We start from the raw sequence: 115,343 nt of genomic DNA, 5'->3' as shown, positions 1-115,343 counted from the left end.
GCGCATTGGCTTTTAAGATTTGTACCAAAGAAACTAAAATATGAACGAAATTCAAATAGAAACAGCTCAAAATATTAGCATTCATCAAAATGCTGCACATTTGGGTGATAGGATGCTAGCCTATATTATAGATAGCATTGTTATTTTTGTTTATACGTTGCTAATGATTCTTTTACTGGTATATATGAACTTAGCTTTTGAAGACATGTGGCATTTATATTTAATTGTAACATTGCCATCTTTCTTCTACTATTTAATGCTAGAGTATTTCATGAATGGCTCTACGGTAGGTAAAAAAATAATGTCTATTAGAGTAGTTAAATTAGATGGTTCTAAGCCAAATTTCTCTAGTTATTTTATACGTTGGATTATGCGTATTGTAGATGTTGCCTTGTCTACAGGAGGTGTTGCAGTACTTACAATTTTATTAAGAGGTAACGGGCAGCGTTTGGGAGATATAGCAGCTGGTACTACAGTAATTACTGAAAAGAAAAAAGTAAAATTGCAAGACACAATGCTTGCTAACTTGCCAGAAATGTACAAGCCAAGTTACCCACAAGTTACTGTTTTTAAAGATCCAGAAATGCAAACCATAAAAGAGTTGTACTCTTCTGCAAAACGTAACGGAGATCATAATGTAATTGTAACTTTATCTAATAAAATAAAAGAAGTAACCAATATAACTACAACTCAAAAACCTTTAGATTTTGTAGACACTGTTATAAAAGATTACATTTACTACACACAAGAATTATAGCATATGTTTTATTTGGTTATAGATATTTTAGGAACCATAGCATTTGCTATATCTGGTGTTTTAGTTGCAATGGATAAAAAGCTAGACCCTTTTGGGGTTTTTATAGTTGCCTTTGTAACGGCTGTTGGAGGTGGTACTTTACGTGATTTATTATTAGGAAATACACCAGTAACTTGGCTACTACAGCCAATTTATATTTACACCATTTTAATTACAGTAGTTTTATCTATATTGTTTAGAAAACAATTAAAATACTTAAGAACGTCTTTGTTTTTGTTTGATACTATTGGTATTGGATTGTATACTTTAGCTGGTGTAGAAAAAGGGTTAGATGCAAACTTGTTACCGGTAATGTGTGTTGTTGTTGGTACAATAACCGCATGTTTTGGAGGTGTTATAAGAGATATTTTATGTAATGAAATACCTGTTATATTTAGAAAAGAGGTATACGCAACAGCTTGTATAATAGGGGCTAGTAGTTACTTTTTACTTATTAAGTTACCAATTAAACCAAATTACATACACGTTATTTGCATTTTAATTGTTATAACTGTGCGTTTGCTTGCAGTTAAATTTAAAATAGCCTTACCTACAATTTATCCTCCTGTAGAGCATAAAAATAATTAATTTACCACCTCTGCTTTAACAATAAAAATGTTTTTTTTTGGCCAATCACCTTCACCTACGGGTTGCCTGTTAATTAAATCTACAACATCCATACCTTTAATAACTTTACCAAAAGGAGTATAATCTTTATCTAGATGATATGATCCCGGTTTGGTTACCACAATAAAAAATTCGTAAGGAGAAGCTAGTTTATGCGGATTATCATTCTCACTACTAGGCATAGATATTACACCTCTATGATGTTTGTGCCCTTTTTTTGTATCTGGTGGTAATAGGTACCTGCCAATTTCACCTCTTTTTTTTGCTGTTTTAATATTGTCGGCATTACCGCCTTGAATAATGAAATTTTTAACCACTCTATGAAAATAGGTATCATTAAAATATCCTTTTTTTGTTAGATAAATAAAGTTAGCCTTGTGGTATGGCACATTATCAAATAATTGAAGAGTAAAACTGCCAAGGTTAGTTGTAATTTTTACCTTATCTTCTTTTAATGTTTTGTTGTACTCGTAAAAAAAAGGTATTGCATTTTCTTCAGTAAGTACAAATTTTTCTTCTTTTTTAGTAACTTTAGAACTGTCAATAGCAACAGTGTCTTTTTTAACTTCAGTTTGTTTAACTTTTTGTTGTGTTTTTGATGCGTTGTTGCAACCAACAGTAAAAATTAATAATAGTATAGCGTAAGATAGTATCTTTGTATTCATGAATTTTGATGATTTTACCAAAAGAATTTCAAAAATAAAGAATCTTCCTTTATTGGGTGAAGAATCACATAATAAAATGGCTCCATCTATTAGAATTGATGAGTTAAAAAGAATGAAAAAGCAACGTGAACAAGCACGTAAAGCAGCTGTTATGGCATTGTTTTATCCGGCAAAAGATAAAAGTACAAATTTATTATTAATGTTGCGTAAAACTTATAAAGGTGTACACTCTAACCAAGTTGGTTTTCCTGGTGGTAAAGTAGAAAAAGAAGATGAAAACCTACTGTATACGGCTTTAAGAGAAACCTATGAAGAGGTTGGTGTGCCTATAAGTAAGGTTAAAGTAATGGGTGAGTTGTCTTCTATATACATACCGCCAAGTAATTTTGAAGTACAACCCTACATAGGCTTGTATCCTAATCCTACTCCTTTTGTAATTCAGGAGTCTGAAGTTGAGCATTTAGTTGAAGTTTCTTTACAAGACTTTATGGATGATAGTAAAATTAGCACTCAAAATTTAACCACTTCGTATGCAGTAAATATAGATGTACCTGCCTTTAAATTAAATGGTTATGTTGTTTGGGGAGCAACGGCAATGATAATGAGTGAGCTTAAAGAGCTATTAAAACAATTGTTATAGTTATATAAATTTGTAGATTTGGCAACACAATAATAATTATGGGTTTATTTAAAAAGAATCCTTTTGGGCATATACTATTTTTAAAAAAATGGTTAATACGAGTTGCGGCTGTTATAACGCACCGCAGATACAAAGGGTTTAATAAATTAGAAATAGAAGGATCACAAATACTTAGAGACCTACCAGATAAAGGAGTTCTCTTTGTATCTAACCACCAAACTTATTTTGCAGATGTGGTGGCTATGTTTCACGTTTTTAATGCTAGTTTAAGCGGTAGAGAAGATAATATTAAAAATATTGGTTACATCTGGAAACCAAAACTTAATATGTATTATGTTGCTGCTGCAGAAACTATGAAAAAAAGTCTTTTAACTAAGATTTTGGCTTATGCAGGTTCTATTAGTATACAACGCACTTGGCGTGCAGATGGACAAGATGTTAAGAGACAAGTAAAAATGAGTGACATATCTAACATTGGAACTGCATTAGAAGATGGTTGGGTTATTACCTTTCCTCAAGGTACAACAACACCTTGGAAACCTTTACGCAAGGGTACAGCGCATATTATAAAAAAATATAAGCCAATAGTTGTTCCCGTTGTAATAGATGGTTTTAGAAGGTCTTTTGATAAAAAAGGCTTAAGAGTTAAGAAAAAAGGTATTTTACAATCTATGGTAATTAAGGAGCCATTGGATATAGATTATGAAAACGATTCTTTTGAGTCTATTATAGATAGGTTAGGGCACGCTATAGAGCAAGACCCATCTTATTTAAAAGTTATTTCTAAGGCAGATTTAAAAGCGCTAGAAGAAGAAAATGAACTTAGAAAGTGGAAACTAGATTAGTTTTTTTTAATTATAATAAAACAAAAACCATCTGTAAAATTCAGATGGTTTTTTGGTTATAAGGTTTGTGTTTGGTTTAAATTTCCATTTTTTTTAGCTCAAAATAATTTTTGTTTAATTTTTTAAGTAACAAGCCATAAAGCAAAAAGTATATTAAAGCAAAAAGAGCTGTAGTTGCTAATGCTACAATTACAAAGGTAATTACCATTATAGATTTAAATTTATCTGGAGTTATATTAGGAGGTAATTCCTGTTGGTAAACCGTTACAAGCATATTAGGATCAAAATAAACAGTAAGTGCTTGCGCCAGCATTATAAATAATAACATTCCTAAACTAAAAATAACATAGTACTTAACAGTTTTTCTTGTACGTATAATATTTTTCATAAGCGTTTTAGAGTCATCTAAAACAGATATTTCTTTATACCTTTTGTAAAACTGAAAAATAAAATAAAAAATTACTAGGTATTGTAAAAAACTAATCACCATAAAAAATGTGCCATAGCTATTACCGTAGTACATTTTAAGCAGGTGTTCTCGTGTACCAGGAAATAGAAAAAGTAGGTTTGGCAATACAAATTCTAAAATACTAATTATAAATATCCACTTTACAATAGAGGAAGATTTCTTCCATATCATTTTGTAAATATCATTGTATGACAATTTAGGAAGTTCATCTCCTTTTTTTTGCCAATCTTTTTTTAAGATATCCAATTCATCCATATAATTAAGGATTTAAAATGGTTTTTAATTTTTTCTTTATTCTGTTCATCTTTACTCTAGCATTAACTTCGGATATACCCAATGTTTCAGATATTTCTGTATAATCCTTATCTTCTAGGTAAAGAAAAACCAATGCTTTGTCTATGTCACCAAGCTGCTTTACAGCTTTATACATAAGTTTTAGTTGTAATTCTTCTGTCTCATCATATTCATCTGCCTTAATTTTAAAAATTACAGACTCATAGCTTTGTGTACTAACTTTTCTTTTAGATTTTCTGTATAATGTAATGGCAGTATTTAAAGAAACTCTATACATCCAGGTACTAAATTTAGAGTCGCCTCTAAACTTAGGATAAGCTTTCCATAGCTGTATCGTTATTTCTTGAAACAAATCATTATGAGCATCCTTGTCATTAGTGTACAGCGTACAAACCTTATGAACAATATTTTGGTTGTTCTCTAGTTCTGTAACAAAAGCATGTTCTAATTCTTTGCTCACTTTTTAAGTTGGTAGTTGTTACTTGTTAGTAGTTGTAAACTTGTACTTGTTACAAATTTTTATAATTATTTTCTAGGATGGTAGTTTTCAATAACTTGGCTTAAGTGTTTTCTGTCTATATGTACGTATACTTCAGTTGTTGTAATACTTTCATGACCTAACATTTGTTGTATAGCTCTTAAATCTGCTCCGTTTTCTAAAAGATGTGTTGCAAAAGAGTGGCGTAAGGTGTGTGGACTAATTGTTTTTTTTAAGCCAATGGTTTCTGCTAATTGTTTAATAATAGTAAAAATCATAGCACGGGTTAATTGCCTACCTCTTCTGTTTAAAAATAAAATATCTTCAAACCCTTTTTTTATGTTTAGATGATTTCTTATTTCATCCTTATATATGTTAATGTACTTTTTATTAATGTTGCTAATAGGAACAAAACGTTGTTTGTCTCCCTTTCCTGTAACTCTTATAAAGTCTTCTTTAAAAAATAAATCAGATAATTTTAAGTTGGTAAGTTCAGATACGCGCAAACCGCAGCCGTATAATGTTTCTAGCATTGCTCTGTTGCGTTCACCTTCTGGTTTACTTAGGTCAATTGCATCTATTAAACTATTAATTTCCTCAACAGACAAGGTGTCTGGTAACTTTCTTCCAATTTTTGGAGCTTCTATTAAATCCATAGGATTGTCTGCTCTGTAATCTTCAAAAATTAAATAATTAAAAAAACTTTTTAGGCCAGATATAATTCTTGCTTGCGACCTAGGGTTTATTTCTGCTGAGATTTCATAAATAAATTGCTGTGTAGTTTCCTTGGAGATAGAAATAGGAGATTCGGAGATGTTTTTTTTGTTTAAAAATGTAATTAATTTTTCCACGTCTAAAACATAGTTTGTAATAGAATTGTCCATTAATCCACGTTCTATTTTTAGAAAGTGTTGATAATCAGTTAATCCCTGCCTCCATTTCATATAGGTTAAAATTAAGTTAATAATTTGGATAAAAAAAGAGTTTTTAAACCCCTATTTTTGGTGTTTTTAGTTCATAACAAATACTTACATTTACACAACAAACATTGTAAGTAAACAAAATTAACAATCTATGTTTACTGCATAATTATAAACTAAAAATTAAAATTATTTTTATGAAAAAGTTATTTATTGTAGCTATCACAGCTCTAGGATTTACTTTTGCTGCACAAGCACAAGATGCAGCTACTTCTACTAACGGTGGTCAAACTGCTCAAGGTAAATGGTTAATTGAAGCTAACACTGGTTTTGGTGCTGTTAGTGCTGCTAATACAGGATTTGGTTTGTCATCTGTAGATGGTGAAACTACTTGGTCTTTAGGTGCAGAAGGAGGTTATTTTGTTGCTGATGATTTAGCTGTAAAGGTTGGTTTAGGTTACCAAGACTTAGGTGAAGATTTTTCTGTATTTACTTATAAAGTTGGTGCTAAATATTACATTGCTAGTATGATTCCTGTACAAATAGATTATTCTGGCGCTAGTATTAAAGATTTTGATGAGAACCCAAGTTATTTAGGTTTACAAGGTGGTTATGCTATTTTCTTAGGGGAAAATGTTAGTATTGAGCCAGGTTTACGTTACAACATTACTATGAATGATGATTATACTGATGAGGATGTTTTTCAATTCCAAATTGGTTTCGCTTTACATTTCTAAGCAAAAATTTACTAATAGTATTAAAAGCTGCCTAATATTTTAGGCAGCTTTTTTTATGAACTAATTTTGTTAAATAATTTATAAATTAATATAAATACTACTTTTTGTGTAAGTCAATTAAATTATTTAATTAAGTTTATGCTATAATTATAAACTAAAAATTAAAATTATTATTTATGAAAAAGTTATTTATTGTAGCTATTGCAGCTCTAGGATTTGCTTTTAGTGCACAAGCTCAAGAAGGTTTTGGAGCAGGAGTTAATTTAGGTATTCCTATGGGGGATATTGATGGTTTCTCTAGTTTTAATATTGGAGTAGATGCTCAGTATTTAGGTGCTGTTTCAGAAACTTTTTATGCTGGTGGTACGTTAGGTTATTCTCATTACTTTATGAAAAATGATGTTGATGCAGTTACTTTTTTACCGATTGCAGCTGTTGCTAAATTTATGGTTACAGAAGATTTTTCTGTAGGTACAGATTTAGGTTACGCAGTTGGTTTAAGTGATAATAATGATGGTGGTTTTTATTACCGTCCTAAATTAGGGTATAGAATTGCAGATGCAATAGAGCTTAACTTATCTTACGCTGGTATTAGTTTAGAAGATGATATAAATGCATCTACTTTTAATATAGGATTTATGTTTCAGTTGTAAAAATAACTGAAATGGAATATTTAAAAGGAAGCCAATTGGCTTCCTTTTTTTATGCGTAATATTTAGTATTTTTACCCTATGAAAATACTTATAATTAACGGACCAAACCTAAACCTTTTAGGTAAAAGAGAGCCAACAATATATGGCAATACAACGTTTGTAGATTACTTTGCTAAGCTGCAAGGTAACTTTATAAATATTGAGCTTAGCTATTACCAGTCTAATATAGAAGGTGAGCTTATAAACAAAATACAAGAAGTTGGTTTTTCTTATGATGGTATTGTTTTAAATGCAGCTGCATATACGCATACATCCATTGGTATTGGAGATGCTATAAAAGCTATAAAAACACCTGTTGTAGAAGTGCATATTTCTAATACATTTGGGCGTGAAGAATTTCGTCATCAATCTTATATATCTCCTGTTGCTAAAGGTGTAATACTTGGTTTTGGCTTGCAAAGTTATGACTTGGCCATACAGAGTTTTTTAGCATCAAAATAATACCCGTAATGCATAAAACATATTTTAACTGGAGTAGTGGTAAGGACTCTGCTTTGGCATTGTATAAGATGCAACAGTTTAAAACGTATAAAGTAGATAGACTTGTAACTTCTGTAAACTCTACATTTAATAGAGTGTCTATGCACGGTTTACGTTTACCCCTTTTAGAGGCGCAAGCAAAGGCAATTGGCTTGCCTTTACAGACTATTAAGTTAAATGCAGATGTGTCTATGTCTAGCTATAATGAGGTTATGAAAACCACAATACAAGGTTTAATTACAGAAGGTTATACACACGCAGTTTTTGGAGATATTTTTTTAGAAGATTTAAAAAAATATAGAGAAGATAAATTGCAAGAGGTTGGTGTTAAGGGTGTTTTTCCGCTTTGGAAACATGACACAAAAGAGTTGCTTAAAGAGTTATTGCAATTGGGGTTTAAAGCAATTACAGTTTGTGTAAATGCTAAATTACTAGATGAATCTTTTGTTGGTAGAGAGGTTAATGAAAGTTTTTTTAATGATTTGCCAGAGAATGTAGATCCTTGCGGAGAAAACGGAGAGTTTCATACATTTGTGTATGATGGTCCTATTTTTAAGCAACCAGTAAGTTTTACAATAGGAGAGAAGGTGCAAAAAGGATATGCACCAACTACGAGCAAAGATGACAATTGCTTTAAAAAAGATGAGGATACTACTTGGGATACTTCCTTTTGGTATTGCGATCTTCTTCCTAATAAATAAAAAAAGCCCTACGCTTTTAAGGCTTTAGGGCTAAAATATTTTTCTTCAATGTAAAAAGTTCCAAAGGGTAGCAGGGAGGCTATAAATAAAATGGCATACCTTTTTATTCCCCAATTTTTTTCTCTGCAAACAAAAAATGCCAATATAGCATAAGCTATAAATAGTACACCGTGTGCATTACCAATATAAATATTAGGATCTTTAATGCCAGCCATATATTTTAAAGGCATACCAACACCAAATAATAACAGGTAAGATATTCCTTCTAGTATAGCAACAAGTCTAAATGCTTTAATCATATTTTAATATTTAAAAAAGCCTAAAACCTAAGTGTAAAATACGCTTAGACTTTAGGCTTTGTATGTGTAAGTTTAATTACTATTACAAGTGTATAACCTCGTCATAAGCATCTGCTACGGCTTCCATAACAGCTTCACTCATTGTTGGGTGTGGGTGTATAGCTTTTAGTATTTCATGACCAGTAGTTTCTAGTTTACGTGCAACAACTGCTTCAGCAATCATATCTGTAACGCCAGCACCAATCATATGGCAACCTAACCACTCGCCATATTTAGCATCAAAAATAACTTTTACAAAACCATCTGGTGTACCAGAAGCTTTAGCTTTTCCGCTAGCAGAGAATGGGAATTTACCTATTTTTAAATCAAACCCCTTTTCTTTTGCTTGTTTTTCTGTTAAACCAACAGAAGCAACCTCAGGAATACAGTATGTACAACCAGGAATGTTTCCATAATCTATAGGTTCTACGTGCATACCTGCTATTTTTTCTACACAAAGAATACCTTCTGCAGAAGCAACGTGAGCTAAAGCTGGTCCTGGAGTAACGTCTCCAATTGCGTAATAGCCAGGTATATTTGTTTGGTAATAATCATTTACCATAATTTTATCTCTGTCTGTAGCAATACCAACGTTTTCTAGACCTATGTTTTCTATGTTAGTTTTAATACCTACTGCAGACAATACCACATCTGCTTGTATAATTTCTTCTCCTTTGCTAGTTTTTACGTAAACACTAACTCCGTTGCCTGCAGTATCTACTTTAGTAACCTCTGAAGAAGTTTTTACTTTTATACCTGCTTTTTTAAAGCTACGCTCTAATTGTTTAGATATATCTTGGTCTTCTACAGGTACTACATTAGGTAAATACTCTACCACAGTAACTTCTGTACCTATAGAGTTGTAAAAGTATGCAAACTCCATACCTATTGCACCACTACCAACGACTACCATTTTTTTAGGTTGTTCAGGTAAAGACATTGCCTCTCTATATCCTATAATTTTTTTACCATCTTGCGGTAAACTTGGTAACTCTCTACTACGTGCACCAGTTGCAACAACAATGTGGTCTGCACTGTACTCAGTTTCTTTACCATCAGCATCTTTAACAGATACTTTTTTACCAGCTTTTAAGGTACCGTAACCATTAATGACTTCAATTTTATTCTTTTTCATTAAAAATTGAACTCCTTTGCTCATACCTTCTGCAACCCCACGGCTACGCTTAATAATTGCACCAAAGTCTTTATCAACATTTTCAGCATTTAAACCATAGTCTCCCGCGTGCTTTAAATACTCAAAAACCTGAGCAGATTTAATTAATGCTTTGGTAGGGATACAACCCCAATTTAGACATACACCGCCTAAACTTTCTTTTTCTACTATAGCTGTTTTTAAACCTAATTGTGAAGCTCTAATAGCAGTTACATAACCACCAGGTCCACTACCTAAAACAATAACATCAAAATTGCTCATATATATACTTTTTTTTGTCTCTAATTTTAATCACACAAATGTACAAAACCAATTAGCAATTAGCAATTACCTAAATCTATAAATATGAATAATAACATATTACTAACTTTTTAGTACTTATCTTTATATTTTACACATAAAACAAACATTATTTAAAGATGAAAACATTAAAATTTGGTTTTTTACTATCACTTTTACTGTTCGTAATAGGTACTCATGGCCAGAGTACAGATGTACATATTACAGTAGAAAAACTTACTCCTCAAATGTATATGTTAACTGGACAAGGTGGTAATATAGGTGTTTATATAGGAGAAGATTATGTGTTTATGATTGATGACCAATTTAGTAGATTGAGTCTTAAAATAAAACAAGCAATTAAAAGTATAACCACTAAGCCAATTGCGTATTTGCTAAATACACATATGCACGGAGACCACACTGGCGGTAATTCAAATTTTAATGATAAAACAACTACTATTGTTGCACACCAAAAGGTTAGAGAGCGTTTAATAGAAGAAAATAAAGAAGTTGTTTCTACTAATAAATTAGATTCTGTTACCGCATATAAGAAATTGCCAGAAATTACATTTTCAGATGCAATGTTATTTTATGACGCAGATGAAACTATTATGGCAACGCACGTACACAATGCACATACAGATGGTGATGCACAAATTTATTTTAGCAAAAATAACGTGCTACATATGGGAGATACGTACTTTTCTAGTAAATATCCATATATAGATTTAAACCGTGGAGGTAGTGTAGTTGGTTATATAAATGCATTAAAAAAAGCTTCAATTTTAGCAAACGAGGATACTAAAATTATCCCTGGACACGGAAAATTATCTAATAAAAAGGAATTAGAAAACTACATTTTAATGTTAGAAGCTATTTATGTTAGTGTAAAAAAAGAGATTAACGCGGGTAAAAGTTTAGAGCAAGTAATGGCCAATAATGCTATTACAGCAAAGTTTGATGCCACTTATGCTTGGAGCTTTATATCTGCAGAAAAAATTAGAGAAACATTTTACAAAAGCTTAAGCAAGTAGTATTATTTATTTGCCAAACATTTTTTTGTTGAATTCGTTAGATTTTCCTGCAGGTATAGATAAAGATTGCCACTCTTTACCCTTTAACATTCTACCAATGTATGCAATTTGTGCAATATGCCCTGCGTAATGTGCTAATTGCCTGCTTACTGCTGCCATAACCGAATGCTCTACAGCTCTAATTTTAATTTTAGTATTAAAATTGTCTTCGTTTATACTATCTATTGCAGCAAATAAGCAATCCCAGCCTTTGTTCCAGTGTAGTAGCATTTCTTCCTTATTTTGGTATAGAGCAACAAACTCGGATTCTCTATTGCGCCATTCTTTTTCTCCGTCTTCTGTAAAAAAGTTTGTCCACCTGCTAAGCATATTACCTACCATATGTTTAACAATTATAGCTATACTATTGTCTGCCTCGCCATAAGTCCAATGCAAATGTTCATTGGTAAGTTGGTTAAATGTTTTTTCAGCCATTGTTTTGTTTCGGTTAAACTCAAACAACATACTTTCTTTATAGTCATCAACAAAACTCATTTTTATTTTTTTTTAAGACGGATTAAAATTTAAACTAGCAGAATTTATGCAGTAACGTTGCCCAGTAGTTTCTTGTGGGCCATCATCAAAAACGTGACCTAAATGTCCGCCACAATTAGCACAAACGGTTTCTATTCTTGTCATACCATGGCTAGTGTCTTTTATGTATTCAATAGCGCCTTTTACTGCTTCATCAAAAGAAGGCCAGCCGCAACCACTTTCAAATTTATGGTCTGCTTCAAAAAGTTTAGCATTACACCCCTTACAATTGTAGCTTCCATCTTTAAAATGAAGATTAAATTCACCAGTATGAGGATATTCTGTTCCTTTGTTTCTTAAAACATTATAAGATTGTGCAGAAAGCTGTTCTTTCCACTCTTTATCGGTTTTTTCTACTGTATATTTTTTACTCATTATTTTGTAGGTGTAAATTTTAAAGCAGCACCGTTAATACAGTGTCTTTCTCCTGTTGTTTTTGGTCCATCATTAAAAACGTGACCTAAATGTCCGCCACAAACAGCGCAATGTTCTTCTGTACGTTTATATCCAATTTTATAATCAACATCAAAAGCTACATTACCTTTTATAGGTCTGTCAAAACTTGGCCAACCCGTACCAGATTTAAATTTATGTTCGCTTTTAAATAAAGGTGTATTGCATGCAGCACAACTATAAATTCCTTTTTCTTTAATATTTAATAGTTCGCTAGAAAAAGCACGTTCTGTACCCGCTTTACGCAATACATTATATTGTAACGGAGTTAATTCTTTTTTCCATTCTGCATCTGTTTTTTCAACTTTAGCTAAGGTTTGTTTTTTTGTTGCTTCCTTTGTTTTTTGCGAGTTTCCTTTGCAACTTAAAAATAGGGCTACTACACTTAAAATTAGTAATTTTTTATACATCATCTTTATATTTTAAGGTTATTCAAATTTAGTCGATTTTAAACGCAATTCCTATCAAATGTAAGACATAAAAAAAGCCTCTGCTTTTAAAAGCAGAGGCTAGTTGTATTGTACAGTATTCTTACTATAAAGAAACGTGTATGATATTTTCTTCTTTAGTATCTAAAATGCCCATAACGTCATTAATATTACCAGTATCTAATTTACCATTTACAGCTTCTGCAGGTAAAATAGCAACTCTAAATGTTTGGTTTGCCGTGTCTGCAGTGCTCAGGGTACCTAAATCAAAGTCCGATTCTAAAAAGAACCTAGCGTCTACAAAAGTATGATCGTAATTATAGATTAAAGTACCTTGATCTAACAATCTAGTTTGTGGCATTAAACGCCAAACGTCTATAGGTTGTCCGTCCGTACCATCTACTTGTTCCCATAAAATATACACTAAAACAACGTCAGATTCAAAAACTTCAACAGTGTTAGGGAATTCAAAGTTTAATTCATAATTATTATCATCAGAGAAAGTTCCGGTAACTTCATATATACTTCCTGTAATGTTTACACCATCTAATCCATCTACACCGTCAATTCCATCAGACCCGCTACAAGCCGTTAAAACTATTGCAAATATTGCTGCTACTACTAAGGTAATTTTTTTCATAATATATAATTTGTTTCGTTTTTCTTTTTTTGAATTATTCAAAAAGCGTTCCAAATTTAAAATTAGAGAATTTATTTTGTAATTAAACTAAACAATTAAGATATTATCTATGATATTATTAAGACATAGAATATTTTTGTATTTTTAAAAACACACTAAACACATTACTATTATGAAAAAAATATTTTTAGTATTAACTATTTTCTTAGCAGTTTCTGCATGTAAAACAAATCCGTTTACAGGAAAAAAAACATTGAATATGTATCCTAACAGTTCAATATTTCCTACTGCTTTTGCACAATACGATCAATTTTTAAATGAAAATAAAACTATAAAGGGTACTTCTGAAGCTAAAATGATTGCTTCTGTAGGCCAGCGTATAGCCTCTGCTGCAGAACGTTGGTTAACGGCAAACGGCTATCCGGGTTATTTAAAAGATTATAAGTGGGAGTATAATTTGGTAGATGATGCAACTGTAAATGCATGGTGTATGCCAGGTGGTAAAATTGTTTTTTACACAGGTATTTTACCAATTTGTCAAGATGAAACTGGTATAGCTGTTGTTATGGGGCACGAGGTGGCTCATGCGTTAGCAGATCACGGTGCACAGCGTATGACAGCAGGACAGTTTCAGCAAATAGGAGCTGTTGCAGGTAATGTTTTAATAAAAGATGATGCGGCAAGAAATACATTTAACCAAGCATATGGAGTAGGGTCTCAAGTAGGTGTAATGCTACCATTTAGTAGAGGTCATGAAACAGAGGCAGACCGTATTGGTTTACAAATTATGGCAATTGCTGGATACAACCCAGATGAAGCTGCGGAGCTTTGGAAAAGAATGAAAGCTAATAGTGGAGGACAATCTCAGCCAGAATTTATGAGTACACACCCATCTAATGATACAAGAATAAATAATTTAACCCAATGGGCACCGGCAGCAAAGGAAGAAGCTAAAAAATTTGGAGTAACTTCTTTTAAGTAACATTGGCGTAAAAGTAAAATTCATTAATAATTGTATATTAGAGCTGTTCAAAACAAAATTTGAACAGCTCTAATTTTTTTATATGACTAGTATTGCATTAGTAAAAGGAAGTAAAAAACTATTAAATGCCTGGGCTTTTTATGATTGGGCAAATTCGGTTTATAGTTTGGTAATAGCATCTGCTATATTTCCTATTTTTTATGGCGCTTTGTTTAGATCTGCAAACATAGAAAAGGTAACTGTTTTTGGAGGTGAAATTGCCAGGGCTCCTTTAATTAGTTACACCACATCATTAGCGTTTGTTTTTATAGCTATTATTACTCCTTTAATTTCTGGTGTTGCAGATTATTTAGGTAATAAAAGAATGTTTATGAAATTCTTTTGTTATTTAGGAGGTGTGTCTTGTATTGGTTTGTATTGGTTTTCATTAGAGAATATATATTTTGGATTACTTTGCTTTTTTATGGGACTTGTTGGTTTTTGGGTAAGTTTTGCAATAAATAATTCTTATTTGCCAGATGTTGCGCATCCAGAGCAAATGGATGCTATTAGTGCTAAAGGCTTTTCTATGGGCTATGCAGGTAGTGTGTTATTATTACTTTTTAATTTACTTATGGTTATGAGGCCAGAAATTTTTGGTATTGAAACAGATACTAATGGTTTGGCTGAGCTTAAAGCAATGAAATACTCCTTTGTTACAGTTGGTATTTGGTGGATAATTTTTAGTCAGTATACATTTTACTACTTGCCTAAAGGAAATAAGCAAGAGGGCGACCGTACAAATGTAATTTTAAATGGTTTTAAGGAATTAAAAGGAGTTTGGGGGCAACTTGGTAGTCAAGTTAAATTAAAACGATATTTGATTGCTTTTTTTGTGTATAGTATGGCTGTGCAAACAGTAATGTTAATTGCTACTTACTTTGGAGAAGAAGAAATAGCTTGGGGAACAGACAAAGAGCGCACAACAGGTTTAATAGTTAGTATTTTAGTAATACAAATAGTTGCTATACTGGGAGCATTAGTAACAGCGGCAGCATCTAAAAAGTTTGGAAATGTAAAAACACTTGCAGTAGTAAATATATTGTGGGTAATAATATGTGTTTATGCATTTTTTATGGTAACACCTATAGATTTTTATATAGGAGCCGGCTGTGTAGGTTTGGTAATGGGTGGTATACAAGCATTGTCTAGATCTACTTATTCTAAGTTTTTACCGGATACTAAAGATACTACTTCATTTTTTAGTTTTTATGACGTTGCAGAAAAAATAGGTATTGTTATAGGTACATTTATGTATGGTTTTATTGCGCAAGTTACAGGTAGTATGCGTAATGCTATTGTATTTTTAGCTATATTTTTTATAGCCGGTGTGGTGTTATTATTACGTGTAAATAAAAGTAAAAGCTTTAAGAGGTAAAAAAAAAGAGAGGTTGTAGCTAATAACCTCTCTTTTTTTATAATTCTTTATCCTTTAGAAACACCACCAGAACCAGAAGTTTTACTTTCTATTTTTTTAGGATTTCCTCTGTATTTAATATCTCCTGATCCAGATACCCTGGCATCTATAGTTTCTTTTGCTGTTACTTTAATATCTGCTGATCCAGATACAAGGGCTTTAACATAATCTGCTTCTAAATCATAAGCAGAAATATCTCCAGAACCTGATACTCTAACAGTAAAGTCTGTAGCAGAACCACTAAGGTTTATATCTCCTGAGCCAGACATTGTAGCTTTAAGTTCTTTAGCTTTAACTTTTAGATTGATATCACCAGAACCAGAAATGCTGGTTTCAAAAGTATTACTAACAATAGTTGTTTTGCCAACTATATCACCAGAGCCAGATAGAGTAGCTTCATTAATATGTTCTACAGGTACTGTAACTAGTAACTTACTATTTCTAGACGGAGATAAATTCATCCCTTTTTCAGCTTTAATTACAAGCTTTCCATTTTTTACTTCGGTTTTAATATGGTTTAATATGTTTTCATCGCCTTTTAGTGTAATTTTTCCTTCTGTACCTTCAATTAATTCTACATCAAAAAAGCCAGAAACAGAAATGGCTTCATAATCGCCTACGTTTCTAGAATCTGTAATAATATTTCCGTTTCCTTTTACACGTTTTCCCCATTGAGCATTTGCTGTAAATGCTAAAGTTAAGGCTAAGCTAAGTGTTAATATTTTTTTCATAGTGTATGTTCTTGTTAATTTTTATGTATAGATATGCTTCCGTATTCTGTATTTATGTTTACAAAGTTATTGCTGTTTTCTGATCCGCAAGAGCCTTTATAATTTTTTTGTGAGTTTTTAACTTCTTTTAAGCTTATGTTGCAATTGTCTACACCGTTAATTCCTCCGTAAGCAGATTTTAAATTAAAATTAAAATTGTAACTAGCATGGTAACCTACTTTAACCCCTGTATAATCTGCATTAATGGTAACGTTGCCAGCACTTCCAGTGAGCTCATCAATTTTTATAGAACCATAATCGGCATCTAAAGTTATGTTTCCATTTATTTTTCCGAGTTTTACGCTAATATAGTCGCCAATACCTTTTATATTTTGAGCTTCATTTACAGATAGACTACCATAGTCGCTATTGTAAACTAAATTATCCATTTTGGATATAGCGGCGCTAGTGTAATCTGTATTTAAATCTAGATTACCAGCTTTTGTAATAGAAAATCCAGAGTAATCTGCATCAATTTTAGCACTATTAACGTAACCTATTTCGGATTTAGAGGTATAATCAAAATTTAAATTGTTGTTCCGTCCTCTAAGCTCGCCAATATCTAGTCTGCCATAATCACAATTTATAGTAGCGTGTCCATCAATCCTATCTAAAGTAATAGAGCCGTAATCGTTAGTTAAGTCAATATTATTTTTAACAGGTAATTTAATAGTATAGTTAATTTGCATATTAACGTTATTGCTATTTCCCCAGCCCCAACTGCTACTTTTTGCTATGTTGGTTTTTGCAGAAACTATACTGCTAGACCCTTCAAAATTTACGGTAATATTGTCTAATTTACGCTGTACTTTTTCCTCATTATTTCCACTGGTTTTAATGTGTACTTCTATTTCTATACGGTTTTCATCCCATGAAGTAATATTAAGGTTGCCGTATTTGTTGTTAACTTTAAGTAATGCATTTGCATTAACAGTAAAGTTTTTTATGATGGTTTTTTCTTTTGTGTATTTGCCTTTGTCATTATTGGCAGTACTTAAAAAAGGAGTGGTAAGTAAGAGTAAAGTTATAATCTTATAGTGTAAAATTTTCATCATTATAGTTCTTTAAATTTTTAATAGTATCAATTTGTTCCATAACATCTTTAATAAGATCTATTCTGGTTTGGTAATTGGTTATTATGGCGCTTAGTATAAGTTTTGTGTTGCCGCCGTTTATAAGGTTTTGTTCTAGTTTTTTATAGTCATTTTCTAATTTATTAAGTTGTAAAAGTGTGTCATCTATAATTTTTTTAGTACTAGGAGACGTTTCTTTTTTTAGTTCGTTAACCTGATTATTAATTAAACTAGCAAAGTAAAACTTGGTTTCAGTTATTTCTGGGGCTATTTCTGCAATTTGCTTGTTAGTGGTTTGCTTTTGATAAAAATATGAGAAACCTATTGCACACAAAAAAGCTATAGATGCTGCAATAGCAAATGGTTTCCAAGAGCGTTTATTATTTCTTTTCTTACTAGTGTTAAGTTTCTCTATAAAATTAGTAGTGTGTGTGCTACTTGGTTCTTGAGTGTCAAAACTACCTTTTAACTCTTGAAATAAATTATCTATGTCTATATTGTTTTTCATATACAAGCGCTAGTTAATTGTTTACGCAAACTTTCTTTAGCTCTAGAAATTGTAGTTCTACAATTTGCATAGCTAATATTCATTATTTCACTTATTTCTTCATAGTCATACCCTTCAATTAAATGTAAGGTCAAAGAAATTCTATAACTGTCTTTCAATTGTTTCATGGCGTCCATCACTTTTTGAGCCTTCAATTGTGTTTCACCATTATCTATTGTACTACTATCATTATCTTTGACCCTGTGCATTATATCGTCTAAAGCAACTTCTGTGTTTTTTTGTTGCTTTCTGTATTGGTAAATACTATTGTTAATTACTATTCGTTTTAACCAAGCCCCAAAAGCTACTTCACCTTTATAGGTGTGTAATTTTGTAAAGGCACTTAAAAACGATTCTTGCATTATATCCTCTGCTTCGGCGCTGTGTTTTACAATACGGTATGCAGTATTGTGCATTGCTTTATAATACCTATTATAAATCTCTAGTTGTGCACTTTGCTTACCTTCTTTGCATTGTAGCAATAAAGCATTGATATGTTCTTTTTGTTGGCTCAAAAAAATGTATGGTTTGTTTTATAGATGATAGATTAGGCTATTTGTTACAATTTTTTTTAAATCTATTTGGTATTGGCATAAGAATTGACTTTATATAGGCGATAAAAGTAACGCGCAAGCCACGTAATAAGGGCTTTTGCAATGTATTTATAAAAATAACTAAATTTAAATAATAGATTTCTGTTTTTATTTTATGACAGAATGACTGAAATATAATTATGCGAGATTCAGAATTTGACAATTTGGCGCTACAAGGTATTAATGAAGAAGCAGAGCTTATACCATTATTAACACCTGAAGACGAGGAAGAAATGAGCAAAGAACAATTGCCAGAGATGTTACCAATTTTACCGCTCCGTAATACGGTGCTTTTTCCGGGTGTAGTTGTGCCAATTACAGCAGGCAGAGATGCTTCCATACACTTAATTAAAGATGCTAATGAAGGATCTAAGGTTATAGGTGTTGTGGCACAAAAGGATGAAGAAACCGAAAACCCTGGTATAGATGATATTCATACTTTAGGTACCGTTGCTAGAATTTTACGTGTACTAAAAATGCCAGATGGTAATACTACTGTTATAATACAAGGTAAAAAAAGGTTTGAGGTTGCAGAAGTGCTAACAGAAAAGCCTTATATGACAGCAACTGTACGTGAGGCTAGTGAAGTTAGGGCAGAGGAAGATACGCCAGAGTTTAAAGCCATTATAGAGTCTATAAAAGATATGGCTTTAAAGGTAATATCGGAGAGTCCTAACATACCTAGTGAGGCATCTTTTGCCATAAAAAATATAGAAAGTAATTCATTTTTAATAAACTTTGTTTCATCTAACTTAAGGCTGCCGGTTAAAGATAAACAAGAGTTGTTAGAGATAGAGAATTTAAAGGAAAGAGCATTAGCTACTTTAAAGTTTATGAATGTTGAAATGCAAAAGCTGCAGTTAAAAAACGACATTCAGTCTAAGGTACGTACAGATATGGATCGCCAACAGCGAGAGTATTTTTTACACCAACAAATGAGAACCATACAAGAAGAATTGGGTGGTGGCGCTACAGCAGAAGATGAGTTGGCAGAACTTAGGGAGAAAGCTAAAAACAAAAAGTTTACCAAAAAAGAAAGAGAGTATTTTAATAAAGAGTTAAGTAAAATGCAACGTATGAATCCGCAAGTAGCGGAATATGCAATACAGCGTAATTACCTAGACTTTTTTGTTAGTTTGCCTTGGGGCGAGTATTCTACTGATAAGTTTGATTTAAAAGCGGCTCAAAAAATATTAGATAGAGATCATTACGGTTTAGAAGATGTAAAAAAGAGAATTATAGAGTATTTAGCGGTTTTAAAATTGCGTAATGATATGAAATCTCCAATTTTATGTCTGTACGGACCTCCTGGTACGGGTAAAACATCTTTAGGTAAATCTATAGCAGAAGCTTTAGGTAGAAGTTATGTTAGAATGTCTTTAGGTGGTTTAAGAGATGAGTCTGAAATTAGAGGACACCGTAAAACTTATATTGGTGCAATGCCAGGTAGAGTTTTAAAAAATATTAAAAAAGCAGAGCACTCTAATCCTGTTTTTGTTTTAGATGAAATAGATAAGTTATCTAACAGCCATCAAGGAGATCCTTCTTCTGCTATGTTAGAGGTTCTAGATCCTGAGCAAAATAATGAGTTTTATGATAATTTCTTAGAAGTTGGTTACGATTTGTCTAAGGTGATGTTTATAGCAACGGCAAACAATCTTGGTGCAATACAGCCTGCTTTAAGAGATCGTATGGAAATTATTAACGTATCTGGTTATACTATTGAAGAAAAGGTAGAGATAGCTAAAAGGCACTTGTTACCTAAGCAGTTAAAAGAACACGGTTTAAAGCCTAAAGATTTAAAAATAGGCAAAGCACAATTAGAGAAAATTGTTGAAGGTTACACTAGGGAATCTGGTGTACGTACTTTAGATAAACAAATAGCTAAAATGGTGCGTTATGCAGCAAAATCTATAGCTACAGAAGAAGAGTATGAGGTTAAAGTAACTAATGAAATTGTAGAAAAAGTTCTTGGACCTGCTAGGCTAGAAAGAGATAAATACGAGAATAATGATGTTGCAGGTGTTGTAACTGGTTTAGCTTGGACAAGTGTTGGTGGAGATATTTTATTTATAGAGTCTATTTTATCTAAAGGTAAAGGCGCTATGAATATTACGGGTAACCTAGGTAAAGTAATGAAAGAATCTGCAACCATAGCTTTAGAGTACATAAAATCTAACGCAGATTATTTTGGTATTAAAGATGATATTTTTGATAAATACAATGTGCATATTCACGTGCCAGAAGGTGCAACACCAAAAGACGGCCCAAGTGCCGGTGTAACAATGTTAACCTCTTTAGTATCATTATTTACACAACGTAAGGTTAAAAAGAGCTTAGCAATGACAGGCGAAATTACATTGCGTGGTAAGGTATTGCCTGTAGGTGGTATTAAAGAAAAAATATTAGCGGCTAAAAGAGCAAGAATTAAAGAAATAATTTTGTGTGAGGATAACCGTAGGGATATTTTAGAGATTAAAGAAGAATATTTAAAAGGACTTACTTTTCATTATGTAACAGATATGAGTCAAGTTATAGATATAGCTGTAACAGATCAAAAAGTTAAGAATCCAAAAAAAATCTAGATTACCAAAGGCTATTTAATTAAATTTAAATAGCCTTATTTAAGTATATCAATATGAAAAAAATAACAATAGCTATAGACGGATATTCTTCTACAGGAAAAAGCACTATTGCTAAACAATTAGCAAAAGCTCTTGGCTATGTGTATGTAGATACAGGCGCAATGTATAGAGCAGTTACCTTATACGCTATAAGAAAAGGTTTTGTGTCTGAAACTAGTGAAGATTTTGATTCTCTTATTGCTGCATTGCCAAACATTAATTTAAAGTTTGTACATAATGAGAAGTTAGGTTTTTCAGAAATGTATTTAAATGATGAAAATATAGAAAAAGAAATAAGAACATTAGCGGTATCTAGTCAGGTAAGTAAAGTAGCAGCTGTAAAAGAAGTACGTACTAAGCTTGTAGAAATGCAAAAGGCAATGGGCAAAGAAAAAGGCATTGTTATGGATGGCAGAGATATTGGTTCTGTTGTTTTTCCTGATGCAGAATTTAAGGTTTTTATGACGGCTTCTCCAGAAACTAGGGCGCATAGGCGCTATAAAGAGTTGTTAGATAGGGGAGACGATGTTACTTTTGATGAAGTTTTAAAAAATGTACGTAGTAGAGATCATATAGATTCTACCAGAAAAGAATCTCCTCTTATATTATCTAAAGATGCCATTGAGTTTGATAATAGTGATATGGGACTTATAGAACAATTTGAGCGCATGCATAATTATGCATTACGAATTATAGAAAAACAATAAAATAAAAAAACGGCAATCTAAAGTAAGATTGCCGTTTTCTTTTTAAACCACTGTATTTTATAAATTTGGTATTACCAAAACTTGGTCAGGGTGTATAACGTCAGGATTTTTTAAAAGATCTGTGTTAGCTTCAAAAATCTGTTTGTATTTCATAGGATCACCATAGTAGTGCTTTGCAATTTTACTTAAAGACTCACCACCTTTAACAGTATGTCTGTGGTAAACAGATTCATCAGCAACAGTAATGTTTGCTTTTACGTCTGCAGGGCTATCGCCACCAACTTCTTTAATTTTATCCCAAATTAAGTTTTTTTCATACTGTGTAGCAGCCTGTCCTTTTATTTTTAAAACGCCACCTTCTTCAGTTACATCTCCGTCTTTAATGGCTAATTTTTCTCCAAGATCTAAAACAGACTGGTATTTCGCTTTTACGCTCATAATGTTTATTATTTATAGTTAATTAATAATGCTCAATATAGTAAATTTTAGAACAATTTTAAAGTAAAAAACTTTAAAAAATAATCCGTTTTTGTAATTACCTGAAAATTAGTTAAAAAGAGTGTTTGTATTACTAGAGAATAAGTTGTATTTTTGCAGCCCTTTTTAACGGTAGTATAAGAGGAAAAGGGATAAAAAGAAACTTATATAACATCTTTTGTAGTGGTAGTATAACTCTTATAACACTGCAAAATACAAATTTTAATCAGCAAATGGCTGAAGAGAAAAACAACGCCCAAGTAGAGGAATCTACACAGGCAACAGAAGTAAAAGCTGCAACACCTAAGCAAGATCCAAAAGAATTTTTGGCAAGTTTTGACTGGGACAAGTACGAAGAAGGAATTGAACGCGTAGACGATTCTAAATTAGAAGAGTTTGAAGCAATGGTTGCTGAGAACTTCGTAGATACTGCAGATGAAGAAGTAGTTACAGGTAAAGTTGTTCATTTAACTGAGCGTGAAGCTATTATTGATATTAATGCTAAATCTGAAGGTGTTATATCATTAAACGAATTCCGTTACAATCCAGATCTTAAAGTTGGTGACAACGTTGAGGTTTTAATTGATATTCGTGAAGACAAAAGCGGGCAATTAGTATTATCTCACAGAAAAGCTAGAACAATTAAGGCTTGGGACAGAGTTAATAATGCTTGTGAAAAAGAAGAAATCGTTAATGGTTTTGTAAAATGCAGAACTAAAGGTGGTATGATCGTAGATGTATTTGGAATTGAAGCATTCTTGCCAGGTTCTCAAATAGACGTGAAGCCAATTAGAGATTACGATCAGTATGTTGGTAAAAACATGGAATTTAAGGTTGTTAAAATTAACCAAGAATTTAAGAACGTAGTTGTATCTCACAAAGCTTTAATTGAAGCTGATATTGAAGAGCAGAAGAAAGAAATTATTGGTCAATTAGAAAAAGGACAAGTATTAGAAGGTGTTGTTAAAAACATTACTTCTTACGGTGTGTTTATTGACCTTGGTGGTGTAGATGGTTTAATCCACATTACAGATCTTTCTTGGTCTAGAATTAACCACCCTAATGAGGTAGTTGAGTTAGATCAGAAAATGAACGTTGTAATTTTAGATTTTGATGATAACAAATCTAGAATCCAATTAGGTCTTAAACAATTAGAGAAGCACCCATGGGAAGCGCTTAGCGAAGACATGAAAGTTGGTGACAAAGTTAAAGGTAAAGTAGTTGTTATTGCAGATTACGGTGCGTTTATTGAAGTTGCAGAAGGTGTTGAAGGTTTAGTACACGTTTCTGAAATGTCTTGGTCTACTCACTTGCGTTCAGCTCAAGATTTTGTAAAAGTTGGTGATGAGATTGAAGCTCAAATCTTAACTTTAGATCGTGATGACCGTAAAATGTCTCTTGGTATTAAGCAATTAACTCCAGACCCTTGGACTGATATTACTTCTAAATACCCAGTACACTCTAGACACAAAGGTATAGTACGTAACTTTACTAACTTTGGTGTGTTTGTAGAAATGGAAGAAGGTATAGATGGTTTAATCTATATTTCTGACCTTTCTTGGACTAAGAAAATTAAGCACCCATCTGAGTTTGTAACAGTTGGTGAAACTTTAGAAGTAGAGGTGTTAGAATTAGATGTAGATGCACGTAAACTTAGTTTAGGTCACAAACAAACTACAGAAAACCCTTGGGATAAATATGAGACTGAATTTGCTTTAGACTCTGTTCACAAAGGAACTGTTGATGAGATTGTAGATAAAGGTGCAATTGTTAACTTTAACGAAGATATTGCTGCATTTGTTCCTACTCGTCACTTAGAAAAAGAAGACGGTAAGAAAATTGCTAAAGGTGAAGAAGCAGAATTTAAAATCATTGAATTCAATAAAGAATTTAAGAGAGTTGTTGCTAGTCACACTGCAATCTTTAGAGAAGAAGAGCAACGTAATGTAAAAGCAGCTGTTAAAAGACAATCTGCTGCAGCTGATGAAGCTAAACCAACTTTAGGTGATGCTAACGAGGCTTTACAAGCGTTAAAAGATAAAATGGATGCTGCAAACAAAAAGTAAGCAAACATTTTAATAAATTTAAAAAGGTCTAAACGTAAGTTTAGACCTTTTTTTATGCATAAATTATTGGTAATGTATAATGTAAACACCATCTACCTAAAAAAATAAAAGAATAGCTAAAATAAGAGTTTACTTTATTTAACTAGTTTACATATAAATTGCTATTTTTGTAAAACAAAAGCCTTGGTATCCTAACCTATGAGTAAAAAAGTACTACTTTCCTCAAAAGAAATCCAAATCATATTGCATAGATTGGCTTGTCAGTTATTAGAAAATCATACAGATTTTAAAGACACCGTTTTAATAGGTTTGCAACCACGTGGTACCTATTTAGCAAAAAGACTAACAACTATTTTAACACAAGAGTATGGCGTTAAAGATATAAACTTAGGCTCGCTAGATATTACATTTTATAGGGACGATTTTAGAAGAGGAGATAAAACCCTTGAGGCTAGTAAAACCCACATTAATTTTTTAGTAGAAGATAAAAAAGTGGTTTTTATTGATGATGTACTTTATACAGGACGTAGCATTAGATCTGCTTTAACAGCAATACAATCTTTTGGTAGACCTGCAGAAATAGAATTACTAACCTTAATAGACCGTAGATTTAGCAGACACTTGCCAATACAACCTAATTATAGAGGTAGACAAGTAGATGCCATAAACGAAGAAAAGGTACAAGTACTTTGGCAAGAGAATGACGGGCAAGACATTGTCTATTTAATAAATGAATAAAACAACGAAAATGAGCGAATTGAGTGTTAATCACTTATTAGGAATAAAATATCTTAACAAAAACGATATTAATCTCATTTTTGAAACCGCAGACCATTTTAAAGAAGTAATTAATAGGTCTATTAAAAAAGTACCTTCTTTAAGAGATATTACTATTGCAAATATATTTTTTGAAAACAGTACTAGAACCAAACTTTCTTTTGAGCTAGCTGAAAAAAGATTGTCTGCTGATGTTATTAATTTTTCAGCATCACAATCCTCAGTAAAAAAAGGAGAAACGTTAATAGATACCGTAAATAACATTTTATCTATGAAAGTAGATATGGTTGTTATGAGGCATCCAAATCCTGGTGCAGGTGTGTTTTTGTCTAAGCACGTTAAAGCAGCCATAGTTAATGCCGGAGACGGAGCCCATGAGCATCCAACACAGGCGCTATTAGATTCTTACTCTATACGAGAAAAGTTAGGAGATGTAGGTGGTAAAAACGTTGTAATTGTTGGTGATATTTTACATTCTAGAGTGGCTTTATCTAATATATTGGCTCTTAAGTTACAAGGTGCAAATGTAAAAGTTTGCGGACCAAAAACATTAATTCCTAAACACATAGAGTCCTTAGGTGTAACGGTAGAAACAGATTTACGTAAAGCACTAAATTGGTGTGATGTTGCTAATATGTTGCGTGTGCAAAATGAACGTATGGATATTAGTTATTTTCCAACTACCAGAGAGTATACGCAACAATTTGGCGTAAATAAAGCTTTGTTAGAAAGCTTAAATAAAGAAATAGTAATAATGCACCCGGGACCTATAAACCGTGGAGTAGAAATTACTAGTGATGTTGCAGACTCTAATCAATCTATAATCTTAGATCAGGTAGAAAATGGCGTAGCTGTACGTATGGCTGTTATTTATTTACTTGCTTCTAAAATAAAATAATATACTATGGTTTTTGATAAAGATGGTACAACTACAATTGTAGACCAAGAAAATATCTCTTTGGCTAAATTTTTAGAGAATTTAAATAATGCTTACGAGAAAATAAAAAACGATAATATTATTGTTAACCTTTTTTCGTTTTCTGTATTAACAAGTTCAGATGTGCTAGAGTTTTTAGATTTATCTAATATGCACAGGGCAAGCAATAAGTCTTTTGTACTAGTTACTAATAAGGTTTCTTATGATGATGTACCAGAAGAAATTTGCGTAGTTCCTACCATACAAGAAGCAAGAGATATTATAGAAATGGAAGAAATAGAACGCGATTTAGGTATTTAATTTAAAACTAAAGTCTTTTAGCAAGCAATTTTTACTAAGTTATTAACTTAACCAACACAACTATTTTGCAATTAACAGTATTAGGTTGCCACGCAGCTACACCACGCACACTGGCAAATCCCACTTCACAAACATTAGATATTAAAGGGCATTTATTTTTAATAGATTGCGGAGAAGGTACTCAAGTGCAACTTAGAAAAAGTAAGCTTAAGTTTTCTAGAATAAAACATATATTTATTTCTCATTTACATGGCGATCATTTTTTTGGATTACCGGGGCTAGTATCTACTTTTAGATTATTAGGTAGAGAAAAAGAATTACATGTGTATGGTCCTAAAGGTATAAAAGAAGCAATAACAATGTTGCTTAAACTAGGAGATTCCTGGACCAATTATCCATTGTATTTTCACGAGTTAACCAGCAAAGAATCTACCGTAGTTTTTGAAGACGATAAAGTAAAGGTTTCTACAATACCATTAAATCACAGAATTTACACAAATGGTTTTTTGTTTCAAGAAAAAGAAGCAGAACGTAAATTAAATATTGATGCTGTTACAGCGTACAATATAGACAAGTGTTATTATCAAAAAATTAAAAACGGAAAAGACATTACTTTAGACAATGGCAATGTGGTTTCTAATACTATGTTAACTTTAGATCCACCTAAGCCTAAAAGTTATGCTTTTTGTAGTGATACTGTTTTTGAGCCAAGTATAATACCTATTATTAAAGATGTAGATGTGTTATATCATGAGGCTACTTTTTTAGATTCTGAAGCAGAACTAGCAACAAAAACAAAACATTCAACAGCTAAACAAGCAGCAATAATAGCAAAAGAGTCTAATGCAGGAGCCTTAGTGCTGGGGCATTATTCTACACGTTACAAATCTACCAGCTTATTTAAGCAAGAAGCAGAAGATGTTTTTACACCTGTACTTTTAGGAGAAGATGGTAAAGCTTTCGATTTTTAAGGGGATAGGCTTTTATCAATTTTTTAAGTTTTATCTTTGCCGACTTTTTAAAGGTTAAAATAGGTGTAATTTTGGGGTCCGTAAATTTTTGTAAGGGTAACATTGTTAGTGTCTTAACTTTTAAGGTGATAATATTATAAATATGGAGAAGTTAAAAGGAGTACTATATGTTCTTGTAGGAGCAGCTAGTTATGGTGTGTTGGCAACATTTGTAAAAAAGGCAAATTTAGAAGGTTTTAGTACAAGCGGCTTAAATACCCTACAGTATTTAATAGGTTTTATAGGGGTGGCTTTATTGGCATTACTTAACAAAAAAAACAGTACGGTTATTAATTCCAAAGAAAATAAAAATAGTAAACTTAAACTTGTGCTTTTTGGTACTGCAGCTGGATTAACAAGTTATTTTTATTATTTAAGTTTAAATTATATTCCAGTTTCGGTAGCTATTATTTTTTTAATGCAAGCCATTTGGATGGGTGTTGTTTTAGAGATGATTTTAAGTAAAAAAGTAGATAAGCTTAAATTATTTGGTAGTTTATTGGTAATTGTAGGTACTTTATTTGCAGTAAACGTTTTTAATGAAAGTAAAGCTATAGATCCAACAGGTTTTATTTTAGGAGTAATGGCTAGTATGTGTTATACAGCTACGTTATATGCATCTAACACCGTAGCTGTTAATTTACATAATATGGTTAGGAGTAAGTATTTAGTATTAGGCGGTTTGTTAATAGTGTTGCTTATTTGGAATACAGATTTACTAACAGAGTTTAATTATGCTAGCTTAAGTTTCTGGAAATACGGATTGTTTTTGGGCTTTTTTGGAGCCGTTTTACCTCCAATAGCCTTTAATAAAGGTTTCCCAATTACGGGTATTGGTTTAGGGAGTATATTAACATCTTTAGAAATACCTGTATCTATATTAACAGCAAGTATAATTTTAGGTGAAGAAATAAAAGGAGTGCAATGGTTGGGTGTTTTTATAATAATTATATCTGTAGCAGTTATAAATTATAAGAGTATTTTAAACGATATTAAAAACACTACAAACCAGTCTGCTTCTGCCTAAATAATTGCTAAATTTGTAGTGATAAAATTATAAATGTTATACGCCTTAAGTGCTATAGCTATTGTAATTTAAATTTAGAAATTACACTATGAAAAAGGATTTAGGTAACTATAGAAAATCATACCAAAAAAGTGAACTTTTAGAGAGCGAATTGACTAATAACCCAATAGAATTATTTCAAAAATGGTTTTATGAGGTAGAGGCTACAGATGGTGTAGAGGAACCTAATGCAATGACAATCTCTACAATTGGTTTAGATGGCTTTCCTAAAAGTAGGGTAGTGTTGCTTAAAAAATATACGCACGAAGGTTTTATCTTTTACACCAATTATAATAGTGAAAAAGGTAAGGCTATAGCAAATAATCCAAATATGTGTATTTCTTTTTTTTGGCCAAATTTAGAAAGACAGGTTATTATTAAAGGAAAAGCAGAAAAAATAGCAGAGAATTTATCTGATGGTTATTTTGAATCTAGGCCAGATGGTAGTAAGCTTGGAGCTATAGTGTCTAACCAAAGTACGGTTATACCTTCTAGAGAATATTTAGAAGATAAATTAAAGTCTTTGGAAGAAGAATATGAAAATAAAGAAATAGAAAGGCCAAAACATTGGGGCGGATATATTGTAAAACCTGTATCTGTAGAGTTTTGGCAAGGAAGACCAAATAGGTTGCATGATAGAATTAGATATGAGTTGCAAGAAGATTACAATTGGAAGATAGAAAGATTAGCACCATAGTAGGTCTAGAACTAATTTGTATATTTGCACCCCAATAAAAAATGCTGTAATTAATTAATAATGAAGAAGAAAGTAGCTTTTTACACACTAGGTTGTAAACTAAACTTTTCAGAAACTTCTACCATAGCACGTAGCTTTGTAGATGAAGGTTTTGATAGGGTAGATTTTGCAGAAGCTGCGGATATGTATGTAATTAATACGTGTTCTGTAACAGAAAATGCAGATAAAAGATTTAAATCTATTGTAAAACAAGCTCAAAAGAAGAATCCAGATGCATTTGTGGCAGCAGTTGGTTGCTACGCACAATTAAAACCAGAAGAGTTAGCGGCTGTAGATGGTGTAGATTTAGTTTTAGGAGCTACCGAAAAATTTAAAATTACAGATTACATAAACGATTTGTCTAAAAATGATTTTGGAGAAGTACACTCTTGTGAAATTGAAGATGCAGATTTTTATGTAGGTAGCTACGCCATAGGAGATAGGACACGTGCATTTTTAAAAGTGCAAGATGGTTGTGATTATAAGTGTACCTATTGTACAATACCTTTAGCAAGAGGAATTTCTAGAAGTGATACATTAGAAAATGTATTAAAAAATGCAGCAGAAATATCAGCAAAAAATATTAAAGAAATTGTACTTACCGGTGTAAATATTGGCGATTATGGTAAAGGTGAGTTTGGTAATAAAAAACACCAACATACTTTTTTGGATCTAGTTAAAGCTTTAGATACCGTAAACGGTATACATAGACTTAGAATATCTTCAATAGAACCAAATTTATTAAAGAATGAGACTATAGATTTTGTGTCTAAAAGCAATTCTTTTGTTCCGCATTTTCATATTCCGCTGCAGAGTGGTAGTGATGCTATTTTAAAATTAATGCGTCGTAGGTATTTAACAAATTTGTACATAGACCGTGTAGCTAAAATTAGAGAAGTTATGCCGCACGCTTGTATTGGTGTAGATGTTATAGTTGGTTTTCCGGGCGAGACAGAAGAACACTTTTTAGAAACATATCATTTTTTAAATGAATTAGATATATCATATTTACACGTTTTTACTTATTCAGAAAGAGATAATACAGTGGCGGCAGAAATGGAAAACGCTGTGCCTAAAAACGTTAGGGCTAAGCGTAGTAAAATGTTAAGGGGTTTATCTGTTAAAAAACGTAGAGCCTTTTATGAAAGTCAGCTTGGCAGCACCAGAACCGTTTTGTTTGAAAGTGAAAACAAAGAAGGTTATATTAATGGTTTTACAGAAAATTATGTAAAAGTAAAAGCGCCTTGGAATCCAGAACTTATAAATACGTTACATACAGTACAGCTTACAGAAATTGACGAAGACGGTTTAGTACGTTTTAATTTTGTAAAAACAGAAGCTACAGTTTAGTAAAACACGTTAAGCTATTAGCTACTATAAGATAAGAAGTAAAAAGGTGCTTTAAAGTAGAACAACTTTTAAAGCACCTTTTTTATTTTTTTAGATACGTATACCAATAGGTAACATTTCTTTGTAGAGTCTTTTATTTTTTCTTAAAAAACTAGCAACATCTGGGCTAGTAGGTACTACTCGCATATTTTTTTCTTGAATATCACTTAAAACAGCCTTAATAAAGTCTTCTTTAAATTCCGTTTCAATTATTTCTTCAGGAATAATTAGTTTTGTTAAAAACACCTTACGTTCTTGTGATGAGTATTCTAATTTGGCCAAATGCCCATTAACTCTAGTTTCATACTGGCGTAAAAAACTATTGTCCTTAATTTCTACTGCATTCATATAGTATATGGTTTTAAATTGAAGTTAAAATATGCGCTATTGTGTTCCAAAATAACGATATTTAGTATCGTCAAATCATATCTTTTTTTAAAAAATAAAATGATGACAACCTAACAAAGTTACGTTAAATTTACGTAAAAACCTAGTTTTCAATTTACTAAAGATTTAGTTGCTCTAATATATGCTTAATGTTTACTTAATGCCAGGTATGGCGGCTAATCCGTCTATATTTAAAAATATAAAACTACCAGAAGATAAATTTAATCTGCATTTACTCTCTTGGTTTGTTCCTAGTAAGGGGATGAGTTTAGAGGAGTATGCCTTACAAATGTGTACTAAAATTACAAAACCTAACGTTGTATTAATAGGTGTATCTTTTGGAGGTGTTTTAGTTCAGGAAATGGCTAAACATATTAATATTAAGAAAGTTATAATAATATCTAGCGTAAAATCTAAATATGAGTTACCTAGGCGCATGCGTTTGGCAAAATATACTAAAGCATACAAGTTACTGCCAACAGGTTTAGTAACTAATATAGAGGTTTTGGCCAAGTACGCTTTTGGAGAAACAGTAACCAAACGTTTAGAGTTGTATGAAGAGTATTTATCTGTTAATGATAAGTATTATATAGATTGGTCCTTAGAGCAAATAATTAATTGGAACCAAGATAAATGTGATCCTAATTTAGTACATATTCACGGAGATAAAGACCCCGTTTTTCCAATTAAACATATAAAAAACTGTATTACAGTACCAAACGGAACTCATATTATGATAATAAATAGATTTAAATGGTTTAATGAGCATTTGCCACAAATAATTTTAGAATAGATTAAGGTATTTAATATCTTTGATAACAATTGAATTATAAAGAAATAGATAGAAGATGAAATTAGTAAAAAAAATATTGATGTTTTTTGGAGTAGTGTTTGTAGCCGGCGCTTTAATGTTTGCGGTACAAAGTAGTGCTGTTGTACCACAAGAAGAAGAAAATGCACAGGAAGTGTCTCCAGAAAACGCTTATAAAATTACGTCTATAGATATACCAGAAGATTTAAATTTTGCAGGAGAAGCGGTTCCGCTAACAGATCCGGAAGTAATGGAGCGCATAGATCGTGAGTTTTTAGTAAATACTTATTGGCAGTCCAATGCTTTGTTATTAATGAAAAGAGCACATAAATACTTCCCTATTATTGAGCCAATTTTAGCAAAAAACGGAGTTCCAGATGATTTTAAATATTTAGCAGTAGCAGAAAGCGGTTTACAAAATGTAGTTTCACCAGCAGGTGCAACAGGTTTTTGGCAAATTATGAGAGCTACAGGTAGAGAATATGGTTTAGAGGTAAATGATAATGTAGATGAGCGTTACCATATACAAAAATCTACAGAAGTTGCTTGTAGGTACTTAAAAAAGTATAAGGAAAAATTTGGAAATTGGACATTAGCTGCGGCTTCATACAATGCTGGTGCTGGTGCAATAAATAAATATTTAACACAACAAAAAGTAAACTCTTATTACGATTTATTATTGGGGCAGGAGACAGGAAGATATTTGTTTAGAATTATGGCAATAAAAGAAATATTATCTGCTCCAGAAAAATATGGTTTTGAAATTTCTGAAGAAGATATGTACAAGGCAGTGCCTAGTTTTACGGTAGATTTGGATGTACCTGTAGCTAATTTTGCAGATTTTGCTAATGAGTATGAGATTAACTACAAAATTTTAAAAAGACACAATCCTTGGTTACGAGAGCCGCATTTAAATAACAACTCTAGAAAAAAATACACTATAGAAATCCCTAATAAAGGATATTATAAAGTAGATTAAACTTTATTAGTAAAATTTAAAAAGCCCTTTAAACTTATTTTAAAGGGCTTTTTAAATATATATTTTTAAGTAAATTAGATTTTCTTCATTTGTTGCTTCATCATTTTTATCTGATCGGCAAGCATACCCTGTTTGTCTAATTTTTTAGCTTCGTTTAAAAGCATTGTAGCTTCTCTTTTACGTCTTTTCTGCATTGCAATACCAGCTAAGCTTAATTTAGCCATAGCAACATCATAATCCATTGTTAAGCCTAATTTTAAAGCTTTTTTAAAGTATTTTTCAGACTGAGTTAAGTTTGTCTGAGAAAAGATAATACCGTGCAAGTAATTGTAGTAACCTTGTTGCTTAACGGTTAATGCACCCTCTGGATTTTTAATTTTAGTTAACCATTTCTGAGTTCCAGCAAGGTCTTGCTTTCGCATTCTTAAAAAAGCAAGTAAAATAATTTCGTTTCTGTAATAAAGAAAAACAAAAACTAGTGATAATAAAATAAGGGCAATGCCATTACCTATATTACCTTCTACAAATTGATAAACTGCGTATGCTATTATTAAGGCTGCTACACCTATTTTAATATTTTTATTGAACATGTTTTTATTATTCTATTGTTTTGTAAATAATTGTTGATGTAATTTTTGTTGGTATTTTTTGATCTCCTAGCATTGGCACTGTAGAGTTTCCTGTAGAGCTACCAGTAACTTCCATACTTGTAATAAAGCCAGTTTTAGCATTAGCTACTGCTTTAGTAGTTTGGGTACCTGTTAAATCCATATTGGCATTAGCATCTTTAACTGTCATTACTACATCTGCAGTACAGCTTAGCGTGGTAGTGTTAGCATCTTGTGCCTCTAAGGTCCATTTGTTTTTTGTGTTTAGTTTTCCAGTATATTCATTTTCCCAAGTATCACCAACAGCAACTTTATTTGCTGCGTTAGGGTAAATGTATGTCATTTGCTTAAAGCTATTAGCTAAACCTTCTGTACCATATTCTTTAGCTAGAGATGTTTTAATAGTAGCTAAAGTAGTTTCATCTGTAATGCCAGATGCATCCATCATTTTATTAATTAAGTTTTCTCCGCCATCTACATTTGTAATATTACCATTAGCAGCTAAAGTAATTTTTACAGGAATGTTTAAAATAGAATTAAACATTTTAGATTGCATATCTCCTTCTTTTACTTCTTTAGCTTTAATGTCCATTAATACACCTTGTAGGTTAGATGTCATTTTCATATTTAGGTCTGTAAAAGACATTTCTATGCTGTAAGCACCATCTTTTTTTTCTATAACTTTCATTTTATACTCACCCGTAATATCGTTAGTAAGCTCATGAGACATACCTTGCATTTCTTGAGTAATGACTTGTTTTGCATTTTGTTGCACAATAAAAATATCGCCAACAGAAAGTTTGTACTCTAATTTAGTTTGTGCATTAACGCTTGTTAAGCACAGTAAAACCGAGGCAAGGAAGAATAATTTTTTCATTTAAAAATAGTGTTATAAATTAGCAAGCGCAAAAGTACTAAAAACAAACTAAAATATTTTATTAATTAGGTTTGCTATTGAAAAAACTCTTTGTATATTTGCGCCCAGCTTTTCAGGGGCTAAATTAAAGTTAAGATTTTTACATTATATTATTATAAAGATATTCTAAGATGAGCAAAAGAACGTTTCAACCATCAAAAAGAAAAAGAAAGAACAAACACGGTTTTAGAGAGCGTATGGCTTCTGTAAACGGAAGAAAAGTTCTAGCTAGAAGAAGAGCTAAAGGAAGAAAAAAACTTACTGTATCTTCTGAATTGAGACATAAAAAATAATGATTATATTTATCATAAAATAATTAAGGTGTTACTTTTTTAAAGTAACACCTTTTTTTTGACTATACCGTAGCAAAAAAACAATTTTAAATTACACCCAACACAGTAAAAATTAGTTATAATGCCAAAAAGAGAAGACATTAAATCTATTTTAATAATAGGTTCTGGACCAATAGTTATAGGGCAAGCGTGTGAGTTTGATTACTCTGGATCACAAGCACTACGCTCTTTACGTGAAGATGGAATTGAAACAATCTTAATTAATAGCAACCCTGCTACAATTATGACAGATCCTTCAATGGCGGATCATATTTACTTAAAGCCATTAACTACCAAATCTATTATAGAAATTTTAAAAAAGCATCCTAATATAGATGCAGTATTGCCAACAATGGGTGGGCAAACAGCATTAAACCTTTGTATAGAAGCTGATGAAAAAGGAATTTGGGAAGATTTTAATGTAGAAATTATTGGTGTAGATATAGACGCTATTAATATTACTGAAGACCGTGAAAAGTTTAGAGAGCTAATGCTTAAAATTGGTGTTGGTATGGCGCCACAAGCAACAGCAACATCTTTTTTAAAGGGTAAAGAAATTGCACAAGAATTTGGTTTTCCGCTTGTAATTAGAGCATCTTACACTTTGGGTGGGGCAGGAGCTTCTATTGTTTATAAGCCAGAAGATTTTGATGAATTACTTAGTAGAGGTTTAGAAATTTCTCCTATACATGAAGTAATGATTGATAAAGCTTTACTAGGTTGGAAAGAGTATGAATTGGAGCTTTTAAGAGATAAAAATGATAATGTTGTAATTATTTGTACTATTGAAAATATGGATCCAATGGGGATACATACAGGAGATAGTATAACAGTTGCACCTGCTATGACACTTTCTGATTCTACTTTTCAGAGAATGAGAGATATGGCAATTAAAATGATGCGTAGTATTGGAGATTTTGCCGGTGGATGTAACGTACAGTTTGCTGTTAGTCCAGATGAAAAAGAGGATATTATAGCCATAGAAATTAACCCAAGGGTATCTAGATCTTCTGCATTAGCTTCTAAAGCAACAGGTTACCCAATAGCAAAAATTGCATCTAAATTAGCAATTGGTTACCATTTAGATGAACTAGATAACCAAATTACAAAATCTACTTCTGCTTTATTTGAGCCAACTTTAGACTACGTAATTGTAAAAATACCACGTTGGAATTTTGATAAATTTGAGGGTTCTGATAGAACTTTAGGCTTACAAATGAAATCTGTAGGAGAAGTAATGGGTATAGGCCGTTCTTTTCAAGAAGCACTGCACAAAGCAACACAATCTTTAGAAATTAAACGAAATGGTTTAGGTGCAGATGGTAAAGGGTATACTAATTACGACCAAATTATACAAAAATTAACTGTACCTAGTTGGGATAGAGTTTTTGTTATTTATGATGCCATACAGTTGGGTATTCCGTTAAGTAGAATACATGAGATAACTAAAATAGATATGTGGTTCTTACGTCAGTATGAAGAATTACACAACCTTGAAAAAGAAATTTCTAAATATACAGTAGAAAGTTTACCACGTGAGTTGTTACTAGAGGCAAAGCAAAAAGGATTTGCAGACAGACAAATAGCTCATATGCTAGACTGCTACGAGAGTGAAGTGCATAAAAAACGTTCTGCACAAGGCATAAATAGAGTATTTAAATTGGTAGATACTTGTGCAGCAGAATTTAAAGCAATGACACCGTATTACTATTCTACTTTTGAAGCAGAAATAGAAACAGCAGACGGTAAACGTTATGTGCAAAATGATAGTGTTGTAACCGATAAAAAGAAAATTGTTGTACTAGGTTCTGGACCAAATAGAATAGGACAAGGTATTGAGTTTGATTATTGTTGTGTACACGGAGTTTTAGCAGCTGCAGAATGTGGTTATGAAACTATTATGATTAACTGTAACCCAGAAACGGTATCTACCGATTTTGATACAGCAGATAAATTATATTTTGAACCTGTTTTCTGGGAACATATTTATGATATTATTCAGCATGAAAAACCAGAAGGTGTAATTGTACAGCTTGGTGGGCAAACAGCTTTAAAACTTGCCGAAAAACTATCTAAATACGGCATAAAAATTATAGGAACTAGTTTTGAGTCTCTAGATTTAGCAGAGGACAGAGGTAACTTTTCTAAAATGTTGTTAGAAAATAATATACCTTTTCCTAAATACGGTATCGCAGAAACTGCAGATGAGGCATTAACACTTGCAGATGAGTTAGATTTTCCTTTGTTAGTTAGACCTTCTTATGTATTGGGAGGGCAAGGGATGAAAATTGTAATTAACAAGCAAGAACTAGAAGAGCACGTTGTAGACTTATTACGTAAAATACCTAATAACAAATTATTATTAGATCATTATTTAGATGGTGCAATAGAGGCAGAAGCAGATGCAATTTGTGACGGAGAAGATGTTTACATAATTGGTATTATGGAGCATATAGAGCCTTGTGGTGTTCACTCTGGTGATTCTAACGCAACATTGCCTCCTTTTAACTTAGGAGAATTTGTAATGCAGCAAATTAAAGATCATACTAAAAAAATAGCTCTGGCATTAAATACTGTAGGTTTAATAAATATACAGTTTGCCATTAAAGATGATATGGTTTACATTATAGAAGCAAACCCAAGAGCTTCTAGAACGGTACCTTTTATAGCAAAAGCATACAAGGAGCCATATGTAAATTATGCAACTAAGGTAATGTTAGGAGAGAAAAAAGTTAAAGACTTTAATTTTAATCCTCAGTTAGAAGGTTTTGCAATTAAACAACCCGTATTTTCTTTTAATAAATTTCCTAATGTAAACAAAAATTTAGGCCCAGAAATGAAGAGTACGGGAGAAAGTATTTTGTTTATTGATAGTTTAAAAGATGATGACTTTTATAATTTATACGCCAGACGCAAAATGTACTTGAGTAAATAATATATATAAGTAGTAAAAATCCCTATTAGTTTTATTTCTAATAGGGATTTTTTTATGGAGTAAAAAGTAACCCCAACAGGGAGAGAAAAATACTCTTCCCTAAATGGGGTTAGTGTAACACCTTTGTAACTGTTTGTTTTTTAATTGTGTAAAGGAAGTATGTTAAATATTGATTTATCTCCTTTTGTTATTACTTTTGCTAAAGTTTCAAAAGAATCTTTTTCTGGATCTTCTGAGTTCCAATCGTTACGACCTTTGTCAAAATCTTGGTAATAAGTATCCCAATCTTTATATTTTTCTTTAGCCAATGTAAGTGTATTTGCTAAAATACTTAAACATTCTTCTTTAGTTAAATAACCAGCTGCATATCCCATACTTACATTATTTGCAATTCTTGCATAGTCCCATGATTTGTATGCGTAATCTCTGGTTTCTAAATCTTTTAAGGCTTCTAATAAAGACTCTTTATTAGTAATGTCCCAAGAGTTTTTTAAGACTCTTTTAGCTCCAGAGCTGTCAGATGTTTCAAAAGGGAATTCAAATATTTCTTTGTAGCCACTTACAAGCTCTTCATTAGTGGTGTACCCTGCATTAGACATCATAGATTCTACGCTATTGGCACCACCATATCCGTGAATAAAATAAATACCACCAAGCATAAAGCTACTTAGCGTATCATCTTTTAACTCTGCTTTAGTTCCGCAAGAAATTACAGATAATATTATAGCAGAACATAGTGCAAACAATTTAAACTGTTTTGTTTTTTTCATGATAAATAGAGTTTTTTTATTTCTTATATTGTAATTAAAATGATTACTATTTTTATGCTAAAATATGTCCAAAACGTTATATGCATTTATTAGAATATATATCTGCTTTAAAATAACCTATATTCGTTTATAATTTGCTTTTTTGCGCACATCTACTGTGTATTAACTTTAGTAATTATTAATTTATTTTTTATTGGTTAAGCAAACGTTCTACAAAATCGTTTTTACGACGTGCAGAAACGGGTATTTTTTCACCAGATTTTAGAAATATATAACCATTTTTATCATACTTATCTACAAAACTTAAGTTTACAACATAGGATTGGTGAGTTCGCATAAAGTTTTTTTCGGGAAATTGATTTTCAAATTCCTTTATAGGTTTAGATGCTATATAAGATTTTCCATCGTTTAGATAAAAAGTAGTGTAACCTTTGTCTGATTTGCAATGTGTTAAAAACTTAAACTCTATAACTTGTAAACCTTCCTGTAAGCGTAAAACTAATTTTTCTTTTTTACGGTCTAGCATTTCAGATTTTACAATTTGTAATTGTTCTTGTGCTACTTCAGTATTAGCATCTATAGCTTTGTTTATAGCTGTTTCTAACTCATCTATATCAACTGGTTTTAAAATATAATCTACAGCGCCATTTTTTAAGGCTTGTAGCGCATACTGGTCATATGCAGTAATAAAAATTACATTGTATTTTAAGTTGGTAGTTTGTTCTAAAAAATCAAAGGCGTTGCCATCTAATAAATTAATATCTAAAAAAATTAAATCGGGCTTGCAAGCATTGGCAACAACCACAGCTTCTTTTACAGATTCGCATTCACCCAGTATAGATATTTCTTTGTTTAAGGACGTTATCATTGCTAATAGTCCTTTTCTAATATATAGTTCGTCTTCTACAATTAAAGCTTTAAGCATCTTCTTGTTCTATTTTATATGGTAAAGTAAGTGTAACAATAGTTCCTTGTTCATTAAACTCTGATCGGTCTTGTATAGATAACCCAGTTTGTACGTTTAATTCTTTAGACATTATTTTTAAGCGTTCTGCAGTTATTTGTGTAGAAACAGATTTTTTACTTTTACTTTTACCTGTATTGGTTTTGTTTATTCCTAAGCCATTATCTTTTATAATGCAGATAAGTTTGTTGTCTATAAAGTTTATATTTAATTTAATTTCAGCCTTTTCATAATTATTATTAAAGCCGTGTTCAATAGCATTTTCTACAAAAGGCTGCATTAGCATTGGTGGAACAGATATGCAAGATGTGTTTATGTTTTCATTAATATTTAATGTGTATTTAAAACTATTTTGTCTACTCATATTTTGTAAATCTATATAGTTTTGTAGTGCTTGTAATTCTTCCTTTAATGGTACAAGTTTTTCTCTAGAGTTTTCTAAAATTATACGCAATAGTTTAGAAAATTTAGATAAATAGATAATAGCTTTTTTATCTTCCTTGTTTAAAATCATCCCTTGTATAACAGACAAGCTATTAAAAATAAAATGAGGTGTCATTTGTGAACGCAGTAAACGTTGCTCTGTTTGTATTTGTACGTGAGCATTTATAATGTTACGGTATTTAAAAATAAAAAGTACAGCAAGTAATACAACAATTAGCACCACAAGTAAAAAAGCACCCCAAATTTTCTGTTTTTCTGCAAGCGCCAGTCTATTATCTATAATTTTAACTTGTTTTTTTAATGTAGTTTCTCTGTTATTTGCAAACTCTAATTGTTTAGATGATGTTTCTAAGGCTTTTATTTTCTCACTTATTTTTTGTTTAAAAATAGCCTCGTTTACAGCTTCAATAGTGTCTAAATAGTCTGCCGCTTTGTCTAAGTTCTGTTGTTTTTTATAGAGTAGAAAGTAGTTACTAAAAATATTTTTTTTATTGTAAAGTGTTGCGTCTTCATTGCGGGCAAGTGCGCTAATGGCAGAATCTAAATATACTTTTGCTTTCTTGTATTCTCCTTGTCTTAAATAGGCATACCCAATGTTAGAGTAATGTACATTATTGTTTCTTTTAGAAAATTGAACTGATTTTTTTAAGTATGTAATTGCTTCGTCCCATTTTTCTAATCCCATTAAAGTTAATGCGTAATTATTGGTAAACAGAGGTAGCTTTCTGTATTTAGGTAGTGTAATTTTGTTGTATACATTATGAGCTTTTTTAAACTCATAATTGTGGTAATACATCATACCCCATTTAAAACAAAGTTTTTGAAATTCAATAGAATCTTTTTTCCTAAAAACAGGAGCTACTTTTTCACAATATTCAATGCCTTTAAGAATGTCATTTAAATCTATAAGATTTTCTGCCATAAGGTTAAACGCTCTAACTAATTGTGTAGTGTCTTTTAATCGTATAGCTTCTTCTGTCATTTTATTAGAAAAAACTAAACCATTGGAGTATTGCCTAGTTCTACCGTACGATTTGGTTATATAATACAACTCATCTAAACTTAACTTTTTTTGTTCGTTTTTTTTAGTTAGCGTATCTATAACAGCTTCAAAATTTCTAGCCTCAAAAAGTTCTTTGGGAGATTGTTGCGCTTGTAATCCAGTATATAGCAAGGAGCACAACAAAAATGTGATAATAAACTTTAATTTATTCATGAATTGGTAGGCTATTATTTTTCTTTATAGGATAAAAATAGAATTAATTTTTAGATACTTTTTAATTAATTACAGTGTTTTTGGTTAGATGATTAACTAATTGTAAACTTCTTGGTCTATAGTACTTTTATTATAAGCTTTAAAAGCAAAAAATATAAATATTAGCGTAATAACACTACCAACAATAAGACTATTTGTAGCTCCTAAAGACTCAGAAATAGATATGAGTATTCTTTTTAAACCTCTTCTAGAGCCAGATACAGTTACATTTTCGCCAGCTTCTATTTTTAATGCACTATCATATAAAGCAAAAGTTAATAATGCAGCTACCAAACTGTATAAAGCAGGTTTAATCCAGGTTTTTGTTTTTTTCTGAATTTTGTTTTTAGAAAAGCTTGTTTTAGATACAAGTGTATTTAATACACTTTGGTATTGTTCTTCTGAGCTAAAATCTAAGTACGTTTTTTCATTTTTACCCTTTTCCGTAAAAAATACCTGAAAACCTAAATCTTCCTTAAACGGAACAATTTTTTGAATAGCAGTATAGTTAAAAGTATGCTGTGTATTAAGTAATCCTTTTTTATCAGAATCTAACTCGGTATTAAAAGCCTCAAGCGTTTTATAATCCTCATCAGACAGTCTAACTTTAGCGTCTGTTAAAAGGATGTTTTTAATGTATGTAGCCTTTGTATTAATTATAAACTGTTGCATTAACCTAAATTTTCAATTTAAGTTAAAGGTATTGTTTACTACCTACTTACAATAGTACCAGTATATATTTGGAGGGTTTTAATGTATATATGTAATTACTTTAAAGCAATTTTTACGTTTTCCTTTTCTAAAGAATCTAAAAAATCTTCTACTTTAAAGTTAGACGACTCAAACGTGTTACTTCTTTTAAAAGCTTGTTCTTTACGTCTTATACTACGTGCAAACCTACGTATGCCTTGTTTGTCTTCTACTAATAAGCCAGGTACAACAAGACTTTTTCCGTGTGTATCTTTAGCAACCATTGTAAAGTATGATGAGTTACAATGTTTTTTTACACCAGTAGTAATATTTTCGGACTCTACTCTAACACCAACTACCATAGATGTTCTACCTGTGTAATTTATAGATGCTTTTAAGGTTACTAGTTCACCAACTTCTATAGGGTTTAAAAAGTCTACCCTGTTTACAGATGCAGTTACACAGTAGCTTCTAGAGTGTTTAGATGCGCAAGCAAATGCAATTTGGTCCATAAGGTTTAAAATGTAACCACCGTGTACTTTACCACCAAAGTTAGAATGTGCCGGTAGCATTAATTCTGTAATAGAAACTTTAGATTCGTTTACTGTTTTAAATTCGCTCATACTTTTAATTTCTAACGTGTGGAGATTGTTCTTTTGTAACCTCAGTAATAAAATATTTAGTATCTCCTAACCAAGCAAAAGTAGCGTAACGCTCTACATAAGTAACTTTTACATAGTTCCCTTGATAATCTTTAAGTTTTTCTATAATATCTTTATCCTTGTCTAATACGGAGAAAGTAAATATTTGAGCTCCAGAAATACCTTGACTAATTTCTCCTTCCCACGTTTTTACTACAACGCCTTTATGGCTAAACTTAATAAGTTCTCCAGATCTGTAACCCTCACTAATTGGAACATAGTAAATAAACGCGTAAATAGCGGCAAACACGGCTACAATTATTAATAAGGTAATTGCTAAAGCTTTTTTCATTAGGTATAATTATAATGGTTATTTATTATTAATTGTCTTTGTGGTTATCTATAGCACGTTTTAAAATTGGCTCTGGAATAGATTTTTTTGCTTTTGCCCCCATTTTTTTCAGTTTTTCTATAGATGTAATAATGTTTCCGCGCCCTTCTACCAGCTTGTTCATAGCGCCTTTGTATTCATTTTTAGCTTCGTCCATTTTTTTGCCAACCTTGGTTAAGTCGCCAACAAAACCTTCAAACTTGTCATACAAAGCACCAGCTTGTCTAGCAATTTCTATGGCATTACGTTGTTGTTTTTCATTGTTCCACATAGTATCTATAGTACGTAAAGTAGCTAAAAGTGTAGCAGGTGTAACAATTACAATGTTTTGCTCAAAAGCCTTATTGTAAAGGTTGTTGTCGTTATTAATGGCAACGGCAAAAGCAGGCTCTATTGGTACAAAAAGCAATACAAAATCTGGACTTTCCATTTCGTACAAATCTTCATACTTTTTGGCAGATAATTGGTCTACGTGCTTACGTAAAGATAGGATGTGTTCTTTTAAGAACTTCTCTTTTTCTGTTTCGTCATCAGCATTTACAAAACGCTCATAGGCAGTTAATGATACTTTAGAATCTACCACCATTTTTTTGTTATCTGGTAAATTTATAATAACATCTGGTAGTACTCTAGAGCCATCCTCTCTGGTAAAACTTTGTTGTACGGAGTATTCTCTGTCTTTTTCTAATCCAGATTTTTCTAATACACGTTCTAGTACCAATTCTCCCCAATTACCTTGCATTTTACTATCACCCTTTAAGGCTTTAGTCAAGTTTTCTGCTTCTTGGGTAATTTTAAGGTTCTGACTTTGTAAGTTTAATAATTGTTCTTTTAAGGCAGAATGTATACTAATGTTTTCTTTTTGACTTTCGTCTACTTTTTTCTCAAACAACAGAATTTTTTCTTGCAACGGATGCAAAATATTTTTAATGTTTATTTGATTTTGTTCTGTAAACTTAGTGCTTTTTTCATCTAAAATTTTATTTGCTAAGTTTTCAAATTCTTTAGTAAATTTTTCCTGAAGCTGTTCTACCTCTTGCTTTTGCTCTGTGTTTTTAAGCTGAAGATTTTCTATGTCAGCTTGGTACCTAGTAATTTGGTTTCCTAAATGTTCTTTTTCTTCTCGTAAAACATTTTTTTCGTCTTCTAAAGACAAAATTTTATTTTCTAAAGTACTCAGGTTTTGGTTTAAAATAGATTCTCTTTCTAATATAGCACTTTGGCTAGATTTAGTTTTTAGGTTCTGAATGTAATTTCCTAAAAAGTAACCAGCAACTAGGCATATTACAGCAACTAAAAAGTAAATTAAAAAATCGGTCATAATGTATATAATGTCTATAAAAAAGTAAAGATAAACGTTTTGTTTGTTGTTTTCTTTGTTCGTATTTAGAAGTAATTAACATCTAATAGTAAAAACGTTATTTAAGGTTTTATAAATTATTATTTTATATCTATACAACCTTAAAACTAGCGGTATTTTCATCAAAAACAATAGTGTCTTTAGGAAACAGCGCATTAAATTTTTTAGCAGCTATTAAATCTGTTGGCGTACCAAAATGACTAGTATTTTTATCCAGAATTAAAATTTTATCGCACAATTGCAGAGCAACTTCAATTTCGTGAGTTGTAAATAATATTGTCTTTTTGGTTTTGTGCGCTATGTTTTTTAATAGTTTTAAAATAGTTGCTTTGTGGTACAAATCTAGGTGAGATGTTGGTTCATCTAACAAAATAATAGAAGTGTCTTGCGCCAAAGCCCTTGCAATCATTACTTTTTGCAGTTGCCCATCACTAAGTTCGTAACATTTTTTATGCTGCAATTCTTCAATTTGCACCAAAGAAATGGCTTCTGTAATTTTATCTTTATCTGTAGTTGTAAGCGTACCAATCCAATTGGTATATGGCTGTCTTCCTAAAGCAATAATTTCTATTACAGTTAAGTTTTTAGAAGGTATTTTTTCTGTTAACACCACACTTATTTTAGAGGCAAGTTCTGTTGGTTTATAGTTTTCTAAAATAATATTATCAACAGCAATAGTTCCGTTTAATTTAGCTTGTACGTTAGCTAGCGTGCGTAATAAAGTAGATTTGCCAATACCGTTTGTACCAACTATAGCAGATAACTCTCCTTCTTTTAACGCAAAATTAATATCCTTGCAAATAATATTTTGCTGTTTTTTAGAGCTGTAACCAACACTTAAATTTGTTACTTGTAGGGCTATATGTTGTTTTTCTTTTTTGATGCGTTTTGTTTTTATTTTTTTAAAATACCATTTTCTTTTTACGTACCAATAACCATATTACCACAGGTGCACCAATTATAGATGTTATGGCATTTATAGGCAAAACATAAGCGCTAGATGGTAATTGAGCAATAGTATCGCACAAGAGCATTAAAATAGCACCATATAAAAGTACGGCGGGTATTAATATTTTATGATTTGTTGTGTTAAAAATTTGCTTGGTTAAATGAGGTACAGCCAAACCTATAAAGGCAATAGGACCTGCAAAAGCAGTAACGCCACCCGCTAACAAACCTGTAGCTAAAATAATTAAAAAGCGTTGTTTTTTTATGTGCACTCCTAAACTAAGTGCATAGTTTTGGCCCAATAAAAAAGCATTTAAAGATTTTATGGTAAAGATGCTTATAAAAATTCCTGTACAAACTATAGCTCCTAGCAAACCTAATTGTGACCAGGATAAGTTGCCAAGACTACCAAAAGACCAATAAATATACTGCTGTAATTGCTCTGCATCTGTAAAGTATGACAACACACTAACAATAGCAGCAGTAATGCTCCCAAACATTAAACCAATAATTAAAAGTGCCATAGTGTCTTTTACTTTAGCGGCAACAACCATTACGGCTAATAAAACAAGAAAGCTGCCTGTGCTAGACGCTATGGCTAAAGTTACATTATTTACAACGCCAAATGTAAAAATACCAGAGAGTAAGGAAGCTCCCATAATTAAAATAGCAGCACCTAAACTAGCACCAGAGCTTATACCCAAAACAAAAGGCCCAGCAAGCGGATTTCTAAACAATGTTTGCATTAACAAACCACTTAAAGCTAAACTACCGCCGGTTAATATTGCTGTTATTGCTTTTGGTATTCTGTAGTTTTTTATAATATAACCCCAAGATTCTTTTTGTAATTCGCCTCCAAAAATAGCACTCATAGTATCTGTAAAAGGTATGGTAACAGACCCAAAACTAATGCTAATGCAAAAACATATTACAAGTAAAACAAGTAATAGTATAAATGCTAATGTGTATTTTTTTTGATGCAACACCTTATTGTAGTGGTTTAAAAAATGTAGTCTTATATTCAGGTAAAACGTCTGGATGAAAAATAGAAATTAGGTCTTTTAAAACCAAGTCTGGCCTGTTAGGAGCAAGCTCAAAAAATAGTACGCCACCTGTTTCTCCTTTAACCAAAGTAATGGTGTATATTTTTTTATTTTTATAGGCATCAAACTGGGTATAATGCTCACTAGATTCTGCTACTTGTTTGTAACTAGAGTTACTAGATGGTGATATCCAAAAATCGGCTTTGCCAGCTTTATCATAAACACTTTCTATACTTAAACCAACACCGCCAGTTTCCTGCAAATCACTCCATAAATAATTAGCGTTTGCATCCTTTAAAAACTGAGCCATCCAACTTTTTCCTCCAGCTACGTGCCATAAATCTTTATACAAGCCACCAGTTAAAACACTTGGTCTGTTAGTTGCTTTTTTAGCTAGTGCTTTAGCATCATTATAGTTGGTTTCAATAGTTTTAAAAATTGAATCTGCTTTAGCCTCTGCATTGAAAAACGGAGCAAAAAACTTAATCCATTCTGCTTTGCCTAATGGAGTTTCTTCTGTCCAATCGCCATTAAAAACAACGGGTATATTAGAGCGTTGTAAAGTACTGTATGTTTTATTATTGTTATCTATACCAAAACCAACAACTACATCTGGGTTTAATGCAATAACCATTTCCGTGTTTAAAGATTGGTTAACACCTAATTCTTCAATTTTACCTTGTGTTATTAGTGTTCTAGCAGCAGTAGAAGAGATGTAATCTGTATTAGGAAATCCAACTAATTTATCTAAGACACCTAATGACTCTAAAGCAGGTATGTGCGTAGTAGATGTTACTACTAATTTTTGTACCGGAACAGTTACAATAGCATCATAATCATCTTTATTTAAGGTAATTGTGGCTGCTTTATCTTTAGGAATTAAGGCATATGTGAAAGCAGATTTTGCTTTTGGCCAAGGGGAGGTAATTTTTAAAATAGTAACACCATTTGCCTGCTTTTCTATAGTAAAACCTTTTGCGTAACTAAGGTCTACTTTACTAGGTTGTACAGTAGTTGTAGGTAATGGTTGTTGTGTTTTTTCTTTGCAAGAAGCAAGTATTAAAAAACAACTTAAAAATATGGATTTTAAAATTTTCATTGGCTATAAATTAAAGTCCAAAAGTAGTGTAATTTAAATTTGAATGAAAAAATTGAGTAAAAAGGATTACTTTTGCGCCGAATTTTGGTTCTACTATATAGCGTAGTAAGATTAAAAGGGAATTTGGTGAAAATCCAAAACTGTTCCCGCAACTGTAAGCTTAGTTTACCAAGGGTAAATGCTTTTTGTAACTACAGATCCACTGTCTTGTATTTTATTAAGATGGGAAGGAGAGCAAAAAGACGCAAGTCAGGAGACCTGCCATATTCAAAACAACTAATGTTAAACTTTCGGGATAAAAGTTTACGTATGAGTACAGACATACGCAGAAATTAATATAATTTCTACTCCCGTTTTTATTAATGAAACACAAAATGAACAAAAAAATTATTGGTTTATGTGCGGCTGTATTGGCTAGTGCAACTGTTGTAGCACAACAAGAACAAGAAGAAGCAAAGGTTCAAAAATTAGAGGAAGTTGTAGTAAGTGATTCTCGTTTTGAATTGAAAAGAGAAAACTCTGGTAAAACAGTCATAAAAATTACTGCAGAAGAGTTAAAAAGAAATCAAGGTAAAACGGTAGCCGAAATTATAAATACAAAAAGTGGATTTTCTATTGCAGGTAGTACAAGTAGACAAGGTACTGTTTTAGGTGTATTTTCACGTGGTGGTAGAGGAAGACAAGTATTGGTTATTGTAGATGGTGTTAGGGTGTCAGACCCATCTTCTGTAGGGCAAGAGTACGATTTAAGATTGCTTACCGCTGCAAATATAGAGTCTATAGAAATTATTAAAGGAGCGGCAAGTACACTTTACGGTACAAATGCGGCAACTGCAGTAATTAATATTACTACTAAAAAAGCTGCTAAAGATGCTATTTCTGGTAATTTTCAGGCAAGTGTTGGTACAAACCAAACAGCAGCAGATCAAAATTTTGATGTTAATGATTTTGCCAATAGTGCGCGTATAAGTGGTACTTTAGATAAGTTTACATATAAAGTTGGTTTTTCTAATAGATATTCTGATGGGTTATCTGCTATAGTTACTCCAGAGAATGAAAAAGATGATTTCTCTAACTACAGCACAGATGTAAATTTAGGATATGCTTTTTCTGATAGATTTTCTGTGAATGTTTATGGTAACCAAACAAAAAATAGTGGTGAGTATGATGAGTCTTTTGGAATGTTAGATGCTCCTTATTCTTTTGTTAGTGATCAAAAAAGAGCAGGCTTATCATCAACTTATAAATATATTAAAGGTTCTGTTGTTGTTAATGGTGCTTATAGTGAGTACAGCTCAGAAAACAAATCTGCTTTTCCTAGTGCTTATGAAGGCAAAAACATAGTAGTAGACGTATACAACAAGTACAATTTTAATGATGCTTTTTATACTGTTTTAGGATTAAATTATATTAATGATGAAACTGAATATGCAGAAGTACAAGATTTTTCTATTGTAGATCCATACGTTAATGTTGTATATGTATCAGATTTTGGATTAAACTTAAATGTTGGTGCTCGTTTAAATAACCATTCTGAGTATGGTTCTAATTTTGTTTACAACGTTAACCCATCTTATGTAATTAAAAATACAAATGGTTATGTTAAATTGATGGGGTCTTATGCAACATCTTATATAACTCCAAGTTTAAACCAGTTATTTGGTAATTTTGGTGCCAATCCAGACCTAGATCCAGAGGAAGACCGCACAATAGAAGGTGGTTTAGAGTATGCTGCAAATGACAAATTAAGAGTTAGTGCTTTATATTTTAATAGAAATGAAGAAAATTTTGTTTTTTACGGTGCAACAGGTTATGACAATGCAGAAAATAAAATTGAAGCAAAAGGGGTAGAAGTAGAGTTAGACTATACACCAGTTAACGCCTTAAACATTGGAGCAAATTATACATTTACAGAAAGAGAAGGTGATGCAGGCATACGTTTACCAAAGCATAAGGTAAATGCTTTTGCAAACTACAATTTTTCAGACCGTACAAACGCATCTTTAAATTACACAATGGTAGGTAATAGATCAGATTCTGATTTTGCAACTTTCCCAGCTACAAATGTAAACCTACACGCTTACACGCTTTTAGATTTATATATTTCGCATACACTTATAAATAATAAATTAACTGTATTTGCTAATGCAAGTAACTTGTTAAATGAGGAGTATACAGAGATATTAGGTTTTACAACAAAAGGAGCTAACGTAAGATTAGGGTTAAACCTTACTTTATAAATTAGATGTAATACAATATAAAAAAGGCTCACTATTTAGTGAGCCTTTTTGTTTTTAATACCGAGTTAGCAAACCTAAGTTATTTACTAGTAGGCTTAATATCATTTGGCATTATATACATTTCTGAGCTAAACTTAGGATATGTAACACCTTTTGTAACTTTAGCTGCGTCTGTATCTTTCTGTAAATCAAATTTACCAGCAGTACCAAGCATATCATCTAAAGCAGCACGTAATAAAGGGTCTGTAGTATCACCGTATGGTTTAAGGTTTTTGTAATACTGAAATTCTACAACTTCTACGTCCGGTACAAAACCATCACCATAATCATTTTCTCCTAATTTGTTAAATATCTGAAAAACAATTGGCTGCATACCAACAGTGTGTTTTGTACTTCTGTTATCGGTATCTGTGTATGGTTCTGTGTTAGAATTACCTGGTGCATCTACAACAGTAATAGATCCTTCATTTTTACCAGTTGTTTTTTCTCCAATAACCTTAACAGGTATGTATGGTCTTAATCCGTTTATAATCATTTCACTAGCAGAAGCTGTTCTTTCTGTGCCAATAACATAAAGTCTGGTAATGCCTGTTAACCTATTCATATCAGTTGCTCCAGAATATGCTCCTGTTGTTTTATCATATAAAAAAACATCTTCAAAAAATGGGTAAGTACTACTATTAGCAGCATCTCTTTTAGTATTGTATTTTAACTCTGCAAAAATTTCGCCGCTTACGGTATTTGTTTCTGCAGTTGCCTCACCATATATCATACTAGCCAATAAAGCAGAAGATAAAACAGAGCCACCACCATTGTATCTAAAATCTAAAATAAGTTCATTAACGCCAGCTGTTTTTAATTCTCCAAAAGCATCGTTTAATTCGCCATTATATGTACCACGGAAACCTTCGTAAACAATATATCCAATTTTACGTCCACCTTCTTCTATAATACTTGTATGTAGTACAGGGTTTATAGATAGGGTTGCAGCAGTAATTGCTTTTTCTTCGGTCTGTGTTAACTCATCATTCTCAGAAACAGTAGCTAAACCTAATGTTACATTTTCTTGGGTGTATAGTTTGTTAATAATTAGGTAATTGTCAATAGTCATAACCTCACCATCAACTTTAGAAATAATATCACCTCTTTTTAGCCCTGCAGTTTCTGCAGGTGAATCAGCTGCAACAGAACCTATAACTTGTACAACATTGTCTGTTGAACCAACTCTTACTAAAGGCCCTCTAGTAATACCGTAAGTAGTACTAATACCATTAAAACTCGCTAATTGCTCATCTACATCTTCAATATACCATGAAAAATCATCTTTTTCCTCGTATTTTAAAGCCTTAAATAAATCTTCAGGAGTGCTATAGCTATTCAAATATGTATAAAAAGCATCTTGGTCATCATCTTTAGTATCTGCTAAGTTAGTCACATCTGGTTGCCAATAGTACCAATGGTTTAATCCTTTCCAAATAAATTCGTTTATTTCATTGTTAAGTGTAACTGCTTGTGGTGTTTCTCCGCCGCCATCATCATCGTTTTTATCACAGGATGCTATAAATAAAAACAACCCAGATAATAGTAATACTGTTTTTTTCATAATAGTTATTTATTTAGTGTAAGAACATAGTTGGTTGCAACTATTGTTCCATAATTTTACACATATATTAAGTATATGTTACATACGTTATATATAGTGTGTCGGTTTACAATGCTGTAAATTACTGACAACTTTTACAAAAAAAAATTTTTTTGTAACAAAAATCATTCTATGTCGTCTTGCTTATATAAACCTAGTAATAGTGTTTGTAACAACAACCAAACTAAAAAATGAAACAATCAGAATTTCTAAATGTGGTAATGCCTTTTAAGGATAAACTGTATAGACTAGCCAAAAGATTACTAGTCTCTACAGAGGAGGCAGAGGATGCCACCCAAGAAATACTGCTAAAATTATGGTCTAAAAACGACCGGATGAAACAGTATGCTAGTGTAGAAGCATTTGCTATGACAATGACCAAAAACTTTTGTTTAGACCGTTTAAAATCTAAACAAGCAAACAATTTAAAATTGGTGCATAGTAATTATACAGATAGTAATGCATCTTTACAACGCCAAGTAGAAGCGCAAGACAGTGTTAATTGGGTAGAGAAAATAATGGAGAGTTTGCCAGAGCAGCAAAAAATGGCACTGCAGTTAAGAGATGTAGAGCAGTACAGTTTTGAAGAAATTGGAAAAATGTTAGAAATGACACCAGCAGCAGTTAGAGTTGCGTTGTCTAGAGCAAGAAAAACAGTAAGACAAAAATTAATGGAAAAACATAATTATGGAATTGCATAATATAGAAAAATTATTAGAAAAGTATTTTGAAGCTACCACTACGGTTGCCGAAGAAGAAGCAATAAAAGCCTATTTTTTAAAGGGTGATGTTGCTCCGCATTTACAAGAGTACACAACAATGTTTACATATTTTTCTAACGCCAAAGAAGAAACTTATACCAAGCAGGTACCATTAAAACCTAGAAAAAGAAATTATAAATGGTTATCCGTAGCAGCAGTAGCAGTTTTAGTATTAGGCATATATTTTGGTAACGATTACCGTGAGCAAAAAGAGGCAGAATACGTTTTGCAAGAAACTGAAAAAGCATTTAGCCTTATAGCTCAAAACTTAAACAAAGGCACCGAAAAATTGGTTTACCTTAACAAATTTGAAGAAGCAACAAACAAGATTTACAAAACAAATTAAAATTAAATTATGAAAAAATTATTAATTATAGCAGTACTTACTGCACTACCATTTACAGGATTTTCACAGTCAATTTTTGACAAGTTTGAGGATTTAGATAACGTATCATCTGTTATTGTAAATAAAAGTATGTTTAACCTATTAACAAAAATAGATGTAAATGTGGATGATAAAGAAACGCAAGATTTTATAGATATAGGGAAAAGTATAAGTAGCCTAAAAGTGTTTATTACAGAAGATAAAGCTATTGGTGCAGATATGCTTACCACAATGAAATCTTATTTAAAAACAGCATCTTTAGAAGAGTTAATGCGTGTAAAAGATAAAGATGCAAACATTAAGTTTTATATAAAAAGTGGTAAAGATGAAGATCACGTAAGTGAACTTTTAATGTTTGTAAGTGATGTAAAAGGGGCTAAAATAGATAATCGTAAAATAGAAACTGTTTTAGTATCTATAACAGGAGATATAGATTTAAATAAAATAGGCTCACTAACAAGTAAAATGGGCTTGCCAGAGCAATTAAACGAAGTTAAATAATAAAAAATAAGACAATCATCAAGGTTAAAAAATAACCTTGATGATTTTAACAACTAAACATCAATCAATATGAAAAACAGTATTAAATATTTAGCAGTAGCATTAACTTTGTTAATTACTTTAGGGTCTTGCTCTTCTAACCAAAGTTTACAAGAATATTATGTAGATAGTAATGAAAATGAAAATTTCATTTCTTTTGATATTCCTAGGAGTATTTTAAATATAGCATCGGCAGATTTATCTCCTGAAGAGAAAAAAGCAGTAGAGTCTATTAAAAAAGTAAATGTTTTAGCATTTAATAAAACCACAGATAATGTTGCGTCATATAAAGTAGAGAAAACTAAAGTGAATGCAATTTTATCTAATAAAAAATACACTCAGTTAATGAAAATTAACTCTAAAATGGCAAAAGGTGTAGTTAAGTTTACCGGAGAAGAAGATGCCATAGATGAGGTAATTGTTTATGGTTATAAAGATGATAAAGGTTTTGCTTTAATACGCTTAGTAGGAGATAAAATGAATCCTGCTTACTTGGGTAAATTTATTAGTGCTATGGAAAAGTCTAATTTAGATGAAGGGGCATTTAAAGACCTAGGGAAATTGCTTAAAAGTTAATTTTTAACACTTTTTATTTGTTACAGACCTGCTTAATTATGTTAAGCAGGTTTTTTTTGTTATAAAATGGTAAAATGTTAACAACTGTTAATGTGTTTAATTTTTTTTTAGAATACATTTTATATCTTGTACCCAACATTAACTATTTAAACATTAACAATTATGGAGAATCCAGAAAAATGGATGAATTTAGCAATCGAGAAAGTAATGGATTATGGCCCAAAAATTATTATGGCTATAATTATTTATCTTGTTGGTTCCTGGCTTATTAAAAAACTAGTAGGTGTTGCTAGAAAAGTAATGTCCAAAGGCAATTACGATGAATCTTTGCAAAAGTTTTTACTAAACCTAGTAAGTTGGGGATTAAAAATCTTTTTAATCATTACCGTTATTTCTACATTAGGAGTAGAAACTACAAGTTTAGCAGCAGTTATTGCAGCAGCAGGTTTAGCTATTGGTTTAGCATTACAAGGCTCTTTAGGTAATTTTGCTGGAGGCGTTTTAATAATGATTTTTAAACCTTACAAAATTGGAGATTTGGTAGAGGCACAAGGCGTATTAGGTTCTGTAAAAGAAATTGAAATTTTTACTACCAAGCTAATTACACCACAAAACAAATTAGCAATAGTACCTAATGGTGCAATGGCAAATGGTAACATTATTAATTATACTGCGGAAGGTAAAATGAGGGTAGATACTACCGTTGGTATTGGTTATGGCGAAGATATGAAAAAGGCAAAACAGGTGCTTTTAGAAATGTTACAAGCTAACCCAAAAGTATTAAAAGACCCAGCACCATCTGTAAATGTAGAAGAATTAGCAGACAGTTCTGTAAATTTAGCAGTGCGACCTTACTGTAAGCCAGAAGATTACTGGGATGTATTTTTTGCTACAGTAGAGGGTTCTAAAGTAGCATTAGATAATGCTAAAATTGAAATTCCTTACCCACACGAAGTACAAATTAATAAATAAGACAATTTGTTTTTTAATATATAAAGACCGCTATATGCGGTCTTTTTTTTTGCTGTTTAAGCACGTTAATATTAACAATAAATGTTATTAACAAAAACACTAATCGTTAATAATAAGTTAATATTAGAGCACTTTCTTTGGTTTTATTTAGTAGTAATTTTACGGCCGACAAACCTATATAAATTATGATGAAAAATTACCTTAAAGTATTCATTTACATTGGAATGCTGCTAGTGGCCGTATTGGGTTATAGCCAAGTACCAGCATATTACAACGGAACAGATGTTACCCAAACAGGGAGTAACTTAAAAAACAATTTAGCAAACTTAGTAACAACTACACAAACAACCGTACTAAGTTATACACCAGGCGTTTGGGACGCTTTAAAACAAACAGATTTAGATCCGGCAAACTCTAATAATGTATTGTTAGTTTATGGTTATAATGATACAGATGGTAACACAACAACAGACCGTACAAGAAGTAAAAATAACAATGGCGGCGGCGTTGGAGATTGGAATAGAGAGCACGTTTTTCCAAAATCGTTAGGTAACCCTAATTTAGGAACATCTGGTCCAGGATCAGATGCGCACCATTTAAGATCTTCAGATGTACAGTTTAACTCGTTACGTAATAACCATCCTTTTGGTGCTGGTAGTGGTAATGCTGGTTTAATGAGTGGTAATGTTTGGTATCCTGGAGATGAGTGGAAAGGAGATGTTGCCAGAATGATATTGTATATGTACGTACGTTATGGCAACCAATGTTTGCCTACAGCAGTAGGTACAGGGGCAACTACCTATAGTACAGATGTTCCAGATATTTTTTTAGAATGGAATGCACAAGATCCAGTTTCTCAAGTAGAAATTAATAGAAATGTATTGTTAGAAGGAATTCAAGGAAATAGAAACCCTTTTATAGATAATCCTGCTTTTGCAACTGCTATTTGGGGAGGACCACAAGCAGAAAACAAATTTAACAATACAAGTTCAGATACAGAAGCTCCAACAGCACCTTTAAATTTGGTTGCAGCAAATACAACAGAAACAGAGACACTATTAAGTTGGGATGCTGCTACAGATAATGTAGGTGTTACAGCGTATCAAATTTTTAATGGTACTACTTTAGCAGGTGTTGTTAGCGGAACATCATACCAAGTAACAAACTTAACAGCTAACACAACTTATACGTTTACGGTAAAAGCAATAGACGCTGCAAGTAACACATCTGTAAATAGTAATACAGCTTCTGTTACAACTCTAGAGGGTGCGGTAGTAACGCCTCCAACAGGAGATTATATTGTTTTTCAAGGATATGAGAGCACTGCTACAGATAACTGGAACTATATAGCATCACCAAGCAATTGTAATGATGGAGGTAGTGATGTTTGGGATGTAGTTACTAGCGTAGGATCTATAAATACAGCAAATACAGGAACAAGTTTCTTTGGAATTAGAGATTTAGAAGGTAATTGTGGTTCAGCAGATGGTGGAACATTAACTTTTGACGCTGTAGATATATCTACCTATACAGATGTGAGTTTATCATTTGCAGTAAATGTTGTTGGTTATGATGTTACCAACGGGGATACAATTAGTTATGAAATTTTTCACGATGGTACTTCTCAAGGAATACAAGTTATAACAGTTGGTAGTCCGTATAGCACTACAGACTGGGAACAAATTACAGCTTCAGTTCCTAACACGGTTTCTTCAATAAGTTTAAAGTTATTTGTAAAACAAAACGGAGGTAGTGATTATGCTGGTTTTGATGATGTTCGATTAGAAGGAACTTCTTCTACACCAGTAACTCCTTCAATATTAATAAATGAAATAGATGCTGATACACCTGGTACAGATACACAAGAATTTGTAGAATTGTTTGATGGAGGAAGTGGTAATACATCACTAGATGGTTTAGTAATGGTGCTTTATAATGGGTCTAACAATTTAAGCTATGCGGCGTATGATTTGGATGGCTACACAACAAATGCAAACGGTTATTTTGTAATTGGTAATGTAGATGTGCCAAATGTAAGTTTAGTGATACCAAGTAATGGTTTACAAAACGGTGCAGATGCTGTTGCTATATACACTGGTGATGCTTCAGATTTTCCTAACGGTTCTGAAATCTCAACAGACAATATTGTTGACGCTGTTGTATATGATACTAACGATAGTGATGATGCAGAATTATTGGTTTTGTTAAATGCTGGAGAAGCTCAGGTTAATGAAGGCGGAGCAGGAGATAAGGACAACCATTCTTCTCAGCGTATACTAAACGGAGCAGGAGGAGCTCAAAACACCTCTACATTTGCACAAGAAACACCTACGCCAGGTACTGCAAACGGACAAGTTGTGGTTGTACCACCAACAGAAGCATCAATATTAATTAATGAGTTAGATGCAGATACAGTAGGTACAGATACACAAGAATTTGTAGAGCTGTTTGATGGTGGAGCGGGAAATACTTCTTTAGATGGTAAAGTGCTAGTTTTTTATAATGGATCTAATAACCTAAGTTATGCTGCTTATGATTTAGACGGATACACAACTAATGAAGAAGGGTATTTTGTAATAGGAAATGTAGATGTACCAAATGTAAATATTGTAATACCAAGTAACGGATTACAAAACGGAGCAGATGCTGTTGCTTTGTATACAGGAGATGCTACAGATTTTCCTAACAACTCTACCATAAGTACTGCAAACCTTTTAGATGCTTTAGTATATGACACTAATGATAGTGATGATGCTGAGTTATTGGTATTGTTAAATGCAGGAGAAGCACAAATGAACGAAGGTGGAGCAGGTGATAAAGATGCACATTCTTTACAGCGTTACACGAATGGTTCTGGTGCAGCTTTAAGCACTGTTACTTATGTACAGGCATTACCAACACCAGGAACTTCTAATACAAATGCAACCGAGCCAATTACTTTAGTTATTAACGAGCTAGATGCAGATACAGCGGGCACAGATACACAAGAGTTTGTAGAGTTGTTTGATGGTGGTAAAGGAAATACAGCCTTAGATGGTTTTGTTTTGGTACACTACAACGGTTCTAACAACCAAAGCTATGCAGCGTATGATTTAGATGGATACACAACTAATGCAGAAGGTTATTTTGTAATGGGTAATGCAGATGTACCAAATGTAAGCTTAGTAATACCAAGTAATGGTTTACAAAACGGAGCAGATGCAGTGGCTTTATATACAGGTAATGCTTCAGATTTTCAGAATGTAGCGGTAACTACCAATGGTTTAATAGATGCTTTGGTGTATGACACTAATGATAGCGATGCTACTGAATTGTTAGCTCTTTTAAATCCAGGTGAAGCTCAAATTAATGAGGATGAATTAGGAAATAAAGACGGACATTCTTTACAGCGTATTCCAAACGGACAAGGAGGAGCAAGAAACACATCTAATTACACACAAGCAATACCAACACCAGGAACAGAAAATGGAGCTGTTATACCACCACCAGCAACTATTAGTATTGCAGAGGCAAGAAATGTAGCAGACGGAGAAGTGGTTACTGTAACAGGGGTGTTAACCGTTGCAGATGCTTTTGCTGGTTCTGCTTATATACAAGATGCTACAGGAGCAATTGCTATTTTTGATGAGTTGGTACACGGAGAAGGTGTTTTTATGGTAGGTGATTCTATTACTGTAACAGGAACAAGATCTGCTTTTAATGATCAATTACAAATAGCAACAGTAACCAATGTTGAAAACAATGGTATACCTAAAAATGCAATAGAGCCAGTAACTATTACTTTGGCTGAGTTGGCTAATCATCCAGCAGAACTAGTAACAGTTATTAATCCTACTTTTCCTAAACCAGGAGATATATTGTTTGGAAATTCTAATTACAATATAACAGATGCCTCGGGCAACGGATCTTTAAGAATAGATAACGATGTAGAAGCTATAGTCGGTTTAGGTCAGCCTACTATTTGTTCGGAAATTACAGGTGTAGTTGGTCGTTTTTATGAAAATTACCAGTTACTACCACGATCTGCAGAAGATATGCCTTGTGCAGGAGAATATGTACCACCAACAATTCCTGTACAAATAGGTAAAGACAAAACATTAGATGTTGTAGCTTGGAATATAGAGTGGTTTGGAGATGAAGCAAACTCGCCAGCAACAGGTAACCCAATGTCTGATGCAATACAAAAAGACAGTACAAAAGCTATAATTACAAAGTTAGATGCAGATATTTATGCTGTAGAAGAAATTGCAGACGAAGTTTTATTTGCTCAAATGGTAAGTGAACTTCCTGGTTACGATTATGTACTTTCTCCGGCAGTTTCTAGACCTAACGACCCAGGTGTTAGTCAAAAATTAGGATTTATTTACAATACGTCAACTGTAAATGTGGTAGACACAAAAGTATTGTTACAAACTATTCACCCATTATACAATGGTGGAGATGATTCTGCTTTGGTAAATTATCCAAGTACAACAGATCGTTTTTATGCAAGTGGGCGTTTACCATTTTTAATGACAGCAGACGTAACCATTAATGGTACTACAGAGCAAATAAATGTGGTAGCATTGCACGCAAGAGCTAACAGTGGTACAGATGCACAAGGTAGGTATGATATGCGTAAGTATGATGTTGAGGTATTAAAAGATACTTTAGATGTACAATATGCAGATAAAAAACTTATTCTATTAGGTGATTATAATGATGATGTAGATACAACGGTTGCAGATATTACAACAACTACAACATCTAGTTTTAATGCTTATGCAACAGATGAGGTTAATTATAATATAGTTTCAAAAACATTAAGTAATCAAGATTTTAGATCGTATGTTTTTAGAGAAAATATGATAGATCATATTACTATTACAAACGAGTTAAATGATAACTATATAGCAGAATCTGTGCGTGTACATTATGAGTTTTATGATAGTGACTATCCAAGTACAGTATCAGATCACTTTCCGGTGTCTGCGCGTTTTCAGTTAAAGGGCCTAGAACTAGTAAGTATATCTACAACAAATGTTACTTGTGGTTCTGCTACAGATGGTACAGCTACAGTAGTTGTAGAAGGTGGCGCAAAACCATATGCTTATGAATGGAGTACTGGCGATACAACAGAAACTGCTATAAACTTAGGAGCAGGTACGCACATTGTTATTGTTACAGATGCTTTAGGAAATGAGGTTACTGAAGATTTTAGTATTACAGCACCAGAGGCAATAAACATTTCTGTTTCTGATGATACAAAGGTTTATTTGGGGTTTGATTCTTGTACAACCTTAAGTGTAACAGCAATAGAAGGTGGTGTTGCTCCTTACAGTTATGAGTGGAGTAATGGTGAAACTACACAAGACATTAAAGCGTGTCCAGAGGCTACAACAACATATACAGTTACTGTAACAGATGCTAATGGTTGTACTACAACTGCAGATGTTACCGTAGAGGTAGAAGATGTAAGGTGTGGTAATGCATACAGACCAGGAGTAGAGGTTTGCTACAGAGGAAAATCATACTGTATGTCTAAATGGGCAGCAGCAGTTTTTGTAAAGTATTACGGAGCAACACTAGGTGCTTGTGATGCAGTAGAGCAGGTATCTATTACAAATTTAAGACTGTATCCAAATCCGTTTAGAAATTATTTAAATATTCAATTAAATAGTAATATAGAAACTAGAGCAGACTTTGTTATCTATAATTTTTATGGTAGAAAAGTGTTTAGTTCACAAGAAAAGCTTAGAGCAGGTAAATCTAACTTAACCTACAACTTAAGTTATTTAAGACGCGGAAAATACTTTTTAAAAGTAAGAGTAAATGGTGTAACCCAAAAAGCAAGGTTGCTTATTAAGCGTTAAGCAAATAGTTAAGAAATATAAAAACCCATCAATTTAAATATTGATGGGTTTTTGCTTTATATAAGTTATTAAATGAACGGCTACTAGATGCCAGTATAATTACTTGGTGTAATAGCTTTTAATTCTGTTTTAATAGCATCAGAAACTTCTAAAGTATCAATAAAATTAGCTATAGATTTCTGATTAATTTTTTCGTTTGTCCTAGTTAAGCCTTTTAATGCTTCATAAGGGTTAGGATAAGCCTCACGACGTAAAATAGTTTGTATAGCCTCTGCAACAACAGCCCAATTGTTTTCTAAATCTTGTTCAAACTTTTCCTTGTTAAGTAATAATTTATTTAATCCTTTTAAGGTAGAACTAAAAGCAATTATGGTATGTGCAAAAGGTACACCAGCGTTTCTAAGTACAGTACTATCTGTTAAATCTCTCTGTAGTCTAGAAATTGGTAATTTAGCAGATAAATGCTCAAAAATAGCGTTAGCAATACCTAAGTTACCTTCAGAGTTTTCAAAATCTATAGGGTTAACTTTATGTGGCATAGCAGAAGAGCCAACTTCGCCAGCTTTAATTTTTTGTTTAAAGTAATCCATAGACACGTATGTCCAAAAATCCCTGTCTAAATCAATAATAATAGTATTTATACGCTTAAGTGTATCAAACAAAGCAGCCATATGGTCATAATGCTCAATTTGTGTAGTTGGGAAAGAATGTTGTAAGTCTAACTTTTCTTGTACAAATTTTTGTCCAAAAGCTTTCCAATCAATATTAGGGTAAGCAACTTTATGTGCATTAAAATTACCAGTTGCACCACCAAATTTAGCAGCACTTGGTATATCGTTTAGCAAATTAAATTGTTCTTTTAAACGAACCACAAAAACATCTATTTCTTTACCTAAACGCGTAGGAGAAGCAGGTTGTCCGTGAGTTCTGGCAAGCATAGATACTTCTGCCCACTCTGTAACCAATTCTTCTAATTTTTCAACAACATCAAAATACATAGGAACGTAAACCTCGTTCATAGCTTCTTTTATAGAAAGAGGTATAGCAGTGTTGTTAATGTCTTGCGATGTTAAGCCAAAGTGTATAAACTCTTTGTATTCTTCTAAACCAAGCTTATCAAATTCTTTTTTAATAAAGTACTCAACAGCTTTAACATCGTGGTTTGTAACTTTTTCTATTTCTTTAATTGCTTGCGCATCTTCAGTAGTAAAGTTTTGGTAAATAGTACGTAAGTTTTCAAACAATGCAGTATCAAAATCTTGTAATTGCGGTAACGGAATTTCGCATAAAGCAATAAAATATTCAATTTCAACTCTAACTCTGTATTTTATCAAAGCTTCTTCAGAAAAAAAAGAACCTAGAGCATCTACTTTGTTTCTGTATCTACCATCAATAGGAGAAATGGCATTTAATTGGTTTAAAGACATCTGTTTTTGTGTTGATTTTTAAAAGCTGCAAAGGTAGTTAAAACTATGTTTATATGCCTATTAGTTAGCTTGTTTTATGTGCTGTTATTTTAATAAATAGAATTAATAAAATGCACAGTTACTATTTTATTTTGGCTAATGTTAACCGTGCTCTTGCTTTATACGCAGCTGTTCCGTTTAGGTAGTTTTTTTCTAAAATACTCCGTAGTTCTGGGTGTATCCAATCATACTTTTTTCCTAATAGAAAAAGGCTTGTCATTGAGTATGCTTGTGTAGCAACTTTGTGGTCACCAATTAACCAGTTAAAACAAGCAGAAGTAATTAGTTCTAGATGTTTAGTTTTAAGTGTTTGTTGAATGGGGTTTTCTTTTTTTGAGAAATATTGCAACATTAAAATTTCACAAATTTTTGCACAAGGTCTAATGCTAGACTCTAATTTTAAAGATTTTAATCCGTTTAAAAATGTAGTAATTACCGGAAAAATAAGACTATTATTCTCTTTAAAAGCAAACTCTAATACCCAGGCAGCTTTACAAGAAATAGGATCGTTTACATTTAAAACAATGCTAAGTAAATCTGTAACCAAGCTAGGCTCTTTTAAAATAACACCAGAAATTTGTTGTCTTTTTTCTCTAGAGTGATTGATATCGCTTTTTAACCAAGAATATAATTCTGTTTTAGTCACAAAAAATTGTATTTTGCTTGTTATAAATTTTAGATTGATGAAATTACTAAAAAAAATATTACTTGCCTTACTAGTTATTTTAATTGCAATGCAATTTTATAGACCAGAAAAAAATAACGCAGAAACCGACTTAAAAACTGCCTTTTTAACAGAAACAAACCCGTCTAAGGAAGTACAAAAAATATTAGAGACCAGTTGTTATGACTGTCATAGTAACACAACTGCGTATCCTTGGTATAACAATATTGCACCAGTTTCTTATTGGTTGGCAGACCACGTTAAAGATGGTAAAAAACATTTAAATTTCTCTGAATGGGAAAAATACTCCATAAAGAAAAAAGACCATAAGTTAGATGAGGTTATGGAAACTATAGAAAGTGGAGAAATGCCATTAAATGAGTATACTTGGACACACACCGAAGCAAATTTAAATAGTGCCCAAAAACAAGCTGTAATAGAATGGGTAAAAAATACTAGAGCTCTGTATCAATTAAATCTTTCACAAGAGTAGGTAATCCATTTACGGCTGTTTTACTTATAATTGTTAAGTTATTAAAATCTGTTTGTTTTATACTTGGGTTGGGATCTATAAAATAAATAGGAGTACCATTATTTGCATAATTCACTAAACTAGCAGCTGGGTATACTTGCATAGAGGTACCTATTATAATAAGTATGTCTGCGGTTTCAGTTATTTCTGCCGCTTTTTGTAATAGTGGCACTTCTTCCCCAAACCAAACAATATGTGGGCGTAATTGTTTGTTGCTAGAAGATAAATCTCCTAAAACTAAGTCTTTTTTCCAGTCCAAAACATCATTATTGTTATGTGTGCACCTTACTTTTAAAAGTTCTCCGTGTAAATGCACCACATTTTTGTTGCCTGCACGCTCGTGTAAATCATCTACATTTTGCGTTATAACCGTAACATTAAAGTAGTTTTGTAATTCTGTAATGGCTAAATGTGCTTTGTTAGGTGTAACAGTTAACAACTGTTTTCTTCTTTGGTTGTAAAAATCTAAAACCAACTTAGGATTGGTAGCAAAACCTTGTGGAGAAGCTACTTGCATAACATCATGGCCTTCCCACAGACCATCAGCATCTCTAAATGTTTTTATACCACTTTCTGCACTAATACCGGCTCCTGTTAACAAAACAATGTTTTTCATTTGTAGTAGTTTTTTATAAAATTAAACTTTTCTTTTTATATTGGTGTTTATGACAGACACTAAACTATTAACGTATTTAGAAAACATAATAAGCGAAGAACGTAAAGCACGTTTTTTGGATATTTTAAAAGAAAGAACCAATTACATAACCGTTGCCATTGAAGACGTTTTTCAAATGCATAATACAAGCGCAGTTATTAGAAGTTGCGATGCCTTTGGAGTGCAAACCGCACACTTAATAGAAAGTAAATACAGTGAGCGTTTAGATAAAAATATAGCTATGGGAGCTCAACAATGGGTAAGCACGCCAAGATATAATACAACTGCAGAATGTATAAATACACTTCGTAAAAATGGTTATAAAATTATAGCTACTTCTCCGCATACAGATTCTTATTTGCTAGATGATTTTAAAATTGATGATAAAATAGCTTTGTTTTTTGGTACAGAAAAAAGTGGATTAAGTAAAGAAGTTCTAGATAAGGCAGATGGGTATGTAAAAATACCAATGGTAGGTTTTAGTGAGAGTTTAAATATATCCGTTTCTGCAGCAATAATATTACAACATTTAACTACAGAACTAAAAAAAACAACTAAAAATTGGCAACTTACAGCCGAAGAAAAAGTAGCTATTAGACTAGATTGGACTAAAAAATCTATTAAAAGCATAGACGATATTTTAGAACGATATTATAAGGAAAACACATAGGTGTAACAGGAGTATTACTTACATAAAGTTTTATTATTTTTTTGTAAATTTAAGAACCAACCAAACCCCATACAAAATGATGATAGCTGTTTATATAATTGTAGGCTTAGTAGCTCTTGTAGTGTTATTAGGACTATTAGCACCCAAAAAATTTAATGTTTACAGATCTATAGATATTAACAAACCAAAAAACGATGTTTTTAATTACCTTTTACTTGTAAAAAACCAAGAAATATGGTCTCCTTGGGCAAAAAAAGATCCCAAAATGGCACGTAAATACACGGGTGCCGATGGTAAAATAGGATTTGTTAGTTACTGGAACGGAAATAAAGAAGTGGGTGAAGGAGAACAAGAAATTACTAATATTGTTGCAGGAGAACGTATAGAAGGTGAATTACGTTTTTTTAAACCTTTTAAATCAACGTCTAATTGTTATTTTAAATTTTATGATACAGATAGTAATACCACAAAAGTTACTTGGGGCTTCTCAGGAAAAAATACTTTCCCTGTAAACATTATGATGCTTTTTATAAATATGGATAAATCCGTTGGTAAGGATTTTGAAGAAGGTTTGCGAGCATTAAAGACCGAGTTAGAGCGCTAATTTTACTTAGACTTTGCACAATCTTCAAGTTTTTTCATTGTTTTTTTAGCAATTTCTATACTTCTTAAGTGATAGTATTTTTTAGCTTCAGTTAAGGATTCATCCATAAGTTTAAGTTCATTTTTCTCATAAATAGCCTTAGCTGTTGCATAAGCTTCTTTACAATTATCTTTTTCTACAGTCATTGCTAACATAGACTTTTCTAACGGTATTAAAATACTATCTACAGTAGCATAAACTTTTGCATTTTCTGCGCTGCTTTTTTCCGTATTAGTAGTTTTTCTTTTTTTGCTATAGGTAGCAATTTTATTTATGCCAGAGCTTATATTTTTTTTAGCATCCTCTAGCATTAACTTTGCTGTAGATAAAGATGCACTATGTGTTATTTCTTTAAGTAAATTTAAACCCTCTGTAATTTCTTTGTTAGCAGTAGAGCAGCCACAATCTTTTAATTGCTTGTCTAGCTTTTGTAAAGTTTTAATGGCTTTATAAGTATGGAATTTAACAGTGTTTATGTCTTGCGCGTTCTCCGCATCATTTGTTTGCTTTAATGCAAATCCTAAATTAGAATTTACCAAATCACAGGCAGTGTTAGAAACAAAAGAAAACAACAATAAAGCTGTTAATAGTAGGTATGTGTTTTTAAATTTTCGTATCATTTTTAAGGTTTTGGGGCACCCTTAAGTACAGATTCGCTTGCAATATAGTTAGTAATGTTATCATAACCTTTTATTATCGTTAAAGCGACAATAAATCCTATTGATGTGTTATAAAACAAGGAAACATCAATAAAATATAGTATATTCAAGCTCTTAAAAAAAAAAAAATAAAATAAAGTGCGTAACGTAGATATAAAAAAATATAAGGTAACCAAAGAAGTAAAACTTTCTAGTAAACCTACATTAGAAACTTTTAATGAATCTGATAAAAAGTTAAAGAAAGAATTAGAAGAAATTAGAGAAGAATTAGGTGATTTTCAAGATACATTATATGCTCACGGTAAATATAGCGTTTTAATATGCTTGCAAGGTATGGATACCGCAGGTAAAGACAGTCTAATTCGTGAAATTTTTAAAGACTTTAATGCTCGCGGGGTAGTGGTACATAGCTTTAAAGTGCCAACAGAGTTAGAGCGTAAACATGATTATTTATGGAGGCATTATATAGCCTTACCAGCTAAAGGTAAATTTGGAGTGTTTAACAGAACACATTATGAAAATGTTTTGGTAACACGTGTACACCCCGAATATATTATGGGAGAGCATATACCAGGTATACATAGTGTAGAAGATATAGATGATGCCTTTTGGGTAAAAAGATTTGAGCAGATTAATAATTTTGAAAAGCATACTGCAGAAAATGGAACTTTAGTGTATAAATTTTATTTGCATTTGTCCAAAGAAGAACAGCGCCAAAGGTTATTACGTAGACTAGATTTAAAAGAAAAAAACTGGAAATTTTCCCCTGGAGATTTAAAAGAACGTAAACTTTGGGATACTTACCAAGAGTGTTACGAGGATGCTATTAACAAAACGTCTAAAAAACACGCTCCGTGGTATGTTGTGCCTGCAGATAGTAAAAAAGGAGCTAGAGTTATAGTGGCATCAATTTTATTGCAAGAACTTAAAAAGTATAAAGATATTAAGGAGCCAGAATTAGATGATAAAATTAAGGCAAACCTAGAAATGTATAAAAACCAATTAGAATCAGAATAAAAATGAAAAGACTTACCCTAATATTCCTATTTGTTTGTACAACTATTTTAGCACAAACTGATGACGAAAAACAACTAAGAGCAATTTATGATGCAGCACTAACAGATGGTATGGCTTACAATTGGTTAGATCATTTGTCTAATCAAATAGGAGGAAGATTGTCTGGATCTGTACAAGCACAACAAGCAGTAGATTACACTAAAAAAGAACTAGAAAATTTAGGTGTAGACCGTGTTTATTTACAGCCTGTAATGGTTCCTAAGTGGGTACGTGGTTTACCAGAGTACGCAAATATACTGTCTGAAGATGGTAGTGCTACAAGTGTGCCAATTTGTGCTTTAGGTGGTTCGGTTGCTACATCGGGCTTAGGGTTAAAAGCTGGTGTTATAGAAGTAAAAGGTATTAAAGAGTTACAAGAATTGGGTAAAGAAAAAATAGAGGGTAAAATTGTTTTTTTTAATAGACCAATGAACCCTAAAGATATTGTAACTTTTACGGCTTATGGTGGTTGTGTAGACCAGCGTTATTCTGGAGCGGCGGAAGCAGGAAAGTTTGGTGCCGTTGGTGTAATTGTAAGGTCTGTTAATTTACGTTTAGATGATTACCCGCATACAGGCTCTATGAGTTACGGTAATACTCCTGTAAAAAACAGAATTCCTGCTGCGGCAATTAGTACAAATGGAGCTGAGTTGTTATCTACTGCATTAAAATTAAACCCAAACACAAAATTCTTTTTTAAACAAAATTGTAAGCAGTATAACGATGTTCAGTCTTACAATGTTATAGCAGAAATAAAAGGTAGCACTTACCCAAATGAGATAATAGTAGTTGGTGGCCATTTAGATTCTTGGGATTTGGGAGATGGTTCTCATGATGATGGTGCTGGTGTAGTGCAAAGTATGGATGTACTTCGTTTAATAAAAGCATCTGGTTACAAACCAAAACGTACAATAAGAGCTGTTTTGTTTATGAATGAAGAAAATGGTTTAAGAGGAGGTAATAAATATGCAGAAGTGGCAAAAAATAAAGGAGAAAACCACATTTTTGCATTAGAGAGTGATGCCGGTGGTTTTTCTCCAAGAGGCTTTTCTTTTGATTGTTCTACCGAAAATTTTGAACAAGTAGATAGTTGGAGAAATTTGTTTAAACCATATTTAATTCATTTGTTTGAAAAAGGTGGTAGTGGAGCAGATGTTGGTCCGTTAAAAAAAGATAATATTGTTTTGGCAGGTTTACGCCCAGATTCTCAACGTTATTTTGACCATCACCACGCTGCTAATGATACTTTTGAGCACGTAAACAAAAGAGAATTAGAGTTAGGTGCAGCAACAATGACAAGTTTGGTGTATTTGTTTGATAAATACGGCATTGTAACCTCAAAAAAGATAAAAGGATAATAACAAATTCTTAAACGCATTGGTGTTTTGTGAACAAAAAACAATGACTATCTTTGCGGCTCATAAAAAATAAGCGATATGCAAGACGGAATTTACGCAAAATTCAATACTACTAAAGGAGAAATTTTAGTAAAACTAACGCACGATAAAACACCAGGTACAGTTGGTAACTTTGTTGCCTTGGCAGAAGGTAATTTAGAGAACTCTGTAAAACCACAAGGAACACCATATTATAACGGATTAAAATTTCATAGAGTTATTCCAGATTTTATGATTCAGGGTGGATGTCCTTTAGGAACTGGTACAGGTGATGCTGGTTATAAGTTTGATGATGAGTTTCATCCAGAATTAACACATTCTGGCCCTGGAGTGTTATCTATGGCAAACGCTGGTCCTGGTACAAACGGGAGCCAGTTTTTTATAACACACATTGCTACACCTTGGTTAGACAATAAGCACACGGTATTTGGACACGTAGAGAGTGGACAAGATGTTGTTGATGCTGTAGCACAAGGAGACACCATTGAAACTTTAGAGATAGTAAGAGTTGGTGAAGAGGCAGAAAAATGGAATGCAGTTGAAGCTTTTAGAACTTTTGAAGGATCTAGAGAAAAAAGATTAGCAGAAGAAAAAGCACAAGCAGAAGCACAAATGGAAAAATTAGCTGCTGGTTTTGATGCTACAGAGTCTGGTTTACGTTACAAAATTATTCAAAAAGGTAATGGTGCTAAAGCAGAAAGCGGTAAAACAGTTTCTGTACATTATGAAGGATCATTGGTAACCGGTCAGATTTTTGATTCATCTTACAAAAGAAATCAACCTATAGATTTTCAATTAGGAGTAGGGCAAGTTATTCCAGGTTGGGATGAAGGTATTGCTTTATTGCAAATAGGAGATAAAGCTCGTTTTGTTATACCATCTCACTTAGCATATGGTAGTGCAGGAGCTGGTGGTGTTATACCACCAAATGCAACACTAATTTTTGATGTAGAATTAATGGATGTTAAATAGTTTTAAAAACTACTACGCATAATTTTTTTTAAGACCTCTCTTTTCTAAGGAGAGGTTTTTTCGTTTAGAGAAAAAACTACCATTTACACTTACAGTAAGTAAAATAATATTTACAGCAATTAGTACAGATAAAATAAGAAAAAAAGTAATCATATTTATGTGGGTTAAATGTGTTTAAAATTAGGTTTCTACTTACATAACAACTATGTTAACAAAAACCCTACCAAATTTCTTCATATAACTTTGGGGGCGTTAATTATATGTACTTATTTAAATAGATTCATATTTGTTAAAAGGGTTGCGTAAAAAGTTAATTAAATTATAATTTTTATGTATTTTAGTGTTTAACTGTAAGTAAATTAGATATTTAATAGCCTGTTAGTTGGTATGAAAAGTAGTACATTAAAATCATTACAATATCCTATAGGTGTTTTTAGTTGCCCAAAGGATATTACAAAAGAGCAAATAAAAAAATGGATAAAAACTTTAGAATCATTCCCTGTAAAACTCACAAATATTGTTTTAAATTTAAATAATGAGCAATTAAATACGCCTTATAGACCAAATGGTTGGACGGTAATACAATTGGTGCACCACATTGCAGATAGTCACCATAATAGCTATACACGTTTTAAATGGGCGTTAACAGAAGATGCTCCTTTAATAAAAGCTTACGAAGAAAAGGATTGGGCTAATTTAGTAGATGCATCTACATCTCCTGTAATATTATCTTTAAATTATATAACCGCACTTCATGCCAAGTTGGTATTTTTATTAAAAGGCTTATCGGATAGCCAGTTAAACAGGTATTTTATACATCCTTCTGGAGAAACAAAAATTTCAGTTGCAGAAAATATAGGTAGTTACGCTTGGCATAGTAAGCACCATTATGCGCATATAAAAAATTTATGTGTAAGAGAGGGTTGGCTGTAATTTACTTCCATTTAATGTTGCAACCAATACTAGGTTTTTGGTTTTTATCTATACTTTTTCCTAATTCTATAGCGTCTAAAGCATTTCTTAAGTCGTTTCCGGTAACTGGTATGCCATTTCCTGGTCTAGAATCGTCTAGTTGGCCGCGGTAAACAAGTTTTAAATCAGAATTAAATACGTAAAAATCTGGTGTGCAAGCTGCGTCATATGCCTTTGCTACTTCTTGTGTCTCATCAAATAAATAAGGAAAACTATAGTTATTTTCTATAGCAACTTTAGTCATTAACTCAGGTGCATCTTGTGGGTAGTTAACAACATCGTTACTAGAAATTGCAATAAAAGAAAAGCCTTTACTTTTATAATTATTTGCAATTTTAACCAACTCTTTGTTTATATGTATAACAAAAGGGCAGTGGTTGCAAATAAAAGCTATTACAGTACCTTTTTCTCCTTTGCAGTTGTCTAAAGAAATAAATGTATTTGTTGTAGTGTTTAAAAGATTAAAATTAGGAGCAAGTGTTCCTAAAGCTAACATATTACTTGGTGTACGTGCCATTTTATTTTGTTTAAACGTAGTTGTTATATTAACTATATTTGAATGGTAAAGGTAAAAATAATAGATATGAAAGAGCAAATTACTTGGTCAGATTTTTGTAAGATAGATATGCGCGTAGGAACAATTATTGAAGTAAACGATTTTCCGGAAGCACGTAATCCAGCGTATCAATTAAAAATAAATTTTGGTGAAGAAATTGGTGTTTTAAAAACATCTGCGCAGATTACATTACGTTACACTAAAGATCAGTTGCTAGACAGGCAAATTATGGCAGTTGTAAACTTCCCTAAAAAGCAGATAGCTAATTTTATGAGTGAGTGTTTAGTAATGGGCGCTGTAGAAGGTAAAGATGTTATATTACTAAGCCCCGATGCTAAGGTACCTAACGGATTAAAAATAGGGTAACCATAAAACAAAAAATCTCGGGTTATTAGTCCGAGATTTTTTGTTGCAATTATATTTTTTTACATCATTTTTCCAAAGTATATAGCATTCATTAATAATTTGTTTGTTCCAAACCAGAAGGCTCTAAAATTGGTATTGTCTGTAAATAAAATAACTTGCCCTTTACCATAGCCACTTGTTTTAAACGGTACACTATTTTTTAATACAGCTAAATTTTCTTCAGAAATATATCCGCTTAACAGTGGGTTGCTAGTATATTGTATAGGGTTGTTGTAGCTGTTTTTGTCTGGCGTTATATAAATATTAGTGTTTCTAAACAATGGTAATGTATTGTTTTTATAACCGTAATTTATAGGATGAGAACGATCTAATTTTGCTTCAAAAATGGCACCACCGGTAACTTGTGCACCTCTAAAATCTCTACGTTTGTCAAAAGGAATATTTTTAGCAACAATTGCAGAATCTTTTTTAAAGTTTATTTTCATAATTTCATTAGAGTTTAGCCAGTAAGCTGCATTTCTGTATGCAATTAAAGTACCACCAGCTTTAACCCAATCTTTAATTTTTGCAACAGCATTTTTATCTAAAGCATTACCGTAAATACTAGGCACAATTAGTGCAGTATATCTACTTAAATCTACTCTAGAAAAGTAGTCTGTGTCTAACTTAGTAATTTTCATATTGTAGCGCTGGTCAAATAAATGCCAAATTTCACCAGCATCCGCATAGGTTACTCCATTACCTACTAGTAAGCCTACTTGTTGCTTTTTTATAGGATCAAACTCATTACTACCCAAATCTATACCTTTAGTTAAACCAGTACCAACTGCAGTTATTTTTAGGTTGTTATCTTGGGCTATTTTAAGCATAAATTGTTGTAACTCTTGTTTGTTAAGCCTTTGGTTTTGTACAGGAACCATAATAGTACCATAATCATAACTTTTACCCTCTACCGTAAAAGGCTCTTTACCAACTTTAGCTCTTAAACCAGCTTCCAAAATGGTATTTAATGCACGTGGGCTGTAATATTCATTCCACTCAAATAAATAAGCGTAATTACTATTACCTGTTAGACTACCAATTAGTGGTTTTAACTCTTTAACTTCTTCTCCTAAATTACTTAGGCTACTAGTTTCTGTATAATCTAAATTAAACGCAAGAGGGAATGTCCATGCAGAAATGTCATAAAATAAGCTATCTGTAAAAGTTGTTCTTTTTTCGAACATTGCATTAATAAGTTGATAGTTTTTTTGGTTCATAGGAACAACATAACTAGCATCTTTTTTGTATTCCTTTCCGTTTAAATTAACATCATTTTTAAGCTTGTTAAATTTAATTTTATGTCTGTTTAAAATTTCGGCTAAATGCCAAGTTTTAGCTGCATCTTTACTGTCACCAAAAATAATTGCTTTAGTTTTGTTTTTTGCAGCCTCATTTTTTGCGTTATTATAAAAATCTTTTTGATAGTTTAAAATTTTAGAACGCATATTGTTTGCAGCTTCTATAGTAGATAATGCAGCTGTAAATTGGTTTCTTATTGTAAAAGGAAATGTGAGTATACCATTTTCACTTTCTTGTACGTGACCACGAGAACTACCTTGTTCAAACAAAATGCCAATGCTACCATTAACATCTGGGAAAGTAGAACCTTTACCATAGTAATAATCGTCATAATTTTCTTCAGAATAATATAAAGATCCAATTTCATCAAAAGCCTTAGCATGGTAGGTTCCTATTTCTGCTGTAAGTTTTTGGTTTAGGCTTGGTGTTAATGGATGAACTCTTGTAGGTTCTCCTGGCTGAAAAAAGAAAGTTGAGTTTGTACCCATTTCATGATGGTCTGTTAATATATTTGGTAACCATTTATGAAACGTATTAATTCTTGCTTTGCTTTCTGGTAATTGCACAGGCAGCCAATCTCTATTCATATCAAACCAATAATGATTTGTACGCCCGTTTGGCCAAGTTTCATGATATTCTCTGTCATTACCATCTGGATTTAAGTTTTTACTTTTATTACTATTTGCCCAATGAGCAAAACGTTGGATACCATCTGGATTAAATGCAGGATCCATTAATATTACCATATTATCTAAAAGTGTTTCTATTTCTGCACCTTGAGCCGCAGCCAAATAGTAGGCGTATGCTAAACCGGCATTTGCTCCGCTAGGCTCATTACCGTGTATAGAAAAACCTTGGTACACTACTATTGGTTGGTTAGTAATGTCTGTATTTTTGGTAGTATTTACTACATGTGTTTGTCTAATGTTTTCTATATTGGCTTGGTTTTTAGGAGATGTAATAGTAAGTAGTAATAAAGGTCTGCCTTCATAAGTTTCTCCTCTGTTTTCTATAGATATACGGTCACTAGCATTTGCTAATGCTTTCATATAAAATTGAAGTTTGTCATGAGATACGTGCCATTCACCAACCTCATGACCTATAATATCTATTGGTTTAGGAATGTTTGGGTTGTACGTTACGTTTTGAGGTAAATAATAATTTAAGTCTAACTTTTTTTGTGCTGATAGTATTTGAAGCATTAAAAAAGCGAGTAGAAAAAATCTTTTTTTCATAGGTAAGTTAGTTTTTGGATATAAAAAAAGCGACTCTTTTTAGAGTCGCTTAAAGATACATTTTTTTTATAATTTAAATGTCGTCAAAGCTTACGTTAGTAAAGCTATTTGTTGTTGTAGTTTCTTGTACAGCGTTAGTACGTTCTTCCTTTTTAAAGTCTTTTTGATGTCTGTCAGAAATAACTTCCTCACCTTTTTCTTCAATAATGTAGTCCATCATTTCATTTAAAAGCTCTTTAAAAGGTGTAAAATCTTCTTTGTATAAGTAGATTTTATGCTTTTTGTAATGGAAAGATCCATCATCATGCGTAAATTTTTTACTCTCAGTAACTGTTAAATAATAGTCTCCTGCCTTAGTACTCCTCACATCAAAAAAATAAGTCCGTCTACCGGCTCTTAGTACTTTTGAATAAATCTCTTCCTGATCCATTAGTTCTTTTTCACTCATTGTTATAGTTATCTCGTTAGTGTAATGTTATCATAGTATTCCTCAAAAATGAAAAAAAAATAACTAATTGGCAACATTTTTCTAACTTTCTTTGTCAGAGAGTTGACTATTATAAAGAGCTTTGTAATAGCCATCTATCTCAAATAATGAGTTATGTGTACCTTGTTGTACCACTTTACCGTGATCTAAAATAATAATTTTGTCTGCATTTTTAGCAGAAGACACCCTGTGACTAACAATAAGGGTAGTTTTGTTTTTAGAAGCAGTTTTTAAATTGTTTAGTATTTTTTCTTCAGTTTCTGTATCTACAGCAGAAAGGCAATCATCAAACAAGTAAATTTTAGGGTCTTTAAGTAGTGCTCTAGCAATAGATACACGTTGTTTTTGTCCTCCACTTAACGTAATGCCTCTTTCTCCTAAAACAGTGTCATATTTTTCTTTAAAGTTCATAATATTTTTATGAACTACTGCTTTTTTAGCAACCGCAATTATTTCTTCATCAGATGCATTTTCTTTTCCAAACTTTATATTGTCTTTAATAGAGTCCGAAAATAAAAAAGCATCTTGTGGTACAGCACCAATATTTTGTCTTAAACAATCTAAATTAACTTCTTTAATAGGAGTGTCATCAATTAGTATATTTCCACTAGACACATCATACAACCTAGCAATTAAATCTAAAATAGTAGATTTTCCGCTTCCAGTTTTACCAATAATAGCAATTGTTTCTCCAGGGTTAATAGTAAAGGATACATTGTGTAAAGCGGTTATGTTAGTATCATCATAGGTAAAACTTACGTTTTTAAACTCTATTTTACCAGTTATTTCCATAGGGGTGATAACGGTATTTTCTATTTCAGGTTTTTCTTTTAAAAATTCATTAATACGCTCTTGTGATGCTTCTGCTCTTTGTATTATAGAGGTTAGCCAGCCTACGATTGCAACAGGCCATGTTAGCATATTTACATAAATTATAAATTCAGCTATAAGTCCAATATTCTCTATTTGTCCGTTTATATATTGTTTGCCTCCAACATATATTACAATTATGTTACTTATACCAATTAGTAATACCATTAAGGGAAAAAACCAAGCATTTATTCTTACCAAAGACATACTTTTAGCTTTTCCTTCGATGGCTAAAGATACCAATTCATCATTAGTACGGTTTTCTATACCATATGCTTTTATTACAGATATACCAGAGAAAGACTCTTGTGCAAACGTAGATAACTCACTTAAAAATTGCTGTACTACTGTACTGCGTTTGTGTATTAGTTTACTAATTTGATATATTAGGACAGATAATATAGGCAGTGGAATAAGTGTATATAAAGCTAGAGTAGGAGCTTTAGAGTACATTATTGGAATTATACATGCAAATAACGTAAAAGTGTTCATACCATACATTAATGCTGGTCCGCAGTACATTCTAACCTGACTCACATCTTCGCTTATCCTATTCATTAAATCGCCAGTACGGTTTTTTTTATAAAAGTTAAGACTTAACTTTTGGTAATGATCGTATACTTCATTTTTTAAATCGTACTCTATATGTCTAGAAACATTTATAATAGTCTGTCTCATTAAAAATGTAAAAAAACCAGATAAAAGTGCAGCTCCTAAAATAATAAGAATATAATCTAACAAATAGCCTTTAACCAGCTCTTTAGAAATATCATCTTGACTAAAAAACTCTTTAACAATGTTTATAGATTTGTTAACGTATGGAGGCATTACTAATGAGAATACACGCGCAACAACAGTTATAATAATACCTACGGTAAGTTTAAGCCAATATTTTTTAAAGTACTTGTTTATATGTTTTAACTCTTTCATTTACTTTTTAAGGATAGTGGTGTTGTACTAAGTTAGCAAAGATAGGTTTTTGAAGCATAACCATATGTTATCATTATCATAAGATAAAAACTTGCCACAATTAGTACTTTTGAAAAATATAATAGTACTTTTGCAAAATATAATTTTTTAACAAATTAAAAGTTCTTTTTCAATGCTAACAAGAAGGCATATTAGGGTTAAAGTAATGCAGTGCATATACGCCCTTACCCATTCACAAGATGATACACTAGAAAAACAAGTAAAGTTTTTAAAGTACAGTGTAGATAGTATGTACACATTGTACTTATTAATGTTAAGTTTGTTGGTAGAACTGCAGAAAAGAGCAGAGGAGCAGGCAGACATTGCTGCAAAAAGTTATTTAGGTAATGTTTCTGATGCCTATCCAAATCGTAAAAAATTTGTAAATAACAGAGTGTTGTTACAAATAGCAGACAACAAATTACTACTAGAAGAGTTGTCTAGCAGAAAATTAAATAACTGGTATTTAAACGAAGAATACATTAGGTTAATATACAAAGAAGTTACAGAAAGTGAATATTATACTACTTATATGACTAGTGAAACCAGTAGTTATGAAGAAGATAAAAATTTACTTGCAGACCTTTATAAAAATGTAATTGCACCTAACGAGAAAATTTACGACTATTTTGAAGACGATAAATTAACCTGGGTAGATGATATTCCTATAATAAACACTTTTGTTCTAAAGCTAATTAAAAAAGCGAAACCAGATGTAATAGAGTCTTACTTTTTGCCAGAACTGTTAAAAGAAGACGATGATATGGTTTATGCAAAACAATTACTAACTAAAACATTGTTAAATGACGCGGCATATGTTAAAGAAATTGTTGGTAAAACACCTAATTGGGATAAAGATCGTATAGCTGATATAGATGGTATTTTGCTTAAAATGGCAATTTGTGAACTTTTAAATTTCCCATCAATACCAGAGAAAGTTACTATAAATGAGTTTCTTGAGATAGCAAAAGAATACTCTACACCAAAAAGTAGCATTTTTATAAACGGTATTTTAGATAAACTTGTACGAGAGTATAAAAGTGAAGGAAAGTTAAAAAAAATAGGTAGAGGATTATTATAAAAAATATTCATTAATTTTGTGTGAAACAAATTAAAAATAACAATTATGAAAAAAATTATTTTACTATTTGGAGCTGCAGTTTTTGCAATGTCTTTTACAGCTTGTAAAGACAACGCTTCTAATAAAATAATTATGGCTAATGTAGATAGCGCTGCAGAAAGAGACAACAATGCTAAAGACTTGCCAGTTATGACTTTTGATAGAACTGAGTTTGATTTTGGTACTATTGAGCAAGGAACACCACAACAAACAGTTTTTACATTTACAAATACAGGAAAAGCACCATTAATTATTACTGATGCAAAAAGTACTTGCGGATGTACGATACCAGAATACCCAAAAAATAAAGCAATTGCTCCAGGAGAATCTGGTGAGTTGTTAGTTAAATTTAATGGTTCTGGTCAAAACCAAGTAACAAAAGCAGTAACAGTAACAGCAAATACAGCTAAAGGAAGAGAAACTTTACGTATTAAGGCATTTGTAAATCCTAAAAATGGTGCAGCAGCATCAGTACCTTTAAAATAATAAAATGCAACAAATATTAGATCAGTACCCATTTCTACCAATGGTAGGAATATTTATAGTAGCATATTTTTTTATGATACGACCGCAAATGAAACGTTCTAAAGACGAAAAGAAATTTGCAGAAGAATTAAAAAAAGGAGATAAGGTTATTACCAAAAGCGGTATGCACGGTAAAATCTTTGATTTAAATGATAAAGATATGTCTTGTGTAATTGAGACAATGGCTGGTAAAATTAAGTTTTCTAGATCTGCCATTTCTATGGAAATGAGTAAAAAATTAAACGAACCAGTATCTGATAAAAAGTAAACTCTTAGAGTTACTCGCATAAAAAAGCATCAATTTACAAATTGATGCTTTTTTTATTTTCTATACTTATCATGTAAACCTATGCCATCCTGTATTAGTGTAATACATTTTGTTAACCTGTTAAGCTTTGTAGCATCTCTTTTAGCCTCATTTATATAAGTTATAAATTCCTTTTGTTTGTAGGGTGTAAAGGAATTAAACTTACGCTTAAGTTCTATGCTTTTATCTAATGCACCAATTAATATTTCAGGTAATTTTATATCTGTATTTTTAGTAAAATTAACTTCAATACCTTTTTTCTGATTCTCTATAGCTTCTAAAATATAATCTGTAACGGTTTCTTTGTTTATATCATTTACAGCTAAAAATTTCCAATGCCGCATAGCTTTAGTTTTTCCTTCTTGGGCATTTAATAATACTTTTTTAGGGTCTTTAAGCAAAGCACCATTATAGAACCAAATTCCAAAATGATGCTTAAAAGCCAATATACCAATAACATTTTTGTTGTTTATAGTATAAACTGGGGCTCCCCATTTACAAGTTTCTTTGAGTTCTGTGCTTAAAGCAATTTCTCTTAAAAAGGCAATACCTTGCTTAAAAGGCTGCTCTTTATTAAAATAAGCATCAATTTTTATTTTAGCATCTGTATTGTTAGAACTCATTTATAGTCTATTTAGTAGCAGTAAGTTCACAAATTTTTACTATTACTTCTACTGCTTTTTCCATACTTTCTACAGGTACATACTCATATTTTCCGTGAAAATTATGTCCGCCAGCAAAAATATTAGGACAGGGTAAGCCCATATAACTTAGTTGTGAGCCATCTGTGCCACCACGTATAGGTTTTATAATAGGAGTTATATTTAATGCCTCCATTGCTTCTTTTGCGGTTTCTACAATATGGTAAACAGGCATTACTTTTTCTTTCATATTAAAGTACTGGTCTTTAATAGACAGCTCAATGCAGTTATTGTATTTTTCATTTAACCTAAAAACTATAGTTTCTAAGGTTTTTTTTCGGTCTTCAAAAGAGCTTCTTTCATGATCACGAATAATTAGGTCTAATTCTGCATTTTCTATCTCTCCTTTAATAGTATGTATATGGTAAAAACCTTCTCTACCAGATGTATGTTCAGGAACCTCTTTGTTAGGTAAAGCAGCCATAATTTCTTGCGCAATACCAATAGCATTAATCATTTTTCCTTTAGCATAACCCGGGTGTACACTTTTTCCTTGTATTTTAATACTTGCACCAGCTGCATTAAAGTTTTCGTATTCTAGCTCACCAATTTGGCTACCATCCATAGTGTAAGCCCATTCTGCACCAAATTTTTCTACATCAAATTTATGAGCACCACGTCCTATTTCTTCATCTGGTGTAAATCCAATTCTAATTTTGCCGTGTTTAATTTCTGGGTGCGCAATTAAAAATTCCATTGCAGAAACAATTTCAGTTATACCAGCTTTGTCATCTGCACCTAAAAGTGTTGTACCATCTGTGGTCACAAGTGTCTGACCTTTGTATTGTAATAAGTCTTCAAAATAGTCTGGAGATAAAATAATGTTTTTATCTGCGTTTAAAACAATGTCTTTGCCATTATAATTTCTAATTATTTGCGGATTTACATGGGTTCCAGAAAAATCTGGAGTAGTATCAAAATGAGCTATAAAGCCAATTGTTGGTACCTCTTTATCAATATTACTTGGTAATGTAGCCATAATGTATGCATTGTCATCAATGGTAACATCTTGCATACCTATTTCTTTAAGTTCTGTTACTAGTTTGTTAGCCAAATCCCACTGCTTGGCAGTGCTTGGTGTGGTATTAGAGCTGGCATCACTTTGGGTGTCAATTTTTACGTAACCTAAAAATCTATCTAAAATATCTTGCATAAGTATATAATTTACTCAAAAATACTGTTTATTTAGATTTTTTAAGACAATTGGCTCTTAGTATTTAGTTATAAAAATTGTAAAAACTGTTAATAAAAACCAATGGTAAAATAGTTCTACATCTAGGTAGTTTGTATTTTTGCCAAAATTTTAAAATTGTATGTACAAAGCTATTATTAGGCCGTTGTTTTTTTTGATGGATCCAGAAAAGGTACACCATTTATCGTTTTCTTTAATCAAGTTTTTTTCTAAAATAGGTTTTGGAGGTTTATTTAGAGCAATGTATGTAGTAAATGACAAGCGTTTAGAGAAAGAAGTTTTTGGCTTAAAATTTAAAAATCCTGTTGGTTTAGCTGCTGGTTTTGATAAGGATGCTAAACTTTTTAAGGAGTTATCTAACTTTGGGTTTGGCTTTATAGAAATAGGTACATTAACTCCTAAGCCACAAGCAGGTAATCCTAAAAAACGATTGTTTAGGTTAAAAGCAGACAGTGCTGTTGTTAATCGTATGGGATTTAATAATGGTGGAGTTTTAGAAGCAGTAGAGCGCTTAAAAGCACAACATAATGTGCTAATTGGTGGTAATATTGGTAAAAATAAAATTACACCTAATGATGGTGCTGTAGATGATTATTTAATTTGTTTTGAAGCGTTATACCCACACGTAGATTATTTTGTGGTTAATGTTAGTTCCCCTAATACACCAGGTTTAAGAGAATTGCAAGATAAAGAGCCTTTAACCAATTTACTAAATGCTTTAGTTGCAGAAAATAAAAAGTATGTAACCCAAAAAGGAGTTAAAGCTAAGCCTATTTTACTTAAAATTGCTCCAGACTTAACAAATGAACAGTTGTTAGATATTATAGATATTGTAGCGATAACAAAAATAAACGGAGTTATAGCAACTAACACTACTATAGAACGTAACAACTTAAAATCACCAGAAAGTATTACTAAAGAAAACGGAGGTTTAAGTGGTAAACCATTAACTAATAGGAGTACTGAGGTTATTAAATTTTTAGCAGAAAAAAGTAATAAAGCGTTTCCTATTATTGGAGTAGGAGGTATACACTCTGAAAAAGATGCTTTAGAAAAGTTGAATGCTGGCGCAGATTTAATACAGATTTACACCGGTTTTATATATGAAGGTCCTAGACTAATAAAAAGAATAAATAAAGCAATTTTAGCTAACACTTAATTGCTCCAATAGTCCAATACAAATACGTCTTCTAACACAGGTGTAAGTAAAGATACAAACGCTTTATGGTCTGGGTGCGGTAAGTAAATGGCGCGGTCTTCTTCATTTTTAAAAGTGACAAAAAAACAGTGGGTAAAGCCTTTACTTAAACCTTCTGGACTATTGTTTAAACCCCACTCATAATCCATTATTTGTGCTATTTTAGAGGGTAACGCACTAAATGCTTCTTCAATAGCAGTAATTTGCTGTTTTGTTGCATCGGCTTTAAATTTAAAAATTACCACGTGTCTTAATACGCTATCCTTAAGTTTGGTCATAGTAGTTTTACTGTTTTTGTTAATGTTTGCATAACTAGTTAAACATAAACACATAAAAAGTAACAAAATTATGTTTTTCATAAGTATTGTTTTGCTTAAAGATAGTTATTAGGTAGATAACAACTTTTTAAATTTGTATTTTTCAATACTAAAATAATTATTTTGAATTACGATATACTTTTAGCTTTTATTTCTGCAACTACTTTACTAGCCTTTTTTCCTGGTCCAGATAATATTTATGTATTAACGCAAAGCCTTGTTAATGGTAAAAAGTATGGTTTAGCTACTGTTGTTGGTTTAATTACGGGGTGTTTAGTACATACAACGCTTTTAGCTTTTGGAGTATCTGCTTTAATTAAAGCTAATTATAGTTTATTTTTAGTAATTAAACTATTTGGATCACTATATTTATTTTACATTGCTTACAAAGTTTTTAGGAGCAATGCAAGCCTTATTTTAGGGGGAGATAATGCACCAAAAAAAAGTATGTTATCGCTTTTTAAGCAGGGGTTTATAATGAATGTCTTAAACCCAAAAGTAGCCTTGTTTTTTTTAGCTTTTTTTCCTGGTTTTCTATTTAGCAGAACACTTAATACAATAGTACAGTTCTATGTTTTAGGGTTTATTTTTATGGTTGTTTCCTTTTTGGTATTTAGTATTATTGCCATTTTAGCTGGTTCAATATCTGGTTATGTAACTAAAAATGAAAAGGTTGGTAAAATTTTTAAATGGCTACAAATTGTAGTTTTTGTAGGCTTAGGAATTTATATTCTTTTATCGGATAAATAGTAGTAATTTTGAAAAAGTCAACAAATAATTATGTCTGCTAAAGTAAAAATTACGGAGTGCCCAAGAGATGCAATGCAAGGGATAAAAGAGTTTATCCCAACAGAGTTAAAGGTAAAATACATACAATCTTTATTAGATTGTGGGTTTGACACTATAGACTTTGGAAGTTTTGTTTCACCAAAAGCAATACCGCAAATGGTAGATACGGCAGAGGTTTTAGCAAACTTAGATTTGTCTAGAACACAAAGTAAATTGTTATCTATAGTTGCTAATGTACGTGGTGCACAAGATGCAAGTAAGCATAAAGAGATAAATTACTTAGGCTATCCTTTTTCAATATCAGAAAACTTTCAGATGCGTAATACGCATAAAACAATAGCCCAGTCTGTAGAAACACTTAAGGAGATTTTAGATATTGCAAATAAGGCAGATAAAGAGGTTGTTACATACATATCTATGGGTTTTGGTAACCCCTACGGAGATCCTTGGAATGTAGAGATAGTAGGTGAATGGACAGAGAAATTGGCAAAAATGGGTGTTAATATTATTTCATTGTCAGATACAGTTGGCTCATCTACACCAGATGTTATAGATTATTTGTTTTCTAATTTAATTCCAAAATATCCAGATGTTAAATTTGGAGCACACTTACATACTACGCCCACCAAATGGCAAGAGAAAGTTGCAGCCGCTTATAAGGCAGGTTGTGTAAGGTTTGATGGTGCAATACAAGGTTTTGGTGGCTGCCCTATGGCTAAGGACGATTTAACAGGTAATATGCCTACCGAAAAAATGTTGTCTTATTTTACTGCAGAAAAGGTAAATACCAATGTAAATTGGATGGTTTTTGAAGCTGCCTACAATAAAGCTACCGAATTGTTTTCTAAATATCATTAATTAACTAAATTATAACCAACTGTTAATTAATAATTTAACGTTATTATCTTTATTTGTTCTAAATAAATATTGTTTTATATGTTTCTATTAAAGATATTTGCAAAAAAATATTTTAATAATAGTACTTATGAAAGTAAATAAATTATTTGCGAGCTTATTTTTAACTAGTTTAGTTTTTACTTCTTGTTCATCTGATGATAATGGTGATGAAGTTAATAATGTTGTTGCTCCATCAACTTATGTTTTTGAACACAATAATGAAAGTTCTGTAAACTTTGGAGGTCAAACTACAAGAATAAAAATGGCAGAAGAATTTATATCTGCTTTATTAGATAACACAAGAACAGAAGAAGAATTAGATGCTATGTTTGCTCATGAAGAGGGAGCATTAGATTTTTCGGATGCAGATTTAAATAATTCAGACAAAAGTATACGCAGCAAAATAGCAGCATCTTCAGATTATTTTTCTACTAATACTACAGCATCTATTGCAATAAAAGAAAATTTTGACAATTGGATTAACGCACAAGTAACTGAAGTTTTTCCTAAATGGGATGACGATGCTGTTGCAGGTAGCGCAGGTAAAATACAACAAGCTGGAGGTGGCTCTACAAGATATGTGAATGGTAAAGGTTTAGAATATAACCAGGCAATTGCAAAATCTATAATTGGAGGTTTAATGGTAGACCAAATGTTAAACAATTATTTAAGTACTGCTGTTTTAGATGAAGGTACTAATGTAGCAGATAATGATGCAGGTATTTTAGTAGACGGTAAAAACTACACAAATATGGAGCATAAGTGGGATGAAGCTTATGGATACTTATATGGGAATGAAGATAATCCTGCTCTTCCAGAATTAGGTAAAGATAGCTTTTTAAATAAATATGTAGCAAGTGTTGAAGCCGATTCAGATTTTACAGGAATTGCTAACGACATATACGAAGCATTTAAATTAGGTAGAGCTGCAATTGTAGCAAAAGATTATGCGGTTAGAGATGAGCAGGCAGAAATTATAAGAGAAAAAGTTTCTACTGTAATAGCTGTTCGTAGTGTTTATTATTTACAATCTGGAAAAGAAACTTTAGAAAGTGATAAAGCAGCTGCTTTTCACGGTTTGTCAGAGGCCATAGGATTTATAAACAGTTTACGTTTTACAAGAGATAATATTACAAATTCTTCTGTAATAGATGCTACTACAATTGATGGTTATTTGGAGACATTAATGGCAGATAACGGTTTTTGGGATGTTACCCCAGCAACTTTAGATCAAATTTCTGATGAAATTGCTGCAGCATTTGGTTTTACAAAAGAACAAGCTGCAAACTAAAATGTTATAACCTAAGAGCTTATTTTAAAAAAGTAGTTGTAAATGGTTATTTTATGACTACTTTTTTTTATTTTTGCCTTTTATTTAGAATAAATAAAATTAAGGATAAATGAAGAGAGTAATTTTTGTTTTTGTAGCTGCATTAACAGTTTATGCCTGTAGCTCATCAGATGATAGCACTGGTACAACTAATGATGGTAAAGACGACTTTAACAGGGGAGAGCTGTTGGCTAATATTGCAGATAATATAATTATTCCTGCTTATGAAGATTTATCTGCTAAGCTTAATAATTTAGAAGATGAAAAAAATATATTTATTGCTTCGCCATCAGAAACTAACTTAGTTGCCTTAAGAGAAAAATGGTTATCTGCATATAAGGTTTGGCAATCTGTAGAAATGTATAACATAGGTAAAGCAGAAGAAATTAACTATGGTTTTCAAATGAACATCTATCCAACTACGGTAGAGGATATTGAAAGCAATGTTAGCTCTGGGACTTATGATTTAACGCATCCTAATAATAATGATGCAGTTGGTTTTCCTGCTTTGGATTATTTATTAAATGGATTAGCAAATACCGATACTGAAATTGTAGAAAAATATACAAATACTACTTCTGGTGATGGTTATAAAAATTATATGTCAGATGTGGTAAACCAAATGAATACATTAACCAATACCGTATTAAATGATTGGAAAAATGGGTTTAGAGACACATTTGTTGCAAGTACAGAAAATACGGCAACAAGCTCATTTAACAAGTTGGCTAATGATTTTGTTTATTATTTTGAAAAAGGATTAAGAGCTAATAAAGTAGGGATACCTGCGGGAGTTTTTTCTACGGAACCATTACCAACTAAGGTAGAAGCGTTTTACAGTAACGAAAATTCAAAAGATTTGTTAGTTGCTGCACTAGAAAATATTAAGAACTTTATTAATGGCAAAGCTTATAACTCTACTGCTACAGGAGTAGGTTTTGCAGACTATTTAGATTATTTAAATAATATTACACAGGGAGAAGATTTAAACGTTGCCATTAATAATAAAATTGATGATGCAAGCGCTAAGGTTTTAACTTTAGATGCTAGCTTATCTAACCAAGTAGAGACAGATAATGTAAAAATGACAGAAGCTTATGATGCTTTACAAAAAGTTGTTGTTTTAATAAAAGTAGATATGTTGCAAGCTTTTAGTGTAAGTGTAGACTATACAGATGCAGATGGAGATTAATACACTAAAAAACTAATATTTAAAGATTCTCTAAAACATTAGAGAATCTTTTTTTGTATAAAAATGATAGCTAATTTAAAAACATACTTAGACAAAACAAGTCATATAGCCCCTTTGGCGGTATTTAGAGTTTGTTTTGGAGCCTTATTATTTTTAAGTATTATTAGGTTTTGGGCTAAAGGATGGATTTATGACCTTTACATTCAACCTAAATTTCATTTTACGTATTATAATTTTGAATGGGTAACTCCTTTAGGTAACTACACCTACATTTTATTTGTTATTTGCGCAATAACAGCAATATTAGTAGCCATTGGTTATAAATATAGGTTAGCTATTATTCTATTTTTTTTAAGCTTTACATACATAGAGTTAATGGATAAAACTACTTATTTAAATCATTACTATTTTGTAAGTGTACTAAGTTTTTTAATGATTTTTTTACCGGCAAACGCATATTTTTCTGTAGACTCTTACATAAAAAAAAGAGCATACAATTATGTGCCTAGCTATGCTATAGACAGTATAAAATTGCTGTTAGCCATAGTATATTTTTATGCAGGATTAGCAAAAATAAATTCAGATTGGCTTTTTAGAGCTATGCCTTTAAAAATATGGTTGCCGTCTAAGTATGATGTGCCTTTTATAGGAAATTCTATTTTGCAACAAGAGTGGGTTCATTATTTTATGAGTTGGTCTGGTATGTTGTACGACCTTTTGATACCTTTTTTGCTATTTTATAAGAGAACCAGACTTTTAGCATTTGTTGCTGTAGTTATTTTTCATTTACTAACTAGGGTTTTGTTTCCAATTGGTATGTTTCCTTATATAATGATAGTAAGTAGTCTTATTTTTTTTAGTGACAACTTTCACATCAAGATTATTAATTATGTAAAAAAAGTAATTTTTAAGTTACCCGTTACAATAGGTAAAAATGTAACTATTATAAAAGATCAAAATATATTCTCAAGAAGTAAAAAGAAATTAACATTAGGAGTTTTAGCTGTGTTTTTTATTATTCAGTTGTTATTTCCTTTTAGGTATTTACTATATCCCGGAGAACTTTTTTGGACAGAGGAGGGATACCGTTTTTCTTGGCGTGTAATGCTTATGGAAAAAATGGGCTATGCTAATTTTAAAATTGTAGATAGCGTTTCTAAAAAACAATTTTATGTGAACAATGCAGATTTTTTAACTCCATTTCAGGAAAAGCAAATGAGTACTCAGCCTGATTTTATTGTACAATATGCACATTATTTAGGTGATCATTTTAAAGAACAAAATCATAAAAATATACAGGTTTATGTAGAGAGTTATGTAGCACTTAACGGCAGGTTAAGTAAACCCTACATAGACCCAAGTGTAGACCTTTACCAACAAAAAGATTTATTTAAGCACAAAACGTGGATTTTACCATTTAACGATGAAATTAAAGGATTTTAAAATAGTAGTACTACTTATATTTTGTAACGCATCTCTTTATGCTCAGTATAAAGTTTCGGGAACCGTTACATCTAAAGAAAATAATGTACCTATAGGTGGTGTAGAAATTTATAATAAAGCCAAGGGTAAGGTTTCTGTTACCAATAATAAAGGCTACTATGAGTTTATTACAGACGAGAAACAATTAGAAATTGTATTTTTTTCTTATGAGTATAACATAGAGGAAGAAATAGTAAATGTAGTAGGTAGTACTATATTAAATAAACAATTATCTGCTGTAGAAATAGAATTAACAGAAGTAGAAGTTGTAGCCAGGAAAGCTCAAATTTTTAATTTAAAGCGGTTAGATGATGTTGTAGGTACATCTATATATGCAGGTAAAAAAACAGAGGTTGTTTTGGTAAGTGAGTCTGTAGCAAATTTAGCCTCTAATAATGCTAGGCAAATATATAGTCAAGTTGTTGGTTTAAATATTTTTCAGAATGATGATGCTGGCTTACAGTTAAACATTGGAGGGAGAGGCTTAGATCCAAACAGAACATCTAACTTTAATACACGCCAAAACGGTTATGATATTAGCGCAGATGTTTTAGGTTATCCAGAGAGTTATTATACGCCACCAGCAGAGTCTTTAGAAGAAATACAAATTATTAGAGGAGCAGCATCTTTACAGTACGGAACCCAGTTTGGCGGACTGGTTAATTTTATCACTAAAAAGCCAAATTCAACTAAAGAAATAGAAGTTTTAACAAGAAACACTGTTGGTAGTAATAATTTGTATACTAATTATACAAGTGTAAGTGGTACAAAAAATAAATTTAGCTATTATGCTAGTTTTAATTTTAAGCAAGGAGACGGTTTTAGACCAAATTCTTACTTTAACTCTAAAAATGCATTTGCACATATGGGTTATCAATTATCTGATAAAACAAAATTAGAGGCAGAAATAACGTATTTAAATTATTTAGCACAACAGGCAGGTGGCTTAACTGATGCTATGTTTGCAGAAAATCCATACCAAAGTAATAGAGCAAGAAACTGGTTTGCTGTAAATTGGTTATTGTACAACGTAAAACTTAAGCATAATTTTACAGAAAACACAAGTTTATTATTTAACTTTTTTGGGTTAAATGCTTCTAGAGATGCATTGGGTTTTAGAACCAACAGAGTAAACCAAGTAGATACAAATGAAGAAAGAGATTTAATTACTGGAGATTTTAAAAACTTTGGTTTTGAGGCTAAGTTGTTAGACAAGTATACGTTTTTTGGAAAAAAAGCAACCTATTTAATAGGTACTAAATTTTATAAAGCAAATAATACATCGGTGCAAGGGCCAGGAAGTAATGGTAGTGATGCTAACTTTTCTTCTGCAATAAATGATTATCCAAATTACCCTTCGCAGTCTAATTATAAAAATCCTAATTTAAATATTGCCTTTTTTGGAGAAAATATATTTTACTTAAGGGATAATTGGTCTCTAACACCTGGTTTAAGAGTAGAATATATAAAAACAGAGAGCGACGGTTTTTTTAAAAAAATAAATACTGATGCAGCAGGTAATGTTATTTTAAATGAAACGGTAGAGAGTAATGATAGTAATAAAAGATCATTTTTATTAGTTGGTTTAGGAACTAGCTACAAGCCTAATAGGTTTATAGAAGTTTATGGTAATGCTTCACAAAACTACAGATCAGTAACATTTTCAGATTTAAATATAGTGAACCCTTCTTTTAGAATAGGAGATTTATCCGATGAAAAAGGATATACTTTAGATCTTGGTCTTAGAGGTAATTATAAAAACTATATCTCTTACGATGCAGGTGTTTTTGGTCTTTTTTATAATGATAGAATAGGTTTAGTTACCAAGGCATTAGATGATGGTAGTGTAGTGCAAGAGAGAACAAATGTAGGAGATGCACGTATAGTAGGAGTAGAGTCATTGGTAGATTTTAACCTTAAAAAAATACTCAACTTAAATAGTAATTATAGTTTTAATTATTTTATAAATACATCTTTTATAAATTCTGAATACACAAAGTCTCAGCAAAATGGCATTAAAGGAAATAGAGTAGAGTTTGTTCCAGATTTAAATTTAAAAACGGGAGTAAAATTTGGTTGGAAAAATTTACTAACCAGTATTCAATATACTAGTTTAACTCAGCAATACACAGATGCTACTAACTCCAATGAACCAAGTTTAAGTGGTGTAAATGGTGTTATACCTAAATACAACATTTTAGACTTGTCTTTGTCTTACAGATATAAATTTTTAAAGCTAGAAACAGGTATAAATAATTTGCTTGATGAAGCCTATTTTACAAGAAGGGCAACTGGTTATCCAGGGCCTGGTATAATTCCTTCGGCTAACAGAAATTACTATGCTACATTAGAAATTAAATTTTAATAATGAAGTACAACGGATTACTAAGTACATTTCCATCAGAAATAAAATTATTTATAGGAACCTTTGTGGTTATTTTGTCTATTGGTTATTATACAGGGCTACTATTTGTTAATGAAACTACAGATGCTAAACCATCTGGTATTACTGAAAACTATTTGGGTAATGAGGAAGATGAAGATGCAGAGGTAATGAAATTTAAAAAAAGTAGCCGAGAAATGCTTACTACCGTACATACGCATATATTGTCTATGTCTTTAATATTCTTTTTATTAGGAGGTTTAGTGTGGCTTACCAAACTGCCAAAAAAACTAAAGCTATTTTTAACTATAGAGCCGTTTTTGTCTGTATTGCTAACATTTGGAGGTATTTATTTGTTATGGTCTGGTTTATTTTGGATGAAATATGTGATTATGCTATCTGGTGCATTAATGACGCTTACGTTTACATTATCCGTTTTAATTGTTATTTCACAGCTATTTAATAAGTAAACTATATTTTAAATTATAGTTTTTAGTTTCAGAATTGTAAAATTAAAGTATTATAAATTTTCACTTCAATTTTTTTAGCATAGTTAATAGTTTTTAAAACATGTAGTATGCTGTATTTTATGTGGTAGCTTATAAAAATTATAAAAAGGAGTAAGTAGGTCTTACTATAACTGCTTTAAAAACATTTTTCATTTAAGTGCAAGAGAGGTGTACCTATGCTATGCAAACGTTAAGAAAACATTGTGAAAACTCTTATTGGTAAATATGTGGCTGTTTACATTTATAAATTGTATATTTGCACGCAATTAATCCTTAATTGCTATGCAAGCTCACCTAAATAAAATTGTTGGAGAAGGTCTTACTTATGATGACGTACTCCTTGTTCCTGCTTTTTCAGAAGTACTTCCAAGAGAAGTAAGTATAAAAGCAAAATTTACAAGAAATATAACTATAAATGTACCAATTGTCTCTGCGGCAATGGATACTGTAACAGAATCTCGTATGGCTATTGCTATGGCGCAAGAAGGTGGTATTGGAGTGTTACATAAGAATATGACTATTGCAGAGCAAGCAGCAAAGGTTCGTAAAGTAAAGCGTGCCGAAAGTGGTATGATTATAGACCCAGTAACTTTACCTTTAAACTCTGTTGTACGCGATGCAAAAGCCAATATGAAAGAGTTTAGTATTGGAGGTATTCCTATAGTAGATGAAGAGGGAAAATTAATAGGTATTGTTACTAATAGAGATCTTCGTTTTGAAAAAAATAATGACAGGCCAATTTCTGAAGTAATGACTTCTAAAAACTTGGTAACTGTTAGTGAAGGTACTTCTTTAGCGCAAGCAGAAGATATTTTACAAGAAAATAAAATTGAAAAATTACCTGTTGTAGATAAAGACAACAAATTGGTTGGTTTAATTACTTTTAGAGATATTACAAAGCTTACGCTAAAACCAATTGCAAATAAAGATACGTATGGTAGATTAAGGGTTGCTGCTGCTTTAGGCGTTACTGCAGATGCTGTAGAGCGTGCAGAGGCACTAGTTAATGCAGGTGTAGATGCAGTAATTATAGATACAGCTCACGGTCATACTAAAGGTGTGGTTTCTGTTTTAAAAGAAGTAAAAAAGAAATTTCCAAATTTAGAGGTTGTAGTAGGTAATATTGCAACTGCAGAAGCGGCTAAATATTTAGTAGAAGCGGGTGCAGATGCTGTAAAAGTTGGTATAGGACCAGGATCTATATGTACAACCAGAGTTGTTGCTGGTGTTGGTTTTCCTCAATTTTCTGCTGTTTTAGAAGTTGCTGCCGCTATAAAGGGTAGTGGAGTTCCTGTAATTGCAGATGGCGGAATTAGATACACTGGTGATATACCTAAGGCTATTGCTGCAGGTGCAGATACTGTAATGTTAGGTTCTCTATTGGCGGGTACTAAGGAATCTCCAGGAGAAACTATTATTTACGAAGGAAGAAAATTTAAGTCTTACCGAGGAATGGGTTCTGTAGAAGCTATGAAACAAGGTAGTAAAGATCGTTATTTCCAAGATGTAGAAGATGATATTAAAAAGTTAGTACCAGAAGGTATTGTAGGACGCGTACCTTATAAAGGTGAGTTGTATGAGAGTATTCATCAATTTGTTGGTGGTTTACGTGCTGGTATGGGGTATTGTGGAGCTAAGGATATAGAGACTTTAAAGGAGACAGGTAAATTTGTTAAAATTACCGCTAGCGGTATTAATGAAAGTCACCCTCATGATGTTACTATAACTAAAGAATCTCCTAATTATAGCAGATAATTTTTGATTATGATAATTTAAATGCAGCATAACTTTTTAGTTATGCTGCATTTTTTTTGGCGAATATTTGTATTTGTATTTATATTAATCGTAATATTGCAATAAACAAATTAAGTTATGGGTTTAGCAAAAACAGAAATATTTACAGAAGACCAAAACCAGATAGCAATTTATGCTAAAGCCTTTAGTCATCCTGCACGGGTGGCAATACTGCAGCATTTATTTAAAATAAATACATGTATTTGTGGAGATTTGGTAGATGTAATTGGTTTGGCACAACCTACAATTTCTCAGCATTTAAAAGAATTAAAGTTATTAGGACTTATAAAAGGTAATGTAGAGGGTACCAGTGTTTGTTATTGTATACACCCAGAAAATTGGACTAAGATGAAAACAGTAATGAACCAGTTTTTAGATCAAGATTTAGAAGGAAATAATAGTTGTTGTTAAGTTTAATTTAAAATAATATTTATATGAAATTATCAGAGGTTAAAGCAAATTTAAAAAGCTTAGAAAAAATAGCATTTCAATTACCAAACGGAGAATTAGTGCCTAGTCATTTTCATGTAACAGAAGTAGGTAAGGTAACTAAAAACTTTATTGATTGTGGTGGTACTGTAAGAAATGAAGAGGTTGTTAATTTTCAATTGTGGAATGAGCAAGATTACGATCATAGATTGCATCCGGAAAAATTAGTCAACATAATAGAATTGTCAGAAAACGTACTTGGTATTCCAGATTTAGAGGTAGAAGTAGAATATCAAGGAGATACTATTGGTAAATACGGATTAGATTTTGACGGAACTAACTTTTTACTTACATCAAAATTAACAGATTGTTTGGCAAAAGATAAATGTGGTATTCCAGAAAAAAAAGAAAAGGTAAAGCTTGCAAGTATACAAGCATCTGGTAATAGTTGTGCTCCTAATTCTGGTTGTTGTTAAAATGGAATTTATACCAATTTCTAAAGCTAATTACTCTAGTGTAGCCAAAATATATCAAGATGGTATAAGCACTGGTGTAGCAACTTTTGAAACTAAAGTTCCAACTTGGGATGTGTGGAGCAAAGCTCATTTACCATTTGGGTGTATTGCATTGTTTACTAATAAAGGTACTATGCAAGGTTGGGCTTCTTTAGCAGCAGTTTCATCTAGGTGTGTTTATGGTGGTGTAGCAGAAGTTAGTGTTTATGTGGCAGCTAATGCCAGAGGCAAAGGTTATGGTAAATTACTGCTAAAACAATTAATAACTATTAGTGAGGAAAATAATATTTGGACGTTACAAGCTGGTATTATGAGGGCTAATAAAGCTAGTTTGCACTTGCATAAAGAATGTGGTTTTAGAGAAATAGGTTACAGAGAAAAAATTGGTAGGCTTAACGGTAAGTGGCTAGACAATATAATTTTAGAGCGCAGAAGCGCAATTGTGGGAATTTAAAAAGTTTAAAAATGATTTTTGAAGAAATTAACTCCTTTATTGGTGATTTAAAAAAAGTAGAAGTTAGTAATGAGCGTAAAGCAATTTTACAACCATTGGCAGATTACATACAAGAAAAAGCAACTAAAAATGAAGACATACGTTTAAATTTTATTTGTACACATAATTCTAGAAGAAGTCACTTGTCTCAAGTATGGGCGCAAACAATGGCGGCTTATTTTAATCTTAATAATGTTACGTGTTATTCTGGTGGTACAGAGGCTACGGCTCTTTTTCCTATGGTAGCAACAACATTAACTAATGCTGGTTTTAAAATTGAAAAACTAGCGGATACTAAAAATCCTATTTACAGCATTAAATACGGTGTTAATGCAGCACCTATTATTGGCTTTTCTAAAAAGTATGATGCAGAATTTAATCCTGCTTCAGAATTTGCTGCAATTATGACTTGCTCGCAAGCAGATGGTGGTTGTCCGTTTATTGCAGGTGCAGAAAAACGTGTTCCTATAACTTTTGAAGATCCAAAAGCTTTTGATGGTACACCACAACAAGCAGAAAAATACCAAGAAAGAAGCACGCAAATTGCTGCAGAAATGTTTTATATCTTTTCAAATATTAAGAAATAATGGCGGGTAAAAAATTAAGTTTTTTAGATAGTTACTTAACATTGTGGATTTTTATTGCAATGTTACTAGGTGTAGGTATAGGTTATTTTGTACCAAGTTTTCCGGGGATTATAGATTCTTTTAGTAGTGGTACAACAAATATTCCAATAGCAATTGGGCTAATAGTAATGATGTACCCACCACTGGCAAAAGTAAATTATGCACTCCTACCAAAAGTGTTTAAAAACACAAAAATATTATCTATTTCTTTAATTCTTAACTGGATTATTGGACCTGTATTAATGTTTTTCTTGGCTATAATTTTTTTACAAGATTATCCAGAATATATGGTTGGACTTATTTTAATAGGTTTAGCGCGTTGTATAGCAATGGTTCTTGTATGGAATGATTTAGCAGAGGGTAGTAGTGAGTACGGAGCTGGTTTAGTGGCTTTAAATAGTATTTTTCAAGTTTTTGCATATAGTTTTTATGCGTGGTTGTTTATTACTGTTTTACCTCCTTATTTTGGTTTTAAAGGTGCTATTGTAGACATTTCGGTTGGAGCAATTGCAGAGAGTGTAGCTATTTACTTAGGAATTCCTTTTCTGCTTGGTATTTTAAGTAGATTAATACTAGTTAAATTAAAAGGAGAGGAATGGTACAATACTAAGTTTATACCAACAATTTCACCCTTAACCTTAATTGCATTACTGTTTACTATTGTGCTAATGTTCTCTTTAAAAGGAGAGTTAATAGTAGAAATACCTATGGATGTAGTAATTATTGCTATACCATTATTAATATACTTTACATTAATGTTTATAATTGGTTTTTTCTTTACAAAAGCAACAGGTGCTAGTTACGATAAAACTACAGCAGTTGCATTTACAGCTGCCGGTAATAATTTTGAGCTTGCTATTGCTGTTGCTATTGCTGTTTTTGGATTAAATTCTGGTCAGGCTTTTACTGGTGTAATTGGACCCTTGGTAGAAGTACCAGCATTAATTCTATTAGTTAGAGTATCTTTTTGGTTTAGAAAAAAGTATTTCGCTAAAGCGTAAACTAGATTATAAAACTATATTTTATGTAACTTAGTATTTAAATTAAGTATAAATGAAAAACGCTGTTTTAATTTTGGTTTTAGTATTAACTTTTGGTTCTTGTACAGAGTCAAAAGAAACTACAACAATAAGTACTATTAACTGGAACAAAAGAAGCGTAGGACATAAAGTATCTGATTCTTTAAAAACAGGAAAAACATATTTATCTGTTTATTCTCAAGTTTATAGTCAGTCAGAGCATACAACACATGACTTAACTGCAACAATAAATTTGCGTAACACAAGTGGTACAGATACATTGTATATCTTGCAAGCAGAGTATTTTAATACAGTGGGTAAATCTATACGTAATTATACTCCAAAACCAATATATATAGCTCCTATGGAGAGCTTAGCTATTGTTATAGATGAGCATAATAAAGATGGTGGCACAGGAGGGAACTTTATTTTTAATTGGAAAATAAACAACCAAACTAGTAATCCACTTTTTGAAGGTGTTTTTATCTCAACTAAAGGCCAACAAGGGCTATCCTTTGTTACTCAGGGTAAAACTTTAGAACAATAAAAATAATACATAAAAAAAGCGCTCTAATTTAGAGCGCTTTTCTATTTTTTTAAATATTGTTATTCTGTTTTAGTGTCGTACTCTGCCCATTTTTTGGTTTTGTGTATATCTTCACCAAAATACTTTGCTATTTTTAAAAACGGTTCTGGTTTTTGGTAGCCAGGTACAGGAGATAACATTTGTTGTTTTTCATCTAAAAATATTGTTGTAGGGTAGCTCATTTTTCCCTGCATTAAAGCAGCGGCAAACTCGTGATAACCACTTCTTCCAGATGCAACAAATTTGTAAGTTTGTCCTTTGTATTCTAATGGCTCTTTACGTTCACCATCTAACTTTACCATATAATAGTTTTTTGCCATATATTTTGCTACTTCTGGATTTTGGAATGTATCTGCATCCATTTTTTTACACCATCCGCACCAATCTGTGTAAACATCTATAAACATTTTTTTAGGCTCTTTATCTTTTGCAGCTAGCTCTATAGCTTCTTCCCAGCTAAGCCATTTTACTTCTTGAGCATTTATTGTAAAAGATGTAAATGCTAAAAAGAATATAGCACAAATTTGTAAAGCGTTTATAGATTTTAATTTCATAGTAAATATTTTAGTTTTTAGTCCATCAACCTTAACAAAGCTAACGAAAAATATAAAAAATTATTTTACAAATATACTATACTCCCTGTTTACCGTGATTGGTTTTTACTAAAACAAGGGTAGTGTAGGTGTTCTAATGCTTATAATTTTGCTGTATAAATAAAAAAAGTTAAGATGAATATACAAAAACTTTTTCCGTCTTTATTGGTAGAAACTCCAAGAGTTATTTTGGAAAAAATTGTAGAACATAATACAATTATTAATCAAAAAAGTAAAGCCGTTGTTTCTTTACATTTAACTACAGGTTTGTTTTTAGAAGGGAGTCCAATAAAAATAAATTTAGAAAATAGTATTGTGGTGCTGGTTTCTGGTGAAAAAATTAGTTATGTTCAAATTACAGATATAGCGTGTATTAGCATTGTAAATTTTGTACGTTTTGTTGATATTTTAACAGATAGTACATATTTTGAAGTTAAAGATGAATTGGTAACAACACCTTTAGAGCTAAAAAGAATGCAGAGGGAAATAGAAGACTATTTAAAAAATACTTTTAGTGTTACATTGGTAAATACAGCACTAGAAGAGGTAAAAGATTCTAAAATAGAAAAATTTCAGATGCAGCAATTTTTTTCTAGTTTACTACAAAGTCTTAAAAATGTTGGAAGTTATAAAGCGGGTAAAGAGGCACTAGAAACTGTTAGTGTATTGACAATTGCATCAACCATAAATAAATTAAATGTAAAGAAAAATGCAGAAGGTAATTTAGAGTTAGAGGTTAATTTTAAAGAAAAATTTGAATCTGATTTTAATAAACAATTAGAAAATAAGTTAGAAGAAAGTTTGTAAGTTTAGTTAGTTAAAGGCAAAAGCCACTGCTTACTTAGCAGTGGCTTTTTCTTTTTTCACTTCTTTTTTAGAAAATAAATTTTTTACATCTATTTGGTTTTTAATAAGATCATCAAAAGTTTCTCTTTCTCTTATTAAAATTGCCTCGCCATTGTGCCATAATACCTCTGGTGGTCTAAATCTAGAGTTGTAATTGCTAGCCATGGTAAAGCAATAAGCACCTGCGTTACGGAAACATAGGATATCTCCTTCAGATATTTCATTAATTCTACGGTTGCTAGCAAAAGTATCGGTTTCACAAATGTAACCTACAACAGAGTAGTAACGTTCTCTTCCTTCAGGATTAGAGATATTTAATATTTCATGAGAAGAGCCATAAAGCATAGGTCTAATTAAATGGTTAAAACCAGAGTCTATACTCGCAAATACGGTAGAAGTTGTTTGTTTAACTACATTTACTTTTGCTAAAAAGAAACCAGATTCACTCACTAAAAACTTACCAGGTTCAAAAGCTAAGGTTAATTCTTTACCATATTCTTTACAAAAATCGTTAAACTTTGCACTTAGTTTCTGTCCAAGTTCTTCAATGTTAGTTTCTATATCACCAGTTTTATAAGGAACTTTAAAACCACTACCAAAATCTATAAAATCTAGATTTTTAAAGTTTTTAGCAGTTTCAAAAAGTATTTCAGAAGCGTATAAGAAGACGTCAATATCTAAAATATCACTACCAGTATGCATATGTATACCATTAATATTCATTTTAGTTAGGTCTACAATGCGTAATAAATGTGGTATTTGATGAATACTAATTCCAAATTTAGAATCTATATGGCCTACAGATATATTAGAGTTTCCACCAGCCATAACGTGCGGGTTAATTCTAATACAAACAGGGATATTAGGGTGTTTGCTACCAAATTGTTCTAAAACAGATAAGTTATCTATATTAATACGTACACCTAAAGCAGCAGCTTTCTCAATTTCTTCTAATGAAACTCCGTTTGGCGTATAAATAATAGATTCTGGCTTAAAACCGGCCAAAAGACCTAACTCTACTTCTTGTATAGATACGGTGTCTAAACCACTACCTAAAGAATTCATTAGACGTAAAATAGATATATTAGACAATGCTTTAGCAGCATAGTTAAGTTTTAATTTTTTTACACCCTTAAATGCATTTGTTAATCTTTGGTATTGGGAAACTATTTTTTCCGAATCATAAACATAAACAGGATCACCGTATGTTTTTGCAATTTTTAATAAATCGGATGCTTGCATGTGTAAATTGTTTAAATATTATAAAGCAAAATTAATATAGTTATTGGTAGCTTCAAAAAATATAGTTGCAATATTATTAAAAAATAACAATTTGTTATAAATAAAACATTTTTAAGTGTTATTTACAATTATACACTATAATTATATAAAGCTAACTTAAAATTAATTAGAGAAATTGACCTTGGTTTCTTATTTTTGTACCAGAACAAAATATACCTAATATATATGAACCTTCACGAATATCAAGGAAAAGAGATTTTAGCAAGCTTTGGCGTACGTATACAACGTGGCATTGTTGCTCATAACGCACAAGAAGCTGTAACTGCTGCAAAGCAACTTACAGAAGAAACTGGCACTGGATGGCATGTAATTAAAGCACAGGTACATGCTGGTGGTAGAGGTAAAGGTGGGGGAGTTAAACTTGCCAAAAACTTAAACGAAGTAGAAGAAATTGCAGGTAACATTATTGGGATGAACCTAATTACACCGCAAACTTCTGCAGAGGGTAAAAAAGTTCACCAAGTTTTGGTAGCAGAAGATGTTTACTATCCTGGTGAGAGTGAAACATCAGAATTTTATATGTCTGTTTTATTAAACAGAGCTACTGGTAGAAATATGATTATGTATTCTACAGAAGGTGGTATGGATATAGAAGAAGTTGCAGAAAAAACTCCACACTTAATTTTTACAGAAGAAATAGATCCTGCAACAGGTTTACTAGGTTTTCAAGCGCGTAAAATTGCTTTTAACTTAGGTTTATCTGGTGTAGCTTTTAAAGAAATGACAAAATTTGTTGCTTCTTTATACAAAGCTTATGTAGAAAGTGATTCTAGTATGTTTGAAATTAACCCAGTGTTAAAAACATCAGACAATAAAATTATGGCTGTAGATGCTAAAGTATCTATAGATGATAATGCATTATACAGAAGAAAGCAATACGCAGAAATGAGAGATTTGCGTGAAGAAAATCCAATTGAGGTTGAAGCTGGAGCATTAGGCTTAAACTATGTAGACTTAGACGGTAACGTTGGTTGTATGGTTAATGGTGCTGGTTTAGCAATGGCAACTATGGATTTAATTAAGCAAGCAGGTGGTGAGCCAGCTAACTTTTTAGATGTTGGTGGTACTGCAGATGCTGCACGTGTAGAGGCTGCTTTTAAAATTATATTAAAAGATCCTGCTGTAAAGGCAATCTTAATTAATATTTTTGGTGGTATTGTACGTTGTGACCGTGTTGCTCAAGGTGTTATAGATGCTTACAAAAATATGGGAACTATAAATGTGCCAATTATTGTACGTTTACAAGGTACTAATGCAGATATAGCTAAGGAATTAATAGACAATTCTGGTTTAGATGTACAGTCTGCTGTACAGTTCCAAGAAGCTGCAGATAAAGTAAAAGAAGTTTTGGCTTAAGCTAAAAACAGTAATACTAAAAAAGGGACAATCTTAAAGATTGTCCCTTTTTTTATGCTAAAAAAATATATTATTTTTTCTTGTTTTTATACTTTACATTGCTAAGATCCTGAGACCTGTTCTTTTCTCTAACCTTATCTTTGTAAATAGGTTTAGGTTTGTTGTTGGCGTATATTTTTTTCTTTGGTAGGGTACTTTTTCCTTTTTTAGCTAAAGCTTCAGCAGGAGTAGTTGGGTTATCCTTAGATCCTCGCAAATAAATTACAAGTCCGTTTAAAAAATTACGAAGAATTTGGTCTCCACACTCCATATATTTAGGATGATCTTCTTTCCTAAAAAAAGCACCAAGTTCACTTGTAGAAATTTTAAAGTCCACTAGTTTTAAAATTTCCACAATATCATCATCACGTAGCATAAGTGCTACTCTCAATTTTTTTAGGACATCATTATTTGTCATATATAACTATATTATTTTGCACAAAGTTACTATAAATATACCATTGATACATAGATATGCTTCAGTTATACATTTTCTAGACAATTTTTTGGATGATTTTTATAAAATGCAGTATATTGCTGCCAATAAATTTAGCTATGTCTGTAAAAACCAATTATTTAAAAAAACTTAGTGTATTATTAGATTTAATTGATTTGGCTAAGGTTGATGGCCTTGTACAATCTGAGTACGACTTTTTAGTAGAAGTTGCAGAAGACTTAGGTGTAGATGCTGTGGTGTTAGATTCTCTTTTTGAAGCAAAAATAGAGCGTATAAAGCCAGGTACAGAAGCAGAAAAAATTAGTCATTTTTTTAATCTAGTTAAATTAATGAATGTAGATGAAAAACAATCTATATTAGAAATTAACAAACTTCACAAATTAGGTTTAGGTATGGGATTATCTCCAATGGCCATACAACAAGTTTTATCTATTATGCATAATTACCCAAATAAAGAAGTTCCTTTAGCTGTAATAGAAGAGGCATTTAAGGCTCAGCAAAACTAATTACCTCACTTTTTTAATACTTAACGTTAACTGCTCTTACTTTATAGTTTGTTGTAGCACAATTTGTCGTGCCCAACATTTCTAAATATGTCTTTTTGTCACTTTAATATCATTTAAATATGTCAAAAAGTCATTATTTATAGGTTGGTATAACATTTGAAAAGTAACATAACAAGAAAATTATTAAAATTTAAAATTGTTAGTTATGAGTTTAGTTAAAAGAAATACAGTTTTTCCATCATTATTAAATGAAATACTAAATACAGATTGGTATGGAGGTTTAGAGAATAATACATCTAACACTGCGCCAGTAAATATTAAGGAAAACGAAAAAGATTATACCTTGGAGTTATTAGCTCCAGGCAGAGAAAAAGAAGATTTTAATATAGAAATAGATAAAAATATTTTATCTGTATCTGTGTTAGATGAAAAGGTTAAAACAGATGTAAACGAAAAGTTCTCATTAAAAGAATTTAGTGTAAAAAGCTTTAAAAGAACCTTTAGTTTGCCAGATACTATTAATGATGATAGTATAAACGTAACCTATAAAAATGGAATTCTAAAGTTTACTTTGCCTAAAAAAGAAGAAGCATTACCTAAGCCAAAAAGGTTAATAGAGATTGCTTAATAAAGTTTAAATATTGTTTTGTATGCTAGTACAAAGCAATATTAGATTTGGTTGGTTAGTTTTTGTAAAGTGCCCTAAGTAAAATTACTTAGGGCATTTTTTATTTTTCCTGTAAAGCTTTTATTTCATCTCTTAATTTAGCCGCTTGCATAAAATCTAATTCTTTAGCAGCTTTTTCCATAGCTTTACGTTTTTCACGTATCATTTTATCTTTTTGGTCTGTTGTTAAGTACGCCATATCTGGCTCTGCAGCTCGCATTTCTTCTTTTTCAAAATGGTATGTAGAAACAGAGTTTTGAGACAAAGCACTATCCAAACTTTTATTTAAAGCCATAGGCTTTTTATTATGTTTAGTGTTGTAAGCAATTTGGCGTTCTCTTCTATAGTTGGTTTCATCAATAGTTTTTTGCATACTAGCTGTAATTTTATCAGCATACATAATAGCTTTACCATTCACATTTCTGGCAGCCCTACCAACTGTTTGTGTTAAAGAACGTGCGCTACGTAAAAAGCCTTCTTTATCAGCATCTAAAATTGCAACTAAAGACACCTCTGGTAAATCTAATCCTTCTCTTAAAAGGTTTACACCAATAAGTACATCAAACAAACCTTTACGTAAGTCTTGCATAATTTCTACACGTTCTAGCGTATCTACATCACTGTGAATGTAACGGCAACGTACACTAATACGGTCTAAATATTTAGCTAATTCTTCCGCCATACGTTTGGTAAGCGTAGTAACTAAAGTGCGCTCATCTTTTTCTATACGTAAGTGTATTTCCTCTACCAAATCATCTATTTGGTTTAAACTTGGTCTTATTTCTATAATAGGGTCTAGTAAGCCTGTAGGTCTAATAACCTGCTCTACATATACACCACCACTTAACTGCAATTCATAATCTGCAGGAGTAGCACTTACGTGTATTACCTGGTTCTGTATCATTTCAAATTCTTCAAACTTTAATGGCCTGTTGTCCATAGCAGCTGGTAATCTAAATCCATATTCAACCAAGTTTTCTTTTCTACTTCTATCACCACCATACATAGCATGTACTTGTGGTACAGTAACGTGGCTCTCATCTATCACCATTAAATAATCATCCGGAAAATAATCTAGCAAACAAAAGGGTCTAGTTCCTGGGAGTCTTCCATCCAAATATCTAGAGTAGTTTTCTATCCCAGAACAATACCCAAGTTCACGTATCATTTCTAAGTCAAACGTAGTACGTTCCTCAAGGCGTTTAGCCTCTAAATGTTTACCAATTTCCTTAAAATAATCTACCTGTTTAACCATATCTGCCTGTATAGCGTGTATGGCATTTTGTAAAATATCTGGAGATGTAACAAACATATTAGCTGGGTAAATATTTAAATTCTCATATACCTCTAATACTTTGTTGTGTAATGGGGCAAAAGCTTCAATTTCTTCAATTTCATCACCAAAAAAATGAATTCTAAACGCATGATCTGCATAACTAGGAAAAACATCTACCACATCTCCTTTAACTCTAAAGTTTCCATTTCTAAAATCTTCAGTAGTTCTAGAGTATAAACTTTGTACCAATTGGTGTAAAAATTTGGTTCTAGATATAATCTGATCTCTTTTTATAGAAATTACATTTTTTTGAAACTCCACAGGGTTACCAATACCGTATAAGCAAGATACAGACGCAATAACAATAACATCTCTACGGCCAGAAAGTAGAGAAGATGTAGCACTTAATCGCAACTTCTCTATATCTTCATTAATAGATAAATCCTTTTCTATAAAAGTACCGGTAGTAGGTATATACGCTTCAGGTTGATAATAATCATAATAAGACACAAAATACTCTACAGCATTTTCTGGAAAAAACTGTTTAAACTCAGAATACAATTGCGCAGCCAAGGTTTTATTATGTGCTAAAACCAATGTAGGTTTTTGTACCTTTTCTACCACATTGGCCACTGTAAACGTTTTGCCAGAACCCGTAACCCCCAGCAATGTTTGGTGTTTTTCTCCTTCATTTACCCCTTTAACCAACTCTTTAATTGCTTGTGGTTGGTCGCCAGTAGGCTCAAATTTTGATACAACTTTAAATTTCATAGATTAAAAGTAACAAATACCGCAATAAAAGCATACAAATAAGCAATGTATTTTGGACGCTCGGGCGGGCTTTACGCTATACTCCGTTTTGCCTATCGGCAAATACGTGGTGCCACTTCAATCCCTAGCGCAGCTTATCGTTTTAAAGAAAAATGACCATTAAAGTCTCTACCGTTTTCAAGTTTAGCTCTAAACCAATAATCAGACTCAGGAGCCGGGATACCTTTACTATCACCATCCCAACCATTAGAGCTAGGGTCAATTTTGGCAACAAGTACACCATATCTATCAAAAATATAAATATCACTTTTGGCCAAAAATGTAGCACTAATACCATCAATCTGCCAAGTATCATTAATGGCATCGCCATTTGGAGTAAACATTTTAGGATAGCCAATTACAGACACTTCAAAAGGAGTTGTAGTTCCACAACCATTTTTATCCCTTACAAAAACCTCTAAAATACCAGCAGGAACGTTGGTAAATGTATTGTTATCTTGGTATGGTCCGCGAGGGTCTAAAATAGCATACTCATAATCGCCATCTCCAGTAGCAATAATACCAATGCTATTATTGTTACTTAAATCTTTAACCTCTACATTAGTAATAATAGCAATATTAGATGGTGTAACAGTAAAATCTTTATAATTTGTACATATTTGTGCACCTCCATTATAGCTATAACCAAGTTCTAGCTTATATGCACCAACAGTGCTAATGGTAATATTGGCAGTGGTGCCTATTAAATTTTCTGTACCATTGGGTTCAATTTTAAACCAATTGTAAACGTCATAACCAGCTTCTGCATTAAGCTCTAAAACAGGATTGTCTGTACATAAAAAATACTCGTTATTAATAACAACTTCTGGGGTTGGTTGTACAATTAAAGTAATTTCTTCTACACCTTGGCATTGGTTGCTAGCTTCTAATCTAGCATATAATGTAGCACTAGTAGAAATGTAATTTTCACCAGAAATTGGGTTTAATTCTAAAGATGCATCTGTGATAGATGCATAAAAATTAACCTCTAAGCCTGGGTAGTCTAAAGTTTTTATATCTTCTAAATTAAAAACACCTGTTATTTCCGTATCAAAAGGATTACTATCACAAGCGTAATAGGGTAGTTTTGTAGGTAAACTACTAGTAGTAGGTTGTACCTCTAAATAAAGTTCGGCATAGGCAATACAACCATTTTCATTAGTAACACTGGTATAAATTGTTTGGTATTTAAAGTTTGTGTTTGTAAAACCAACAGGGTTTGTTATAGGTAAATTGGCATCTCTGTCTGCAACAGAAGCATAAAAGTTAACCGTATTCTCTGCTATACCGTTAGATATATAAAAACTAGCCTCTTCTAAATTAAAGCTAGCAAAACCATCTGTAGAATCAGTATCTAAATCGCACTGCGTTAAAGTGGTATTTATAACAATAGGTAACGGATTTATAGTTACTTGTGCTTCCCCAATTATAGGACACTCAGATGGGTCTGCAGGAGTTACTTCTAATGCATATTTTCCTGCATCTGCTAATGTAGCATTAGTAACATTTAATATATTACTATTATTTGTTATTGGAACTCCATTTAAAGACCAAGTATAAGTTGCTCCAGGAAGATTATCCACTTCTAGCGTAAAGTTATCTGCCTCACAAATAGTTAAAGACGGACTGGTACTACCGTCTGTGTTTTTTACCAAATCTTCTTTAGCAAAAAAAGACTGTATAAAAGGTGGCAAGCCTTGTGTCGCAAACTTACCTTGTAAATTAACAGCGTTATGTTGGTAGTTGGCAGCATTACCAATTTGGTTGGGGTTATTTATTACGCCTAAATATTGTGTACCTTGGTCATAATTAGTAGCAATGGTTCTGTAAATTTTACCATTTTCACCTAGTTGTAATGCGCCACGGTAAATATTTCTGTCATCTAAAACAACTTCACTAGCAGAAATACTAGGAGCCATTAAATTGTATTGCAAAAGATTAGATGTTTCTGTGGTTAATCCTTGTTGAGCATTGTAAGTATGTACGTAAAGCAACTCGTTATTAGGCGAAAACTCTAGTCCGTATGGATCCTTATTTGGAGCATTAATGTTTATGCGTTGTTCATTTGTGAGCACACCAGTGTCTGCATCAAAATCGTACAAATATAAACCCTGACTAACATTAGCAGATGCCATTTTAGTACCATCTGAAGAGAGTTTTAAATAACCTCTTTTATCAGAAATAAAACTACTTACTTTAGATTTTACAGAGGTAGTAACAACACCAGTATCATTTACCTCAAAGGCGTGAAATGTATCAAAAACACCTTCACTACCATCATTGGTAGCATAGGTAATTACCCAAACAGATTTATCAAAACAATCTTTAAGTACCGCTGTAATTTTTTCAGAACAGTAATCTAACAGTCTAACGTTTTTAGAGGTTACAGCACCTTTTCCACCATCTAAAGACATATCTACAGTAGAGTAATTAAGGCCATAATCTGGGTCTGCTTCAAAAACACTAGTATCTACAGTAAAAATGTAAAAAATATTAGTGTCTTTTTGGTTGGGAACAATCAATGCAGATTGCGAGCTAGAAGGATCACCATACAAGCCCGTACCATTCTGCATTATTGTATGGTCTTTTGTAAAAACACGTATGCCGTCAGTATAAAATAATAAGTTCCCAGTATCATCAGATATTGTTGCGCAACCTTCTGTTGTATTTAATTTACCGTCTGTAAGTGCACTAACGCTACCATCACCATTAAAACGTAAACCAGCACCTTCTCCAAAATACCAATTAGAGGCCTGTGTTTGACTAAAAGAGAGCAGGGGCAATAACATAGCTATTGCAAGTAGTAGTTTAGTGGTTGGTTTCATAAAAGCGTTCTCTAAAACGCTTAAATATACTTATAAATCTCGTTTTTTTAACAAAGCGTATGATAAATATATAAAAATAGCGGTCCAGCATAATACAATTACCAATTGTAATGGCTGTACACTGTAGTCTCTAGTGATATCTTCACCAACTTGCTGTGCGGCAGATTTTATAACATTTAACCTGCTAAAAGGTTCTGTTATTGTACTCCACATAGATCCAAAAGGGAAAAAACTAGTTACATTATCTGCTAATTCTTTAGAGTATTTAGATGCTAAATAAGTGTAAGGAATAATTTCTGCTCCAATAAACCATATAAATAAAAAGCCAAGAGCAAAAGCAGAGCGTTTTACCAAAATACCTACAAAAAAGCAAAAAGAGAAAAAACCAATAAGCTTTATAAAGTAGGCAGCTAAGTACTCTAAATCAGAAAATATAATAGAAAACTCATTAAAGTCTGAATAAATTAAACCTAAAAACAAAGAAATTAAAAATATAAAAACAGTAGATGCTAACGAAAATACACCTATTGTTAAAAATTTAGAAAGTATTAATTCTTTTTTAGATAGACCATCTATAAGGTTCTGCTTTATTGTTTTATTACTGTATTCATTAGCTATCATAGATACAATAACTATTGCTAAAAATACTTTTAGAAAAGCAGCCATAAAGGTGTTAAAATGCCAAATGTATGGGAAATTAAAAATACCAACATCTGCTATATGAAATTTTAATGGACCAAAATCAACTTTTATCATAGAAATACCAGCAATAAGTATCATTAAAATAAAATAAGATAGTATAAGAACTTTACTAGCTCTGTTATTCCATAATTTTATAAATTCTATTTGTAGTAAACGTAACATATTTTTTAGTTTTTTTGATTGTTGTAATTAGTTAGACTGGTTTTTTGTAAGCTCTAGAAATTGCTCTTCTAAGCTTTCTTTACGTTTTACTAAATGAGATAGAATTATACCATTATTATACAGCTCTTTGTTTAATTCTGAGGCATTTATTTCAGCTTTTAAATCTGCTATAATTAAACCACTTTCTTCTCTAACATTACTAAAATTAGGATTTAGTTTTAAAAATGATAAAAGTGCTTCATTGTTTTCTGCTTTTAACTCAAAAAAGCCATGACTAACAATCATTTCATCAACCCTACCAGAATATAATTTTTCTCCTTTTCTTAAAATAACTACGTGGCTACACACTTTTTCTACTTCATCTAATAAGTGAGAAGCTAGTAATATAGTGGTTCCTTGAGCAGCAATAATTTTTATAATTTCTCTAATTTGATGAATTCCTTGTGGATCTAAACCATTTGTTGGCTCATCTAAAATAAGTATTTCAGGGTCGTTAAGTAGGGCAGAGGCTATGGCTAAGCGTTGTTTCATACCTAAAGAATAGGTTTTAAACTTACTATTTTTACGATCTAAAAGTCCAACTAACTCTAGTTTTTCTTCAATTTTAGACTCATCTACCTCTTTAATTTTACAAACTAGCTTTAAGTTTTGTACGGCAGTCATATATGGGTAAAAGTTAGGCCTTTCTATAATGGCCCCAACTCTTTTTAAAGATTGGTGCGTATTTATGCTCCCATCAAACCAACTAAAATCTCCAGATGTTTTATTTACTACATTAAGTACAATCCCCAGGGTTGTAGATTTTCCACTTCCGTTTGGACCTAATATGCCATATACATTGCCTTTTTCAATTGTAAAAGATAAGTCTTTTACCGCGGTTAAATACCCGTATTTTTTTGTTAGATTTTGAACTTTAAGAATTGTTTTCAAAAGTAGTTGGTTTTATGATTGTTATTATCATATGACGAACTACTTCAGAATTTGTTACAATGTCTTACAAAAAATGATTGTTAACTTTAATTAAGTTTTACTCTATGTGTTATTCTTCTGTTGGTAATTACAGTTTTAGGTCTACCTAAAATAACAATGGTAACATCATCTGGTTCTCCATCACTATTTATATCAAAATCAGTACTATCACTTGGGTCATCAGAGGTATCTGAAATACTAAAACCATTTGGTAATTCTGCTTGTGCTTTAGCACTATTTGTTACCATTAAAGCCATTAGCTCTGCATTATTTATACTATGTGTTAATGTAAACCTTGCAGATGCAGATGGGGCTAATGTAGCAATAGATGCCGGAGTAATACTACCAGAATCTGCAATAGGGTCTGATATAGTTACATTGGTTAATGCGTTTGGTCCGTTGTTGGTTACAATAAGCTCATATGTAATTTGCTCGTTTAGAGAATCATAAGATCCGTCTGGTGCAGGTAGAGCAGACTTGGTTAATGTAATTTCATTATTTACTATGCTAACAGTTTCCGACATATCATCACTTGTAGTATTACTATCCACTTGGTCTTGGGAGTTGGTAACTGTATTAGTGTAAGATGTTGTACTAGAATTAAAAGGTAATTCATCTGCCCTAACTTCTAAAATAATAGATACCAATTCTCCTTGACTAAGAGTTCCTATTGTCCATTCTGGAGCAGACCAACTTCCTACGCTAGGACTAGCAGATAGTAATGTTAAACCAGCGGGAATAACATCAGTGATTTTTATGTTGGTAACATCATTAATACCAAGACTTTCTACAGTTACTTTAAACTCAAAAACATCACCTTCTAAAACAGAACTTACATTGGCTGTTTTTTTAACAACAATATCTGGCAAACAATAATAAGCAGCAATTGGCTGAGAATCATAGGTACAACCACCTTTGGTTACCCTAACAAAATAATCTCCTGCTTCATTAGGTGTGTAGCTAGAGAATATTGCACCAGGCACAGCTGTTCCGTTTTGAAACCATTGATATGCATCAAAATTGGCATCTACCACTTGTATTATGGAGCCAGGTAAACAACCTCCACCAGTTACTTGCAAATCTACTTCAGGAACTGTATCAAAACCAGAAAAATAGCCAGCAATACCACGTGCGCCATTAAAACCTAAAAACCCAACAGCTATAGGTCCTGTAGATTGTACAGAAACATTACCTGTTAAGTTAGGAACATAAAAGGTTTTCCAATCTGGAGAACCGGTTACTGGCGTTGCAGCTGGTAGTGTAACGTTTCCGTTACCATCTGTAACAGTTATATTACCGTCTGGAGTAGTGGTAGAGGCAATTATTGTAACCCCACCATTCATTGTAATGCCAGCGGCATCTTTTATATCTGGAATATTATTTAAACTATCTGGAAGTAAGCAGTTTACTGGAGCAACAAAGTTTAAGCCTACTGTAACTATAGAGGTACCACCAGCTAAAGATTGATAAGCATATGCATCTTTAGAAGTTGTTACAAACATATTGCCACCAGCTGCATTACTAGAATAATAGCTATCTGGAATTTCAAAATAATCTCCGTTGTTTATAGTAGCAATAGGTGTTGCAGATCCATTAACAAATATATCAGTACTATTTTGAGTACCAATAATTATTGGTTTTTCTGTTTCGTTATTACCATTACCACGAATAAAAACATATTCTTTACCTATTTTGTTTTGAGGTACAGGTTGGTCTATAGCGGCATCTCTACTAGAATTTCCGGTGCGCACAGCAATATTTAAACCACCGTTACTAATTACAATATTTTTAGTTGCTTGTACAGTAGCACCTAGCCAACCATCAATATTTGCGGTGGTCTGTTTTACATAGGCTTCAAATACAAAACTTTCATTTGCATTTAAAGTTACTTGGTATGTATCATCTGTTATGCCGCCAGCACTATTTCCTAATCTAAACTCAGTATTAGGGTCATAGCCAGATAATGTTACAACGGTGTTGTCTTCTGTAGCCATAATACCTAATGAGTTTGTTAAGCTGTTGTGTGTACCTCGGTTAGGAATACCGCCCCATTTAAAAATTTGCCCCATTGCTTGCCTACCTTTACTGGTAAGCGATGTAGATTGTGAGTTAGAGCTACCTCTGTAATTTACATAAAATTTTTCTCCACCAGGAGATTCAAAACGTAATCCACTTTGAGTTAAAACAATACCCGTATTGGCATTTTTAACTAAAGTAATATCGTTATCTCCATTAGTTAAATTGTAAGTGACAGGAGCTCCATTAGATATAGTTAAAGTAGCTATAGGAGCAGCAATTGTACCTTGGTAAACGTTTACAGTAAAAGCAGTAGTTTCTGGTGTAGATAAATACACGGCTTGTTCTCTTACAGCTTGGTTATTTCCTCCTTGCTTTAGCGGTGGTAGGTAGTGTAAATCACTTAATTGAGCGTATCCAAAATAATTAAATATTAAAAATAAAAGTACGCTTAACTTTTTAAAGGATTTAGTATGGTTCATTTTGTATTTTATATGGTATAACAAATAAAACCATACAATTTACATTTTCTAAATATATGTTGTATATGTGCTATTAATTGTTGTAATATGTTATAACTGATAGTTAACAAATAGTATTTATTTCTTTTTTATCTCAAGTAATTTTCTATTTTTATTGAAAACGTAAACTACAATGTCCGAAAAAAAATTAATGTCTAAAAAAAAGCCAGCTTACCCAGTAAGTAGTCATTTAGATGCCTATTTAGAATATTATAATAGAAAAATTGAAATTCCTATTTTTTATGAAGATTTACTACGTTTTTCTGGGTCTGTAGTTGTATATGATGCTGATGATAATGATACTTTGTGGGTACGTGTATACTACTCTGAATTTGATAGAGCAGAAATAGATTTGAGCCTTAAAAAAGTATACTCCATATTACTTTCTGATGGTGGAGATAATATTATACAATATTTAAATGTAGATGCTGTAGACTTCTGTACATTTGGTAATTCTAAGCCATTTAGAATAAAGGTACGTAATATTTTAAATGATAACTTCACCTACTTTTATGTAAAAAAAACAGACGCATCTAGAATTTATGGTTTAGAGCTAGAGCATATGCTTTCTCCTTATAACCTTAACTTTTTGGTGTATAAAGATACTTTAATTGAAGAGCATATATCTGGTATTCCGGGAGATGTTTTTATTAAAGATATGTTGCCAAAATGTACAGAGTCTGAAAAAGCACAACTTGCAAAGGAATTTGTTAAGTTTAATGAACGTTGTATGATAAGGTTGTTAGGAGATATGAGATCCTACAATTACGTTATTGTACCAGTACATGATTTTGATCATGTAGTTTACAGAATTAGAGCAATAGATTTTGACCAGCAATGTTTTGAAGGTAATTTAAAAGTATACAGACCTCAGTTTTTTAAAGAAAATTTTCAGATGGTAGAATTAGTTCGTAAAAAACTGTTAATTAGCTCTGTAGACCAGTATAAGTTAGAGGAGCGCTCTATTGTAGCAAAACGAATTATAAGTTCTGGGACTAGAATTAAAAAGTTAAGAGCAATTTGTAAAAAAGATACTATTTCTTCTCCAGAAAACATAAAAATGTTAAGAGAGCACATTTATGAATTAACTTTAGATATGCAGTTTAAAAAATGTCGTAAAATGGGAAGAGTATTAGATTTGGCTTTAGATTTTGTGAAGCGTAATTATGAAGATGTAAGTATGAAACAAATAATGGAACATAGAATTAAAATAAATTAATCTTATGCTCCATTACCAATACATTTTAAAAACTAAAGGCTAATTTTTAGTTAGTTTTTAGTTTTTTTCTTCTTTATTAAAATATACTAAGTAGTAATACATTTGTCGTTCTTCATCCCAACCTTTTTCTACAAATTTTTCTGCAGATTCTGGATTTATAAAGTCCATTTTTATTTGAATATTGGTATCTAAATTAATAACATTTTTAATTTTTTTACGAACATCAGATACTGCTTTATTAGCAATATTAAAGTTAGATACGTCTTCTACACTAAATTTAGGACCTTTTTCAACTTTGTAATGTTTAAACTCTGGTATTAACTCAGGGTTTTCCATTACTTCATTTAAGAATTCGGTTTCTTCAAAATTGTCATTTTTTGCAAAATGATTTACAGCCTTGTTCATAAATAATACTTCTTGCTGCTTGTCTTCTGCAGGTAAAACCACATCCTTTGCAAAGTTCTGACAAAATTTTAAATAATTTTTAGTATAAAATGTTTCATCAGCTAAAGCATCTACCCCCAAAAAGTTTTCTAACCAATACTTGGTATCGTAACGGTTACTATCTACAGATAAAACCTTATAACCTTCTTCTTTATGTGAGTTAAAAATCAGGCAACCCTTATCTAGCTTGTTAATGTTTATACCCTGTAAAATATTAATATCTATGTTTTCTCCGTCCTCTATTAGTTGTAAGAAATCGTGTTTAAGCTCGCTTTTAAATATACCAATTGCATCAATTTTTCTGTTATCTAATAATACATCGGTAAGGTGAGTTACATATAATTCTCCACTTTTAATATGTGGGTGGTTAGACTGCTCAAAAAGGTGGGTAGCTATTTTTTTAGAAACTGAATGGCAGCTTTCTGGTGCATCAAAAATTTCTGCAGCTAATTTGTATATTTCATTAAACTCTACATCTACCTCATTTGTAAATTTAAAATAGTTTTCTTCTTTTTCTCTAAATGGTTTAAAAAAGTACTCTTTTAAAAGTCCAGTAGTTTCATCATTTAAAGTAAACGGCTGACTAGATAAAAAGGCGCCTTCACCCTTATTTTTATTGCCCACACGGTGTATAGAAATACTTTCTATTTGAGTAGAATATAAATTTATCAATGGTATATAGTTTTATAATTAGTATTTGTAAAAGTATGTTATTTGTACTTAAAATTAGTTCCAATTTTCATCAAAATCTAAATCTTCATAACTACCTAGATCGTCTGTGTAATTTTCATCAAAATCATCACCTTCTAAATTGTCTGCTTCAAAGTTTTTTTCTGGCGGACTATCTGGTAATTCTCCAAAACTAAACAATACATTAGGGTAGGTTATACCGTCTTCATTATCTACAATATCAGCAAGCTCTACAAAGAAAGTCCACATACTTAAAAAATCATACACATAAATTAGTTTAGGTGTTTTTTCAGTAAGTATATCTTCTAAAAATATTTCGTTCATTAGTTTAACATCAGAACCATTTTCACTCATATCAAAAAGTGCAATTTCTTCGTCTTGGTTCCATTCTTCATCACAAGTATAAAAAGATGCCATTTCGCTTCCTAAAAAACCAAAAGCTTGTGTTATGGCGTTGTGTAAATCTTCTAGAGTATTACTATCTTCAATTTCTAAATCTCGGAATACATCATCTTTAGCATCTAAGATAATTCTAATTTTATAAATCATTTTTTAAATTTTGCGGGTTGCAAAGTTACAAAGTTTTATCTCTTTTAGCCGTATTTGCTAGTTCTAATACCATATAAAATTGAACTCCAAATAGTAATGAGGCTAAAACTAGGTGAAGTGTTTGGCTACCAAACGGAAAATGAATATAATTCATAGCTACACCAGTTATAATCTCTAGCAATAACAATAATAATACCCAGTTTATTTTACTTAATCCTAATTTTAATTTGTGTATTCTGTAAAACAAGTATACGTTTAATAGTAGTACAATAATAGAAAAAGATCTGTGAATGTAAAAAGTAATAGTAACATTGTTTAACCAAAGATGTTTAGCGGTTTCGCCAACTATATCTGCTTGGTCATCTACCATTTGCCTTACTTGTGTGCCTAGTATTATTTGTACTAAGGTTAATAGTAAAGTAATAATTATTAATTGTTTGGTTTTTTTGTCTTGAGTTTTATTGTTTACTGTTTTGTTTACAGTATAAATTAAATAGAGCAACATTGCAACTATGGCTAAAGCCATAACCATATGTACAGTTATTTTAACGGGATTTAAAACTGAATAGACTACTGTTGCCCCTAACCAAGCCTGAAAAACCATAGCAAAAACTATAGCCCAAGAAAGTAAGGTTACTATTTTTTTAGTTTTCCAATATTTTAATGATAGCAAGGCTAAAACCAAGGTAGCTAATCCTGCTAATGCACCAAAAAGTCTGTTTATGTACTCTATCCAAGTATGTGTGGCATTAAAGGTTGCGTAGTCATGTTTGGTATATGCTTCCCAATTTTTAATGTTAAACTGGGCTTTAGTTGTAACATCTTTAGTGGCAACCTGTAATGTTTTATCTACTATAATTACTTCTCCTTTTTTAAAAAAAGAAAACGGCTGCCATTGCAATTCGGTAATGTTAGTTGGCGGTATATATTGTCCAAAACATTTTGGCCAATCTGGGCATCCCATTCCACTACCTGTCATCCTTACTACTGCACCAGCAATAATAACCAAGTACACCAATATTAAAGATAATTTAGCTGTTTTTATAAATGTTTTTTGCATTTTTTTTGGAAGTCTAAAGTATACTACAAAAATACGTCTCTTTTGGTTTTAAAAGAAGTATTAAAAGCTAATAAAGTTATCTTTTTGTAGTGGCTTTAGTTTTTTTTATTTAAACTTAGTTAACCTCTTGGTTGTTGTTTGTATTCTTTGTTGTTAAAAAAAACTTTAATTCTACTGTTTTTTAACACAGCAATGCTTGTGAAGTTAACGTATGTTCATATATTTGACTTATGATATAATATTGTAATTATTATTAAAATTAATACTCCCCATATTAACAACCTATTTACTATGAAAAAATTGACAAAAAAAGAATTATTTTTTGAAAAGACACTTAAGTTAATAAGTGAAAAAGGCTTTAAAGCCACCACAATGCGAGACATTGCTCATGAATTAAATTTTGAAGTAGCTAATGTTTACAATTATATAGATTCTAAAGAATCTTTATTAGAAAATTATATTTTTGGAACTTTAGATGAATTTATTATTTATTTAGAAAACATTGTAGAGTCATCTTACTCTCCTGTAGAAAAGTTAAAGTTTGTAATATCTAAGCACGCCCAATATGCAATAAACAAGCCTTATGAGGTAGCACTTTTTGTATACGAGTGGCGTAATTTAAAAGGAGATAAATTACAGGAGTTTAAGGAAAAAAGAAGTAATTATATGTATACCGTGCGTCAAATCATTGAAGAAGGTATTAGTGAAGGGCAACTAAGAGAAATGGATGGTGAGTTTGCAACGTTTATGTTTTTCTCATCTATGCGTTGGTTGTTTAGTATGATTACCAACGATGATATAAAAGTAAACCCAATAGAGATAGAAAAGCAGTTAACAGATTTTATATTTAAAGGGATAGAAAATAAATAGATTACAGTTTTTTATATAAAAAAGAGGAAGCTTTTTTAGCTTCCTCTTTTTTGTTTTTATAGGATGTTTTGTTGTTTAATTTTTAACAACAATAAACTCAGATCTTCTGTTTTTTTGATGTTCTTCTTCAGAACATTTGCTGCTAGAGTCACAGTTGTTTGTAAGCTCAGACTCACCAAACCCTTTACCATACCCAAATTTTTGAGAATAAC

General features: G+C 31.8%; 117 protein-coding genes and 1 riboswitch (1 of these 118 running past the window's edge). Of the genes, 64 read left to right on the top strand and 53 right to left on the bottom strand.

The window, feature by feature from the left end:
- Positions 1–6: the start of a stage II sporulation protein M gene (locus BFJ87_RS00580; protein WP_077398597.1), read on the bottom strand. 963 nt of this gene lie to the left of the window's left edge; only the first 6 of its 969 coding nucleotides appear in the window; it begins with the start codon at positions 4–6; its stop codon lies beyond the left edge, outside the window.
- Positions 7–40: 34 nt separating this feature from the next.
- On the opposite strand from BFJ87_RS00580, the gene BFJ87_RS00575 reads away from it, so the two are divergent.
- Together BFJ87_RS00575 and BFJ87_RS00570 are read left to right on the top strand one after the other, a co-directional pair.
- Positions 41–757 (top strand): RDD family protein, encoded by a 717-nt coding sequence (locus BFJ87_RS00575; RefSeq protein ID WP_077398595.1) that lies wholly within the window; start codon positions 41–43, stop codon positions 755–757.
- A 3-nt stretch (positions 758–760) separates the two neighbouring features.
- Positions 761–1,384: a trimeric intracellular cation channel family protein gene (locus BFJ87_RS00570; protein WP_077398593.1), complete on the top strand. Its 624-nt coding sequence runs from the start codon at positions 761–763 to the stop codon at positions 1,382–1,384.
- Here BFJ87_RS00570 and BFJ87_RS00565 read toward each other — a convergent pair.
- Positions 1,381–2,088, bottom strand: a complete 708-nt coding sequence (locus BFJ87_RS00565) for a peptidylprolyl isomerase (protein WP_077398591.1) — start codon at positions 2,086–2,088, stop codon at positions 1,381–1,383. The two genes, BFJ87_RS00570 and BFJ87_RS00565, sit on opposite strands and share 4 nt — an antisense overlap.
- Between BFJ87_RS00565 and BFJ87_RS00560 the strand changes: the two genes are divergently transcribed.
- Together BFJ87_RS00560 and BFJ87_RS00555 are read left to right on the top strand one after the other, a co-directional pair.
- Complete coding sequence (locus BFJ87_RS00560) at positions 2,087–2,728, top strand: NUDIX hydrolase (protein WP_171974443.1); 642 nt, start codon at positions 2,087–2,089, stop codon at positions 2,726–2,728. The two genes, BFJ87_RS00565 and BFJ87_RS00560, sit on opposite strands and share 2 nt — an antisense overlap.
- A 38-nt stretch (positions 2,729–2,766) precedes the next feature.
- Positions 2,767–3,573 carry a lysophospholipid acyltransferase family protein gene (locus BFJ87_RS00555; RefSeq protein ID WP_077398589.1) on the top strand — a complete coding sequence of 269 codons (807 nt, stop codon included), beginning with the start codon at positions 2,767–2,769 and terminating at the stop codon, positions 3,571–3,573.
- Between the two features lie 76 nt (positions 3,574–3,649).
- On the opposite strand, the gene BFJ87_RS00550 is transcribed toward BFJ87_RS00555, so the two are convergent.
- From BFJ87_RS00550 to xerD, 3 genes are all read right to left on the bottom strand, one after another.
- Complete coding sequence (locus BFJ87_RS00550) at positions 3,650–4,297, bottom strand: hypothetical protein (protein ID WP_077398587.1); 648 nt, start codon at positions 4,295–4,297, stop codon at positions 3,650–3,652.
- Positions 4,298–4,301: 4 nt separating this feature from the next.
- Entirely contained in the window at positions 4,302–4,796 is a 495-nt protein-coding gene (locus tag BFJ87_RS00545) for an RNA polymerase sigma factor (protein WP_077398585.1), read from the bottom strand.
- A 65-nt stretch (positions 4,797–4,861) separates the two neighbouring features.
- A complete protein-coding gene (gene xerD, locus BFJ87_RS00540; protein WP_077398583.1) occupies positions 4,862–5,758 on the bottom strand; it encodes a site-specific tyrosine recombinase XerD in 897 nt (298 codons plus the stop codon).
- Between the two features lie 173 nt (positions 5,759–5,931).
- Between xerD and BFJ87_RS00535 the strand changes: the two genes are divergently transcribed.
- From BFJ87_RS00535 to BFJ87_RS00520, 4 genes are all read left to right on the top strand, one after another.
- Positions 5,932–6,471 carry a hypothetical protein gene (locus tag BFJ87_RS00535; RefSeq protein ID WP_077398581.1) on the top strand — a complete coding sequence of 180 codons (540 nt, stop codon included), beginning with the start codon at positions 5,932–5,934 and terminating at the stop codon, positions 6,469–6,471.
- Positions 6,472–6,647: 176 nt separating this feature from the next.
- Positions 6,648–7,124 carry an outer membrane beta-barrel protein gene (locus tag BFJ87_RS00530; protein ID WP_077398579.1) on the top strand — a complete coding sequence of 159 codons (477 nt, stop codon included), beginning with the start codon at positions 6,648–6,650 and terminating at the stop codon, positions 7,122–7,124.
- A 78-nt stretch (positions 7,125–7,202) separates the two neighbouring features.
- Positions 7,203–7,625 carry a type II 3-dehydroquinate dehydratase gene (gene aroQ, locus BFJ87_RS00525; RefSeq protein WP_077398577.1) on the top strand — a complete coding sequence of 141 codons (423 nt, stop codon included), beginning with the start codon at positions 7,203–7,205 and terminating at the stop codon, positions 7,623–7,625.
- A gap of 8 nt (positions 7,626–7,633) precedes the next feature.
- Positions 7,634–8,365 carry a Dph6-related ATP pyrophosphatase gene (locus BFJ87_RS00520; RefSeq protein WP_077398575.1) on the top strand — a complete coding sequence of 244 codons (732 nt, stop codon included), beginning with the start codon at positions 7,634–7,636 and terminating at the stop codon, positions 8,363–8,365.
- An 8-nt stretch (positions 8,366–8,373) separates the two neighbouring features.
- Here BFJ87_RS00520 and BFJ87_RS00515 read toward each other — a convergent pair whose 3' ends face one another.
- Both BFJ87_RS00515 and lpdA read right to left on the bottom strand, forming a co-directional pair.
- Entirely contained in the window at positions 8,374–8,664 is a 291-nt protein-coding gene (locus BFJ87_RS00515) for a DUF3817 domain-containing protein (protein ID WP_077398573.1), read from the bottom strand.
- An 82-nt stretch (positions 8,665–8,746) separates the two neighbouring features.
- Positions 8,747–10,138 carry a dihydrolipoyl dehydrogenase gene (gene lpdA / locus BFJ87_RS00510; protein ID WP_077398571.1) on the bottom strand — a complete coding sequence of 464 codons (1,392 nt, stop codon included), beginning with the start codon at positions 10,136–10,138 and terminating at the stop codon, positions 8,747–8,749.
- Between the two features lie 158 nt (positions 10,139–10,296).
- Between lpdA and BFJ87_RS00505 the strand changes: the two genes are divergently transcribed.
- Complete coding sequence (locus BFJ87_RS00505) at positions 10,297–11,193, top strand: MBL fold metallo-hydrolase (RefSeq protein WP_077398569.1); 897 nt, start codon at positions 10,297–10,299, stop codon at positions 11,191–11,193.
- Positions 11,194–11,199: 6 nt separating this feature from the next.
- Here BFJ87_RS00505 and BFJ87_RS00500 read toward each other — a convergent pair whose 3' ends face one another.
- The 4 genes from BFJ87_RS00500 to BFJ87_RS00485 all read right to left on the bottom strand — a co-directional run bounded on the left by BFJ87_RS00500 (position 11,200) and on the right by BFJ87_RS00485 (position 13,287).
- Entirely contained in the window at positions 11,200–11,727 is a 528-nt protein-coding gene (locus tag BFJ87_RS00500) for a DUF1572 family protein (protein ID WP_077398567.1), read from the bottom strand.
- Positions 11,728–11,739: 12 nt separating this feature from the next.
- Complete coding sequence (msrB, locus tag BFJ87_RS00495; RefSeq protein WP_077398565.1) at positions 11,740–12,141, bottom strand: peptide-methionine (R)-S-oxide reductase MsrB; 402 nt, start codon at positions 12,139–12,141, stop codon at positions 11,740–11,742.
- Positions 12,141–12,629, bottom strand: coding sequence for a peptide-methionine (R)-S-oxide reductase MsrB (gene msrB / locus BFJ87_RS00490; RefSeq protein ID WP_077398773.1), 489 nt, complete (start codon positions 12,627–12,629; stop codon positions 12,141–12,143). The genes msrB (BFJ87_RS00495) and msrB (BFJ87_RS00490) overlap by 1 nt, the downstream gene beginning before the upstream one ends.
- 124 nt (positions 12,630–12,753) lie before the next feature.
- Entirely contained in the window at positions 12,754–13,287 is a 534-nt protein-coding gene (locus BFJ87_RS00485; protein WP_077398563.1) for a hypothetical protein, read from the bottom strand.
- A gap of 172 nt (positions 13,288–13,459) precedes the next feature.
- Between BFJ87_RS00485 and BFJ87_RS00480 the strand changes: the two genes are divergently transcribed.
- Positions 13,460–14,269, top strand: a complete 810-nt coding sequence (locus BFJ87_RS00480; protein ID WP_077398561.1) for a M48 family metallopeptidase — start codon at positions 13,460–13,462, stop codon at positions 14,267–14,269.
- A gap of 82 nt (positions 14,270–14,351) precedes the next feature.
- Entirely contained in the window at positions 14,352–15,686 is a 1,335-nt protein-coding gene (locus tag BFJ87_RS00475; protein WP_077398559.1) for an MFS transporter, read from the top strand.
- A gap of 47 nt (positions 15,687–15,733) precedes the next feature.
- Here the strand turns inward: BFJ87_RS00475 and BFJ87_RS00470 are convergent, their stop codons facing one another.
- Genes BFJ87_RS00470 through BFJ87_RS00455 form a run of 4 tightly spaced genes read right to left on the bottom strand, consistent with a single transcriptional unit; the run spans position 15,734 to position 18,630 of the window.
- The gene (locus BFJ87_RS00470) at positions 15,734–16,456 is read right to left on the bottom strand and encodes a head GIN domain-containing protein (RefSeq protein ID WP_077398557.1); all 723 of its coding nucleotides are present in this window, start codon (positions 16,454–16,456) and stop codon (positions 15,734–15,736) included.
- A 14-nt stretch (positions 16,457–16,470) separates the two neighbouring features.
- Entirely contained in the window at positions 16,471–17,547 is a 1,077-nt protein-coding gene (locus BFJ87_RS00465; protein WP_077398555.1) for a DUF4097 family beta strand repeat-containing protein, read from the bottom strand.
- Positions 17,528–18,076 (bottom strand): hypothetical protein, encoded by a 549-nt coding sequence (locus BFJ87_RS00460; RefSeq protein WP_077398553.1) that lies wholly within the window; start codon positions 18,074–18,076, stop codon positions 17,528–17,530. The genes BFJ87_RS00465 and BFJ87_RS00460 overlap by 20 nt, the downstream gene beginning before the upstream one ends.
- The gene (locus BFJ87_RS00455) at positions 18,073–18,630 is read right to left on the bottom strand and encodes an RNA polymerase sigma factor (RefSeq protein WP_077398552.1); all 558 of its coding nucleotides are present in this window, start codon (positions 18,628–18,630) and stop codon (positions 18,073–18,075) included. The genes BFJ87_RS00460 and BFJ87_RS00455 overlap by 4 nt, the downstream gene beginning before the upstream one ends.
- A 218-nt stretch (positions 18,631–18,848) precedes the next feature.
- Here BFJ87_RS00455 and lon point away from each other — a divergent pair, with 218 nt between their 5' ends.
- Positions 18,849–21,293 carry an endopeptidase La gene (gene lon / locus BFJ87_RS00450; protein ID WP_077398550.1) on the top strand — a complete coding sequence of 815 codons (2,445 nt, stop codon included), beginning with the start codon at positions 18,849–18,851 and terminating at the stop codon, positions 21,291–21,293.
- Positions 21,294–21,346: 53 nt separating this feature from the next.
- Positions 21,347–22,039: a (d)CMP kinase gene (gene cmk / locus BFJ87_RS00445; RefSeq protein ID WP_077398548.1), complete on the top strand. Its 693-nt coding sequence runs from the start codon at positions 21,347–21,349 to the stop codon at positions 22,037–22,039.
- A gap of 57 nt (positions 22,040–22,096) precedes the next feature.
- Here cmk and BFJ87_RS00440 read toward each other — a convergent pair whose 3' ends face one another.
- Positions 22,097–22,477 carry a LysM peptidoglycan-binding domain-containing protein gene (locus BFJ87_RS00440; protein ID WP_077398546.1) on the bottom strand — a complete coding sequence of 127 codons (381 nt, stop codon included), beginning with the start codon at positions 22,475–22,477 and terminating at the stop codon, positions 22,097–22,099.
- A 272-nt stretch (positions 22,478–22,749) separates the two neighbouring features.
- On the opposite strand from BFJ87_RS00440, the gene rpsA reads away from it, so the two are divergent.
- The 8 genes from rpsA (at position 22,750) to mtaB (ending at position 30,758) form a co-directional block, all read left to right on the top strand.
- Positions 22,750–24,582: a 30S ribosomal protein S1 gene (gene rpsA, locus BFJ87_RS00435; RefSeq protein ID WP_077398544.1), complete on the top strand. Its 1,833-nt coding sequence runs from the start codon at positions 22,750–22,752 to the stop codon at positions 24,580–24,582.
- A 198-nt stretch (positions 24,583–24,780) separates the two neighbouring features.
- Positions 24,781–25,320, top strand: coding sequence for a bifunctional pyr operon transcriptional regulator/uracil phosphoribosyltransferase PyrR (gene pyrR / locus BFJ87_RS00430; protein ID WP_077398542.1), 540 nt, complete (start codon positions 24,781–24,783; stop codon positions 25,318–25,320).
- Between the two features lie 10 nt (positions 25,321–25,330).
- On the top strand, positions 25,331–26,257 hold the full coding sequence (locus BFJ87_RS00425) for an aspartate carbamoyltransferase catalytic subunit (RefSeq protein WP_077398771.1): 927 nt from the start codon (positions 25,331–25,333) through the stop codon (positions 26,255–26,257).
- Between the two features lie 6 nt (positions 26,258–26,263).
- A complete protein-coding gene (locus tag BFJ87_RS00420) occupies positions 26,264–26,596 on the top strand; it encodes a ribonuclease Z (protein ID WP_077398540.1) in 333 nt (110 codons plus the stop codon).
- Positions 26,597–26,661: 65 nt separating this feature from the next.
- Positions 26,662–27,567, top strand: coding sequence for a ribonuclease Z (locus BFJ87_RS00415; protein ID WP_077398538.1), 906 nt, complete (start codon positions 26,662–26,664; stop codon positions 27,565–27,567).
- A gap of 142 nt (positions 27,568–27,709) precedes the next feature.
- Positions 27,710–28,633 (top strand): EamA family transporter, encoded by a 924-nt coding sequence (locus BFJ87_RS00410; protein ID WP_077398536.1) that lies wholly within the window; start codon positions 27,710–27,712, stop codon positions 28,631–28,633.
- 88 nt (positions 28,634–28,721) lie between these two features.
- Positions 28,722–29,369, top strand: coding sequence for a pyridoxamine 5'-phosphate oxidase (gene pdxH, locus BFJ87_RS00405; RefSeq protein WP_077398534.1), 648 nt, complete (start codon positions 28,722–28,724; stop codon positions 29,367–29,369).
- 60 nt (positions 29,370–29,429) lie between these two features.
- Positions 29,430–30,758 (top strand): tRNA (N(6)-L-threonylcarbamoyladenosine(37)-C(2))-methylthiotransferase MtaB, encoded by a 1,329-nt coding sequence (gene mtaB / locus BFJ87_RS00400; protein ID WP_077398532.1) that lies wholly within the window; start codon positions 29,430–29,432, stop codon positions 30,756–30,758.
- A 90-nt stretch (positions 30,759–30,848) separates the two neighbouring features.
- On the opposite strand, the gene BFJ87_RS00395 is transcribed toward mtaB, so the two are convergent.
- Positions 30,849–31,145 carry an N-acetyltransferase gene (locus BFJ87_RS00395; protein ID WP_077398530.1) on the bottom strand — a complete coding sequence of 99 codons (297 nt, stop codon included), beginning with the start codon at positions 31,143–31,145 and terminating at the stop codon, positions 30,849–30,851.
- 181 nt (positions 31,146–31,326) lie between these two features.
- Here BFJ87_RS00395 and BFJ87_RS00390 point away from each other — a divergent pair, with 181 nt between their 5' ends.
- Both BFJ87_RS00390 and BFJ87_RS00385 read left to right on the top strand, forming a co-directional pair.
- Positions 31,327–31,977, top strand: a complete 651-nt coding sequence (locus tag BFJ87_RS00390) for an alpha/beta hydrolase family protein (protein ID WP_077398528.1) — start codon at positions 31,327–31,329, stop codon at positions 31,975–31,977.
- 55 nt (positions 31,978–32,032) lie between these two features.
- Complete coding sequence (locus BFJ87_RS00385; RefSeq protein WP_077398526.1) at positions 32,033–32,974, top strand: lytic transglycosylase domain-containing protein; 942 nt, start codon at positions 32,033–32,035, stop codon at positions 32,972–32,974.
- Positions 32,975–33,048: 74 nt separating this feature from the next.
- Here BFJ87_RS00385 and BFJ87_RS00380 read toward each other — a convergent pair whose 3' ends face one another.
- Both BFJ87_RS00380 and BFJ87_RS00375 read right to left on the bottom strand, forming a co-directional pair.
- The gene (locus BFJ87_RS00380; RefSeq protein WP_077398524.1) at positions 33,049–33,564 is read right to left on the bottom strand and encodes a hypothetical protein; all 516 of its coding nucleotides are present in this window, start codon (positions 33,562–33,564) and stop codon (positions 33,049–33,051) included.
- Between the two features lie 7 nt (positions 33,565–33,571).
- Positions 33,572–34,459, bottom strand: a complete 888-nt coding sequence (locus tag BFJ87_RS00375) for a DUF6263 family protein (RefSeq protein WP_077398522.1) — start codon at positions 34,457–34,459, stop codon at positions 33,572–33,574.
- Positions 34,460–34,629: 170 nt separating this feature from the next.
- On the opposite strand from BFJ87_RS00375, the gene rpmH reads away from it, so the two are divergent.
- A complete protein-coding gene (gene rpmH, locus BFJ87_RS00370; RefSeq protein ID WP_077398520.1) occupies positions 34,630–34,791 on the top strand; it encodes a 50S ribosomal protein L34 in 162 nt (53 codons plus the stop codon).
- A gap of 121 nt (positions 34,792–34,912) precedes the next feature.
- Positions 34,913–37,765, top strand: a complete 2,853-nt coding sequence (carB, locus tag BFJ87_RS00365) for a carbamoyl-phosphate synthase large subunit (RefSeq protein WP_077398518.1) — start codon at positions 34,913–34,915, stop codon at positions 37,763–37,765.
- Between the two features lie 140 nt (positions 37,766–37,905).
- Here the strand turns inward: carB and BFJ87_RS00360 are convergent, their stop codons facing one another.
- The 10 genes from BFJ87_RS00360 to BFJ87_RS00315 form a co-directional block, all read right to left on the bottom strand.
- The gene (locus BFJ87_RS00360; RefSeq protein WP_077398516.1) at positions 37,906–38,535 is read right to left on the bottom strand and encodes a DUF1266 domain-containing protein; all 630 of its coding nucleotides are present in this window, start codon (positions 38,533–38,535) and stop codon (positions 37,906–37,908) included.
- A 190-nt stretch (positions 38,536–38,725) separates the two neighbouring features.
- The gene (locus tag BFJ87_RS00355) at positions 38,726–39,460 is read right to left on the bottom strand and encodes a LytR/AlgR family response regulator transcription factor (protein ID WP_077398514.1); all 735 of its coding nucleotides are present in this window, start codon (positions 39,458–39,460) and stop codon (positions 38,726–38,728) included.
- The gene (locus tag BFJ87_RS00350; RefSeq protein ID WP_077398512.1) at positions 39,453–41,159 is read right to left on the bottom strand and encodes a histidine kinase; all 1,707 of its coding nucleotides are present in this window, start codon (positions 41,157–41,159) and stop codon (positions 39,453–39,455) included. Before BFJ87_RS00350 ends, BFJ87_RS00355 begins: the two co-directional genes overlap by 8 nt.
- Positions 41,160–41,255: 96 nt before the next feature.
- Complete coding sequence (locus tag BFJ87_RS00345; RefSeq protein WP_077398510.1) at positions 41,256–41,870, bottom strand: hypothetical protein; 615 nt, start codon at positions 41,868–41,870, stop codon at positions 41,256–41,258.
- A gap of 95 nt (positions 41,871–41,965) precedes the next feature.
- Entirely contained in the window at positions 41,966–42,511 is a 546-nt protein-coding gene (locus tag BFJ87_RS00340; RefSeq protein ID WP_077398508.1) for an acyl-CoA thioesterase, read from the bottom strand.
- A gap of 4 nt (positions 42,512–42,515) precedes the next feature.
- Entirely contained in the window at positions 42,516–42,881 is a 366-nt protein-coding gene (locus tag BFJ87_RS00335) for a 6-phosphogluconate dehydrogenase (protein ID WP_077398506.1), read from the bottom strand.
- 28 nt (positions 42,882–42,909) lie between these two features.
- Positions 42,910–44,241: a DNA recombination protein RmuC gene (locus tag BFJ87_RS00330; protein ID WP_077398504.1), complete on the bottom strand. Its 1,332-nt coding sequence runs from the start codon at positions 44,239–44,241 to the stop codon at positions 42,910–42,912.
- Between the two features lie 130 nt (positions 44,242–44,371).
- Positions 44,372–45,070 carry an ABC transporter ATP-binding protein gene (locus BFJ87_RS00325; RefSeq protein ID WP_338064773.1) on the bottom strand — a complete coding sequence of 233 codons (699 nt, stop codon included), beginning with the start codon at positions 45,068–45,070 and terminating at the stop codon, positions 44,372–44,374.
- A 112-nt stretch (positions 45,071–45,182) separates the two neighbouring features.
- A complete protein-coding gene (locus BFJ87_RS00320; RefSeq protein ID WP_077398500.1) occupies positions 45,183–46,214 on the bottom strand; it encodes a FecCD family ABC transporter permease in 1,032 nt (343 codons plus the stop codon).
- Position 46,215: 1 nt separating this feature from the next.
- Positions 46,216–47,370 carry an ABC transporter substrate-binding protein gene (locus BFJ87_RS00315; RefSeq protein WP_077398498.1) on the bottom strand — a complete coding sequence of 385 codons (1,155 nt, stop codon included), beginning with the start codon at positions 47,368–47,370 and terminating at the stop codon, positions 46,216–46,218.
- A gap of 68 nt (positions 47,371–47,438) precedes the next feature.
- Positions 47,439–47,650, top strand: a riboswitch (cobalamin riboswitch).
- A gap of 94 nt (positions 47,651–47,744) precedes the next feature.
- On the opposite strand from BFJ87_RS00315, the gene BFJ87_RS00310 reads away from it, so the two are divergent.
- Positions 47,745–49,610: a TonB-dependent receptor plug domain-containing protein gene (locus BFJ87_RS00310; protein ID WP_077398496.1), complete on the top strand. Its 1,866-nt coding sequence runs from the start codon at positions 47,745–47,747 to the stop codon at positions 49,608–49,610.
- Positions 49,611–49,689: 79 nt separating this feature from the next.
- Here the strand turns inward: BFJ87_RS00310 and BFJ87_RS00305 are convergent, their stop codons facing one another.
- Positions 49,690–51,213 (bottom strand): S41 family peptidase, encoded by a 1,524-nt coding sequence (locus BFJ87_RS00305; RefSeq protein WP_077398494.1) that lies wholly within the window; start codon positions 51,211–51,213, stop codon positions 49,690–49,692.
- Between the two features lie 230 nt (positions 51,214–51,443).
- On the opposite strand from BFJ87_RS00305, the gene BFJ87_RS00300 reads away from it, so the two are divergent.
- The 6 genes from BFJ87_RS00300 (at position 51,444) to BFJ87_RS00275 (ending at position 60,338) form a co-directional block, all read left to right on the top strand.
- Complete coding sequence (locus tag BFJ87_RS00300) at positions 51,444–51,953, top strand: RNA polymerase sigma factor (protein ID WP_077398492.1); 510 nt, start codon at positions 51,444–51,446, stop codon at positions 51,951–51,953.
- On the top strand, positions 51,940–52,359 hold the full coding sequence (locus BFJ87_RS00295) for a hypothetical protein (protein ID WP_077398490.1): 420 nt from the start codon (positions 51,940–51,942) through the stop codon (positions 52,357–52,359). The genes BFJ87_RS00300 and BFJ87_RS00295 overlap by 14 nt, the downstream gene beginning before the upstream one ends.
- Positions 52,360–52,368: 9 nt before the next feature.
- Positions 52,369–52,899, top strand: coding sequence for a DUF4252 domain-containing protein (locus BFJ87_RS00290; RefSeq protein WP_077398488.1), 531 nt, complete (start codon positions 52,369–52,371; stop codon positions 52,897–52,899).
- Positions 52,900–52,968: 69 nt separating this feature from the next.
- Positions 52,969–53,514 (top strand): DUF4252 domain-containing protein, encoded by a 546-nt coding sequence (locus tag BFJ87_RS00285; RefSeq protein WP_077398486.1) that lies wholly within the window; start codon positions 52,969–52,971, stop codon positions 53,512–53,514.
- A gap of 162 nt (positions 53,515–53,676) precedes the next feature.
- On the top strand, positions 53,677–54,486 hold the full coding sequence (locus BFJ87_RS00280; RefSeq protein ID WP_077398484.1) for a mechanosensitive ion channel family protein: 810 nt from the start codon (positions 53,677–53,679) through the stop codon (positions 54,484–54,486).
- Positions 54,487–54,671: 185 nt separating this feature from the next.
- Positions 54,672–60,338, top strand: coding sequence for an endonuclease (locus BFJ87_RS00275; protein ID WP_077398482.1), 5,667 nt, complete (start codon positions 54,672–54,674; stop codon positions 60,336–60,338).
- Positions 60,339–60,421: 83 nt separating this feature from the next.
- Here BFJ87_RS00275 and purB read toward each other — a convergent pair whose 3' ends face one another.
- Together purB and BFJ87_RS00265 are read right to left on the bottom strand one after the other, a co-directional pair.
- Complete coding sequence (gene purB / locus BFJ87_RS00270; protein WP_077398480.1) at positions 60,422–61,765, bottom strand: adenylosuccinate lyase; 1,344 nt, start codon at positions 61,763–61,765, stop codon at positions 60,422–60,424.
- 121 nt (positions 61,766–61,886) lie between these two features.
- Positions 61,887–62,450, bottom strand: a complete 564-nt coding sequence (locus BFJ87_RS00265) for an adenylosuccinate lyase (RefSeq protein WP_077398478.1) — start codon at positions 62,448–62,450, stop codon at positions 61,887–61,889.
- Between the two features lie 37 nt (positions 62,451–62,487).
- Here BFJ87_RS00265 and BFJ87_RS00260 point away from each other — a divergent pair, with 37 nt between their 5' ends.
- Positions 62,488–62,961 carry a heme-binding domain-containing protein gene (locus BFJ87_RS00260; RefSeq protein ID WP_077398476.1) on the top strand — a complete coding sequence of 158 codons (474 nt, stop codon included), beginning with the start codon at positions 62,488–62,490 and terminating at the stop codon, positions 62,959–62,961.
- Here the strand turns inward: BFJ87_RS00260 and BFJ87_RS00255 are convergent.
- Entirely contained in the window at positions 62,924–63,616 is a 693-nt protein-coding gene (locus tag BFJ87_RS00255; RefSeq protein ID WP_077398474.1) for an SIR2 family NAD-dependent protein deacylase, read from the bottom strand. The two genes, BFJ87_RS00260 and BFJ87_RS00255, sit on opposite strands and share 38 nt — an antisense overlap.
- Positions 63,617–63,665: 49 nt before the next feature.
- On the opposite strand from BFJ87_RS00255, the gene BFJ87_RS00250 reads away from it, so the two are divergent.
- Together BFJ87_RS00250 and BFJ87_RS00245 are read left to right on the top strand one after the other, a co-directional pair.
- Positions 63,666–64,325 (top strand): TrmH family RNA methyltransferase, encoded by a 660-nt coding sequence (locus tag BFJ87_RS00250; protein ID WP_077398472.1) that lies wholly within the window; start codon positions 63,666–63,668, stop codon positions 64,323–64,325.
- Between the two features lie 79 nt (positions 64,326–64,404).
- Positions 64,405–64,929 (top strand): SRPBCC family protein, encoded by a 525-nt coding sequence (locus BFJ87_RS00245; RefSeq protein WP_077398470.1) that lies wholly within the window; start codon positions 64,405–64,407, stop codon positions 64,927–64,929.
- A gap of 2 nt (positions 64,930–64,931) precedes the next feature.
- Here the strand turns inward: BFJ87_RS00245 and BFJ87_RS00240 are convergent, their stop codons facing one another.
- Entirely contained in the window at positions 64,932–65,588 is a 657-nt protein-coding gene (locus tag BFJ87_RS00240; RefSeq protein ID WP_077398468.1) for a hypothetical protein, read from the bottom strand.
- Between the two features lie 177 nt (positions 65,589–65,765).
- Between BFJ87_RS00240 and BFJ87_RS00235 the strand changes: the two genes are divergently transcribed.
- From BFJ87_RS00235 to BFJ87_RS00225, 3 genes are all read left to right on the top strand, one after another.
- Positions 65,766–66,644, top strand: coding sequence for a PPK2 family polyphosphate kinase (locus tag BFJ87_RS00235; RefSeq protein ID WP_077398466.1), 879 nt, complete (start codon positions 65,766–65,768; stop codon positions 66,642–66,644).
- A gap of 2 nt (positions 66,645–66,646) precedes the next feature.
- On the top strand, positions 66,647–68,041 hold the full coding sequence (locus BFJ87_RS00230) for a M28 family peptidase (protein ID WP_077398464.1): 1,395 nt from the start codon (positions 66,647–66,649) through the stop codon (positions 68,039–68,041).
- Positions 68,042–68,119: 78 nt separating this feature from the next.
- The gene (locus BFJ87_RS00225) at positions 68,120–69,052 is read left to right on the top strand and encodes a peptidylprolyl isomerase (protein ID WP_077398462.1); all 933 of its coding nucleotides are present in this window, start codon (positions 68,120–68,122) and stop codon (positions 69,050–69,052) included.
- 12 nt (positions 69,053–69,064) lie between these two features.
- On the opposite strand, the gene BFJ87_RS16835 is transcribed toward BFJ87_RS00225, so the two are convergent.
- A complete protein-coding gene (locus BFJ87_RS16835; protein ID WP_156099824.1) occupies positions 69,065–69,205 on the bottom strand; it encodes a hypothetical protein in 141 nt (46 codons plus the stop codon).
- Between the two features lie 234 nt (positions 69,206–69,439).
- Here BFJ87_RS16835 and BFJ87_RS00220 point away from each other — a divergent pair, with 234 nt between their 5' ends.
- Positions 69,440–69,985, top strand: a complete 546-nt coding sequence (locus BFJ87_RS00220; RefSeq protein ID WP_077398460.1) for a YfiT family bacillithiol transferase — start codon at positions 69,440–69,442, stop codon at positions 69,983–69,985.
- A 1-nt stretch (position 69,986) separates the two neighbouring features.
- On the opposite strand, the gene BFJ87_RS00215 is transcribed toward BFJ87_RS00220, so the two are convergent.
- Complete coding sequence (locus BFJ87_RS00215) at positions 69,987–70,541, bottom strand: thioredoxin family protein (protein ID WP_077398458.1); 555 nt, start codon at positions 70,539–70,541, stop codon at positions 69,987–69,989.
- A gap of 66 nt (positions 70,542–70,607) precedes the next feature.
- Between BFJ87_RS00215 and BFJ87_RS00210 the strand changes: the two genes are divergently transcribed.
- Positions 70,608–70,946 carry a tRNA-binding protein gene (locus BFJ87_RS00210; RefSeq protein ID WP_077398769.1) on the top strand — a complete coding sequence of 113 codons (339 nt, stop codon included), beginning with the start codon at positions 70,608–70,610 and terminating at the stop codon, positions 70,944–70,946.
- Between the two features lie 59 nt (positions 70,947–71,005).
- On the opposite strand, the gene BFJ87_RS00205 is transcribed toward BFJ87_RS00210, so the two are convergent.
- From BFJ87_RS00205 to BFJ87_RS00195, 3 genes are all read right to left on the bottom strand, one after another.
- On the bottom strand, positions 71,006–73,522 hold the full coding sequence (locus BFJ87_RS00205; RefSeq protein WP_077398456.1) for a M14 family metallopeptidase: 2,517 nt from the start codon (positions 73,520–73,522) through the stop codon (positions 71,006–71,008).
- A gap of 73 nt (positions 73,523–73,595) precedes the next feature.
- Complete coding sequence (locus BFJ87_RS00200) at positions 73,596–73,970, bottom strand: PUR family DNA/RNA-binding protein (protein ID WP_077398454.1); 375 nt, start codon at positions 73,968–73,970, stop codon at positions 73,596–73,598.
- An 81-nt stretch (positions 73,971–74,051) separates the two neighbouring features.
- A complete protein-coding gene (locus BFJ87_RS00195; RefSeq protein ID WP_077398452.1) occupies positions 74,052–75,809 on the bottom strand; it encodes an ABC transporter ATP-binding protein in 1,758 nt (585 codons plus the stop codon).
- Positions 75,810–75,981: 172 nt separating this feature from the next.
- Here BFJ87_RS00195 and nusB point away from each other — a divergent pair, with 172 nt between their 5' ends.
- Genes nusB through yajC form a run of 3 tightly spaced genes read left to right on the top strand, consistent with a single transcriptional unit; the run spans position 75,982 to position 77,761 of the window.
- Complete coding sequence (nusB, locus tag BFJ87_RS00190; protein WP_077398450.1) at positions 75,982–76,929, top strand: transcription antitermination factor NusB; 948 nt, start codon at positions 75,982–75,984, stop codon at positions 76,927–76,929.
- A gap of 45 nt (positions 76,930–76,974) precedes the next feature.
- Complete coding sequence (locus tag BFJ87_RS00185) at positions 76,975–77,454, top strand: DUF1573 domain-containing protein (RefSeq protein WP_013619711.1); 480 nt, start codon at positions 76,975–76,977, stop codon at positions 77,452–77,454.
- 4 nt (positions 77,455–77,458) lie between these two features.
- The gene (yajC, locus tag BFJ87_RS00180; protein WP_077398448.1) at positions 77,459–77,761 is read left to right on the top strand and encodes a preprotein translocase subunit YajC; all 303 of its coding nucleotides are present in this window, start codon (positions 77,459–77,461) and stop codon (positions 77,759–77,761) included.
- A gap of 53 nt (positions 77,762–77,814) precedes the next feature.
- Here yajC and BFJ87_RS00175 read toward each other — a convergent pair whose 3' ends face one another.
- Positions 77,815–78,423 carry a YdeI/OmpD-associated family protein gene (locus tag BFJ87_RS00175; RefSeq protein WP_077398446.1) on the bottom strand — a complete coding sequence of 203 codons (609 nt, stop codon included), beginning with the start codon at positions 78,421–78,423 and terminating at the stop codon, positions 77,815–77,817.
- Between the two features lie 7 nt (positions 78,424–78,430).
- Positions 78,431–79,654, bottom strand: a complete 1,224-nt coding sequence (pepT, locus tag BFJ87_RS00170; protein ID WP_077398444.1) for a peptidase T — start codon at positions 79,652–79,654, stop codon at positions 78,431–78,433.
- A 160-nt stretch (positions 79,655–79,814) separates the two neighbouring features.
- On the opposite strand from pepT, the gene BFJ87_RS00165 reads away from it, so the two are divergent.
- The gene (locus tag BFJ87_RS00165) at positions 79,815–80,852 is read left to right on the top strand and encodes a quinone-dependent dihydroorotate dehydrogenase (protein WP_077398442.1); all 1,038 of its coding nucleotides are present in this window, start codon (positions 79,815–79,817) and stop codon (positions 80,850–80,852) included.
- Here BFJ87_RS00165 and BFJ87_RS00160 read toward each other — a convergent pair.
- Complete coding sequence (locus tag BFJ87_RS00160) at positions 80,849–81,250, bottom strand: Dabb family protein (protein WP_077398440.1); 402 nt, start codon at positions 81,248–81,250, stop codon at positions 80,849–80,851. The two genes, BFJ87_RS00165 and BFJ87_RS00160, sit on opposite strands and share 4 nt — an antisense overlap.
- Positions 81,251–81,331: 81 nt before the next feature.
- On the opposite strand from BFJ87_RS00160, the gene BFJ87_RS00155 reads away from it, so the two are divergent.
- The 14 genes from BFJ87_RS00155 to BFJ87_RS00090 all read left to right on the top strand — a co-directional run bounded on the left by BFJ87_RS00155 (position 81,332) and on the right by BFJ87_RS00090 (position 95,213).
- Positions 81,332–81,958, top strand: a complete 627-nt coding sequence (locus BFJ87_RS00155; RefSeq protein WP_077398438.1) for a LysE family translocator — start codon at positions 81,332–81,334, stop codon at positions 81,956–81,958.
- A gap of 30 nt (positions 81,959–81,988) precedes the next feature.
- A complete protein-coding gene (locus BFJ87_RS00150) occupies positions 81,989–82,855 on the top strand; it encodes a hydroxymethylglutaryl-CoA lyase (protein ID WP_077398436.1) in 867 nt (288 codons plus the stop codon).
- A 127-nt stretch (positions 82,856–82,982) separates the two neighbouring features.
- Positions 82,983–84,185, top strand: coding sequence for a DUF4856 domain-containing protein (locus tag BFJ87_RS00145; RefSeq protein ID WP_077398434.1), 1,203 nt, complete (start codon positions 82,983–82,985; stop codon positions 84,183–84,185).
- Between the two features lie 109 nt (positions 84,186–84,294).
- Positions 84,295–85,416: an imelysin family protein gene (locus BFJ87_RS00140; RefSeq protein WP_077398432.1), complete on the top strand. Its 1,122-nt coding sequence runs from the start codon at positions 84,295–84,297 to the stop codon at positions 85,414–85,416.
- A gap of 63 nt (positions 85,417–85,479) precedes the next feature.
- Positions 85,480–86,859 (top strand): HTTM domain-containing protein, encoded by a 1,380-nt coding sequence (locus tag BFJ87_RS00135; protein ID WP_077398430.1) that lies wholly within the window; start codon positions 85,480–85,482, stop codon positions 86,857–86,859.
- On the top strand, positions 86,840–89,263 hold the full coding sequence (locus BFJ87_RS00130; RefSeq protein ID WP_077398428.1) for a TonB-dependent receptor domain-containing protein: 2,424 nt from the start codon (positions 86,840–86,842) through the stop codon (positions 89,261–89,263). The genes BFJ87_RS00135 and BFJ87_RS00130 overlap by 20 nt, the downstream gene beginning before the upstream one ends.
- Before the next feature lie 2 nt (positions 89,264–89,265).
- The gene (locus BFJ87_RS00125; protein WP_077398426.1) at positions 89,266–89,751 is read left to right on the top strand and encodes a hypothetical protein; all 486 of its coding nucleotides are present in this window, start codon (positions 89,266–89,268) and stop codon (positions 89,749–89,751) included.
- 321 nt (positions 89,752–90,072) lie between these two features.
- Positions 90,073–91,545: an IMP dehydrogenase gene (gene guaB, locus BFJ87_RS00120; protein ID WP_077398424.1), complete on the top strand. Its 1,473-nt coding sequence runs from the start codon at positions 90,073–90,075 to the stop codon at positions 91,543–91,545.
- Positions 91,546–91,662: 117 nt separating this feature from the next.
- A complete protein-coding gene (locus tag BFJ87_RS00115; protein WP_077398422.1) occupies positions 91,663–91,995 on the top strand; it encodes an ArsR/SmtB family transcription factor in 333 nt (110 codons plus the stop codon).
- A 23-nt stretch (positions 91,996–92,018) separates the two neighbouring features.
- Positions 92,019–92,489, top strand: a complete 471-nt coding sequence (locus BFJ87_RS00110; RefSeq protein ID WP_077398420.1) for a DUF6428 family protein — start codon at positions 92,019–92,021, stop codon at positions 92,487–92,489.
- 1 nt (position 92,490) lies between these two features.
- Positions 92,491–92,982 (top strand): GNAT family N-acetyltransferase, encoded by a 492-nt coding sequence (locus BFJ87_RS00105; protein ID WP_077398418.1) that lies wholly within the window; start codon positions 92,491–92,493, stop codon positions 92,980–92,982.
- An 11-nt stretch (positions 92,983–92,993) separates the two neighbouring features.
- Positions 92,994–93,608, top strand: a complete 615-nt coding sequence (locus BFJ87_RS00100; protein WP_077398416.1) for an arsenate-mycothiol transferase ArsC — start codon at positions 92,994–92,996, stop codon at positions 93,606–93,608.
- Complete coding sequence (arsB, locus tag BFJ87_RS00095; RefSeq protein WP_077398414.1) at positions 93,608–94,648, top strand: ACR3 family arsenite efflux transporter; 1,041 nt, start codon at positions 93,608–93,610, stop codon at positions 94,646–94,648. Before BFJ87_RS00100 ends, arsB begins: the two co-directional genes overlap by 1 nt.
- Before the next feature lie 52 nt (positions 94,649–94,700).
- Positions 94,701–95,213 (top strand): DUF3124 domain-containing protein, encoded by a 513-nt coding sequence (locus BFJ87_RS00090; protein ID WP_077398412.1) that lies wholly within the window; start codon positions 94,701–94,703, stop codon positions 95,211–95,213.
- Between the two features lie 59 nt (positions 95,214–95,272).
- On the opposite strand, the gene BFJ87_RS00085 is transcribed toward BFJ87_RS00090, so the two are convergent.
- The gene (locus BFJ87_RS00085; protein ID WP_077398410.1) at positions 95,273–95,806 is read right to left on the bottom strand and encodes a thioredoxin family protein; all 534 of its coding nucleotides are present in this window, start codon (positions 95,804–95,806) and stop codon (positions 95,273–95,275) included.
- A gap of 174 nt (positions 95,807–95,980) precedes the next feature.
- Between BFJ87_RS00085 and BFJ87_RS00080 the strand changes: the two genes are divergently transcribed.
- Positions 95,981–96,652, top strand: coding sequence for a hypothetical protein (locus tag BFJ87_RS00080; RefSeq protein ID WP_077398408.1), 672 nt, complete (start codon positions 95,981–95,983; stop codon positions 96,650–96,652).
- Between the two features lie 30 nt (positions 96,653–96,682).
- On the opposite strand, the gene lysA is transcribed toward BFJ87_RS00080, so the two are convergent.
- Positions 96,683–97,933 (bottom strand): diaminopimelate decarboxylase, encoded by a 1,251-nt coding sequence (gene lysA / locus BFJ87_RS00075; RefSeq protein WP_077398406.1) that lies wholly within the window; start codon positions 97,931–97,933, stop codon positions 96,683–96,685.
- A 225-nt stretch (positions 97,934–98,158) separates the two neighbouring features.
- Between lysA and sucC the strand changes: the two genes are divergently transcribed.
- On the top strand, positions 98,159–99,349 hold the full coding sequence (gene sucC, locus BFJ87_RS00070; protein ID WP_077398404.1) for an ADP-forming succinate--CoA ligase subunit beta: 1,191 nt from the start codon (positions 98,159–98,161) through the stop codon (positions 99,347–99,349).
- Positions 99,350–99,419: 70 nt separating this feature from the next.
- On the opposite strand, the gene BFJ87_RS00065 is transcribed toward sucC, so the two are convergent.
- Complete coding sequence (locus BFJ87_RS00065; RefSeq protein ID WP_077398402.1) at positions 99,420–99,806, bottom strand: DUF1456 family protein; 387 nt, start codon at positions 99,804–99,806, stop codon at positions 99,420–99,422.
- A 92-nt stretch (positions 99,807–99,898) separates the two neighbouring features.
- Here BFJ87_RS00065 and BFJ87_RS00060 point away from each other — a divergent pair, with 92 nt between their 5' ends.
- Together BFJ87_RS00060 and BFJ87_RS00055 are read left to right on the top strand one after the other, a co-directional pair.
- Positions 99,899–100,351, top strand: a complete 453-nt coding sequence (locus tag BFJ87_RS00060) for a TerB family tellurite resistance protein (RefSeq protein WP_245799566.1) — start codon at positions 99,899–99,901, stop codon at positions 100,349–100,351.
- A 205-nt stretch (positions 100,352–100,556) separates the two neighbouring features.
- The gene (locus BFJ87_RS00055; RefSeq protein WP_077398398.1) at positions 100,557–100,979 is read left to right on the top strand and encodes an Hsp20/alpha crystallin family protein; all 423 of its coding nucleotides are present in this window, start codon (positions 100,557–100,559) and stop codon (positions 100,977–100,979) included.
- 100 nt (positions 100,980–101,079) lie between these two features.
- On the opposite strand, the gene uvrB is transcribed toward BFJ87_RS00055, so the two are convergent.
- From uvrB to BFJ87_RS00030, 5 genes are all read right to left on the bottom strand, one after another.
- Positions 101,080–103,065, bottom strand: a complete 1,986-nt coding sequence (gene uvrB, locus BFJ87_RS00050; RefSeq protein ID WP_077398396.1) for an excinuclease ABC subunit UvrB — start codon at positions 103,063–103,065, stop codon at positions 101,080–101,082.
- 134 nt (positions 103,066–103,199) lie between these two features.
- Complete coding sequence (locus BFJ87_RS00045) at positions 103,200–105,929, bottom strand: T9SS type B sorting domain-containing protein (protein WP_077398394.1); 2,730 nt, start codon at positions 105,927–105,929, stop codon at positions 103,200–103,202.
- A 30-nt stretch (positions 105,930–105,959) separates the two neighbouring features.
- Positions 105,960–106,793 carry an ABC transporter permease gene (locus tag BFJ87_RS00040; RefSeq protein ID WP_077398392.1) on the bottom strand — a complete coding sequence of 278 codons (834 nt, stop codon included), beginning with the start codon at positions 106,791–106,793 and terminating at the stop codon, positions 105,960–105,962.
- A 27-nt stretch (positions 106,794–106,820) separates the two neighbouring features.
- Positions 106,821–107,723 carry an ABC transporter ATP-binding protein gene (locus BFJ87_RS00035; RefSeq protein ID WP_077398390.1) on the bottom strand — a complete coding sequence of 301 codons (903 nt, stop codon included), beginning with the start codon at positions 107,721–107,723 and terminating at the stop codon, positions 106,821–106,823.
- 86 nt (positions 107,724–107,809) lie between these two features.
- Positions 107,810–110,260 (bottom strand): DUF11 domain-containing protein, encoded by a 2,451-nt coding sequence (locus BFJ87_RS00030; RefSeq protein WP_077398388.1) that lies wholly within the window; start codon positions 110,258–110,260, stop codon positions 107,810–107,812.
- Positions 110,261–110,432: 172 nt separating this feature from the next.
- Between BFJ87_RS00030 and BFJ87_RS00025 the strand changes: the two genes are divergently transcribed.
- Positions 110,433–111,518, top strand: coding sequence for a hypothetical protein (locus BFJ87_RS00025; RefSeq protein WP_077398386.1), 1,086 nt, complete (start codon positions 110,433–110,435; stop codon positions 111,516–111,518).
- A gap of 57 nt (positions 111,519–111,575) precedes the next feature.
- On the opposite strand, the gene BFJ87_RS00020 is transcribed toward BFJ87_RS00025, so the two are convergent.
- From BFJ87_RS00020 to BFJ87_RS00010, 3 genes are read right to left on the bottom strand one after another with little or no spacing between them, the layout of a single operon-like run.
- Positions 111,576–112,634 carry a nucleoid-associated protein gene (locus BFJ87_RS00020; protein WP_077398384.1) on the bottom strand — a complete coding sequence of 353 codons (1,059 nt, stop codon included), beginning with the start codon at positions 112,632–112,634 and terminating at the stop codon, positions 111,576–111,578.
- Positions 112,635–112,688: 54 nt separating this feature from the next.
- Entirely contained in the window at positions 112,689–113,201 is a 513-nt protein-coding gene (locus BFJ87_RS00015; RefSeq protein ID WP_077398382.1) for an IS1096 element passenger TnpR family protein, read from the bottom strand.
- 25 nt (positions 113,202–113,226) lie between these two features.
- The gene (locus BFJ87_RS00010; RefSeq protein WP_077398380.1) at positions 113,227–114,261 is read right to left on the bottom strand and encodes a COX15/CtaA family protein; all 1,035 of its coding nucleotides are present in this window, start codon (positions 114,259–114,261) and stop codon (positions 113,227–113,229) included.
- A 291-nt stretch (positions 114,262–114,552) separates the two neighbouring features.
- On the opposite strand from BFJ87_RS00010, the gene BFJ87_RS00005 reads away from it, so the two are divergent.
- Positions 114,553–115,131 carry a TetR/AcrR family transcriptional regulator gene (locus BFJ87_RS00005; RefSeq protein ID WP_077398378.1) on the top strand — a complete coding sequence of 193 codons (579 nt, stop codon included), beginning with the start codon at positions 114,553–114,555 and terminating at the stop codon, positions 115,129–115,131.
- The last annotated feature ends 212 nt before the right edge of the window (positions 115,132–115,343 follow it).

Origin of the sequence: Cellulophaga omnivescoria (genome assembly GCF_001999725.1) — a bacterium.
GTDB classification, from domain to species: Bacteria; Bacteroidota; Bacteroidia; order Flavobacteriales; family Flavobacteriaceae; genus Cellulophaga; species Cellulophaga omnivescoria.
This window is presented reverse-complemented; position numbering and strand designations above follow the sequence as displayed.

Bases quoted from the DNA above. Each gene is read 5' to 3' on its own strand.
- BFJ87_RS00575 (WP_077398595.1), top strand. From the start codon at position 41: ATGAACGAAATTCAAATAGAAACAGCTCAAAATATTAGCATTCATCAA.
- BFJ87_RS00570 (WP_077398593.1), top strand. From the start codon at position 761: ATGTTTTATTTGGTTATAGATATTTTAGGAACCATAGCATTTGCTATA.
- BFJ87_RS00560 (WP_171974443.1), top strand. From the start codon at position 2,087: ATGAATTTTGATGATTTTACCAAAAGAATTTCAAAAATAAAGAATCTT.
- BFJ87_RS00565 (WP_077398591.1), bottom strand. From the start codon at position 2,088: ATGAATACAAAGATACTATCTTACGCTATACTATTATTAATTTTTACT.
- BFJ87_RS00555 (WP_077398589.1), top strand. From the start codon at position 2,767: ATGGGTTTATTTAAAAAGAATCCTTTTGGGCATATACTATTTTTAAAA.
- BFJ87_RS00550 (WP_077398587.1), bottom strand. From the start codon at position 4,297: ATGGATGAATTGGATATCTTAAAAAAAGATTGGCAAAAAAAAGGAGAT.
- xerD (WP_077398583.1), bottom strand. From the start codon at position 5,758: ATGAAATGGAGGCAGGGATTAACTGATTATCAACACTTTCTAAAAATA.
- BFJ87_RS00535 (WP_077398581.1), top strand. From the start codon at position 5,932: ATGAAAAAGTTATTTATTGTAGCTATCACAGCTCTAGGATTTACTTTT.
- BFJ87_RS00530 (WP_077398579.1), top strand. From the start codon at position 6,648: ATGAAAAAGTTATTTATTGTAGCTATTGCAGCTCTAGGATTTGCTTTT.
- aroQ (WP_077398577.1), top strand. From the start codon at position 7,203: ATGAAAATACTTATAATTAACGGACCAAACCTAAACCTTTTAGGTAAA.
- BFJ87_RS00520 (WP_077398575.1), top strand. From the start codon at position 7,634: ATGCATAAAACATATTTTAACTGGAGTAGTGGTAAGGACTCTGCTTTG.
- BFJ87_RS00515 (WP_077398573.1), bottom strand. From the start codon at position 8,664: ATGATTAAAGCATTTAGACTTGTTGCTATACTAGAAGGAATATCTTAC.
- lpdA (WP_077398571.1), bottom strand. From the start codon at position 10,138: ATGAGCAATTTTGATGTTATTGTTTTAGGTAGTGGACCTGGTGGTTAT.
- BFJ87_RS00505 (WP_077398569.1), top strand. From the start codon at position 10,297: ATGAAAACATTAAAATTTGGTTTTTTACTATCACTTTTACTGTTCGTA.
- BFJ87_RS00500 (WP_077398567.1), bottom strand. From the start codon at position 11,727: ATGAGTTTTGTTGATGACTATAAAGAAAGTATGTTGTTTGAGTTTAAC.
- msrB (WP_077398565.1), bottom strand. From the start codon at position 12,141: ATGAGTAAAAAATATACAGTAGAAAAAACCGATAAAGAGTGGAAAGAA.
- msrB (WP_077398773.1), bottom strand. From the start codon at position 12,629: ATGTATAAAAAATTACTAATTTTAAGTGTAGTAGCCCTATTTTTAAGT.
- BFJ87_RS00485 (WP_077398563.1), bottom strand. From the start codon at position 13,287: ATGAAAAAAATTACCTTAGTAGTAGCAGCAATATTTGCAATAGTTTTA.
- BFJ87_RS00480 (WP_077398561.1), top strand. From the start codon at position 13,460: ATGAAAAAAATATTTTTAGTATTAACTATTTTCTTAGCAGTTTCTGCA.
- BFJ87_RS00475 (WP_077398559.1), top strand. From the start codon at position 14,352: ATGACTAGTATTGCATTAGTAAAAGGAAGTAAAAAACTATTAAATGCC.
- BFJ87_RS00470 (WP_077398557.1), bottom strand. From the start codon at position 16,456: ATGAAAAAAATATTAACACTTAGCTTAGCCTTAACTTTAGCATTTACA.
- BFJ87_RS00465 (WP_077398555.1), bottom strand. From the start codon at position 17,547: ATGAAAATTTTACACTATAAGATTATAACTTTACTCTTACTTACCACT.
- BFJ87_RS00460 (WP_077398553.1), bottom strand. From the start codon at position 18,076: ATGAAAAACAATATAGACATAGATAATTTATTTCAAGAGTTAAAAGGT.
- lon (WP_077398550.1), top strand. From the start codon at position 18,849: ATGCGAGATTCAGAATTTGACAATTTGGCGCTACAAGGTATTAATGAA.
- cmk (WP_077398548.1), top strand. From the start codon at position 21,347: ATGAAAAAAATAACAATAGCTATAGACGGATATTCTTCTACAGGAAAA.
- BFJ87_RS00440 (WP_077398546.1), bottom strand. From the start codon at position 22,477: ATGAGCGTAAAAGCGAAATACCAGTCTGTTTTAGATCTTGGAGAAAAA.
- rpsA (WP_077398544.1), top strand. From the start codon at position 22,750: ATGGCTGAAGAGAAAAACAACGCCCAAGTAGAGGAATCTACACAGGCA.
- pyrR (WP_077398542.1), top strand. From the start codon at position 24,781: ATGAGTAAAAAAGTACTACTTTCCTCAAAAGAAATCCAAATCATATTG.
- BFJ87_RS00425 (WP_077398771.1), top strand. From the start codon at position 25,331: ATGAGCGAATTGAGTGTTAATCACTTATTAGGAATAAAATATCTTAAC.
- BFJ87_RS00420 (WP_077398540.1), top strand. From the start codon at position 26,264: ATGGTTTTTGATAAAGATGGTACAACTACAATTGTAGACCAAGAAAAT.
- BFJ87_RS00410 (WP_077398536.1), top strand. From the start codon at position 27,710: ATGGAGAAGTTAAAAGGAGTACTATATGTTCTTGTAGGAGCAGCTAGT.
- pdxH (WP_077398534.1), top strand. From the start codon at position 28,722: ATGAAAAAGGATTTAGGTAACTATAGAAAATCATACCAAAAAAGTGAA.
- mtaB (WP_077398532.1), top strand. From the start codon at position 29,430: ATGAAGAAGAAAGTAGCTTTTTACACACTAGGTTGTAAACTAAACTTT.
- BFJ87_RS00395 (WP_077398530.1), bottom strand. From the start codon at position 31,145: ATGAATGCAGTAGAAATTAAGGACAATAGTTTTTTACGCCAGTATGAA.
- BFJ87_RS00390 (WP_077398528.1), top strand. From the start codon at position 31,327: ATGCTTAATGTTTACTTAATGCCAGGTATGGCGGCTAATCCGTCTATA.
- BFJ87_RS00385 (WP_077398526.1), top strand. From the start codon at position 32,033: ATGAAATTAGTAAAAAAAATATTGATGTTTTTTGGAGTAGTGTTTGTA.
- BFJ87_RS00380 (WP_077398524.1), bottom strand. From the start codon at position 33,564: ATGTTCAATAAAAATATTAAAATAGGTGTAGCAGCCTTAATAATAGCA.
- BFJ87_RS00375 (WP_077398522.1), bottom strand. From the start codon at position 34,459: ATGAAAAAATTATTCTTCCTTGCCTCGGTTTTACTGTGCTTAACAAGC.
- rpmH (WP_077398520.1), top strand. From the start codon at position 34,630: ATGAGCAAAAGAACGTTTCAACCATCAAAAAGAAAAAGAAAGAACAAA.
- carB (WP_077398518.1), top strand. From the start codon at position 34,913: ATGCCAAAAAGAGAAGACATTAAATCTATTTTAATAATAGGTTCTGGA.
- BFJ87_RS00360 (WP_077398516.1), bottom strand. From the start codon at position 38,535: ATGAAAAAAACAAAACAGTTTAAATTGTTTGCACTATGTTCTGCTATA.
- BFJ87_RS00355 (WP_077398514.1), bottom strand. From the start codon at position 39,460: ATGCTTAAAGCTTTAATTGTAGAAGACGAACTATATATTAGAAAAGGA.
- BFJ87_RS00350 (WP_077398512.1), bottom strand. From the start codon at position 41,159: ATGAATAAATTAAAGTTTATTATCACATTTTTGTTGTGCTCCTTGCTA.
- BFJ87_RS00345 (WP_077398510.1), bottom strand. From the start codon at position 41,870: ATGCAACAGTTTATAATTAATACAAAGGCTACATACATTAAAAACATC.
- BFJ87_RS00340 (WP_077398508.1), bottom strand. From the start codon at position 42,511: ATGAGCGAATTTAAAACAGTAAACGAATCTAAAGTTTCTATTACAGAA.
- BFJ87_RS00335 (WP_077398506.1), bottom strand. From the start codon at position 42,881: ATGAAAAAAGCTTTAGCAATTACCTTATTAATAATTGTAGCCGTGTTT.
- BFJ87_RS00330 (WP_077398504.1), bottom strand. From the start codon at position 44,241: ATGACCGATTTTTTAATTTACTTTTTAGTTGCTGTAATATGCCTAGTT.
- BFJ87_RS00315 (WP_077398498.1), bottom strand. From the start codon at position 47,370: ATGAAAATTTTAAAATCCATATTTTTAAGTTGTTTTTTAATACTTGCT.
- BFJ87_RS00310 (WP_077398496.1), top strand. From the start codon at position 47,745: ATGAACAAAAAAATTATTGGTTTATGTGCGGCTGTATTGGCTAGTGCA.
- BFJ87_RS00305 (WP_077398494.1), bottom strand. From the start codon at position 51,213: ATGAAAAAAACAGTATTACTATTATCTGGGTTGTTTTTATTTATAGCA.
- BFJ87_RS00300 (WP_077398492.1), top strand. From the start codon at position 51,444: ATGAAACAATCAGAATTTCTAAATGTGGTAATGCCTTTTAAGGATAAA.
- BFJ87_RS00295 (WP_077398490.1), top strand. From the start codon at position 51,940: ATGGAATTGCATAATATAGAAAAATTATTAGAAAAGTATTTTGAAGCT.
- BFJ87_RS00290 (WP_077398488.1), top strand. From the start codon at position 52,369: ATGAAAAAATTATTAATTATAGCAGTACTTACTGCACTACCATTTACA.
- BFJ87_RS00285 (WP_077398486.1), top strand. From the start codon at position 52,969: ATGAAAAACAGTATTAAATATTTAGCAGTAGCATTAACTTTGTTAATT.
- BFJ87_RS00280 (WP_077398484.1), top strand. From the start codon at position 53,677: ATGGAGAATCCAGAAAAATGGATGAATTTAGCAATCGAGAAAGTAATG.
- BFJ87_RS00275 (WP_077398482.1), top strand. From the start codon at position 54,672: ATGATGAAAAATTACCTTAAAGTATTCATTTACATTGGAATGCTGCTA.
- purB (WP_077398480.1), bottom strand. From the start codon at position 61,765: ATGTCTTTAAACCAATTAAATGCCATTTCTCCTATTGATGGTAGATAC.
- BFJ87_RS00260 (WP_077398476.1), top strand. From the start codon at position 62,488: ATGAAATTACTAAAAAAAATATTACTTGCCTTACTAGTTATTTTAATT.
- BFJ87_RS00255 (WP_077398474.1), bottom strand. From the start codon at position 63,616: ATGAAAAACATTGTTTTGTTAACAGGAGCCGGTATTAGTGCAGAAAGT.
- BFJ87_RS00250 (WP_077398472.1), top strand. From the start codon at position 63,666: ATGACAGACACTAAACTATTAACGTATTTAGAAAACATAATAAGCGAA.
- BFJ87_RS00245 (WP_077398470.1), top strand. From the start codon at position 64,405: ATGATAGCTGTTTATATAATTGTAGGCTTAGTAGCTCTTGTAGTGTTA.
- BFJ87_RS00240 (WP_077398468.1), bottom strand. From the start codon at position 65,588: ATGATACGAAAATTTAAAAACACATACCTACTATTAACAGCTTTATTG.
- BFJ87_RS00230 (WP_077398464.1), top strand. From the start codon at position 66,647: ATGAAAAGACTTACCCTAATATTCCTATTTGTTTGTACAACTATTTTA.
- BFJ87_RS00225 (WP_077398462.1), top strand. From the start codon at position 68,120: ATGCAAGACGGAATTTACGCAAAATTCAATACTACTAAAGGAGAAATT.
- BFJ87_RS16835 (WP_156099824.1), bottom strand. From the start codon at position 69,205: ATGATTACTTTTTTTCTTATTTTATCTGTACTAATTGCTGTAAATATT.
- BFJ87_RS00220 (WP_077398460.1), top strand. From the start codon at position 69,440: ATGAAAAGTAGTACATTAAAATCATTACAATATCCTATAGGTGTTTTT.
- BFJ87_RS00215 (WP_077398458.1), bottom strand. From the start codon at position 70,541: ATGGCACGTACACCAAGTAATATGTTAGCTTTAGGAACACTTGCTCCT.
- BFJ87_RS00210 (WP_077398769.1), top strand. From the start codon at position 70,608: ATGAAAGAGCAAATTACTTGGTCAGATTTTTGTAAGATAGATATGCGC.
- BFJ87_RS00205 (WP_077398456.1), bottom strand. From the start codon at position 73,522: ATGAAAAAAAGATTTTTTCTACTCGCTTTTTTAATGCTTCAAATACTA.
- BFJ87_RS00200 (WP_077398454.1), bottom strand. From the start codon at position 73,970: ATGAGTGAAAAAGAACTAATGGATCAGGAAGAGATTTATTCAAAAGTA.
- BFJ87_RS00195 (WP_077398452.1), bottom strand. From the start codon at position 75,809: ATGAAAGAGTTAAAACATATAAACAAGTACTTTAAAAAATATTGGCTT.
- nusB (WP_077398450.1), top strand. From the start codon at position 75,982: ATGCTAACAAGAAGGCATATTAGGGTTAAAGTAATGCAGTGCATATAC.
- BFJ87_RS00185 (WP_013619711.1), top strand. From the start codon at position 76,975: ATGAAAAAAATTATTTTACTATTTGGAGCTGCAGTTTTTGCAATGTCT.
- yajC (WP_077398448.1), top strand. From the start codon at position 77,459: ATGCAACAAATATTAGATCAGTACCCATTTCTACCAATGGTAGGAATA.
- BFJ87_RS00175 (WP_077398446.1), bottom strand. From the start codon at position 78,423: ATGAGTTCTAACAATACAGATGCTAAAATAAAAATTGATGCTTATTTT.
- pepT (WP_077398444.1), bottom strand. From the start codon at position 79,654: ATGCAAGATATTTTAGATAGATTTTTAGGTTACGTAAAAATTGACACC.
- BFJ87_RS00165 (WP_077398442.1), top strand. From the start codon at position 79,815: ATGTACAAAGCTATTATTAGGCCGTTGTTTTTTTTGATGGATCCAGAA.
- BFJ87_RS00160 (WP_077398440.1), bottom strand. From the start codon at position 81,250: ATGAAAAACATAATTTTGTTACTTTTTATGTGTTTATGTTTAACTAGT.
- BFJ87_RS00150 (WP_077398436.1), top strand. From the start codon at position 81,989: ATGTCTGCTAAAGTAAAAATTACGGAGTGCCCAAGAGATGCAATGCAA.
- BFJ87_RS00145 (WP_077398434.1), top strand. From the start codon at position 82,983: ATGAAAGTAAATAAATTATTTGCGAGCTTATTTTTAACTAGTTTAGTT.
- BFJ87_RS00140 (WP_077398432.1), top strand. From the start codon at position 84,295: ATGAAGAGAGTAATTTTTGTTTTTGTAGCTGCATTAACAGTTTATGCC.
- BFJ87_RS00135 (WP_077398430.1), top strand. From the start codon at position 85,480: ATGATAGCTAATTTAAAAACATACTTAGACAAAACAAGTCATATAGCC.
- BFJ87_RS00130 (WP_077398428.1), top strand. From the start codon at position 86,840: ATGAAATTAAAGGATTTTAAAATAGTAGTACTACTTATATTTTGTAAC.
- BFJ87_RS00125 (WP_077398426.1), top strand. From the start codon at position 89,266: ATGAAGTACAACGGATTACTAAGTACATTTCCATCAGAAATAAAATTA.
- guaB (WP_077398424.1), top strand. From the start codon at position 90,073: ATGCAAGCTCACCTAAATAAAATTGTTGGAGAAGGTCTTACTTATGAT.
- BFJ87_RS00115 (WP_077398422.1), top strand. From the start codon at position 91,663: ATGGGTTTAGCAAAAACAGAAATATTTACAGAAGACCAAAACCAGATA.
- BFJ87_RS00110 (WP_077398420.1), top strand. From the start codon at position 92,019: ATGAAATTATCAGAGGTTAAAGCAAATTTAAAAAGCTTAGAAAAAATA.
- BFJ87_RS00105 (WP_077398418.1), top strand. From the start codon at position 92,491: ATGGAATTTATACCAATTTCTAAAGCTAATTACTCTAGTGTAGCCAAA.
- BFJ87_RS00100 (WP_077398416.1), top strand. From the start codon at position 92,994: ATGATTTTTGAAGAAATTAACTCCTTTATTGGTGATTTAAAAAAAGTA.
- arsB (WP_077398414.1), top strand. From the start codon at position 93,608: ATGGCGGGTAAAAAATTAAGTTTTTTAGATAGTTACTTAACATTGTGG.
- BFJ87_RS00090 (WP_077398412.1), top strand. From the start codon at position 94,701: ATGAAAAACGCTGTTTTAATTTTGGTTTTAGTATTAACTTTTGGTTCT.
- BFJ87_RS00085 (WP_077398410.1), bottom strand. From the start codon at position 95,806: ATGAAATTAAAATCTATAAACGCTTTACAAATTTGTGCTATATTCTTT.
- BFJ87_RS00080 (WP_077398408.1), top strand. From the start codon at position 95,981: ATGAATATACAAAAACTTTTTCCGTCTTTATTGGTAGAAACTCCAAGA.
- lysA (WP_077398406.1), bottom strand. From the start codon at position 97,933: ATGCAAGCATCCGATTTATTAAAAATTGCAAAAACATACGGTGATCCT.
- sucC (WP_077398404.1), top strand. From the start codon at position 98,159: ATGAACCTTCACGAATATCAAGGAAAAGAGATTTTAGCAAGCTTTGGC.
- BFJ87_RS00065 (WP_077398402.1), bottom strand. From the start codon at position 99,806: ATGACAAATAATGATGTCCTAAAAAAATTGAGAGTAGCACTTATGCTA.
- BFJ87_RS00060 (WP_245799566.1), top strand. From the start codon at position 99,899: ATGATTTTTATAAAATGCAGTATATTGCTGCCAATAAATTTAGCTATG.
- BFJ87_RS00055 (WP_077398398.1), top strand. From the start codon at position 100,557: ATGAGTTTAGTTAAAAGAAATACAGTTTTTCCATCATTATTAAATGAA.
- uvrB (WP_077398396.1), bottom strand. From the start codon at position 103,065: ATGAAATTTAAAGTTGTATCAAAATTTGAGCCTACTGGCGACCAACCA.
- BFJ87_RS00045 (WP_077398394.1), bottom strand. From the start codon at position 105,929: ATGAAACCAACCACTAAACTACTACTTGCAATAGCTATGTTATTGCCC.
- BFJ87_RS00040 (WP_077398392.1), bottom strand. From the start codon at position 106,793: ATGTTACGTTTACTACAAATAGAATTTATAAAATTATGGAATAACAGA.
- BFJ87_RS00030 (WP_077398388.1), bottom strand. From the start codon at position 110,260: ATGAACCATACTAAATCCTTTAAAAAGTTAAGCGTACTTTTATTTTTA.
- BFJ87_RS00025 (WP_077398386.1), top strand. From the start codon at position 110,433: ATGTCCGAAAAAAAATTAATGTCTAAAAAAAAGCCAGCTTACCCAGTA.
- BFJ87_RS00015 (WP_077398382.1), bottom strand. From the start codon at position 113,201: ATGATTTATAAAATTAGAATTATCTTAGATGCTAAAGATGATGTATTC.
- BFJ87_RS00010 (WP_077398380.1), bottom strand. From the start codon at position 114,261: ATGCAAAAAACATTTATAAAAACAGCTAAATTATCTTTAATATTGGTG.
- BFJ87_RS00005 (WP_077398378.1), top strand. From the start codon at position 114,553: ATGAAAAAATTGACAAAAAAAGAATTATTTTTTGAAAAGACACTTAAG.